The following is a 92,897-nucleotide window of genomic DNA, read 5'->3' as shown; positions in this document are numbered from 1 at the left end:
TCCGCTCGACTTGCATGTGTTAAGCACGCCGCCAGCGTTCGTCCTGAGCCAGGATCAAACTCTCCAACAAAAATCTTTGTCGAACAGCATCCTGGCAACAAAAGTGTTGCCAAAGGAATCCCAACCAGCAACCATTCCAAAGAACAGCCACCAGTCCGGGGTATAAAACAATTGGCACTGGCTTTACAAGCACCCTGTTGAGTTCTCAAAGAACAACCACACACCAACCAGAAACCCCGCACCGCGGAGCCCCCGCTTGGGGCATTTCGTTCAACCACCCGCCGCTCTCGCGCCGGGCACTTTTACTACGTTACCTCACCGTCTCTGCCGTGTCAAACCGTGTGTCCCGGTCTGTCACGCTTCGTACGGGTCGGCACCGCTGAACCCACGCAGCAGTCACCCGCTGCGTCTGATCATCGGATTTGGCAGGCCGGCCGCTGCGGTCTCCCGCTAGCTCGCCCGGTTCCCTGCCGGTCGACAACCTTACCCGGTCGGTTTCGCTCCGCCAAATCCGCCCTCCGGCATCTTGGCGAGCATCGCCCGGACCAGGTCTTGCGGAGGTGAGAACCTCGTTCGGACCCGGCGCCAATCCCGGTTCGGCGCTTCAGGACTTTCGTCCCGTTTGCCCCGTTCCGCGCTGGCAGAGAGAAAGTTACGCGGCCACAGGTTTGATCGTCAAATCGGTGGGTAGCGGCGCGCGTCACACCCGTCCGACGCGGGCAGGGCGGCGGGAGGCACGGTAGGCGCGGATGCCCAGGACACCGACAGTCGTGCCGATCGCCAGAGAGGCGCCGATCAGCAGGGCGTGCACCCAGAGGAAGCCCGTCGGACTGCCCTCGCCGACGACGCCGGCAGGCCAGGCGCGCTCGTCGTTCCAGATGGCGACCGCGAACCTCGGCCAGATCGCCCAGGTCCACACGCCGACGGCGACCAGGAACAGTGACCAACCACGTGACAGGACCATGGTCGGCCAGTATGCCAGCGGGCCGTACCTGCAGGTCAGGGCGTCGGGGACGGCGACGCGTGTTTCCGGCGTGGCCGCCGGGGCACTGTTCCCGGCGTCGAGCCGATGCGCGGGAGGTGCCACCTATGCAGCCGTTCAACCCCTGGGCCTGGCGGGACCCGTCCGCCCTGGCGGGTGGGTACGACCAGACCCGGCCCGGAGACGTACCGCGGCAGCGCGCCGCGGACACCGACGACCAGCTCGACGCCCCCGGTCCCGGTACGCCGCTCGACCTCACCGGCTACCGGGTGGAGGCGACTGACGGCCGGATCGGGTCGATCGACGAGGCGAACGAGGACGCCGACGCGCGCTACCTGGTGGTGGACACCGGGCCGTGGATCTTCGGGAAGAAGGTGCTGCTGCCGGCCGGCACCGTGGCCCGGGTCGACCACCTGGACCGCGTGGTGCACGTGGACCGCACCCGCGACCAGGTGAAGGAGTCGCCCGCGTTCGACAGCGACCACTTCGCGCACCCGGAGTACCGGGAGCGGGTCGGCAGCTACTACTCCGAGAGCTATCGACAGCAGTAAGCGCGGCAGGAGGCAGCGGCGCGGGCCGGTGAGCGGTTACCGTGTCAGGCATGGTCCGGCCGCGCAGCTGCCTCCCGGAGACCCGTAGCGGTCTTCCGGGCCACGCTGTCGACGGCCGGGAGCAGATCCTCGACGTACTCCGTGCCGGCGGACTCCGATTCCGCGCCGGCGGGCGATGGCGGCGCTCGTTCTGACGAGCCCGCTCCACCGACCCGGGTGACACCCGGGTCGCTTCTCCCCGCCAGCGACCGGCACGAAAGGCGTACGACCATGTCCTCTGCACGCATGCTCACCGGAGACCGCCCGACCGGGCGGCTGCACCTCGGCCACTACGTGGGCAGCATCGCCAACCGGGTGCGGCTGCACCAGCGCTACGAGAGCTTCTTCATCATCGCCGACCTGCACATGCTCACCACCCGCAACAGCCGCGCGGACATCGAGCAGGTGGCGCACAACGCCCGCGAGATGGTCACCGACATCCTCGCCGCCGGGGTGGAGCCGGAACGGGCGACGTTCTACCTCCAGTCGGCGATCCCCGAGGTCGGCGACCTGAACACGCTGTTCCAGAACCTGATCACGGTGCCCCGGCTGGAACGGGTGCCGTCGCTGAAGGAGATGACCCGGGACGCCGGCAAGGACGAGATGCCGTACGGCCTGCTCGGCTACCCCGTCCTCCAGGCCGCCGACATCCTCTGCGTGAAGGGGCAGGTCGTGCCGGTCGGGAAGGACAACGCCGCGCACGTCGAGGTGACGCGGGAGATCGCCCGGCGGTTCAACCATCTCTACGGCGAGGTCTTCCCGGTGCCCGACATGTTGATGTCGGAGACGCCCACGCTGGTCGGCACGGACGGCGCCGGGAAGATGAGCAAGAGCAAGGGGAACGCGATCGCGCTCTCCGACGACGCGGCGACGGTGCGCCGCAAGGTGATGGGGATGTACACCGACCCGAACCGGGTCCGCGCCGACGTGCCCGGCACTGTCGAGGGGAACCCGGTCTTCGAGTACCACGACATCTTCAACCCGGACCGGGCGCAGGTGGCGGAGTTCAAGGACCGCTACCGTGCCGGGCGGGTCGGTGACGTCGAGGTCAAGGAGGCGCTGGCGACGGCGCTCAACCGGTTCCTCGACCCGATCCGGGAGCGCCGGGCCCGGTTCGAGGCGCAGCCCGGCCTGGTCGACGAGCTGATCGTCACCGGCACCGAGCGGACCCGCGTCGAGGTGCGCCGCACGCTCGTCGAGGTCCGCCGGGCGATGGGCCTGAGCAGCGCGTACGCCCAGGTGCGGCGCCGGGCCGAGCGCTACCGCAAGGCCGTCGCCACCTCGGCCTGACGACAGACCGGCCCGGGGTACGCGCTTGCGCACGCCCCGGGCCGGCCGGTTACGCTGCCGACATGGCCAGTTCGCACGCGTACCCGATGACGTCCTCCGACGTCCGGCTCGGCGCGCTGCGACGCCGGCGGTCCCGCGACCGCCTGCGCTGAGCCTTCCCTCCTGCGACCGGCGGATCGAGCCGCCGGTCGTCATCGACCGTTCTCGCTCCGCCGTCGCGTTCCCGTCAGGTGATCCGCGCGGCGGATCCACAGCGAGATCGGCGTACCCATGGATCTTGAAAGGTTGCTCACCGACCGGCTGGCGCCGGCGTTCGCGGCGGTGGCCGGCGTGCCGGTTGACCCGGCCGTGCGGCGCTCCCAGCACGCGGACTTCCAGTCCGACGCGGCGCTGGGCCTGGCCCGGCGGCTCAGCCGGCCGCCGCGGGAGATCGCCGCGGAGGTACGGGGGCGCGCGGCGCTGGCCGACGTCTGCGCGTCGGTCGAGGTGTCCGGTCCGGGTTTCCTGAACCTGACGGTGGCCGACCACGCGCTCGGCGGGCTGGTGTCCGCGCTGGCCGCCGACCCGCGGCTCGGCGTGCCGCCGGTGGCCGAGCCGGAGACTGTGGTGGTCGACTACTCGGCGCCGAACGTGGCGAAGGAGATGCACGTCGGGCACCTGCGGTCGACGGTGATCGGGGACGCGGCGGCCCGGACGCTGGAGTGGCTCGGGCACCGGGTGCTGCGCGCCAACCACCTCGGCGACTGGGGCACGCCGTTCGGCATGCTCATCGAGCACCTGCTCGACCTGGGCGAGGCCGGGGCGGCGCAGGAGCTGTCGATGGGTGACCTGGACGGGTTCTACAAGGCGGCGCGGGCGAAGTTCGACGACGACGAGGCGTTCCGGGAACGGTCGCGGCGGCGGGTGGTGGCGTTGCAGGGCGGTGACCCGGCGACGCTGCGGCTGTGGCGGCTGCTGGTGACGCAGTCGGAGAGCTACTTCCTGACCGTGTACGACCTGCTCGACGTGACGCTGACCGGCGACGACTTCCGGGGCGAGAGCAGCTACCACGACCAGCTCGCGCCGACTGTCGAGGAACTGGACCGGCTCGGCCTGCTGCGGCGCAGCGAGGGCGCGGACTGCGTGTTCCCGCCCGGATCGGTGGGCCGTGACGGCGAGCCGTTGCCGCTGATCGTGCGCAAGTCCGACGGCGGGTACGGCTACCCGGCCACCGATCTGGCCGCGCTGCGGCACCGGACCGGCACGCTCGGCGCGACCCGGCTGCTCTACGTGGTCGGGCTGCCGCAACGGCGGCACTTCGAGATGGTGTTCGCGGTCGGCGCGCAGGCCGGCTGGCTGACCGCGCCGGTGCGGGCCGAGCACGTCGGGTTCGGCTCGATCCTCGGCCCGGACGGGCGGATGCTGCGCAGCCGGGCCGGCGGGTCGGTGAAGCTGGTCGGGCTGCTCACCGAGGCTGTGGAGCGGGCCACCGCGCTGGCCCGGGAACGCAACCCGGAGCTGGGCGAGGCGGAGGCCGCCGAGGTGGGGCGCGCGGTGGGCATCGGCGCGATCAAGTACGCCGACCTGTCCGGGGACCGGCACAAGGACTACGTGCTGGACTGGGAGCGGATGCTGTCGCTGGACGGGAACACCGCGCCGTACCTCCAGTACGCGTACTCCCGGGTCCGGTCGATCTTCCGGCGGGCCGGCGCGGCGGCGCGGCCGGACGCGGACGTCTCGCTCGCCGAGCCGGCCGAGCGGGCGCTCGCGATGGAACTGGTCGGTTTCGCCGCTGTGGTCGAGGAGGTGGCGGGCAGCCTGGAGTTCCACCGGCTGACCGCGTATCTGCACCGGCTGGCTGTCGCGTTCAGCGCGTTCTACGAGCGCTGCCCGGTGCTGCGGGCAGACGGGCCGGTACGCGAGAGCCGGCTCGTGTTGTGCGAGCTGACCGGGCGGGTGCTGCGGCAGGGCCTGGACCTGCTCGGCATCCGCACCCCGGAACGGTTGTGAGGCAGCGGGGCCACCGGAAGCCCGTGCGGCGCTAGCGTGACGCATCGATCGAACGAGAGGCAGGCGGCCATGGCGGATCGACGCGCGGTACTCGCTCCGGGACGGGGCTACGACACCCGGGGGCCGCTGTTCGTCTACATCGGGGAGGCGTTGCGCCGGCGCGGTTTCGAGGTGCACGAGGTGACCTGGCGGTCGATCGGCGATCTGCGCCACGACGCCGCGCCGGAGTGGGTCGCCGAGCAGTTGGATCCGGTCCTCGACGCCGGGGTGGATCTGCTCGTGGGCAAGTCGCTCGGCAGTTTCGCCGCCCCGCTCGCCGCCGACCGGGGCATCCCGGCGGTCTGGCTGACGCCGTTGCTGACCGACCCCGCGGTACGGGAGCCGCTGGCCCGGGCCACCGCGCCGTTCCTGCTGGCCGGCGGCACCGCCGACCCGGTCTGGGACGGTGCGGTGGCGCGGCGGCTCACCCCGTACGTGGTGGAGGTCGCCGACGCCGACCACTCGATGATGGTGCCCGGACCGCTGGCGGCCTCGGCCGAGGCGCTGGGGCGGGTCTGCACGGCGGTGGAGGAGTTCGTCGCCGGCCGCTGACGGGTCAGCGGCGGCGTCGCCGCGTCCACACCACCCCCGCCACCGCAGCGATGAGCGGCAGCAGGCAGCAGAGCGTCAGGATGAACAGGTGCCACGGCTTGATCGCTCCCATGCCGCGAACGATAGGCGTCGCTGTCCACGCCCCGCTACGCGGCGGCTCGGGCGGCCTTGCCGTCCAGCCACAGCGTGTCGCTGTCGTCGCGGTGCGAGCCGGTGGAGCCGACGTGCTTGGCGCTGATCTTCGGCCCGTTCCTGATCACGTGGACCAGGGCCATCGCGTGTCCCCGGCCGAGGCCGTACTCGTCCTTGAGCCAGCCGACGATCACGCCGGCCTTCACGTCGGCGGCGTCGTAGCCACGCTCCCGGGCCTGGTCGACCAGGGCGCGCGGGGTCTTGCCGGTCTTGTCCTCGATCGCGTCGAGGTATGCCTGGAAGGACATCTGCTCAACCCTTCGTCCGGGAGGTGGTGACAACTCCACCCTCCCGGGCGGCGCGGGTCCGATCAACGACGGACCGGGCCACCGTCGTTGCCTCCAGGACAACGATCGGGCGAGACGCCGGAGAGCCCGGCCCGCGTGGTCGCGGGCCGGGCTCTCCACACCTCGGGGTACGCGCTCAGCGCTGAAGCGTGAGCAGTCCGGGGCGGTAGGGCAGGAGGCCGTAGTCGCCGCCGGAGTTGGGGGAGCGGCCCTGGTAGAGCAGTTGGAGGTTGCAGGGGTCGACGGTGAAGGTCTGGTCCGCGGTGGTGCGGATCAGCTCACCGTGGCTGATGTCGTTGGTCCACGTCGCGCCGCTGTTGACCTTGCCGGCGAACGGGTTGGACTCGGTGGCCGCCTGCGGGGTCCAGGAGCCGTTCAGGCTGGTGGCGGTGAACGAGCGGAAGTAGCGGCCCTGCGAGCCGATGGCCTCGACGATCATCAGGTAGCGGGTCTGGCCCTGCAGCTTGTAGACCTGCACGGCCTCGAACAGGTTGTTCGTGCTGTCGGACATGATCGTGGTGTAGTTCGAGCCGAAGCTGCCGGGGAAGTTCCCGATCGGCATGCTGGAGCGGTAGATCTTGCCGTTGTCACCGGCGAAGAACAGGTACATGTTCTGGTCGTCGGCGATCAGCGTCTGGTCGATCGGGCCGGTGCCGGAGCCGGAGATGCTGCCGGTGAACAGCGGCTGCGCCGACGACCACCCGTTGGGGTTGGTGGGGTCGTTGGAGGTGCGGTAGGAGAACGCGGTCGGTCCCCACTGGTACGCCAGGACCCAGATGTTGCGCGGCGCGAAGTAGAACAACGTCGGCGCCACGGTCCCCGACGACATCGCGTTCTGGCTGGCCGACGCCATCTGCGACCAGTTCGAGAACAGACCGAAGTTCATCGACCCCCACGACGACCCGGTGTCGTGCGTCGTCGCGTAGACCAGGTGCTGCCCGTTGTACGGCACCACCGTGAAGTCCTTCAACGACACCCAACCCGACCGCGGCTGCGCCAACGCGCCCGTCGACGACCACCGGTACGACGACGGCAGGTTGCACGTGCCACCCGGCGGCGGCGTGGTGGGAGGCGGCGTGGTGGGGTTGCCGCCACCACCGTCGACGCGGACGAGCTGCCACTGCTGGTTGGCGCCGTTCCAGTCGTCGTACTGGACGATGTTTCCGCCGTCGGCGGTCGAGGCGCCCTGCACCTCCACCACCTTGTTGCTGTTGCGGTTGATCAGCCGGATGTAGCCGCTGTCGGAGTCGGCCAGCCGGAACTGCTGGTTGGTGCCGTTCAGGTCGGACCACTGCACGATGCTGCCGCCGTTGGCGGTCGACCAGTTGTAGACGTCGAGCACCTTGCCGGACAGCCGGGACTTCAGCCGGTAGTAGCCGCCGCCGGAGTCGACGAACTGCCACTGCTGCTGGTTGCCGTTGTTGCGCGTCCACTGGGTGATCCGCGCGCCGTCGTTGGTGGCCAGGTTGTAGACGTCGAGCGCCTTGCCGCTGTTGCGGTTGACCAGGACGTACCAGGCGTTCGTGTCGACGCTCGCGGCGGCGGCGGGCGCGGACACGGCCGCCACGGCGGCGGCGCCGACGAGGACCGCGGCAGCGCCGGTCGCGACTACTCGCGGCAGCCATCCGCGCCGTCGCGGGGGCGACACCGTCGATGGGGATCTACCAAAAGCAAACATGTTCCTCCCTCAGATCACACTTGTGAGCGCTAACAATTAGCACTGGCGCACTGACCCCACACCCGGCCTGCCACGCGGCCGTCCGCGCCCGCTCGGCGACCCATCGCTCCCGCCGCCCCGTGCCATCGACTGTGAGCGATAACACGCCGTTCGTCAAGTCGTAACAGTCGATGGAAGGCGGGCGCGTGACGTTACCGGCCCATGTCAGCTTCTCGACCCAGCACTACCGCTGCCCGCACCACGGCTCGACAGTGCACACGGCTGGAGGGGGTGGGGGAATTGGGGCAGCCGGCGAACGAATCCGTCATGATCCGGGACTGGTTCAGCGTGCCGCGGGTGTCCGCCGAGGACCGGGCCGCGATCTTCGGCGTACGCACCCAGGACCCGCGGGTGGAGTTCGTCGCGCTGACCGTCAAGTACTGGCTGGACGCGCACGCCACCCGGTCGATGACCCGCGAGCGGGTCCTGACCGCGATGAGCGGGCGCATCACCGCCGACAACGTCTGGGACCTGGTCGCGATGCTGGCGAGACTGCGGCTGGCCGAGGCGTTCTTCGACCTGGCCGCCTCGGACGTCGACACCGACGGCGCGTTCCGCCGTCTCCTGCTCGGCCTCGACCCCGCGCTGCTCGACGCGATGCGGCACTACGCGGCCTGGAACGGGATCAACCCGAAGCTGTTCCTCGACGGGTTCGCCGTCGGCGTCGGGGAATCCGTCGCGACGGTGGTGGTCGACCTCGGCAAGCTCGTGCAGTTGATCGGCCGCCTTCAGCAGGAACAGTTCACCACGCTCATCGTGCTGACGGTCGACCCCCGCGCCGGTGTGCAACGCATCGCCGACCAGGCCACCGTCGTACGCCAGGCGCTGGCCGGGATCGTGGCCGCGCTGGACCCGACCACCGTCCCGGATCGGCTGCTGGCGCTGTGGCGCGGCTGGGCGGCCGAGTTCGCCCGCCACCTGGAGAACCTCGACCCGTTCGCCGCCGGCCGGCTGCTCGGCCGCGTCGCCGGCGACCTGTACCAGGTGCTCACCGGCCTGGTGCACCTCGCCCGGCTGCTCGGCGGCGTCGCGGTGCGCGCCGCCGTCCGGTACGTGCCGCTGCTGCTCGCGGGCGCCCGCGAGGCGCGCCTGCTGACCGCACAGATGGCCGCGCTGCTGGTGGCGATCGGCCGGGCCGCGATCGCCGCCACGCCCCGGGTGGGGCTGGCCGTCCTGCGCACGCTCTTCCCGCCGAAGGTGCTCGACGCGCTGTTCCGGCAGGGCCGGGTGCTGCTCGCCGACGCCGAGCTGACGTTGAGCGTGTTCAACCAGGCGGCGCACGCCGAGGCGTTCGCGGGCGCCGGCGCGGGCACCCGGCTCGGCGCGCTGGTCAGCCTCGACGGTCGGCCGGTGCTGATGGCGAGCATGTCGGAGGCGGTGTCGTCGGCCGGCCGGGCGGCGACCCGGGCCGAGCTGAGCGAGGCGCTGGACGAGATCATCAAGCGGGTCGAGGACCTGCGCGAGCTGAAGCCGCCGAAGACACCCCGGGACGTCCAGGCCGCCGTCGTGCGCGCGGCCATCGCCCGGCAACTGGAGCAGCGGCTGACCACCGCGTTCAACAGGGCGCTCCAGACCGCCGCGTACGAGGAGTTCCGCGCGCTGCGCAAGGCCGGGCAGGCGCAACCGTGGCGGCTCGGCCAGCAGGTGCACCGGCGGATGGCCGCCGAGGTCGCCCAGCTCGTCGGCCGGTCACCGGGCCTGGAGGCGTTCGCGGAGAAGTCACTGGCGACAGTGGTCGAGGCGGTCCGCACGGCCCACCCGGAGCTGGCACCCGCGCTGCGCGGCTCCGACGCGGTGCTGCGCCAGACCGTCGCCCAGATGCTGCTCGGCCACCCGGACCGGGATCTGCTGCTGCGCCTCGTCGGCTTCACCGGCAACCCGGCCGCGACCGGGGCGGAGAAGGCCCTCGCCGGCCACCTCGCCGAGCGGTTCCGGTGGAAGGCGTCCACCACCGTCGGGGACCTCCGCTCCGACCTGCTGCTCGTCGACCCCGAGGCGGCCCGCGTCACGAACGTCGACTGGACCTCCTCGACCAAACTGGAGCGCTTCGAGAAGACCTGGGGCACCGTCGCCGACGACCTCGGGGAGACGTTCGACGGTCGCTGGGAGGCGATCGCGGAGGCGTACCAGCGGGCCGCCAAGGGCGGGGTGCCGGCGGAGGTCGTCGCCGGTCTCGAAGAGCTGACCGCGCACGCCGTACGCGAGACGGTCGTCCGCCAGGCCGCCCTCAGCCAGTTGTTCCCCGGATTCTTCGTCACCTCGCACGAGATGACGTACCAGGGGCTGCACTCCCTGTTCACACTGCCGCTGTAGAGGAGCACCGATGGGCAGAGTCGTCGTCGCCGACGCCGATCCGGCGACGCTTGGTTTCAGCACCGCGCATTCCGACAGGTACGTCTACTCCAACTACTTCGTACCGGTCCGGCTCACGTTCGGCGGTGGCGAGACGCCCATCCTGCCGTTCTACGTCAAGCAGGCGCTGATCGAGGCGATCCGCTACGGCGGGCTCGACGGCGACCGGCTGCCGCACCTGCTCAAACAACTCGGCCTCTACGACCTGTGGAAGGCCAACGAGATGGACGCCGCCACCGAGGCGCTGCCCGGCGCCGACTCGGGCATGTCGCACCGGGAGCCGCCGGCGCGACGCCAGACGCTCCTCGGCGACCAGCAGGCGGAGTTCCTCGCCGGCCTGCTCCAGTCCGACGTCGGCATCGCGTTCCTCGACCGCACCCGGATCCGGCCGGTGGGCTTCGCGCTCGGCGAGCACGTCTACGCGCTGGCGCTCGCCCCCGGTGAGGAGGCCGTGCTGGAGCAGCGCACCTACACCAAGCGCGAGCTGACCCTGGAGGAGCAGAACGAGTCGGAACAGCAGACCGACGTCGAGCTGACCAGCGCGCTCACCACCGAACTCCAGGAGGGCTTCGAGCGGCAGAAGTCGCTCACCGACACCTGGGGGCTCAACGCGAGCCACACCGGCCAGTACACCAGCCCGACCGGCATCTGGGGCACCTTCAACGCCAGCCACACCATCGGCTTCGCCACCAGCGTCACCGCGGCGAGCCAGGAGACGAGCCGCCGCGCGGTCAAGGACAGCCGGACCGCCACCTCGAAGGTCGCGGCGCGCTACCGCACCCAGCACAAGACCGATTTCAAGCTCGTCACCGAGACGGGCACGGAGTCGTCCTCGAAGCGCACCGTCCGCAACCCGAACCGGGCCACGCCGATCACGCTGCACTACTTCAAGGTGCTGCAACGGCTGGAGCTGGCCCACGAGCGGTACGGCGCACGGGTCTGCTGGGCCCCCACGATCAAGGACCCGGCGCTCGCCTTCGCCCAGAAGATCACCGGCGGGCGGCAGCGGATCCGCGACAACGCGGTCGCCGCGCTGCCCCCGATGCCGGTGAAGCCGGAGCGCCCGCCGCGTGGCGCGCCCGCCGCGGTGGAGACGCGCGTCGTGTACTCCGCCGTGGTCACGCTCGACAAGTGGGGATTCACCGGCGACATGAGCGCCGACTACGACATCGACGTCACCCTCGACGCCGGCTGGGAGTGGGACGGCAACGTCGACACGATCCGGCAGAACCTCAACCTGATCACCCGCCGCCCGCCGACCGCCATCGCGGCCCAGGTCGTCGGTGTGCCGGTGGTGACGGAGGCGGACGGCCGACCGGTCCTGCGCGTCCGCATCCATGTGGGCGCGGCCAGCTGGCTGGGCGGTCCCGGCGCGCAGGCCCAGATCGCGGCCGGGTTCCGGCGTACCCCGACGGTGGTGGACCAGACCGCCGACGACGCGGCGTACAACGCGCTGGTCGCGGGCTACCTGACCGATCTTCAGGAGTGGCAGGACCGGCGCGACGCGGCGCTGGCGGCGGCGGAGACGGCGGGGGACGAGTTCGAGGCGCGGCTGCGGGCCGGCTTCTCCCCGGTCAACGAGATGGTCTCGCAGATCGTGGAGGCGCACTTCCCGGCCAGCGTGCGGGACGAGGCGTGGGAGATCGACTTCTGGCACCGGGTCTTCGACTGGGAGCGCGCGTCCTTCGTGGCGTACCCCGGGTGGTGGTCCGGCGGCGACGCCCGCGCCCCGGAGCGCGACCCCGGCGACTTCGTCAACGCCAGCTGGGCGAAGCTCTACCTGCCGGTGCGGGCCGGCATGGAGCTGACCGCGCTGCGGTGGATCTTCGGGAAGGTGGTGGCGACGCGCCTGGCGCCGGAGGTGGAGCGGGAGCTGGAGGCGTTCGTGGACGAGCTGACGGCGTACCGGGCCGGCCATCTCGGCACCGGCGACGAGATGCCCGAGCTGACCACCGAGTGCCAGGACGTGCCGGAGCGGGTGTACTGCCTGGCGAAGTGGACCGAGTTGATGCCCACCGACGGCACCCACCTGGAGGTGGTGCAGGGCGCCACGACCGCGGCCGACGCGGTGACCGCCAAGGAGATCAGCGACGCGGAGGCGCTGCGGGCGGCGCTGCTCGACGGCGAGGTGCAGACCAACCGGCTGCGGACCAGGGCGTACGACCAGATGACCGAGCCGGCCGACGTCGACATCCACCTCGGCACGCCGTCCGGGAGCAGCCCCACCGCCTGAGCCGCTCGTCCACCCCGATCCCTCGCCTGACCAGGGGATCGGGGTGGACGAATTCTGGCAAAGTCTGAACTTTCGATTCGTGGCCTAGATGGGCAAAAAGGCGCATAATTGATTCCTTACGGTCGCTCCCTCGGGGCGACGACGACGCCAGCCGGCGAACCGTCCAAAAAGAACCGTCTCCCCACCGGTGGGTCGATGGTGCTGGATCCCCAGAGGCACTAGGTTGGCCGTCGCCGCTGTGCTCGGCCGGCATTCACAAACCTAAGGAACACTCATGACGACCGCACCCTTGCGCCAGGATGAGCCCCCGGTCTCGCTGGTCAGGGTCCGCGCGGAGCCGCTCGACCGGCTCTCCGCCGCGGACATCTCCCCCATCGTGCGCCGGGTGATGGCGGCTCACCTCGATCAGACCCGGATCCCGGCGGCGAAGTTCTCGTCGTTCATCTGATCCGCGATGGCCCCGGGGCCCGCCCGCGCGGCGCTCACCGAGTTCGTCCTCAAGGTGCACGCCAGGTGTGACCTGGCGTGCGACCACTGCTACGTCTACGAACACGCCGACCAGAGCTGGCGCCGCCGCCCGGTACGGATGACGCCGGACGTGCTCCGGGCCGCGGCCGGAAGGATCGCCGAGCACGCGGCGGCCCACGGGCTGCCGGACGTCACAGTCGTCCTGCACGGCGGGGAGCCGCTGCTGCTCGGCCCCGACGGGCTGGGCCGGGTGCTCGCCGAACTGCGGCGCGTCATCGGGCCGGTCACCCGGCTCCGGATCGGCATGCAGACAAACGGCGTGCTGCTCTCCGAGCGGTTCTGCGACGTACTCGCCGAACACGACGTGGCGGTCGGCGTATCGCTCGACGGCGACCGGGCCGCCAACGACAGGCACCGGATCTACCGGTCCGGCGCCAGCAGCTACGACCAGGTGCTGCGCGCGCTCGCCCTGCTGCGCCGCCCGGCGTACCGGCGGCTCTGGTCCGGCCTGCTCTGCACGGTGGACGTGCGCAACGACCCGATAGCGGTGTACGAGGCCCTGCTCGCCCAGGAGCCCTCGCGGATCGACTTCCTGCTCCCGCACGCCACCTGGGACGCCCCGCCGTGGCGGCCGGCCGCCGGGGACACCGCGTACGCCCGCTGGCTGCGCGCCGTCCACGACCGCTGGCGCGCGGACGGCCGACCGGTCCCGGTGCGCCTGTTCGACTCGCTCCTGTCCACCGCACGCGGCGGGCCCAGCGGCACCGAATGGCTGGGCCTCGACCCGGTCGACCTGGCGGTGATCGAGACGGACGGCGAGTGGGAGCAGGCGGACTCGCTCAAGACCGCGTACGACGGCGCGCCGGCCACCGGCATGACCGTCTTCTCGCACGCGGCCGACGACGTGGCGGCCAGCCCGCTCCTGGCCCGCCGCCGCTCCGGCCGGGCCGGTCTCAGCGACGAGTGCCGGCGGTGCCCGGTGGTCGACCAGTGCGGCGGCGGACTCTTCGCCCACCGGTACGGCGCCGGGCACTTCGACCATCCGAGTGTCTACTGCGCCGATCTGAAAGAGCTGATCGTGCACGTGAACGAGAACCCACCGGAACCCGTCCGGCTCGACGCCGGCCTGCCCGACGACTTCATCGACCGTCTCGCGGCGCCGACCGGCGACCGGGTCGCCATCGGCCGGCTCGTCGAGGCACAGATCGCCATCGTCCGCGCGCTGCTCGCCGAGGTGGCCGACCGCCTGCCGGCCGGCGCGGCCGGAGCCGACGGCTGGGAGGCGCTGACCGCGCTCGACCGCAGCGCGCCGGAATCAGTGGCCCGGATCGCGGCCCATCCGTACGTGCGCGCGTGGGCTGTCGACTGCCTCGCCGGCACCGGCACCGGCGCCCGCCAGGGGCCGGGCTACCTGAGCGCGCTCGCCGCCGCCGCCGCGCTCGACGCAGGCGTTCCGGTACGCCTCGACGTGCCGGTGCGATCCGGCCGCCTGCACCTGCCGACGATGGGCACGGTTCTGCTGCCCGAGGTGGGTGACGGCACCGCCCGGGTGGAGATCGGCCCGGGCTCGCTGCGGGTGCGGGCCGGGGACGTGACGGTGGCCGTGAGTCCGGGCGCGGCGGGCGGGCCCCGCTGGTGGCCGACCCGCCGTCTCGTCGCACCAGACGTGTCGGTGCTGCTGGAGGACGGCGACCCGCACCGCGACTGCCACCGGCTGCCCGCCGATGACCGGCTCGACGACGCGGGCGCCGTGCGCTGGGCGGAGACGTTCGCGGCGGCGTGGCAGGTGATCCGGGACGAGGTGCCTGGCCACGCCGAGGAACTGCGTACCGGGCTGCGGGCGGTGGTGCCGTTGCGGCGCAGCGGCGACGGGGTCAGCGAGGCGTCGACCGCCCGGCAGGCGTTCGGCGGTGTCGCGGCCACGGAGACCGACGCCGGGTCGCTGGCGGTGCTGCTCGTGCACGAGTTCCAGCACAGCAAGATGAACGCGCTGCTGGACGTCTGCGACCTGGTCGACGGCACCGGGCCGATCGACATCACTGTGGGCTGGCGGCCCGACCCGCGGCCGGCGGAGGCCGTCCTGCACGGCATCTACGCGCACGCGGCGGTGGCCGACATCTGGCGCGTCCGGGCGGACCGCCAGGTCGACGGCGCGCAGGCGGTCTACCGGCAGTACCGGGACTGGACGGCCGAGGCGATCGGCGCGCTGCAACGGGCGGACGCGCTCACCCCGGCCGGCTCACGGCTGGTCCGGCAGGTGGCCCGCTCGATGTCCGGATGGCCGTCGTGACCACCGCCGTCCCGCCCGCGCACCGGGTCGACACGCTCGCCGCCGACCTGCGGGCGCTCGGGCTCGGCAGCGGTGACGTGGTACTCGTGCACTGCTCCCTGCGTGCCCTCGGACCGGTGGCCGGCGGGCCGGCCACGCTGGCCGACGCGCTGCGGGCCGTCGTCGGGCCGTCCGGCACCGTCGTCGTCCCGGCGCAGACCCCCGACAACTCGGTGAGCAGCCCCGCATACCACGCCGCGACCGCCGGACTCACCGATGAGGAACGCCGGGCGTACGAGGACCGGATGCCCGGCTTCGACCCGGCCGTCACGCCGTCGTTCGGCGTGGGCGCGTTCGCCGAGCACGTACGCCGGTTGCCCGGCGCGGTACGCAGCCCGCACCCGCAGACGTCATTCAGCGCCTGGGGCCCCCGGGCGGAGGAACTGATGCGCGTCCACGACCTGGACTCGCATCTCGGCGAGCGCTCGCCGCTGGCCGCGCTGGAGGCCGCCGGGGCCTGGACCCTGCTGCTCGGTGTCGGCTATTCGACATGTACCGCGTTGCACCTCGCCGAGTACCGGTTGCGCCGCCCGCTGCAGCGGCGTTCGTACCGCTGCTATGTGCTGCGCGACGGTCGCCGGGAACGGCTGGACTTCGAGGCGCCGCACCTCGACGCGAGCCCGTTCGCCGAGGTCGGAGTGGAACTCGACAGGGAGCCGTTCACCCGGCGCGGCACGGTCGGGAGCGCCCCGGCACGGCTGCTGCCGATAGCCGCGGCGGTACGCGCCACGGTCGCGTGGATGGACGCCCACATCGGACGGTGAGGGCCTGGTAACCCGAGCGCAACCTCTCTACCCTGATCGATAGACGCCGTATCGTGTCGACCGGGGAGCAGCGCGTGATCATTGACGGTTGGGGGTCAGGCGCACTACCCGTGGAACGGTCGTGTCGCCGTGACCTCTGAGCGGCCCGCGCTGCCGGGCCCGCCCTATTTCTTCCTCAGCTACGTCCCCCCGCCGACGCACAACGACCGCACCCCGGGCGACCACTGGGTCCGCCGCTTCTACCACGATCTCAACCTGGCCATCGACGGCCGGCCCGGCGACCGGTTACGCCGGCAGGGTTTCGCCGACTTCATCGTGCGGCCGCCGGAGGACCGGACGGAACGAAAACGCACCGCGCTCGCCGAGGCCGAGGTGTTCGTGCCGCTGTACTCGCCGGACTATCTCAACCGGGACGACTCGCGCCGGGAACGGGAGTGGTTCCGGCAACGGCTGATCCGGGCCGGCCGCCCGCCCGACGGCGACAACATCCTGCCGGTCCTGTGGATCCCGTCGCCCGCCGCCGTGCACGCGCCGGACCAGGCCCGCGCGGTGGCGATGGCCGCCGACGTGGACGCGTACGCCGCCAACGGGATGAGCGCGCTCTGCCGGCTGCAGAAGTTCCAGCACGCCTACAAGGAGGTGCTGGGCCGGCTCGCGCAGCACATCGTCGACACCGCCGAGCAGACCCCGCTGCAGGCGGCCGAGCCGCCGACCGGCCCGACCGACCTGCCGTCGTCGCCGACCAGCGAGGTGCCGTTCCGGGCGGTGGTGATCGCGCCCGAGCAACCGCACGAGCCGGGCCGGCTCAACGGACGGTCCGACACGCACGCCGGCCGGTGGCGCCCGTTCCACGGCCGGCCTCCCGTGGTCGACGACGTGACCGACGCGGTGCAGCGGCTGCGGATGCCGATCGACGTCCGCGACTTCGTACCCGATGCCGGGCTGTTCCGGGGCTGCCCGGGCGTACTCATGATCGATCCTCGGGTGGTCGAGACGCCGGACGGTGCGGAGGCCGTCCGCGCGGCCGCCGCCTCGCTGCACCGCTGGGTGGGCGTCGTGGTCATCATCGAGGACCCGGCACCCGGCCGTCGCTCCCAGGCGACGGTGCTGCTCGACCGGGCCATCGCGATCTTCCCGGCCGCGGCACGCCCCCTGGCGATCACCACGTACGACGACTGGCGGGCCGGGATCCACGGCCTGGTCGACCGGATGCGCCGCCGCTACCTGGAGGCGAGACCGGCCTACCCGCCGCCAGGACGGCCGATCAGCAAACCCCGGCTCTGGGAGAACCCGCCGCCCGACGAGGGAGTGGACACATGACCCGACGCGAGGGACAGGTCGTCACCTTCTACTCCTACAAGGGCGGCACCGGCCGGACGATGGCGCTGGCCAACGTCGCCTGGATCCTCGCCGCCAACGGCAAGCGGGTGCTCGCCGTCGACTGGGACCTGGAGTCCCCCGGCCTGTCGCGCTTCTTCGCGCCGTTCATCGACCGGGACGCGCTGGAGAGCACCGGCGGGGTGATCGACCTGATCCGCGAGTACGAGTGGGCGACCACCACCAAGCAGGACAAGGGCGACGACCGCTGGCACGAGCAGTACGCCCGCGTGCACAAGTATTCGTTCTCGCTGAACTGGTCCAACTTCCCCGGGGACGGGACGCTGGACTTCCTCGGCGCCGGCCAGCAGAACAACGACTACGCGGGCGCGCTCGCCGGGATGAACTGGGACGAGTTCTACGAGCGGCAGGGCGGCGGCTACTTCTTCGACGCGCTGCGCGCCGACATGAAACGCAACTACGACTACGTGCTCATCGACAGCCGTACCGGGTTCTCCGACGTCGCCGACATCTGCACCATCCAACTGCCGGACGTGCTGGTCACCTGCTTCACCCTCAGCGAGCAGGGCATCACCGGCGCGGCGAAGGTGGCGCGGCTGGTCGAGCACCGCTACGGGTCGCGGCGGATCCGGGTGCTGCCCGTGCCGATGCGGATCGACCCGGCGGAGAAGGTCAAGGCGGACACCGGGCGTGCGGTGGCGCGGCAGCGCTTCAGCGGGCTGCCGAGCGGGATGAGCGAGGCCGACCGGGACCGGTACTGGGCCCGGATGCAGGTGCCCTACCAGGCGTTCTATGCGTACGAGGAGCTGCTCGCCACGTTCGCCGACCAGCCCGGAGTCAACGGGTCGCTGCTGTCCGCGTACGAGGTGCTGGCCCGCGAGATCACCCGGGGCGAGGTGGAGTCGCTGCCGCCGATGAGCAGCGCGGTACGCGAGCGGGTGAACGCCCGGTTCACCCGTACCTCCACGTCGGTGGAGAGCGAGATCGTGCTCCGGCACGCCCCGTACGACCGGGTGTGGGCGGAGTGGATCGGCCACCTGCTGGTCTCGGCCGACGTCCGGGTGACCGACCCGTGGTTCACCGACGACGAGGTGCCCCGGACCGCCCGGGAGCTGATCATCGTCTCCGAGTCCAACGCCAACGAGGAGGCGGTGCTCGCCGCGCCGGACCGCTCGCCCGACCAGGTGCCGCTCGTCGTCTACGTGGCGGACGTACGGCGCCTGGCGAACGTGCCCGCGGCGCACACCGTCTCGGTGGCCGGCCTGGAGGCGCGGACCGCCGCCGCGCGGATCCTGCGCCTGGTCGGCCGCGAGGGGGTGCCGGCCGACCTGGAGCTGCCCACCGGTCCCCGGTTCCCCGGCCGGGACAACACCGTGTTCGAGGTGCCGGGCCGCAACAAGCGCTTCACCGGCCGCGAGGCGGACCTGCGCGAGCTGCGGACGCTGCTGCGCAGCAGCCCGAAGGTGGTGCTCTCCGGCACCGGGCCGGTGGCGTTGCAGGGCATGGGCGGCATCGGCAAGAGCCAGCTCGCGCTGGAGTACGCCCACCGTTACCGCGCCGCGTACGACATGGTGTGGTGGATCGACGCCGACCAGGTGCCGTTCATCGAGTCGGCCATCGGTGACCTCGCGCCCTACCTGGGCGTGCCGTCGTCGGAATCGAACCGGGAGAACGCCCGGCTGGTGCTCCAGGCGCTGCGCCGCACCGACCTGCGCTGGTTGCTGATCATGGACAACGCGGACGAGATCGAGGGCGTGCTGCCGTACGTGCCGGACGGCACGGGCCACGTCCTGATCACGTCCCGGAACCTCCAGTGGGTCGAGCGGGCCACCACCGTCCAGGTCGACGTGTTCAAGCGCGCGGAGAGCATCCAGCACCTCACCGAGCGGGTGCCGAACATGCGCGTCGACCAGGCCGACCGGATCGCCGCCCTGCTCGGCGACCTGCCGATCGCTGTCACCGCCGCCGCGGCCTGGCTCGCCGACACCGGCCACTCCGTCGACAGCTACCTCACCGAGATCGCCAAGTTCGGTCCGGGCGCGGTGATGGAGCCGAACAGCAACGTCTCGGTGGAGGCCACCTGGGAGCTGTCGCTCAACCACCTGCGCACCCGCAACCCGGCGGCCTACCGGGTGCTGCAACTCTGCTCGGTGTTCGCCCCGGAGATCTCCGCCGACCTGGTCTACAGCGACGAGTTCGCCGAAGCGCTGGTGCCGTTCCACCCGCAGGCCAAGGAACGGCTGGTCCGCCAGCAACTGGTGCAGCAGGCCAACCGGCTCGCCCTGGTGCGCGTCGACCTGCGCGCCGAGAACCCGGCGGGCGGCGAGCGGGGCCGGGGCGGCCTGGTGCTCATGCACCGCCTGCTCCAGCACGCCGTCCGGTCCCGGATGACGGAGGCGGAACTCGACGAGGCCCGCCGGCAGGTCCACCTCGTGCTCGCCGCCGCCCGGCCCGAGGGCGAGGTCGACGACCCCGACGGGTGGCCGCGGTTCCGGGTCATCTGGCCGCACCTGGAGGCGTCCAAGGCGCCGCTGAGCAGCAAGGTTGAGGTGCGGGCGCTGATGATCGACCGGGTCCGCTACCTGCAGTTGCGCGGCGACCTGGAGACCGGCCGGCGGCTCGGGCAGGAGGTCGCGCAGACCTGGGAGCAGATGCTCGCCGAGGAGACCGACCCGCGGGCTCGCGACGACCTGCGCCGGCAGTTGCTGCACCTCCAGTTCAACCTCGCCAACATCCTCGCCTTCCTCGGCCAGTTCACCGAGTCCCGGGCGCTGGACGAGGAGGTGCTGGCAGCCCAACGGGAACTGCTCGGCGAGGACCACCCGCACACGCTGATGACCGCAGGCGGGCTCGCCCGCGACCTGCGCGGCATGGGCATGTACAACGAGGCGCTGCGCCTCGACGAGATCACGTTCAACGCGTGGAAGCGGAACTTCACCGAGGAGCACCCGCGTACGCTCGCCGCGCTCAACAACCTCGCCAGCACCCAGCGCCTGATGGGCGACTTCCGGGAGGCCCGCAAGAACGACGAGATGGTGCTGGCCGGGCGCCGCGCGATCCTCGGGGAGAACCACCCGGACACGCTCGCCTCCTCCGCGTACGTCGGCATCGACATGCGCGACGCCGGCGACTTCGAGCAGTCGGTCACCCGCCTGCGCAGCGTCCACCGGGAACTGCTGAACACGGCCGGAGCCGAACACCTGATCACCCTGCGGACGCAGACGAACCTGGCGGTGTCGCTGCGCGCGGCCGGGCACGCGGTCGAGGCGGGCAAGCTCCTCGAAGCCGCCTACGAGCTGCTGAACGAGCGGTTCGGGCCGGACAACCCGGAGACGCTCACCTGCCGGCTGAGCCTGTCGATCAACCTGCTCACCGTCGACCTGTTCCAGCGCGCCAGCCGGGAACTGACCGAGGTGCACCGCATCTACCAGCGCAACCTCGGCCCGGCGCACCCGCTGACGCTGGTCTGCATGGTCAACCTCGCCATGGTGGCCCGCCGCGCCGGGGACTTCGCCGAGGCCCGGCAGCTCGCCGGCCGGTCCGCCGACGCGCTCGCCGGCGTGCTGGGCAGCGGGCACCCGTACCCGCTCTCCGGCTGGATGAACCAGGGCATCTGCATCGCCGAACAGCCCGACCCGCCGGAAGGTCGGGAGGCCGCCGACGTGGAGGCGCTGAGCCTGCTGCGGCGCGCGTACGACGGGTTGGTCCGGATCCTCGGCCGCGACCACACGAACACGCTGCGCTGCCAGGCGAACCTGGTGGTGATGCAGGAGCGGGTGGAGAGCGGCCGGCGCGCGGAGCTGGAGGCGGTCACCCGTGAGCTGACCTACCGGCTGGGCGAGAACCACCCGGCCGTCGAGGCCGTCCGGGAGAGCCGGTTGCAGCGGCGCATCATCGACCCGCATCCGATCTGACGGTGGCCCGCTCCACCGGGTCGGCCAGCCAGGCGAGGATCTCCGGCAGCACCTCGACCGCGCCGAAGTGCGCGCTGCGCGGCTGCACGTGCAGTTGCGCGCCGGGGATCTGCTCGGCCAGCCACCGGGTGTGGCTGGCCGGGGCGAAGTTGTCGTCGGCGCCGTGCCAGAGCCGGACCGGCATCCGGATCTCGGCCAGCGTGACGCCCCAGTCGGCGCGCAGCGCCAGCACGTCGTCGATCCAGCCGTCCGGCCCCTGGCGCAGCGCCTCGGCGTAGGCGTCGGTGAGCTGTCGGCGGATCGGCACCCCGGCCACCACCCGGCGGTCGGCCTCGGTCATCTGCTCGACCAGCAGCGCGAGCAGCGAGCCCGGATCGTCCATCGTGCGCTCGGCCCGCAGCCGCAACTGCTCGGCGAGCACCGGCACGGCGCGCTCGGCGGCACCGTAGTCACGGACGTTGGCGTCGGTCATGCCGCCGAACCAGTCCAGCCCGGCCGCCCCCGCCGGGGCGAGACCGACCAGGACGGCGGTACGCCGTACCCGCTCCGGCAGCAGCGCGGCGCAGGCCAGGGCGTGCGGGCCGCCGCCGGACCGGCCGACCACCGAGAACCCGTCCAGGCCCAGGTCGTCGGCGATGGCCGCGACGTCGGCGGCGGCGTCCGCGACCCGGCGGCCGGGCAGCCGGCTGGAACCGCCATAACCCGGCCGGTCGTAGGAGATCAGGCGTACGCCGAGGCGGTGGAGCACGATCGAGCGTGGTCGTGGACCGTTCCGGCTGCCGGGTGTGCCGTGCATCAGGAACACGGGCCAGCCGCGTTCCGCCCCGGCGATGTCGACCGCCAGATCCCTCCTTCCTGTTCGGACGATGTGCTCTCGATGCCGGGGCGAGTGTGCCAATCGGGGCCTCCGAACGGGTGGTGGCGGTACGGGTGGCGTGGTCAGACCGCCTCGGCGGCCGGGACCTGGTCGGGCTGGTTGGGCTGGTCGGTGGGGTCGGTCGCTGCGAGGACGCGCAGCGTGTCGAGGGCGGACACCAGCGAGACCTCGGCCGGCGCCCGGTCGTGCGCCCGCAGGTAGTCCACGAGCAGCCGGCACAGGCTCGCCTCGTCGAGGAACTCGTCCGGCAGCCGGTGCGCCAGCAGCTCGGCCATCGTCCGGGGCGGTATCTTCCGCCAGGCCAGGTCGCCGTACTCGGTCAACGCCATGAGCAGCCACAGCGCGGTGCGGTTGTCGACCCGCGCGGCCGCGAACTGCTCGGCCATCTCGGCCGAGACCACGCCGTCCTCCAGCGGCAGCTCCGCGAGCCGCCCCTCGATGTCGGTGAGTACCTCCCGCACCCGGGCCACGTACCGCTGCGGCAGTCGGTCGAGCCCGTGCCGCAGGATGAGCGCGTGCAGGACCGCGTGGTCGTCGGTCGTGCCGAGCGAGTCGACCAGCTCGGGGAACTCGTCGATCAGGTACGGACACGAGATGATCAGCTCCGGCGGCGCTGTCGGTGAGCTGGGCAAGCGGCTCAGCGCCACCCGGGTCAGCCCGCACACCACCTCGCGTGGCAACTGCGCGCCGTCCTCGGCGAGGCATTCCAGCAGGACCGTGGCGCTCGTGCTGGACACCGCCTCCGGGAACTCGACGGCACGCGCCCACAGTCGCCGGTAGCTGCGCTCGTCGTACAGGATCAGCTGGTGCAGTGACGGCACCGGCCAGCGGCGGGTGGCCAGCTCCACCAGGTCGGCGTGGAACCGGCCCGCCTCGAAGCTGGTCGGCGCCTGGCCGCGCCACGTCCGCGCGCCGGCCTGCAACTGGCCGTAGGTGGTAACGTCGCCGAGCAGCCGGGCCTCCTCGGCCGCCACGTTCACCTTCTCCCCCCGCCGTTCCCGCCGCAGCCCGGCGACGATCCGGCCGTCGGCGTCCCGGCGCAGCCAACTGATCATCGCGAGCTGGCCCTTCTCGTCCAGGCCCGCCCGCCACAGCCGCACCGTGGACACCCAGGTCTCGTCGTCCATCAGGTCGCTGTGGCGCACCCCGTCCGGTGACACGAGCGCGGCCAGCGCGACCAGGTTCGCGGTGTACGCGGCGAGCAACCGCACCGGGTCGTACGGCGCGGGCCGGTAGCCGTCCACACCGGCCAGGTTGGTCCGCTGCCGGGCCTCGGCCAGCAGTCCGGCGACCGTCTCCACGATCGCGTCCCGGTCCCGTGGGTGCCGGAAGGCGAGTTCCCGCGCGAAGCCCACCACCGCCTCCCGCTTGACCAGGGGCTGGTGCGAGAGAAGCGCCCGGAACTGACCGGTGTCCAGCTGATAGCCGAACCCGGCCGGGCTGAGGGTGCGCCGCCGCAGCTCGGCCAGACTCCGCAGCGCCCCGATGACGTACTCGGCGATCAGGAAGTCGCCGATGGTGGTGTGCAGGAACTCGTACGTGCGCCGGGCGTCCTCGCCCTGCACGTCGTCCGGGCCGTACACGACGAAGAAGGCGGCGGTGACCAGTTGCTCCGGGCCGAGCACGTCGCCGAGTTCGAATCGGGAGCCGTCGCCGGCCCCGGGCCCGAAACAGTCGAGGTCGGCGCGGAGCGCGGCCCGGTTCACCAGTTCCCGGTTGCGGTTGAACATGGCGAACGCGGTGATCGCGAGATCGCGCCGCAGTTGGTGTTCGCGGGCCTCCCGCTCGTGCGTCGGGAGGGCGGTCGGCGCCTTCTCGCTCACCTGCCGTCTGATGAACGCGGTGAGCAGGCCGGTGAACAGGTCGGACGATGACATGGCACCGGGACGGCGGTCGGCCCAGTGCTCGTTGTAGTAGATGGCGAGCAGTGTGAGCAGCAAGGGCTGGCGGGCCAGCTCGCCGTGCCACAGCAGCTCGCGGGCGGAGAGCCGGCGGTAGCCGGGCCGGTCCTCGTTTGCCGCGTTGACGGCGGCCAACCAGGCCGTCACCTGGGCGTCGGTCAGGTCTTCCAGCCGCACCAGCGCGGTGCCCTGCGGCACGCTGGCGCGGTCCATCACCAGCATCCGGGACGTGATGATCGGGATGACGGAGTAGCCCAGGTCCCACTGGGTCTCCTGGAACTCGGCCACCCGGTCGATGTACTGGGAGTGGGCGGTGCCGGTGACCTGGACGAGTTCGTCGAACCCGTCGAAGATCACCACAACCGTGGTGTGCTCGGTGGCCCGGCGCAGGTCCGCCCAGCGGATGCGCTCGTCCATCACCTGCTCGATCGCTGCTTCGATCTGCTCGGTCGGCGACGAGTCCCCGGACATCCGGCGCAGCGGCACCACTATCGCGGTGAACCGGCTCGCCGGCAGCCGGGCCGCGATGACCCGGGTCAGCAACGTCTTGCCGGCGCCCGGCTGACCGAGGAGCAGCAGCGGACGGTGCAGGCTCGCCGGATCGGTCAGGTATTCGGAGAGGAAACCGACCAGGTCGCCCCGGCGCGGCTGGTCGTCCCACCAGGCATCCCGCTCCGGGGACGTGTGCTTGCCGTACTCGGCGGCCCGGAAGTCCGGGCTGATGAACCCCTCCTCCACCGTGGGCAGACGCAGGTGGAAGTCGACGTCCTTGATCCGCAGCAGCGGCTGCCGGAACACCGCGGCCAGCGAGCCGGTGAGCCGGTCGAGTGACTCCCGGAGCAGGTCGGGGCGGTCGGCCGGGGCCGGGCCGGACAGCTCGGCGAGATTGCGGTACAGCTGCGCCAGCGCGTCCAGCCGGGCCGAGACCTCGGTGGTCAGGTTCCGGTTGTCGATCAGGTTGTGCTCGATCGCCTGCCGGAGCATCCGGAACCCGAACTCGGGGAGGTCCGCGGCGAGCCGGTCGAAACGGTCCTCGTAGTGCCACATGGCGCGGCCCACCACCCGGGACCGCAGCGACGTGAGGTCGAGCCCGCGCCGCACCGACGGCCATGCGGCGAGGCCCTCGCAGAACGCGATGGTGGCGTCGTACAGCTTGACGTAGGCGGCCTCGACGTCGCGCCGGGTGTCGTCCATGCCGTGGACCGAGGACGGCAGCGGGAAGTATCCGCCGTCGATCTCCTTCGGCAGCGTGTGCTGGCGACGGTCGGCCGCCACCATGCCCACCTTTTCCTCGTCGGTCAGCTCCAGCCGGTCGAAACCCGGCCCGACCTCGTCCCGGAAACCGTCGAAGAACGCGGAGAGCGCCAGCACGGTATGGCTGGCCTCCAGCAGCTTGTAATACGATTTTCCGCCGGTCGTGCGGATGCGGCCGGCCTGGTTTCCGGTGGCGTCCCGGACGAGTTGCATGAGCGCGTTCTTCGGGCCGAGCAGTGCGAGCGCCGCGCCCTGGGTGAGCGCCCCGGCGCCGAGGATCCCCGCGCTGACGACCTTGTCGGTCTCGGTGATGCGCGTGCTGCCCGGGGCCAGCAGCTTCAACGCATCTCGATAGCTGAGGCTCGAACGGCGCGGCATGCCGCCCCTTCCGCTGCTGGCGATCGGGATTCTTCAAGGATAGAAACTTCAGTGACGGAAAGCTATCGATTCCGCACCGGGCGGCTGCTTTGCGACGACTTTTCCATTCATTCATCTCATTCATCTGCTAAATGCGGCCAAGGCGTCGGCCCCCTATGGTCGAGCGGTGGACGACACACGGGTACGGCAGGCGTACGGGGCGGTCGCGGAGCTCTACATCGAACTGTTCGGCAGCACCGCCGCGGTGCACCCGGACGACCTCGCCCTCATCGGGCGGCACCTGGCCGGCCGGACCGGCCCGGTGCTCGACCTCGGGTGCGGACCGGGGCACCTCACCGACCACCTCCGGTCGCTGGGCGTCGACGCCACCGGGATCGACATGGTTCCCGAGTTCGTCGCGCACGCGCGGGCCACCCATCCGGGCAGCGCGTACCGGCTCGGGTCGCTGCACGACCTCGCCGTCCCGGACCACTCCGTCGACGGCATCCTCGCCTGGTACTCGCTGATCCACCTCCCGCCACCGGATCTCGACGGCGTGCTGGCCGGGTTCCGGCGCGCGATCGTGCCCGGTGGACCGCTCGTGGTCGGCATCTTCGTCGGTGACGAGGTGAGCGCCTTCGACCACAAGGTCGCCACCGCGTACCGCTGGCCGGTGGACGAGTTCTCCGCGCGGCTGCGGCAGGCCGGGTTCACCGAGGTCGAACGCCTGACGCGCCTGTACGACGAGACCCACCGCACGCACGCCGCCATCGCGGCCGTGGCGTCCGGCGCCTGAGCGCGCGCCGTCGTCGGCGCCGGGAAATGGGCGCGAACGTCTGCCGTCCGCTGTGTCAGGATCGGCGTTCGGAGTTCGACGGCCGGAAGGACACCATGCCCGCGTACGCGATCGCCCACCTCCAGGACGCCGCCCCGCACCCGGACATCGCCGAGTACATCGAGCGCCTCCCGGCCACCCTCGCCCCGTACGGCGGCCGGTTCCTCGTGCACGCCACGCCGCACGAGGTGAAGGAGGGCGCCTGGCCCGGCGCGGTCGTGATGCTCGGCTTCCCGGGCATCGCCGAGGCGCGCGCGTGGTGGGACTCGCCCGCGTACCAGGAGATCGCGCCCCTGCGCTCCCGGCACATCGAGGGCGACATCATCCTGGTCGAGGGCGTCCCCGACGACTACTCACCGACCGGCATCGTGCAGGCGATCCGGGCGGCGCTGCCCTGAGCCGGACCGGCCGGCGCGCCCGTGACCTCGGCGTCGTCGTCGGAACGCTGCCCACCGGACGCCACAACGCGATCACCGACGTCCCCGGCGTCCTGGTGGGGCACACCACCGTGGACGACGGCGGCGACCTGCACACCGGCGTCACAGCGATCGTGCCGAGCGGGCTCGGCCCCGGACGGTGGACTCTGCCGGCGGCGGTGTTCTCCGGCAACGGGCACGGGAAACTCGTCGGCTCGACCCAGGTGGACGAACTCGGCGTACTGGAATCCCCGGTCGTGCTGACCGCGACGCTGTCGGTGTTCCGGGCGGCGGACGCGCTGCTCGGCTGGTTGATGGAGCGCCGGCCGGACGGGGTGTCGTTCAACCCCCTGGTCGGCGAGACGAACGACGGGCACCTGTCCGACATCCGCCGCCGCCCGATCACCGAGGACCACGTCCTGGCCGCCATCGCTCAGGCGACCGACGGGCCGCCCGCCGAGGGCTGCGTCGGTGCCGGCGCCGGCACCACCGCGCTGGGCTTCAAGGGCGGCATCGGCACCTCGTCCCGGACCGTGCGGGCCGCCGGCCGTACGGGGACTGTCGGCGCGCTGGTCCAGTCCAACTTCGGCGGCGTCCTCAGAGTGCTCGGCGTGCCGATGCCGGCCGAAGAACTGGTCCCCGCCGCCGACCGGGCCGAGCCGCCCGGCAACTCGTGCATGATCGTGGTGGCCACCGACGTACCGCTGGACGCGCGACAGCTCGGGCGGGTCGCCCGCCGGGCGGTGTTCGCCATGGCCCGGGTCGGCGCGTCCTTCAGCGGCACCAGCGGCGACTACGCGATCGGGTTCACCACGTCGGATCAGCAGCCGATCCCGGACGGGGAGATCGACCCGGTGTTCGCGGCCGTGCTGGACGCGGTCGAGGAGGCGCTGCTGAACTCGCTGTTCACCGCGGTCACCACCACGGGCGTGGGTGGCCGTACCAGTCACGCGGTTCCGCACCGGGCCGTGCTCGAGCGGCTGACGGCGGCTGGCCGGCTGATTCCGGAATCACCGGCGGAAACGCGCTGATTGCTCGCAACCCGGCCCGCCCCGCCCAGCCGCGGTGGCTACGGTTGACGCTGCCGGAGGGTCCGGCCGAGGAGGCGTCGAACTGGCCGTGGACGGCTATGGCGTGCAGGTCACGCTCGTGTTCGTGTTGGTGTTGGTGAACGCGGTGTTCGCGGGCAGCGAGATGGCGTTGGTGTCGCTGCGGGAGAGCCAACTACAGCGCCTGGAGCGGACCTCCCGGGGCGGCCGGGTGCTGGCGAAGCTGTCGCGGGATCCGAACCGCTTCCTGGCCACCATCCAGATCGGCATCACGCTGGCCGGTTTCCTCGCCTCGGCCGCCGCCGCGGTGTCCCTCGCGGCGCCGCTGGTGATCCCGCTGGGATTCCTCGGGTCGGCCGCCGAGCCGGTCTCGGTCGTCGTCGTCACCATCATCCTGACCTTCGTCACGCTGGTGCTCGGCGAGCTGGCGCCGAAGCGGATCGCGATGCAGCGTGCCGAGGGCTGGGCGCTGCTGGTGGCCCGCCCGATCGACGCGCTGTCGACGTTCTCCCGCCCGGCGGTGTGGCTCCTGAGCAGGTCGAGCGACGCCGTCGTACGCCTGGCCGGCGGCGACCCCCGGGCGCGCCGGGAGGAGGTCACCACCGAGGAGTTGCGGGACATGGTCGCCGCGCAGCGCAACCTCACCCCGGAGCACCGCACGATCATCTCGGGCGCGTTCGAGGTGGCCGAGCGGATCCTGCGGGAGATCCTCGTCCCGCGCCGCGACGTCGTCACGTTGTCGGCGGATCTGTCCGCGCCGCAGGCGCTGCGCGAGCTGGGCAGGTCGGGGCAGACACGCGCCCCGGTCGTGGGTCGCGGCGGACTGGACGACACCGTCGGCGTGGTGCACATGCGGGACCTGCTCGACCAGGAAGGGCCGGTCGCCGACTACGCCAGCCCGGCGGTGTACCTGCCGGAGACGCTGAAGGTGACCGAGGCGATCCGGGAGCTGCGCGCCCAACGGCAGCAGTTCGCGCTCGTGGTCGACGAGCGCGGGTCCATCGACGGCATCGTCACGATGGAGGACCTGGTCGAGGAGATCGTCGGGGAGATCTACGACGAGACCGACCGGGACGTGCAGGCCGTCGTACGGGAGGCGGACGGCGCGCTGCTGATGCCCGGCGGGTTCCCGCTGCACGACCTGGTCGACGTGGGCATCGACCTCGACGAGGCCACCCTCGAAGCCGGGGACTACACGACGGTGGCCGGCCTGGTCCTGGCGCATCTCGGCCACATCCCGAAGGCCCCCGGCGAGACGGTCGAGCTGCCCGGCCTGAGCGCCGAGGTGGCGGAGGTGACGGGCCGGGCCATCACCCGGGTACGCCTGCGGACGACGCCGACGCGCGACGAGCCGGACTCCTGATTCCGGCCGTACTCGTCAGCCTGGCTCGGCGTCGAAGCTCCGGCGGGCCTGCTCGATCTGGGGCAGGTACGCGTCGGCCCAGTCGAGCAGGACGTCGATCGGCGCACGCAGGGTCTTGCCCAGCCGCGTGATCCGGTACTCGACCGCGACCGGCCGGGTCGCCACCACGTGGCGTTCGACGATGCCGTTGCGTTCGAGCCGTCGCAGCGTCGCCGTGAGCGACTTCTGTGTCACCGCCGGGATCGCGCGGCGCAGCTCGTTGAAGCGACAAGGGCGTTCGCACAGCTCGTTGAGGACGCTCAGCGACCACTTGTCCAGCACCTGATCGAGCAGCTCGCGGTGCGGGGCGTCGATGCGCAGCTCGTCGGCGCGAGCGCCTGCGGTATCGCCCATGAAACCAGGTCTCCTTGAAGTGTCCTTCGTCAACTAGGTATCAATGGTAAACCACCTAGGTCCCCATGGAGGAGACACGATGTCCGTCACCCGCTTCAGCCCTGCCGGTCTTCAGCCGCACACGCCGTACCACCACGTGGCGGTGGGCACCGGCGCCCGTCACATCCACGTCAGTGGCCAGGTCGCGCGACTGGGCGACGGCACCCCTGTCGCACCGGGCGACCTCGGTGGGCAGGTCGCGCAGGTGCTGCGCAACACCGGGCGCGCCCTCGCCGGCGCCGACGCCTCGTTCCAGGACGTGGTCCGGCTGACCTTCTACGTCACCGGCTGGACGCCGGACAAGATCGGGCCGTTCATGGCCGGCATCGAGTCGGTCGCCGAGGAACTCGGGCTGCCCCAGCCGCTTCCGCCGGCGTCGCTGATCGGCGTCGAGTCCCTCTTCGAGCCCGACGTACTCGTGGAGCTGGAGGCGACCGCCGTCGCGGAGTGAGATGGAGCAGGCAGCATCACCGGACAGCGACCCGGGGCCGCGGTCGGCGGATTTCCGCCGGCCGCGGGTTGCTGCGTGGTCGAGGGAGCGGTGAAATCTGATGGACACCCGCAACGTTGCGATCAGGCCGCGCGTGTAGTCGCCGATGAGGGACTTCGACGACTTTTACGCGGCGAGCTACGCGGACCTGACGGTGCAGGTGTACGCCTACTTCGGCGACCTGCACGAGGCCCAGGACGTCGTTCAGGAGGCGTTCTGCCGGGCGCTCGCCCGATGGCGGCAGGTCTCCGGCTACGACGACCCCGCCGCCTGGGTCCGGCGGGTCGCCTGGAACCTCGCGACCAGCCGCTGGCGGAGACTGCGCGTGATGCGGGCGTTTCACCGACGCCAGCGCGGCGAGCCGGTCGTCGCGGGACCGGAACCGGACCACGTCGCGCTGGTCGAGGCCCTGGCCTCGCTGCCCGCCGCGCAGCGGCGGGCAATGGTGCTTCGCTATCTCGCCGACCTGCCGGTCGCGGAGATCGCCGACCGCGAGGGGGTGCCCGAAGGCACCGTCAGGTCATGGCTGCATCGCGGTCGGGCCACGCTCGCCGCCCGGCTCGGCCCCGAACACATGGAGAAGTCGCATGCCTGAGGACATCACCGAGGAGCAGACCCGGAACGCTTTCGCCCTCATGCGCGCGGAGACTCTGACACACATCCGCCCACCGGGAACCGCGGCGGCGCAGCGGACCGTACGAAACCGGCGCCGCACCGGAATCGCCGCCCTCGCCGCCGGCGTCGGGATCGTGGTGGCGGGTGGCTTCGCCGTGACCCACCTGGCCACCAGCGAGCGATCCGCCACCCCGCCTGCGGCACCGAGCCCGTCGCCGTCCCCGTCGGAACTGCCCGCCGAACAACTCGACCGCATGGCCGCCACAGCAGCCGCCGCGCTCGGGATCACCTCCGTGGACAACAAGCAGCGCAGACGTGAGGGCAAAGGACCGATCCTCATGATCGGCTCCGAGCCCGCCCGGCGCGGCGGCATCAGTGGCACCGGGTACAACGAGAACAAGACCGGCGTCTACGTGCTCGACGTCCTGTGCGTCGGGGAAGGGACGCTCCGGACGCGGTTCTGGGCCGCGACCTCGGGGGCGGACGAGGCCGGGAATCCGGCCCCCATCCCTCCCGACGCCGCCGAGGCGCAGGTGCCCTGCAGTGACAAGCCGGAGCGCGTAAGCCTCAGCGTGCGCGCGCCCTGGCCCAAGAAGGTCTACGTCTCGATCGAGCCGGACCAGGCGGCCGAAGGGCGCGCCGCCCACGCGTCACTCGTCCGCGTACCGTAGCGCCGCCCGGGCCGCTCCCGAGTCTCGTCGGCGGCCGCGTCGCCCGGTTCCGCTCGTCCAGCGTCGCCGTCGCCGGCTCGGGTACGAGCGGCTACGAGCGCGCTTGGGTGAGGCCTGCGACTTCCGCGTCCATCGTCATCCGCGCATCCATGGAACGAGCCCCTCCCTCGGATAGATCCACCACCACAGGAGGTACGCGGGTGGCCAGTAGGTCACGGCGGCGACGGCGAGATACCAGGGACGCCATCCGTCGAGCAATCCGCGGTAGTCGTGGGCATCAGCCCAGCCGTACACGGCCCAACTCCACAGCGCATAGCCGGCAAGGAGGGCGAGAGACCAGCCGACCCGACCTGTTCTCCCGGGCCTCCGCCCGCGTCGGCGGAGCAGCGCCTCTCGCGCACGCCAGGCCACGCGTACATCATGATCCTGCCTTGCCAAGGTCACGACCTGTTGGGGAGTTGAGACCGTGATCCGGCGGAACGACCCGCTCGCTCTGATGACGATCGTCATGTGCACGGCGGCCGGCGCTTTCGGCCTCGTAACGCCCTCCCGCATCGTCGACACCCAGCAGTTGCTGCTGATGGTTCTCACGCCACTCGGCACGTGCGTACTGCTCATGTACCTCGCGGGGCCGGCTGCCTTCGTGGCGGTGACCCGCACGCATGTCGTCGTGGGCAACCCACTCGTCAGATACAGCGTTCCACGGTCACTGGTCGACGGAGTCCGGCTCGACGGGTTCGACATCGAGCTGCGAGTCTCCGGGCACCCGCCTGTTCCGATTGCCGCCCTGACCCCCAGCGTGGGTGGCCATCACCGGGTGCGTCCGGGCGGGTACCAGACGCGCTTGAACAGGATCGCGGCGCTCCTGGACCACACGCCGGCGACGCCCGTAGCCGGCACGATGGTGCGCCGCTACCGGTATGCGCACCTCGGTCTCTTGACGGTGGACGTGCTGGCTCTGGTCGGAATGGTGCTTCACATCAGAACCGAAACGCTCGCGTAGAAGCGAACCGTGCCCCTACGGTCCAGGGTCAGCTGGACCGTAGGGGCACCTGGTCGACCACGCTCACCCGAGCCGTTTCCGGTGACCTGGGTGGGCCACCGGGATCAGCCCGCGGTGCAGGAACGGATCTGCGGTCTGGCGCCGCTGTTGCCGTTCATCATCGTGGTGAAGCCGAAGGTGTTGCCGCTGCCGTTGGACCGCATCGTCATCACGTAACCGGTGCTGTCCCAACTGGGGGAGCCGTTCCAGGTAGTGGAGACCCGCTGCGGCGGGGTCAGAGCCACGACCACGGTCCAGTTGCTGGCCCCCTGAACCGTCACCGAGGTGTTGTACCGGTCACCCCAGACGTTGGGGGTCGTCGCCGTCGCTGTGCACCCGCCGCTGGGAGGCGGAGTGGTCGGCGGCGGAGTGGTCGGCGTGCCGGTCGGCGGCGGAGTGGTCGGCGGCGGAGTTCCGTCCGGGGCCACCGCTCGGCCGGTGCTCGGTGAGATCATGCCCGGGCAGAGGTTGCGGCTGGTCAGGTTGGCCATGATCTGCGGAATCGCGTCGCGGGTGTTCTGAATGCCGTCGTGCATCAGGATCACCTGGCCGTCCTGAAGACGGCTGGCGTTGGAGACGATCTGGCTGACGCTGGCGCCGTTCCAGTCCTGGGAGTCGACGTCCCAGATCACCTGGCGCAGGCCGAGCGACGAGGCGACCGACTGGAGGGTCGAGTTCGTCTCCCCGTAGGGCGGGCGGAACAACTGCGGCCGGACGCCGGTCGCCGCCTGGATCGCCGAGTTGGTCTGGGAGAGGTCCGACTGCATCTGGCTCTGGTTCATCGAGGTCATGTGCGCGTGGTTCCAACTGTGGTTGGCCACCCACATGCCCGCGTCGACCTGGGCCCGCGCGGCGGACTGGTTGTTCTGCACGTTCTGGCCGACGTTGAACATGGTCGCCCGTACGCCGTTCGCGCGCAGCACGGACAGCAGCGCGCTGGTGCTGCCGGTCGGCCCGTCGTCGAAGGTGAGGCCGACGTACCCGTTGCAGGTGGCGGCGCTGGACGGAGTGGCAGCGACAGCGAGACCGGCGGCGCCCAGCGCCACAGTGGAGGCGAGCACAGCCAACCGGAAGGTGAGACGCGATTTTCGGGGAGTGGACGGGCGGCGGGAGCCGCGGATGCTGGCGTACATGCGCAGGTCCTCCTTGGGACGAGTGACACCCGACGACGCATGGCTTCAATCGACACATGCTGATGTCGCAGTGTTCGGAGTATTGCAGCGGCGTTTCGAACAGGTCAATGATTTTCCGGAAGTTTTCCGGAAGGATCGGCTCCCAGTCAGTTGCTGCGCATCCGGACCCATCAGTTGCCATCGCTCGGTGGCTGGGCGACGCGAGGCGGCATGACCGCCGGTGGAGCGCACGAAAAAGGGCCGCCCCGGTTTCCCGAAGCGGCCCCTCAACTGCTGTGCGCCCGAAGGGACTCGAACCCCTAACCTTCTGATCCGTAGTCAGATGCTCTATCCGTTGAGCTACGGGCGCTTGTGCTCGGCCAGTCTACACAACCGGCTTTCGCGCGGAGACTCCGGGATTCGAACCCGGGAGGGGCTTTAAGACCCCAACCGCATTAGCAGTGCGGCGCCATAGACCAGACTAGGCGAAGTCTCCCTGGTGACCCTGAGGTCACCGCGCCCGAGGATACAGGCCCGCACCCGCCCGGGGCAAAGCGGATGCCGGGACCGGCCCTCACGACCGCGTTTCCGTCGTGTGCCAGATCACGTCCACGGCTACGCTCCATCGATATGCAGGAGCAGCCGCCGAGCGATCCGCCCCGTCGCGAGCCTGCCGCGAAGGCCCGGCGGACCCGCTCCCCCCGACCGACTTTCAGCCCGCCACCCACGCCGGAGCCTCCCGCCGGGAGCGCGACGAGCGACACACCGCCACCCCGGCGTCCGCGCCGGGCCGCGCCGACTGTCGTCTTCCAGCCGCCGACGGCGGCCGACGCCACAGCGCCGGCACCGCGACCACGCCCGGCCGCCGAGCCTTCGACAAACGATCCGGGTACGCCTGCCGCCGCGCAGCCCGACCCCGTGCCCGCGGAGGCCGAAGCGAGTACGCCTTCCCCCGAGCCGGCCGCGCGATCACGCCGTCCGGCCGAGGAGTCGGTGCCGACCGAGCCGCCGAGCGAGGACGAGACGCCGAAGCGGACCCGCCGTGCGCCCGTCGCGAAGAAGGCCGCCTCGAAGAAGGCCGCTCCCCCGGTCAAGAAGGCCGCTCCCGCCGTCAAGAAGGCAACCCGGACCGCCAAGAGCGCCAAGACCCCCACGACCACGGAGGCCTCGACGGCGGCCACGGACGCCACCGCCGTCACGGCGACCACTCCGGCACCGGAGACACCCGCGTCAGCGGTCGACGCCGCCGAGCCCGCAGCCGCAGCCGGCGATCAAGACTTGGCCGTCGATCAACCCGCAGTCGACGAGAGTCGCAAGACCGAACCGCCCGCCCTGGACTCGTCGATAGAAACGCAGCCGCACGACAAGACCGAGAACCTGCCGGCCACCGTCGACGGCCGGCACGCTGCGCGTACCCAGGAAAAGGGCTGGCGGGCGGTGGGGCCGCAGCTGCGCGACCACCCCGGGTTCGCGCCGGAGCTGCTGGCGCTGGCGGCGGTGGACGCGCTCGGGCCGCGCGCCCGGGACTGGGTGGCGCAGGTCCGGCGGGCCTACCCGGAGGCGGACGCCGACGGGGTGGCCCGGCTGGCGACGCGGCGGTTCGTCCGGATGGCCGGTACGGGTGGGGCGCTGGCGGCCGGCGCCGGGATGTTCGCGCCGGTCGCGGAGCTGGCAGCGGTGCTGTGGACGCAGGCGAACCTGGTGCTGCACCTGGCCGCCGCGTACGGGCGGGATCCGGCGCATCCGGATCGGGCGGCCGAGCTGCTGGTGCTGACGTTGGTGCACCCGGACGAGGGCACCGCCCGGGCGGCGCTGGCGGCGGCTCGCGCGGCCGACGAGCCGGCGGACGGGCCGTGGGGGCGGGTGGCGGAGGCGGCGTGGCGGCTGGCGACGCCGGTGGCGGCGCAGGCGGGCGGGTGGCTCGGGCTGCGGCTGGCCGCCCGGCGCCTGCCGGGTGCGGCGGCGTTGGCGGCGGCGATCGGCGGTACGGCGACGGCCGAGCGGGTGGCCGCGCGGGCGGTCGCCCGGTACCGGCCCGGCCGTATCTGATCGACGCGTGTTCGGCGAGGTGGCGGGGTCCGTCGGGCCGCGACACCGCCACCTCGCCGACCCGGCGACCATGCCGAGCCCGGCGAAGCCATCAGGCCGGCAGCCGGGATCAGAGCCAGTCGAACCAGGACTTGGGCAGCATCGCGTACCCGACGAACGCGAAGATGTCGAGCAGCGTGTGCGCGACGATCAGCGGGGCGACCCGGCGGGTGCGCAGGTAGAACAGCCCGAAGATCACGCCCATGACGGCGTTGCCGACGAACGCGCCGAAGCCCTGGTAGAGGTGGTAGGAGCCGCGCAGCAGGGCGCTCGTGGCGAGCACCGCGCCGATGCGCCAGTTGAGCTGCCGCAGCCGGGTGATGAGGTAGCCGACCACGATCACCTCCTCCAGCACGGCGTTCTGCACGGCGGCGAGGATCAGCACCGGCACCGTCCACCAGAGGTCGGGCAGCGCGGCCGGGACCAGGGTGGCGTTGAGGCCGAGCTGCGCCGCCGCCCAGAACAGCGCCAGCCCGGGCAGGCCGATGAGCGCGGTCAGGCCCGCGCCCCGGGCCAGGTCCGAGCCGGGCCGCCGGAAGTCGACGCCGAGCGTCCGTGCCGGGTCGCCGGGGTCGCGCGCCAGCAGGTGTACGGCGAGCAGCACCGGCAGCAGCGCGAAGACGATCCCGAGCAGCTGGTACGTCAGGTCGAGGTAGGGCCGGGCCGACGCTGAGGTGTTCAGCGCGGCGGTCTGCTTGGACAGCCCACCGGTAGCGGTGAGCTTCGCGATCAGCGACACCAGCGCGTACACGGCCGACTGGCCGAGGGACAGACCGAGCACGAGCAGCGTCTCGGTGCCCAGCATCCGGCGGGAGACCGGGCGGGCCAGCTCGTCAACCGTCACCGGACCATGAAATCACTTCGGCGTCCCGACCCGGCGATCGCACAGTCTGTGCGACCGACGTACACGCTCCGTGGAGATTCTATGGCTGCCGATCCGCCCGTACGGAGAAGGAGCGTGCCCCTGTGGAGAACTTCGCGCGGCTGCTGAAGGAGAGCTGGGCCCTGGTCGAGGAGGACCGGGAGCGGCTCAGCGGTCACTTCTACGCCCGGCTGTTCCTCCTCGACCCGGAGCTGCGCAAGCTCTTCCCGGTGCAGATGAACGGGCAGGGCGACCGGATCCTGGAGGCGATCGTCACCGCCACCCAGACCGTGGGCGACCCGGAGAGCTTCGACGAGTACCTGCGGGCGCTGGGCCGGGACCACCGGAAGTACCACGTGACGGCCGAGCACTACGCGACCATGGGTGTCGCGCTGCTGGACGCGCTGCGCAGCACCGCCGGGGACGGCTGGAACCTGGAGTACGACCAGGCGTGGCGGGAGGCGTACGCGAGCATCAGCGCGCGGATGCTGGCCGGCGCGGAGGCCGACGGCAACCCGCCGTACTGGCACGCCGAAGTGCTCACCCACGAGCGGCACGGCCCGGACACGGCGGTGCTGACCGTACGCGCGCTCCAGCACCCGCTGCCCTGGCAGGCGGGGCAGTACGTCAGCGTGGAGGTGCCCCGCTACCACCCGCGGGTGTGGCGGACGTACTCGGTGGCGAACGCGCCGAACGAGGAGAACGTGCTGGAGTTCCACGTGCGGACGCCGCCCGGCGCGGCCGGCTGGGTGTCCGGGGCGCTGGTGCGCCGCACCAAGCCGGGTGACCTGCTGCGGGTGGCCGCGCCGATGGGCTCGATGACGCTTGATCCGGAGTCCACCCGGGACGTCCTCTGCGTGGCCGGCGGGGTCGGGCTGGCGCCGATCAAGGCGCTGGTGGAGGAGCTGACCCGGGTCAACCGCACCCGCTGGGTGCACGTCTTCTACGGCGCGCGCCGCCCGGACGAGCTGTACGGGCTGGCCGGCCTGGAGGACCTGGTCGCGACCCACCCGTGGTTGTCGGTGACGCCGTCGTGCAGCGAGGACCCGGACTTCGGCGGCGAACTCGGTGACGTGTCCGAGGTGGTCACCCGGTACGGGCCGTGGACCACGCACGACTGTTACGTCTCCGGCTCGGCCGCGATGGTCCGGGCCACCCTGCGGGCGCTCGCCGCCGACGACGTCCCGCCGGACCACATCCGGTACGACACGTTCGGCAACCTCTGAACCTTGCTCCCCCCGAGCCGGGTCGCGTGCCCCCGCCCCCTGGGGCACGCGACCCGGCCCCCCGTTTCAGTAGCGCCAGGGGGTGCCGGTCTCGCGGTACTCCTCCACCGGCACGAGCGGCACGCCGGGCGCCATCCGGTCGACGTAGAGCCGCCCGTCCAGGTGGTCGATCTCGTGCGCGACCAGCCGCGCCATCGCGTACTCGAACGAGGTGATCACCCGGCTGCCGTCCCAGAGCGCGTGTTCCACGTCGATCCGCAGCGGCCGGGGCACCAGGCCGCGGTGGTCGAAGAAGGAGAGGCACCCCTCGTACTGCTCGTCGGTCTCGGCGGCGGTGTCCACGACGCGCGGGTTGAGCAGCACCACCGGTTCGGCCGCGCGGTCGGCGGGCCGGACCAGCGCGGCGGACCAGCCGATGCCGAGCTGGGGCGCGGCGAGGCCGACGCCCTTGCTGAACGGGTGCAGCTCGTCCAGCCGGGCCAGCATCGCGGCGAGCCGGTCGATGACCTGCCGGGCGTGCCGTTCCTCGGCCGGCAGGTCGAACTGGCGGGCCGGCTGCCGCAGCAGGTCGTCGCCGCGCTGCACGATGCCCACGGCACGCATCCGGTCGCTGGCCCGAACCCGGGCGCCGCCGGTGGGCGCGCTGTCCGGCTCGGCGTCCGCCTGCGGGCTGCGGAATCGCCACTGCATCCGGTAGCGGGCGTTGAGCGGCGGGTCGTCGGTCCCCCAGTCGAAGATCACCCGGTCGCCGTCGGAGGCACGCTGGATCGGCGTACGCAGCGGTCCTTCCTCGGCCGACAGCGAGGTCTCCGCACCCCACACCTTGGGGTCGAGGTCCGCGGGCAGGTCGAGCCGCACCGCCAGGTGCCGGGTGGGCAGGCGTACGGCCCGCTGGAACCAGGGGCCCCACTTGTCCTGGCCGACGCGGTACGCGTACTCGATGGTGACCCGGTCGCCCGGGTAGAGCGGGAAGCGTCCCTCGTCGTTCTCGAAGAGCAGCCAGATCTCCTTGAACGCGTCCCGGTCGTGCTTGGCCCGCCAGTGCATCGGCTCGCGTCCGTTGCCGTCGTCCCGGTACGCGGTGAGTTGCAGCTCGGCGAAGGTGAGCGGGTGTTCCCGGTGGTGCCGGTTGGAGCGGCCCGGGTCGTTCGGGTAGCGGTCGACGGCGACCCGGACCAGGTAGCGGGTGACCGGTTCGGTGCCCGCGTTGTACAGCTCCCGCCGGATCGCGCAGTGGTAGCCGTCGCCGATGTGGGTGAGCGTGGCCACCTCGCGCTCGACCACGAGGCCGGTGCCGGGCGGCAGCCACTGCCCGGGGACCGGCGGGTCGCGGTGCGCTCCGCCGGCGCGGCCGTGCCGCAGCTCGTCGTACTCCCGGAAGCGCTGCCAGATCGCGCCGCTGGCCTCCAGGACGGCCTCGGCGCGGCGGGCGAAGTCCTCGGTGGGCCGGTGCCGGCGCCCTTCGACGTGGCTGACGTAGGACGGGTCGAAGCCCATCAGCGTCGCCAACTGCTTCTTGGACAGCCCTCGGCCGGTCCGGTGCCGGGCAAGTTCCGCCGCGAACGAGTCCGCGGCACGCTCGATCGGTGAGGTCGTCATCAGCTTCCTCGTGGCGGGAAGCCCATTTTCACGTTGGGTGGCCGAACGTGTACGGAAACTGCCTCATATTCGACATACACCTTGACATCTGAACGGAGCGCATCGATCCTTACACCGTGCGTCGCCGTTTCCGGCGGCGTTTTTCGTCTTCCGGGCCGGGTAGTACGCGACCGGCGCCGGAGTGACCGGGACCTCCCCGCGACACCGCGACGTCACTTCCCCTCCCGCCAAGGGAGTGGTTAGGCTAGCCTTAGCTTCGGTCGACGGCACGCGCCGGCCGACAGGGCGACCAGACAGGGGACGGCCAGGTGACTGCGGTGATGCCGGGGCGCGACGCCGCCACCCCGTTCGCCCCGGTGACCGCGACCCTGCGCGCCATGTTCGGCACCGACGACCTGCCCGGGCTCGCGCCCGGCCTGCTGGTCCGCGACGAGCTGGACCGCTGGTCCCCGGCCGCCCGGCTGATCGACGGCACGCTGCTTCCCGAGTTCCTGACCCGCGCCGGCCGCCGCTGGGGCGGCACCCCGCACGCCTGTGCCGCGCTCGCGTGGAAGTCCTACAGCTACTGGACGGCGCTCCCAGCGGTGCTCGGCTGGGCGTCGGCCCGGCGGGTGCCGCTGCTCGACGCGGCCGACGTCCTCGTGCACTTCGAGGACCACCACCAGCAGCTCACGCTGGGGCTGCGCGCGTCCACCCCGGTGGCGGTGCTGCCCGGTGACCCGCTGGCGCTGGCCGGCGCGCCGGGTGTGGTCGTGGTGCCGGACGAGGCCGCGCTGCTCGGCGCGCTGCGCGCGTCCCTGCTCGACGCGCACTTCGCCCCGCTGATCGCCGCCATCCAGGGCGAGGTGCGGATCGGCACCCGTACGCTGCTCGGCTCGGTGGCCTCCGGCATCGCGCACGGCATCCTGCGCGCGGCGGACGCGCTGCCCGGCTCGTCCGTGGCGACCGTCGGCGCGCTGCTCGGCGCGCTCGACCTGAACGACCTGGTCGAACTGGTGCCCGGCCCGGCCGGCGAGCCGACAGTGCAGCGGCGCACCTGCTGCCTGGCGTTCACGCTGCCCCGGCCCAAGGTGTGCCAGGGCTGCTGCGTCCGCCAGGGCTGACCGCTCAGTCGGCCAGCGGCCGGACGTCCCACAACCACACCCCGCCGGTACGGGTGGGCGTGATCCCGCTCAGCTCCGTCATCGCCCGGCGCAGCGCGTCGGCCTGCGGCAGCCGGGGGTCGAGGATCACCGCGCCGGCCCGCCAGTAGCGCAGGTCGTCGACGGCGGCCACCCGGTCCTGCGGCGTGATCGGCGGAACCGCGTCGGTGCGCCGTACCGTCTCGAAGAACGTGCTGGTGGGACGCGGCGGCGCGGTGAACAGCGCGATCCGGTCCCCGCCGGGGCGGGTGTCCGGATAGAGGAAGTAGCCGCGGGCCAGCGGCATGTCCAGCCGGGTCTCGGCGGACCAGCGCAGCGGAACCGCGTACGTGGTGTCGGGCAGCGGCAGCGTGACGATGCTGCGTCCGTCGGCGACGTAGGGGCGCCAGGCGCCGGAGGTGACGAACGCCGGGGTCGGTTCGAGGCGCTTGGCCGGCAGCGGGGTGGGCAGGATCGGCAGCAGCGCCATCGCGAGCACGGTGACGGTGGCGAACCGGATCTGCCCGCGTGCGTCCGGATGCCGGGCGGCCAGCCGGCGGACCCGCTCGGCGCCGAGCGCGAGCAGCACGCCGATGATCGGAGTGAGCGCGAGCGACCAGCGGGTGGGCACCACCGAGTGCAGGACCGGCAGGTTCTCCAGCGCGGCCCACGGGCCGGGGATGCCGGTGTCGCGTCCGTCGTAGCGGATCTCCCGGCCGAGCGAGAAGAGCGCGAACACGAGGCCGACCGCGGCCAGGCCGAGCACCACCGCGTTGCGGCGCATCCACCAGACCAGCGCGGCCACCAGGATCACCAGCGGCCAGCCGAAGAACGCGTTCTCCTCGGTGGCGTTCTTGACCAGCGGCTCACTGCCCCGGGCGTCACCGGCCACCGACTCCCGGGACCAGGCGACGTACGCGGCGAGGTCGGTGGAGTAGCCCCGGATCAGCGTGGAGAGCCCGCTGTACGCGCCGGGACCGAAGAACTGGACCCAGAGCGGGTACGCGAGCAGCGCCCCGGCGACCACCGCGGCCACGGCGAGTCCGGCGGCGAACGGGCGGGCCGCCGAGCGCAGCGCGGGACGGCCGAGTACGAGCGCCAGCACCACCACGCCGAGGCCGATGGCGGTCATCAGCAGGATCTCCAGGTTGAGGAACGCCTGCCAGACGATCACCAGGGCGAGCAGTACGCCGTTGCGCAGCCACCGGCCGGGCTCGGCCAGGCGCAGCGTCCGCCAGATGATCAGCGGCACCACGAACTGGCTGACGATGTTGGGGTGCGAGTTGGCGTGCGAGATCATCGCCGGCGCGAACGCGCAGAAGGCGGCACCCAGCCAGGCCGGACCGCGAGACCGCACGACAACTCGGGAGAGAAGGAAATACCAGGACACGCCGGTGGCGGCGAGCCCGAGGGTGAGGAAAATCAGGAATGACCAGCGCGGACCCGCCCAGAGCGTGACCGGGGTCAGCGGTAATGAAACAGATAATACGGACGTATTGGCCATGAGATTGACGACATCCGGCACATTCATCCGGTCCGAGGTGAACGGATAGGCGAAATCGGTGACGACGCGCGCACCATGCGCCATCATCCATTCGAATTGCGCCTGATCTGTCCGATTGTCCCGGACCCCGTTGCGGGGGTCCACCCACAACCGGGCGGTGACCCAGAGCGCGAGCAGCACGAAGCTGAGCACGGCGAGCACATCGATCCGCCTGCCGTGCCCCGTTTTCGCCGGGTCCGCCGCTGATTCCGGAGTAGTCATGACATTTCAGAGCGTAGTCAGGGTATGACCGGCAGGTGCAATGTTCCGCAGACTCACGTACTATGTGCCGAGTTCGCCGACCGCCGATCAGGCACCCCTCCGCATCACAATTCGGCCCCCCTCCGTCCCCCGATTTCCCCCTCAGCCATCCAGATGGTTGACTCTGACGGTCCAGGCGCGGGTCAGTCATATCGTGAGGAATCGACGCATGGCAGAAATCACTGGGGACCAGCGCGTCCAGTCCGAGGTGCTCGAAGGCCTCGCGACCGCTGTCAACCACCGGCAGTGGTTCGTCGAGCTGGCGGTGCCCTACCTCGGTGACAACCCGATCGAAATCGGCAGCGGCCTGGGCGACTACGCCTCCGCGTGGGCCGAGCAGGTGCCCCGGATCACCGCCACCGAGGCGGACCCGGACCGGCTGGTCCAGCTCAAGGAGCGGCTGGCCGACCACCCGGGCGTCGAGGTCCGGCAGATGCTGCTCCCGCACCACGAGCGTGGCGACTACAGCGCGGCCGTCTCGTACAACGTGCTGGAGCACATCGACGACCACGTGGGCGCGCTGCGCAGCATGCGCGACCTGGTCCGCCCCGGCGGCGCGGTGGTCATCATCGTGCCGGCGTTCCAGTTCGCCATGAGCCCCGCCGACATCGCCACCGGCCACGTCCGCCGCTACACCAAGAAGACGCTCGCCGCGGCCATGACCGAGGCCGGCCTCACCGTGGAGCGGATCCACTACGCCAACGCGCTCGGCCTGATCGGCTACTTCATGGCCACCAAGGTCTTCCGGCTGATGCCGAAGGAGGGGCCGATGGTGAAGGTGTACGACACGCTCGTGCTCCCCGTCACCAAGGCCGCCGAGCAGCGCGTCCGCCCGCCGTTCGGCCAGTCCGTCTTCGCGGTCGCCCGCGTGTAAGGAAGGGCCCCTTGTTAACAGACGTCTGTTAACAAGGGGCCCTTCCTTACACCTCACTCCTTGATCTGGTACGTCGGGCGGATGACCGCCCGGGCCAGGGTGTGGAACGCCAGGTTGAAGCCGACGAAGGCCGGGCTCGCCCCGGCGGGAATGTCGAGGCGGTCCACGTCCACGGCGTGCACCGCGAACACGTACCGGTGCGGGCGGTCCCCGGCGGGCGGCGCGGCGCCGCCGTAGCCGGTGTCGCCGTAGTCGTTGCGGACGCTGAACGCGCCGCCCAGGTCGCCCTCGTCAACGCCGCTGGGCAGCTCGGTGACGGACGCGGGCACGTTCACCAGCACCCAGTGCCAGAAGCCGCTGCCGGTCGGGGCGTCCGGGTCGAAGCACGTGACCACGAAGCTCTTGGTCTCGGCCGGGAAGCCCGACCAGGACAGCTGCGGGGAGACGTTCTCGCCGCCGGTGCTGCCGTGCGCGTACCGCGCGTCCATCGGCTCGCCGTTGTGCACGTCCTCGCTCGTCAGGTCGAACGACGGCACCGTCGGCAACAGCTCGTACGGGTCCGGGGCGATCGGTCGTTCCAGGGTCATCGAAACGGTCCTTCCGGGTACGCGAATGTCCTGCGCCCCTTCATACCCCGTTGTCCGGGCCGCCGTGCTGTCGGCGCACCATCTCGTTGATCCAGACCGGCGCGTACGGCGACGTGCAGCCCGGCGGCGTGGGGTAGTCCTTGAGCACCCCGAGCCGCTCGCCGATGCCGATCGCGCGTTCCCGGTACGCCGGATGTTCGATCCCGATCTGCGCGAGGCAGTGGTTCATCGCCCACTGGAGGCGCTCCGGCGCGCCGGCCATCTCCGCCTCGATCACGTCGAGCAGACCGGCCAGGTCCAGCCCGTCCGGGTTCCGCGCCACCCGCTCGGTGGTCAGCGCCCAGCCGGCGCTCGCCACCACCGGATCGGGATCGGCCGACCAGGCCAGGCGCAGCGGCTCCGCGTGCGGGCTCTTCCTCACCACGTAGTTGACGAGCCAGTCGTGCACCTTCGGCGTACGCGCCTCGCGCAGCATCGCGTCCAGCTCGTCCCGCCCGTACGCCTTCGGTCGGCAGATCAGCAGCGCCAGCAGCCGCGCGGCGCTGTCGCCGGTCGCCCACAGCTCCCGCGCGAGGTCCTGCTGCGTCTTCAGCCGCTTCGCGACCGCCCGCAGCTTGCCCAGATTGACCCCGTGGTCGTCGCCGTGCCGCTCGTTGACCGCGCGGATCTTCGGATCGTCGAGCGCGGCCAGCTCGGCCGTCACCTCGGCCACCGTCGTCGTCTCCGCCACCAGGCCCTCCCGCCTATCCGTGTCCCGCAGCCTACGGCCGCGCCCGGCGCTCCCGCTGTTCCGCCGCCCCGCCGGTCAGCGTCGTCCCGTCTCATCGCGTTCCCCCGATTCCGGCAACTCGCGCGGTATCAGGCACATCCGGTGCGGCCGAGACTCGCCGTGGGGGTCGCCGAAGAAGAGAGCAGTCATAAGCCGCAGAGGCGATGGTTACTTCCGGGGCGACACGCCCATGTGTCCGCACGCGCGGCAGCCCGAGGCGAGGCGGGGTGGGAGTTGGCGGAGGGTGTGGGATTCGAACCCACGAAGACATCGCTGCCTTACCGGTTTTCAAGACCAGCGCCATCGGCCACTAGGCGAACCCTCCCGGCACGCCCCCGAGGGGTGCGCGACCGGGACCCAGTCTGCCACGAACCCCGTACCGGGCAAGCCGCCGTCCCACCTCCGTTGCGAGAATGTGTGCGTGTGGGAGAGTCCGGCAGTGGTGCTGATCAGCGGAATCATGGCCGCAGGCAAGTCCACAGTGGCCGAAGGGCTGGCCCGGCGGCTGCCCCGCTCGGTGCACCTGCGCGGCGACGTGTTCCGCCGCGTGATCGTCAACGGGCGCGCCGACATGACCGCCGAGCCGAGCGACGAGGCGCTGCGGCAGCTCCGGCTGCGCTACGACCTGGCCGCCTCGACCGCCGACCGGTACGCCGCGGCGGGCTTCACCGTCGTACTCCAGGATGTGGTCCTCGGCGCGGACCTGCCGGCCATGGTCGGCCGGATCCGGCACCGGCCGCTCGCCGTGGTGGTGCTCGCGCCCCGCGCCGAGGTGGTCGCGGCCCGCGAGCGGGACCGGCCCAAGACGGGGTACGGGGACTGGCCGGTGGCGGACCTGGACGCCGGGTTCCGGGCCGACACGCCCCGGATCGGGCTCTGGCTGGACACGTCCGACCAGACGCCGGACGAGACGGTGGCCGAGATCCTCGCCCGCGCGTGGACCGACGGGCAGATCGGGTAAGACTGAGTCATGCGCGCGATCACGATCACGGAACCCGGCGGACCCGAGGCGCTCGTCTGGACCCACGTGCCGGACCCGGAGCCCGGCCCCGGCGAGGTGGTCGTGGAGGTGCGGGCCAGCGCGGTGAACCGGGCCGACCTGTTGCAGCGGCAGGGGCACTACCCGCCGCCGCCGGGCGCGTCCGCGTACCCCGGTCTGGAATGTTCGGGGACGGTGCGGGCGCTCGGTCCCGGCGTGACCGGCTGGTCGGTGGGTCAGGAGGTCTGCGCGCTGCTCGCCGGCGGCGGCTACGCCGAGCAGGTCGCGGTGCCGGCCGGGCAGTTGCTGCCGGTGCCGGCCGGGGTGGAGCTGGTCGACGCGGCGGCGCTGCCGGAGGTGGCCTGCACGGTCTGGTCGAACGTGGTGGACCTGGCCCGGCTGGCCGAGGGTGACACGCTGCTGGTGCACGGCGGCGGCAGCGGGATCGGCACGTTCGCGATCCAGCTCGGCGTGGCGCTCGGCGCGACAGTGGTGGTGACCGCCCGCTCGGCGAAGCACGACCGGCTGCGGGAGCTGGGCGCCGCGCACACGATCGACTACCGGGAGCAGGACTTCGTGGACGAGGTACGCCGGGTGACCGACGGCCGGGGCGCGGACGTGATCCTGGACATCATGGGCGCGTCCTACCTGCCCCGGAACGTGGCGGCGCTGGCCACCGGCGGGCGGCTCGTGGTGATCGGCATGCAGGGCGGCCGCAAGGGCGAACTCGACCTGGGGATGCTGCTGGCGAAGCGGGCGGCGGTGCACGCGACAGCGCTGCGGTCCCGTCCGGACGAGCAGAAGGCGGCGATCGTCCGGGGCGTACGCGATCAGGTGTGGCCGCTGGTGGAGGCGGGCCGGGTCCGGCCGGTGGTGCACGCCCGGGTGGACATGGCCGACGCCGCCGCCGCGCACCGCCTGGTCGAGACCAACGACCACCTGGGCAAGGTGCTGCTGGTCCGGTGACGGTCAGCCCTGGCCGGGGCGCGGGAGCATGAGACGCGGGCCGGGGCCCTCGTCGGCGAGCGAGTCGCCGGGGTTGTAGAGCGTGCAGCGCTGCAACGACAGGCAGCCGCAGCCGATGCAGCCGTCCAGGTCGTCGCGGAGCTTGCCGAGCAGCCGGATCCGCTCGTCCAGCCGGTCCCGCCAGGCGCGGGACAGCGCGGCCCAGTCGTCGGGCGTGGGGGTACGCCCCGACGGCAGCGAGTCGAGCGCCGCGCGGATCTCCTCCAGCGAGACACCTACCTGCTGGGAGATCCGGATGAACGCGACCCGGCGCAGCTCGGTGCGGGCGTAGCGGCGCTGGTTCCCGCCGGTGCGGGCGGCGTGGATCAGGCCGAGCCGCTCGTAGTAGCGCAGCGCCGAGGGGGCGACGCCACTGCGGTCGGCGAGCTGTCCGATGGTCAGTGTTGCTTCGTGCATCACACGGCCTTGAGTTGAAGTTCGCTTCAAGTCCGAGGCTATCGGTATGACGACGACCACCGCCACCGAGCTGGGCGCGCTGCTGGACCGGGTGCGCGCCGGCCGCGAGTTCGGCGCCAACGTGTACTCGACGCTGGACGTGCTCCAGGTGCTCTACGACCGGGTGCTCCGGATCACCCCGGCCACCGTGGACGACCCGGACCGGGACCGCTTCCTGCTCTCCAAGGGGCACGCGGTCGCCGGCTACTACGCGCTGCTCGCCGCCCGCGGCTTCGTACCGCCCGATTGGCTGGACGACCAGGGCGGCCCGGCCAGCCGCCTCGGCGACCACCCGGACCGCACGCTCGTGCCGGGCGTCGAGATCGGTTCCGGTTCGCTCGGCCACGGCCTCGGGCTGGGCGTGGGCACCGCGCTCGGGCTGCGGGCCCAGGGCCGCACCGACCCTCGGGTGTACGTGCTGCTCGGCGACGCCGAACTGGACGAGGGCTCCAACCACGAGGCGATCGCGTACGCGGGCGCGACCGGGCTGGGCAACCTGACCGCGATCGTGCTGGACAACCGCTCGGCCACGTACGGCTGGCCGGGTGGCGCGGCGAGCCGGTTCACGGTGAACGGGTGGAGCGCCGCCACCGTCGACGGGCGCGACCACGACGCCCTGCACGCCGCCCTCACCGGACACGACGATCACCGGCCGCACGTCGTCGTCGCGGTCGTCACGGACGGAGAGTGAGCATGAGCAGCACCATGCGGGACGCGTTCGTCACCAGCACCGAGGAGGTGCTCGCCGATCCGCGTACGACAGTCGTGCTCGCCGACATCTCCGCCGCCGCGTTCGAGCCGGCCGCCGCCCGGTACCCCGACCGGGTGATCAACGTCGGAATCCGGGAGCAGTTGATGGTCGGGGTCGCGGGTGGGCTGGCGCTGACCGGGCAGCGGCCGATCGTGCACAGCTACGCCCCGTTCCTGGTCGAGCGGGCGTACGAGCAGATCAAGCTGGACCTCGACCACCAGGGCGTCGGCGCGGTGCTCGTCGGCATCGGCGGCTCGTACGACCGGGCGGAGGCGGGACGCACCCACCTCGGTCCGGCCGACGTGGCGCTGATCGACACGCTCCACGGCTGGACCGTGCACGTGCCGGGGCACCCGGACGAGGTCCGGCCGCTGCTGCGCGACGTCGTGTGCGGGCAGGACTCGGCGTACCTGCGGTTGTCGATCCGGGCCAACGCGCGGGCGTACCCGGAGGCGGGTGACCTGCGGGTGGTGCGCGACGCCGGGCCGGGCGCGGCGCTGCTGGTGGCGGTCGGGCCGGTGCTGGACGCGGCGCTGGCCGCGACCGCCGACCGGGCGGTGACCGTGGCCTACACCCACCGGCCGCGCCCGTTCGACACGGCCGGGCTGCGGGCGCTGGCCGGAACCGAGGTGATGGTGGTCGAGCCGTACCTGGCGGGCACCTCGGCGCGGGTGGTGTCGGAGGCGCTGGCCGACCGGCCGCACCGGCTGCTGTCGCTGGGGGTGGGCCGCGAGGACCTGCGCCGCTACGGCAGCGCCGAGGACCACGAACGCTGGCACGGCCTGGACGCCGCCGGGCTGCGCCGCTCGGTGGACACGTTCCTCGGCTGAGCGCCCCGGACACGACGCAACCCCGCGACCTCGGCTCGTGCCGGGATCGCGGGGTTGCGGCGGTGCGGGCTCAGTGCGCGGCGGCGGGAGTGGCCGGGCGGCGGCGGGCGCGCTCGCGGGCCAGGATCCAAATCGCCTCGACGCCGTCCTTCCAGGTGATCTTCTTGCCCTCCTCGCGGCCCCGCGCGCGGTAGCTGATCGGCACCTCGTAGGGGCGAATGCGCTGGCGGAGCAGCTTGCCGGTGACCTCCGCCTCCATGCCGAAGCCCCGGGAGCGGACCTGCAGCGAGCGGTACAGCTCCAGCGGCATCAGCTTGAAGCAGGTCTCCAGGTCGCCGATGTAGGAGTTGTAGAGCACGTTCGCGGCGAGCGTGACGCCCTTGTTGCCCATCACGTACCAGAAGCTGTACGAGCTGTGGCTGCCGAAGGTCCGATTGCCGTAGACGACTGTCGCCCGACCGTCGAGCACCGGCTCCAGCAGACGCGGGATGTCCTGCGGGTCGTACTCGAGGTCGGCGTCGAGGATGACCATGTACTCGCCCTCGGCGCTGTCGACGGCGGTCTTGATGGCCGCGCCCTTGCCGGCGTTGCGCTGGTGGGTGATCACCCGGAGGCGCGCGTCGTCGACCCGGCCCAGAATCTCGCCGGTGCCGTCCCGGCTGCCGTCGTCCACGACGACAAGCTCGATCTCGCACGGGTAGTCGACCGCCAATGCCTGCTTGAGGGCATCCGCGATACGTTCTTCCTCGTTGTAGACCGGCATGAGGATCGAGAGCTTCACGGATTCTCCACGGAGGCGATGTCGGGTCGGGGCATAGCGTAGCCTGGCACATTGCTTCCGTCACGACAGCCCAGGCACCTATTCCTGGCGAATCGGAACCACCACGAGCCGGGCCACGTTCCCGCCGCCGTCCTTCGCTCCGGCCACCGCGACAGTCGTGCCGATCTTGATGTCGTTCGATCGGATCGCGGTCCGGCGCTCGACCACCCGCAGTTTGTCGCCGAACGTCCAGGTCGCTGTGAAACCGTCGGTGGATTTCACGGTCATCGACCGTTCGTCGATCGCGGTCACCTCGCCGCGCTGGACCGCCACCGTCCTGGTGCCGCCGTCCCTGGTCCGCACCACCGCCTCGCCGTGCAGCGTGTTGCGCCGCAGCAGCACCCGGGCCCGGTGGCGCTTGTTCCCCTCCGCCCGCTCGCCCTTGCCGTCCGGCCCGGCCTGCGGCGTACCGGTGGACGCCGGTGCGGCTACCGGTTCGACGTCCAGGTCACCGGCGTCGAGGCCGAGCGCGGCGAGCGCCTGGCCCTCCACGCCCAGGGCGGCGCTCACCTCGACCGCCCGGTCGGGTTCCGCGCCGGGCCGGCTCGCGCCGCACCCGGCGAGTCCGAGCGCGGCGGCGGCGAGCAGCGCGGTGGCGCCGGTGACGATTCGCTGACGTGCCATCTGTGGTCCTTTCCTCGCGGTGACGACCCCGAGCGTTCCGCACCGACACGAGGGAACGGTCAAGCCGATGTTCGAGCCCGGTAAGGATCCGGGGGCACCACGACGGTGAAGGCGGCCCCGCCCTCCGGGGCGTGCCCGGCGGTGATGTCGCCGCCGAGCCGGCGGACCAGCCCGGCGGCCAGCGCCAGGCCCAGACCGCTGCCCACCTTGCGCACCCCCCGGTACCGCTGGTGCAGCGCGCCCCGCTCGAACGCCACGTCCAGGTCGTCGTCGGTGAGGCCGGGTCCGCCGTCCCGGACCTCCAGCGTCCCACCGCCCGCCGGACCGGCGGCCCGGACCGCGAGCACCACCGGCGCCCCCGGCGGTACGACCCGCAGCGCGTTCTCCAGCAGCCCGTCCACCACCTGCCGGATCCGGCCCGGATCGGTGTACGCCGGCACCGGCGCGTCCGGCGTCTCCAGCCGGAACGGCACCCCGAGCGCCGCGCACCGGCCGGACCAGGCGCGCTCCGCGTCGGCGGCGAGCCGGGTCAGGTCGACCGGCACCGGTTCCAGCGGGAAGTCGACCGCCTCCAACCGGGCCAGCGCCAGCAGGTCGCGGACCAGCCGGTCCAGGTGTTCGGCCTCGGCGAGCACGGTCCGGCCGGTCTCCGGCACCCCGTCGGCCTCGATCACCCCGTCGGCCAGCGCCTCGGCGTAGCCACGGATCGCGGTCAGCGGGGTCCGCAACTCGTGCGAGACGGAGAGCAGGAACTCGCGCTGCCGACCCTCGCTCGTGGCCAGCGCGGCGGCGAGGCCGTTGAGCGCGTACGCCAGGTCGGCCACCTCGTCGGGCGGCTCGACCGGCACCCGGACCGTCCGGTCCCCGGCCCGGAGCCGCGCGGCGGCGGTGGCGGCGGTACGGATCGGCCGGGCCAGCCGGCGGGCGAGCAGCAGTCCGGCGGCCGCCCCGGCGGCGAGTCCGGCGAGCAGCGGCAGCCAGAGGCCGCGCAGCACCTGCCGCCAGGGCGCGGCGCTGCGGGCGCGGGTCAGCACCACCCCGTCCCCGCCGGGCAGCGCCCGCGCCTCGACCAGCCGGCGTTCCCCGTCGACGAGCCGCCGGCCGGAGACGTTGTCGCCGCCGGCCACCCGTGTCACGAGCGGTCGGGGCAGGCCCGGCCGGTCGGCCTGCCCGTCCCGGATCAGGTACACCTCGATCCGCTGCTGACCCAGTTGGCGGATGAGCCGGTCCCCGGCGCCGTCGCGCTGGCGTACCGCCCGCACCCGGAGCACGTCGGCGGCGAGCCGGGCCTGGGCGGCCAGCGCCTCCTGGTCCCGGCGCTCCGCGCCGCGTACCGCCAGGGGCACCGCCACCAGCGCGGTGACGAGCACCGACACGAGCGCCACCGCGCAGGTGGCCACTACCGCGCGGGCGGTGAGCGTCCGCCCGGGGCGGCGCGGCATCGGTCCGGGCGGCTGCTCAGGCATCGGCGGCGTACCCGACGCCCCGGTGGGTGCGGATCACGCTGTCCGGGCCGAGTTTGGCCCGGACCTGCGCCACGTGCACGTCGACGGTCCGGGTGCCGGCGTGCGCCGCGTACCCCCACACGCCGGCCAGCAGTTCCTCCCTGGTGAACACCCGGCCCGGACGGGCCATCAGGTGCGCGAGCAGGTCGAACTCGGTGGAGGTGAGCTGCACCGGCGTACCGGCGGCGGTCACCGTGCGGCGGGCCGGGTCGAGCGTGACGGCGCCGAGCGTGCGGGGCTGCTCGGCGGACACGCCGGACGTGCGGCGCAGCACCGCCCGCAGCCGGGCGAGCAGCTCGCGCGGGCTGAACGGCTTGGTGACGTAGTCGTCGGCGCCCAGTTCCAGCCCGACGACGCGGTCCACCTCGTCGTCGCGGGCGGTGAGGAAGATGACCGGCGTCCAGTCGCCGGCCGCGCGCAGCCGACGGCAGATCTCGGTGCCGGCCAGGCCGGGCAGCGCGATGTCGAGCACGCAGGCCACCGGGCGCAGCCGCCGCGCGGCGGCCAGCCCGGCCTCGCCGTCACGTTCCAGGTGTACGCCGAACCCGTCCCGGGTCAGGTAGAGCCGGACCAGGTCGGCGATGGCGGGCTCGTCCTCCACCACGAGGACGAGCCCGGGCGGGGCGGCGGTGGTCACCGGCCCATGATGACCGACGGTCGACCGCCCGGCCGGTCAGGAAATGTTCGGATCCGGTAAGGAAGGCGTCAGCGGGCCGGCGCCGGCCGGAGCACTGTGGGCCGGGCGCTCGCCGGCGGCTCGCCGATCGTGGCGACGACCCGCTCGGCCGGAGCCCGCAGCCGGGTACGGAAGGCGTGGTTGAGCAGCGTGTCGAGCTGCCACACCTGCTTCGGGTGGTGGGTACGGATGACGAAACGCTCCCGCGCCCCGTCGATGGCGGTCGCTGCCAGCTCCACACTGTGCGCACGGGGGTCGGGGCTCCACGTCACGTTGCTCAGCTCGCGCAGCTCCGTGTTGAGGTGCAGGCGCAGCCGGTGCAGCACCCGGGTCTGCCGGGTGACCACCAGGCGGCGGTGGGTGAGCAGCATCAGGTAGTCGCCGCCGACCGGGTCGTCCGGGCGGCTGCACCGGGTGACCAGGATGGTGGCGTCGCCGGAGCCGACGCACCGGCGGAACACCGGCATGTGCCGGGTGACGGTCTGGGTCGCCAGGCCGGTCTCGGCGGCGGCCGGAAGGAACGTTCGCGAGAACACGTCCATGCCCGGTCCAACGACGCGATGACCAGGGGTGATATGGGTCACGCCCGATTTCTGGAACTTCCACACGTGCAAGTCGCACCTGAGGTGCGACACCGGCGGCCGGTCGGCTCAGAGCAACTCGACGATGGTGGCGTTGGCCATGCCGCCGCCTTCGCACATGGTCTGCAGGCCGTAGCGGATGCCGTTGTCCCGCATGTGCTGGAGCATCGTGGTCATGATCCGCGCGCCGGACCCGCCGAGCGGGTGACCGAGCGCGATCGCCCCGCCCCGGGGGTTGAGCCGCTCCGGGTCCGCCTCGGTCTCGGCCAGCCAGGCCAGCGGCACCGGGGCGAACGCCTCGTTCACCTCGTACACGCCGATCTCCTCGATGCCCAGCCCCGCGCGGCGCAGCGCCTTCGCGGTGGCCGGGATGGGCGCGGTGAGCATGGTGACCGGGTCGTCGGCGGCGACCACTGCGGTGTGCACCCGGGCCAGCGGGCGCAGGCCGTGCCGGCTGGCCCACTCGGCGGTGGTGACCGCGAGCGCGGCGGCGCCGTCGGAGATCTGCGACGCGGACCCGGCGGTGACCACGCCGTCGGCGCGGAACGGGGTGGCCAGCTCGCCCAGCTTGGCCAGCGAGGTGTCACGGCGGATGCCCTCGTCGGCGGAGAACTTGCCGCCGTCGGCGAGCGCCACCGGCGCCAGCTCGGCCTCGAACGCGCCCGCGTCCTGCGCGGCTGCCGCCTTCTCGTGGCTGGCCAGCGCGAACTCGTCCAGCTGGGTACGCGAGAAGCGCCACCGCTGGGCGATCAGCTCGGCCCCGACGCCCTGGTTGAACGGCAGCGGAGAATCCGCCGCGACGCCGTCGACACCCCGGTAGCGCTCCAGGATCGCCGCGCTGAACGGCATCCCGCCGGCGACGCTGGACCCCATCGGCACCCGGGTCATCGACTCGACGCCACCGGCCACCACCAGGTCGGCCTGGCCGGAGAGAACAGTGGCGGCGGCGAAGTGCAGCGCCTGCTGGCTCGACCCGCACTGACGGTCGAGCGTGGTGCCCGGGACCGACTCCGGCCAGCCGGCGGCCAGCACCGCGTTGCGGGCCACGTTCCAGGACTGCTCGCCGACCTGCGACACACAGCCCCAGATCACGTCGTCGACCAGACCGGGGTCGATGCCGGTGCGCTCGGCGAGCGCACGCAGCACGTGCGCCGAGAGGTCGACCGGGTGCACTCCGGCGAGGCTGCCCTTGCGCCGCCCGACCGGGGTCCGTACCGCGCCGACGATGACCGCGTCACTCATGTCTACTCCCGGGTAACCTCGCTTGCCCCGATAGTACGTGCTGACCGGACCGGCCGTCCTCCCCCGGCGTGCGGACGGCACGGCTGGCATGCTGGTCGGATGGATCCACAGTCGCCACCGGTCCGGCAGTGGCGGGTGCCCCGGGAGGCGCCGGTGCTCAAGGCGCTCGGCGCGCTCGCGCTGCTGGCCCTGGGGCTGCTCTTCGCCGGCGGTGACCCGGTCCGCCCGGGGCTGGCCGGGCTGGCGGCGGCCGGCCTGCTCCTCTGGGCGCTGCGCGACCTGGTCGCGCCGGTCCGCCTCGCCGTCGACAGGGATGGGCTGACGGTGCTGCGGGGGTTCGCCGGACGACGCCGGCTGCCGTGGGACGCGGTGGAGGCGATCCGCCTGGAGCGGCGCGCCCGGCGCGGAATCACCGCCGAGACGCTGGAGATCGACGCCGGGGAGTCGCTGCACCTGTTCGGCCGCCGCGACCTGGACGCGCCGCTGGACGAGGTGGCGGCGGCGCTGGACGAGGCCCGCCCCGCCGCGGGCTGAGGCTCAGCCGAGCAGGGCGGCGGTACGGACCAGGGTCAGGCCGATCATCGCGACCAGCACGATCGCGCAGCCCGCCACCTGGAATGCGGTCCGGCGTGACCGGGGGGCGTACGCCAGGATCAGCGACACCACCGCGCCGGCTGCCAGACCGCCGAGGTGCCCGGCCACCGAGATGCTCGGCACGGTGAACGTGAAGATCAGGTTGATCACCAGGATCGGGACGATCGCCGAGGTGTCCCGGCCGAGCCGCCGCATGATCACGAAGATCGCGGCGAAGAGGCCGAAGACGGCGGTCGAGGCACCGGCCGTGAAGCGGTTCGGCTCGGTGAACACGTACGCCGCGACGTTGCCGCCCAGCCCGGCGAGCAGGTAGAGCGCCAGGAAGCGCAGAGGCCCGAGCACCGCCTCCAGCGTCCGGCCGAGCACCCAGAGCGCCCACATGTTCAGCAGCAGGTGCAGCACGCCGTAGTGCAGGAACATGGCGGTGACCAGCCGGTACCACTCGCCGTCGGCCACCCCGCCGATGTGCCCGTCGGGGAAGCGCGCCAGCCCGAGCACCGAACCCCATTCGGTGAGCGGGGTCCCGCTGCCCATCAGGCCGCCCAGGCCACCGCCGGCCACCGCGTTGCCGCTGCGGGCCGAGGCGATGGAGACCAGCATCATCAGCACGTTCAGCGCGATCAGCGCCTTCGTGACATTGCCCTGGCGGCCGGCGGCACCGCCACCGAAGGCGGTACGCGCCGGCCGCACGCTGCGGCGTCCCTCGGCGACACACTCCGGGCACTGGTGGCCGACGGAGGCGTCCCGCATGCACTCGGTGCAGATCGGCCGGTCGCATCGAGAGCAGCGGATGTACGTCTCCCGGCCGGGGTGCCGGTAGCAGACCGGAGTGGTCGGCACCGGGTCCCCGGTGGTGTCGCCGGGCTGGCCGGAGCGCTCAGTCATGCGAGCAAAGGTACCCGCGTGTCGCTCAGGCCTGCTTGTGCTCGATCTCGACCCGCTCGATCACCACGTCCTGCAGCGGCCGGTCGCTCGGGCCGGTCGGGGTGTTGGCGATCGAGTCGACGACCTTGGCGGACTGCTCGTCGGCGACCTGGCCGAAGATGGTGTGCCGGTTGTTCAGGTGTGGCGTGGGCGACACCGTGATGAAGAACTGCGAGCCGTTGGTGCCCGGCCCGGCGTTCGCCATGGCCAGCAGGTACGGCCGGTCGAAGCGCAGCTCGGGGTGGAACTCGTCGCCGAACTTGTAGCCCGGGCCACCGCGTCCGGTGCCGGTCGGGTCGCCCATCTGAATCATGAAACCGCTGATCACGCGGTGCGAGACGGTGCCGTCGTAGTACGGCCCGCTGCCCGGCTGACCGGTACGCGGGTCGATGTACTCCCGGGTGCCCTCGGCCAGCTCCACGAAGTTGCGGACGGTCTTCGGCGCGTGGTTCGGGAAGAGCTCCAGCCGGATCGGGCCGGCGTTGGTGTGCAAGGTGGCGTAGACAGCCTCGGCCACGGGTACTCCTCACTCGTTGGTCAGTTCCTTGCGGATCCTCCCATGTGCCCGATCTGGCCATGCGGAGGCATCCGAAGGTGGAGGATGACGAAGGAACAACTCCCAGGAGGTGGGACCGTGTTTGGAATCGGGCGGCGAAAGACCCAGGGCCAGCTCGCCAAGGTGGAGCTGAACCAGGGCATCGGTCACCTGAGGCAAGCCGCCACGCACGCGGCGAAGGGTGCCGGCGCCACTGTCGGCCCGCGGGTCCAGGCAGCCCGGGGCGCCGTCGCGCCGACCGCGGTCATGGTCCGGGACCGCGCGTCCAGCGGGTTCGCGTCGACCGCCGCGGCGCTCGCGCCGGTGCTGCTGGCCGTGCGCAACGCCCGGGTCGAGGCCGCCGGTAAGGCGCAGGGTGGCCGTAAGGCGATGGCCGCGAAGCAGTCCGCGATGACGAAGAAGGCGAAGAGCATGAAGGCCGGAAAGAAGAAGCAGCGCAGGTCGCGTGGCATGACCGCGGGCCTGCTGGTGGCCGGCACCGTCGCCGGCCTGGCCGGGGCGATGGCCATGCGCCGCCGCCGCGAGCAGCAGGAGTGGGCCGAGTACGACCCGACCGGCACGCTCGGCACGACGGGCACGCTCGGCGCGACCGGCCGGGACAAGCTGGAGCCGATGCGGGAGGACGTGGACACGATCGTGGTGGAGACCCCGGACGCGAGCGCGAAGGTGACGCAGGCCGGCCCGACCGGCGCCGGCTCCTCGGCCGTGGCCAAGGGCAGCAGCGCGTCGACCGCCACCTCCGGCAGCCAGCCGGTGATCCACCCGAACGACCAGGTCCCCGCCGTCGCCGAGGGCGCCCGGGACGTCTCCGGCCGTCCGGCCGACGACATCACCAAGGCCGTGCAGGCCGGTAAGAACGCCGCGAAGGCCGGCGGTCGCCGCTGACCTCGTACCGTCGGATCAGCGCCGGCACGCGGGGCGACCCGCGTGGCCGGCGCTTCCGCGTTTACGGGGCGGCTACAGCCAGCCGTTGCGGCGGAACAGGCGGTACAGCGTGAAGGACGCCGCGAGCATCAGCGCCCACACGCCCGGATAGCCGTACGTCCATTTCAGCTCGGGCATGTTGTCGAAGTTCATGCCGTAGATGCCGGCGATCGCCGTCCACACCGCACCGATCGCGGCCCAGGCGGCGATCTTGCGCATGTCGTTGTTCTGGTCGACGGTGACCTGGGCCAGCCGGGCCTGGAGGATCGAGTTCAGCAGGTCGTCGTAGGAGTTCACCTGCTCGACCGTGCGGCTGAGGTGGTCCTGCACGTCCCGGAAGTAGCGCCGGACCTCCTGCGGCACCGCGCGGTTGACCTGCGAGGTGAGCGTCATCAGCGGGCGCTGCAGCGGCGCCACCGCCCGCTTGAACTCGACCAGCTCCCGCTTCATCTGGTAGATCCGCTGGATCCGGCCGCTGCTCTGCCGGTCGAAGACGTCCGCCTCCAGCACGTCGAGGTCGTCCTCCAGCCGGTCGGCGACCTCCAGGTAGAGGTCGACCACGCGGTCGGTGATCGCGTACGCGACCGCCCACGGGCCGTGCCGCAGCAGGTCCCGCTTCGCCTCCAGGTCGGCGCGGACCGGCGCCAGCCGGCAGGCGTCGCCGTGACGCACGCTGATCACGAAGTGCGGCCCGATGAAGAGCATCACCTGGCCGGTCTCCACCACCTCGGAGTTCTCGGTCAGCTCCGCGTGCTCGCAGTAGCGGGCGGTCCGCAGCACCAGGAAGACGATCTCGCCGAAGTGCTCCAGCTTCGGGCGCTGCTGGGCCTTCACCGCGTCCTCCACCGCCAGCTCGTGCAGGCCGAAGGTGGCGGCGATCTCGGTCATCTCGGTCAGGTCGGGCTCGTGCAGGCCGAGCCAGACGAAGCCGTCCCGCTCCTGCCGGGCGGCGGCCAGGGCCTCGGCGTACTGGGGGCGGCCGGGGCGGCGCTCGCCGTCGACGTACAGCCCGCAGTCGACGATGCCGCTGCGCTCCGGGCCGGCCGGCTGGGCGGCACGGGGGGAGCCGTCGGCGTTGAGGATGCGGGACATCGCGCGTACCGGGGCCGCCCAGGCGCGGGGGCGCAGTGCCCGGCTGCCGCCGTCGGCGCCGGCGGTTCGGTCGCGTGCCACCCGGTCCGTCATCTCTCGCCCCCTCTCCCTAGAGCTGCGGCTTGCAGGTTACGCCGACCGGCGGCAGGCGCAGCGCGGGAGCGGGACGGGCGGTGCGACGGGCGTCACGCCCCGGCGCCGGGCGGGCCGGGCCGCGTCAGGGGGGTGAGGGGCGACACGGCCCACCCGGCACCCCTTGGGGGCGGGAGTGATGCTGGGCGTGCCGTCGGCCCTGGCCGGAGCGGCCCGGCCACCGGAAAGGTGAACGACACTCGCAGCATTGTGGGCTGCTGGCCGGTCCAGCGGGAGTGCCGAACCGGCCAGCGGGGCCTTTTTGTCAGAAACCCGACAGAAAATCAGCCGCGTACGGCGGCCATCGCCTCCGCGAGACGCCGGACGCCCTCGTCGATCCGGTCCGCGGTCACCGCCGAGTACGCCAGCCGCAGCGCGTGCCGGCCGCCGTCGACCATGAAGTCGCTGCCCTTCACCACCGCCACGCCACGCTCGGCGGCGGCCGGCGCGAGCCGGTCGACCTCGACGTCCTCCGGCAGCTCGACCCAGAGGAAGTAGCCGCCGTCCGGCTCCACGAACCGGGCCTCCGGGATGTGCCGGCGCAGCGACTCGGCCAGTACCGCCGACCGCTCGCCGAGCGCCGTACGGACCGTCCGGATCGACTCCTCGATCGCGCCGGAGACGCAGAACTGGTGCACGATCGCCTGGGCCACCATGCCCGGCGAGATGTAGAGGTTGGTGGCGCGCTTCGCGATCGTCGCGATCAGCTCGGCCGGGCCGACCAGGTAGCCGACCCGCACCCCCGGGCAGACCGTCTTGGTGAAGCTGGACGCGTGCACCACCACGCCACGGGTGTCCATCGACAGCATCGACGGCAGCGGCTCGCCCCGGAACCGGATGTCCGCGTACGGGTCGTCCTCGAAGATCGTGAACCCGTACTCGGCGGCCAGGTCGAGCAGCTCACGGCGCTTCTCCAGGGAGAGGGTCACGCCGGCCGGGTTCTGGTAGTTGGGGATCACGTGCGCCAGTCGCGGCCGTACCCCGGACTCCAGCAGCTTGCGCAGCTCGGCGGTGTCCAGGCCGTCCGGCTGGATCGTCACGCCGTGCACCTCGCCGCCCATCTGCTGGAGGTTGAGCAGCGTGCGGTCGTACGTCGGGCGCTCGACCACCACCGCGTCGCCCCGGCGGACCAGGTGGTCGAAGAGGAACGCGTCGGCCTGCAGCGAGCCGTTGGTGATCAGCACCTGATCGGCCTCGACGCCGTGCTTCTCGGCGATCCACTTCCGCAGGGGCGGGTAGCCGACGGAGGTGCCGTACGCGGTGACCCCGGCGGGGTCGGCGTCGAAGGCGCGGACAGCGGCGGCCTTGAGCCCTTCGACATCGACGATGTCCAGCGAAGGCGCGCCACGGGCGAACGAGATCAGCTGCTCGGCGGTCATGCGCAGAGCCTAGGGCCTGGCCCGGCGGGTCCGACCGCCATACACGCGAAGTTCAACATGCGGGCGGCCGGGCGGGGCACCGGGTGCGTCCGGGGGATCCGAGGGCACCTCGCGACTGTCTACGATCCGACGGACGCTGGCGCCGGTCCGACCGGACGCCGAAGGATGACGGGTCGCGGCAGACCCGGGAGAACAAGGGATGAGGCTCGTGACCGAGGACGAGGCGGGACGGCTCGACGACCAGCGGTTCGCGCAGTGGCTGGCGACCGAGGCCGGCAAGGCGCTCACCGCGCTGCGGGACCGGCAGGGCTTCGCCGACCCGAAGGCGCTCAAGGACGCCGGCGACCGCGCGTCGCACGAGCTGATGACGGCGGCCCTGGCCCGCCTGCGGCCGGCCGACGCGGTGCTCTCCGAAGAGGAGGCCGACGCCCGCCGCGCATGGGCGGACGGCGAGCGCGCGCCCCGGCACGAGGCGGACCGGGTCTGGATCATCGACCCGCTGGACGGCACCCGTGAGTTCTCCGAGGAGGGGCGGGACGACTGGGCGGTGCACGTGGCGCTCTGGCAGCGCTCCGCCGCGCCCGACGGCGCCCTGGTCGCCGGTGCCGTCGGCATGCCGGCGCGGACCACGGTGGACGGTACGCCGCTCGTGCTCGGCACCACCTGCCCGCCGCCGAAGCCGACCGACGGGCCGATCCGGATCGCGGTGAGCCGCAGCCGCCCGCCCGCGTTCGTGGGCGAGCTGGTCGAGATGCTCGGTGCGACCGCCGTACCGATGGGCTCGGCCGGTGTGAAGGTCTGCGCCGTGGTGACCGGCGAGGTCGACGCGTACGTCCACGCGGGCGGCCAGTACGAGTGGGACAGTGCCGCCCCGGTCGCGGTGGCGCTCGGCGCGGGCATGCACGCGTCCCGGATCGACGGTTCGCCGCTGCGCTACAACCGCGCCGACCCGCGCCTGCCCGACCTGCTGGTCTGCCGGCCGGAGCTGGCCGACCAGTTGCTCGACGCGATCGCGCGGACCGGGGTCGAGATGCCCGCTTCGACCGTCACCGACACCCCCGGTCAGGCGTTCGGCTGAGTGTCACGGTACATACGGCCAGGTGAATGAGGGTTATCGTCGGGCAGGTATGCGTGGCGATCTGAGCCCGGACACGGGCCGCCGACAGCCAGGGAGGGTCATGCCGGCCGATCGAGAGCCGCACAACGCCTTCGGGCAGCCGACCGGCCTGTGGCCGGGTCAGGACATTCCACGCCAGGCAGGCGGCCCGTCGCTGCCCTGGCCGGAGGCCGAGGTCACCTCGTCTCCGCCGCCACCGGCCCGGACCGGCGGCGGTGACCTGCCGTGGCCGGAACGGCCGGACGCCGGCCACCGGGACGCCGCCTGGCCGCAGGACGAGCCGACGGTCCACGGTGACCCCGGCTGGGCGCCGCACGACGACGCCGGCTGGGCCGGGCCGGGTCCGGCGGGCGACGCGGTACGGGGTGCGGGCGCGGCGGCGACCGCCACCCTGACCGGGCCGCCTCCGGTGGACGCCCCGCACGATCCGGCCACCGGCGGGCCGGGCCGCCCGCCCGCTCCGCCGCTCGCACCGGGGACAACTCCGCCGCCCGGCGGCGCCCGGCGACGCTGGCGCGTGGCGGTCGCGGCGGCGCTGGCGCTGGCAGTGGCCGGCGGCGGGGTCGCGGTGGCCGCGCTGCGGCCCGACTCCGCGAACCCGCAAGCAGGCGAGGCGCCCGGATCGGTCGGCCCGGCGACCTCGATGGGCCCGGGCGCGCCGGCTACGCCGGGTGCGTCCCCGAGCGCCGACCAGGGCCTAGGTGGCAAACCCTCGGCCCGCCCGTCGGCCTCCGAGAACGCGGGCCCGGCCTTCGGCGGTACGCGGCTGACGCTGCCCGGCGCCTCGATCGGCGTGCAGAACGGGGAGACCTTCGGTCAGGCGCTGGCCCGCTCCGACCGGACGTTCGGCAAGCTGCGGATGGCCCGGATCTTCTTCCCCGGCCTGCCGCCGGCCTGGTCCGGCAGCCGGGCCGACGTGGTGGACCGGACCGTTGTGGTGTCCTTCAAGGCGGCGCCGCAGGAGATCAACACCGGCAAGTTCGACTCCCGCCTGACCTCCTGGTTCGCCTCGATCCCGCGCGAGCACAACGTCTACTGGTCGTACTTCCACGAGCCGGAGGACGACGTCGAGCGCGGCGCCTTCACCACCGAGGCGTACCGGACCGCGTGGAAGCGGGTGGCCGGGCTGGCCGCCCGGGCGAACAACCCCAAGCTGATCAACACGCTGATCCTGATGTGCTGGACGCTCGACCCGAAGTCCGGGCGCAGCTTCGACGCGTTCTACCCCGGCTCCGACGTGATCGAGACACTCGGCTGGGACTGCTACAACTGGGGCAAGAAGTGGAAGCGGTACGCCCCGCCGCAGGAGATCTACGGCCCGATGATCAGCAAGTCGAAGGCGCTGGGCAAGCCGTGGGGCGTCGCGGAGACCGGCAGCGACCTGGTGCCGGGTGACCCGGGCACCGGCCGGGCGGCCTGGATCCGGTCGATGACGAACTTCCTCAACGGCCAGCGGCCGGAATTCGTCGCGTACTACAACCAGACCGTCAGCCAGGGCGACTTCCGGCTGCTCGACCAGCCGAGCATCCAGGCGTGGAAGTCCTTCTGCACGGCCTGACCTGATGACCGGACGAGAACGGGCGGGCGACCGAGGTCGTCCGCCCGTTCCGCGTACGCGTCAGATGCCCCGGCCGCGCTTGTGCAGCGTGCGCAGCACCCGGTCGGCCTGCACCGCCCGGCTCGCCACCGCCAGCGCCAGGTAGGCGCGCGGCTCCTTCGGGTTGCGGGCCAGCGTGCGCCGCGCCCAGCGGACCGCGTCCCGCCGGTTACCCATGGCGGCCTGCGCGAACGCGATCTGACCGGCCACCCGAGCCTCGCCGTGCGGCACGGTGGCGAACTCCGGGTAGCGGCGCAGCAGCCACTGCAACGCGGTCGAGATGGTCTCCCAGCGCTGTGCGAAGTAGGACCGCTTGTGCCAGCGGACCAGCACGTACGGGCTCTCCACGTTCACCAGCGGCGCGTACCGGGCGGCGCGGAGCAGGAACTCGTAGTCCTCCGCGTAGCTGCCCGGGATCTGCTCGTCGACCAGGCCGATCGCGTCGAGCAGCGCGGCCCGGCGGATCAGGAACGTGGACGGGTGCAGCTCGGTGAGCCGGTCGCGCAGCAGCGCCTCCAGCGAGATCCGGGCGCGGTCCAGCGATCGGTCCACCGTACGGTCGTCGTAGCTGACCCGGATGCCGCAGCTCACCAGCGCGCCGTCCGGGTGCGCGTCGAGCGCCCCGAACTGGGCGGCGAGCTTGCCGGGCAGCCACTCGTCGTCGTCGTCGCAGAACGCCACCCAGTCGCCGGTGGCCGCCTCGATGCCGGTGTTGCGCGCCCCGGCCAGCCCGGCGGTACGGGTGTTGGTGATCACCCGGATCCGCCGGTCACCCCGGTCGGTCTCCAGCGACCGGTCCGGCTCGGACTGGTCGTAGACCACGATCGCCTCGATCAGGCCCGGGTGCGCCTGGCTGAGGATCGCGTCGAGCGCCGCGCGCAGCAGCTCCGGACGGTCCCGCGTCGGTACGACCACCGAGATGCTCGGCCCACTCATGCTCTCTCCACGGACTCGTCGGATCCCCGCTGGCCCAGATAGCCGTAACGGACCCGCAGGGGAAGCGTGGCCAGGCTGACCACGGCACGGCTGCGTCGCGGCAGGCGGTCGCGCCATGCCTCGTCGCGGCGCACTGTCAACGGCCCGCCGCTGAACCGCAACGGGTTGCCGGCGACGCTGTGCGCGCGGAACGGCGCGGCCGGCTCGCTCGCCGCGTCGGCCGCGTCCGCCGAGAGGATCCGCAGCGCGGCCGGGTCGTCCGGCAGGCCGGCGAAGTCCCGCACCCGGCTTACGGTGCCGGCCGGGTCGGCGGTGAAGTCCTCGTACCGCAGCCGCAGCACCTTGGCCCGGGAGGCGAGCAGGTGGAACGCCGCGTTCTGCGCGGTCCACAGCTTGCTCACCTCGAACGGCGAGAAGGTCGGCATGAAGTCCTCGCCGTCGACCACCTCGGGGCGGCGCACCTGCTTGCCCCACGAGTACGCCACCGCCCGGCTGTCCCGGACCAGGTGCAGGACCCGCAGGTCGAGCCCTTCGGCCCAGCGCAGCGCGAACGCGAGCGAGGCGTGCTTGCTGGAGTCCACCACGACCCGGGCGCCGGTCACCGCGAGCGCGGCCCGGTAGATCCGGGTGTACAGGTCGGCGTAGCGGCGCACGTCGGCGAGCTGCTCCGGCGGGAGCGCCTCCTTGGCGAGCCGGGGGATGTGCCGGGTCCGGTCGACCCGGTCCTTGAGCGCCAGCACGTCGTCCCGGTCGACCGCGTCCCAGCCGCCGAACGCCTGGTCGCCGACCTGCCGCCAGAACGGGCAGCCGGTGAACCGCTCGCCGCAGCCGCACCGCTCGTCGGCCCCGAGCGCCCGCTCCCACAGGTGCACGACCTCACCGACGGCGCACACGTCGGCGCTCTGCGCGAGCAGCAGCTCCAGCAGCGTGGAGCCGCTGCGGCCGAGGCCGCCGACGAAGAGGACCCGCGGCGCAGCCGGGTCCGGGCCGCTCATCCGCGCCGCCCGGCGGTCCGCTGGCGTACCCGGCCGGCGACCAGGCCGTCGATCACCGCGCCGACCCGGGCGACCGCCTCGGCGCGCGGGTCCGGACGGCCCGGGTCGGCGGCCAGGACGAACCGGCTCGGGTCGGCCAGGCCCTCGTCCAGCGCGGCGACCAGCTCGGCCTCGGACTCGCACAGCCGCACCATGCCGGCCGCGCCCAGGCGGCGGGAGAACAGCTGCTGGTGGTTGTCGACGTGCTCGTCGTGGGCCGGGTCGCGGGGCACCACGATCGGCAGGTGGCCGGTGCGCCGGGCCTCGGTGATGGTGGCCGGGCCGCCGTGGCTCACCACGAGCGTGGACTCCGCCATCGCCTGCTGGAGTTCCTCGTGGCCGAGGAACGGGGTGGCCTCGGGCAGGGCCGGGGTGCGGCTGTGGCCGTACTGGAGGACCAGCCGGACCTCGGGCCGGGCCGCGTGCCAGCGTTCCAGCCAGCCGACCAGCCGGTCGAAGCGGTGCACGTCGGTGCCGACCACGACCAGCACGAACGGCCTGGACCGCCGGTCCCGCTGCTGGGGAATGTGCGCCATCAGAGGAGGTTCCCCACGACGGTCGCCTCCGGGTACATCCGGCGCTGCTCCTCCCACTGCACGAGCATCGCGGAGAGGAAGGGACGGCAGAGCCGGGCGGTGAGCGTCGCGCTGTCGATCCGGTCGTACACCTCGATGTAGACCGTGGGGATCTTGCTCATGCGGGCCGCCACCACGAACGGCAGGGCGACCCCGGCGCCGGTGGTGACGACCGCGTCGACCTGGCGCCGGCGGATGACCTTCAGCGCGAGGAACGCGTTGCGTACCAGGTTCTTGACGTTGCGTGTGGTGGGGTGGTGCGCCCAGACCACGTCCTCGCCGGCGAGCAGCGAGCGCGCGTCCGGGGTGTCGAAGGTTACCCATGCGCGGCGCCGATCCCGGTACCACGGTTCCAGGGCCAGGAGCTGGGCCAGGTGCCCGCCACTGGAACCCACCAGCAGGACCTGTCCCGAGTCCTCGGTTGACCCGCTCACCACAAACGTCCTCCCGTACGCGGATGACGCGTCCGGATTTTTGTGAATGCCCCTCGGACGCGTCCTGACAACCTACTGGCGGGCCCGTGGGCAACTGAAGGGGCCATTGGACGGATCCTGGCTCGCCGGTCGGCTCACCTCGCGATTCCCGTCAACGGGATGCGCGTCGACCGGCCGTCGGGCAGGTCAGCCCGGCCGCGCCCGGACCACGGGCCGGGACACCCGGACGAAGTGAGATGTGTCAGGATTCCGTCACCGCTCCGCGCGAGAGCCGGCGACGACGCCGGCTTACCGGGGGCAAGTCGGGCCCGGCACCGGGAAACCCGCCGAATGGTCAGCGCCGATCGGCCATTTCTACGCGGGCTGCCCACACCCGGGCAGGCTTACCGGAACGTGAGCAGACTTTCCCTCGTCGTTCGGATCGGGGACACTCAAGGCCACGGTCAGGTCCAGCTGTGCCGTGGACTGCCCGGCTCGGTCGAAAGGGAGCGACAGACTCTGATGCCCTCACCCCATTTGGCCGAGAGCGACGCCGACGGTCTTGCCCTGATGGCCTACCTGGGCTGGCTGCGCCGCCGTTGGTGGATCCTGCTGCTCGCCGCGGTCCTCGGCCTGGGCGGAGGGCTGGCGCTGAGCCAGGTCCAGGAGGCGCGCTACACCTCGACCACGTCACTGCTGGTGCGCCCGCTCGGCTCGGGCGCGGAGAACAACCCCAACGCCAAGGTCAACCTCGACACCGAGGCGCAGGTGGTCCGCTCGCTCGTGGTGGCGGAGCGGGCCAAGGCGCTGATGAAGGTCGACACCGGGGCCGACCAGCTCGTCAAGTCGGTGACCGTCAAGGTCCCGCCGAACAGCCAGATCCTCCAGGTGGCGTACGAGGCGAACAGCCCCGAGGGCGCCCAGTCGGGCTCGCACGCGTTCGCCCAGGCCTACCTCGACCTGCGCAAGGCCACCGCGCAGAAGTCGCTGGAGAACGAGACGAACACGCTCAAGCAGCAGATCGCCGATCTGCAGAAGCAGTTGAGCGCGATCGCCGGACGGATCTCGGCGGCGCCGTCCAACTCGCCCGAGCGGGAGCGGGCCGAATCCGACCGCCAGCTCGTCACCAACCAGATCAGCAACCTGTACAACCGGCTCAACCCGCTGAGCGCGGCCGGCTCCGATCCCGGCGAGATCATCTCCGACGCCCGGCTGCCGGAGCGGCCCAGCTCGCCGAACCGCACGCTCAACCTCGCCAGCGGCATGGGCGCGGGTCTGCTGCTCGGCATCGTGCTGGCGCTGGTGCTGGACCGGCTGGACACCCGGATCCGCCGCGGACGCGACATCTCCGACCGGGTCGGCCTGCCGCTGCTGGTGGAACTGCCGTCGCGCGCGCCGTCGCTCGCAGTCCTGCCGGCCACCCACCGGGCCTCCCGCGAGCTGGGCCGGCTGCGCAACGTGCTGCTCTCCGCGGTGCCCGAAGCGGCGCAGGGCGGGCGCGGGCGCCAACTGCTGCTCTGTGACGCCTCGGCCGGCACCGCCGCCGGGTTCGTCGCCGCCAACCTCGCCGCCTCGTACGCCCGCACCGGCCAGCAGGTCGCGCTGATCACCACCAAGCCCGACTCGGCGGTGGGCGCGATCACCGGCGTCGCCGAGGGGCGGCACAGCCTCGCCTCGGTGCTGCGCCGCGACGTGCCCCCGCTCAAGGCGCTCGCGCCGGTGCCGGGGCTCGGCCAGCTCCGGGTGCTGGTGCCGGGCGACCTGGACGCCGAGGTCGAACTGCCGGTCGCCGGTCTGCTGGAGATCCTGCACGAGCTGTCCGCGCGCTTCGACCACGTGATCATCGAGACCCCGCAGCCCACGTTCGCCGTGGAGGCCCAGGCCCTGGGCCGGTACGTCGACGCGGTGATCATGGTGGCCGAGGCGGGCAAGACCCGCAGCGGTGAGATCACCGCCGCGCTCCAGCAGTTCGAGCAGGTGAACGCGCCGGTGATCGGCGCCGTGCTGGCTCCGCGCCTGCCCGAACCGCCCGCCGGCGCCACCCGCCCGGCGACGTCCGGCGGGTCGAACGCGTCGAGCGCCCCGGCTGCCCCGGCCAACCGGCCCAAGCCCCGCCCCAGCCCCGGCCCGTCCGCCGAGTCGACCATGGTGCTGCCGCGCATGCAGTCGTCCCGGCCCGCCCCGGCGAAGCCGGCCGCTCCGGCGCCGCAGATGCCCGGCAAGGCCACCCCGCCCGCCGCCCCGGGCAAGCCGGTGCCGCTCAACGGCACCGGCGGCACGTACCGCTCCCGGGGTGACGGCGACGGCCGCAGCTACGCCCTCGACTCCGGCGAGGACCTGGGGTGAACCGTCGGCAGATGCTCCGCGCCGCCATCGCCCCCGCCGTCGTCCTCGGCGTCGGGACCGGGTGCAGCGAGCCCGAGCCCAAGCCGGGCAAGGTCCAGGTGGTGGACCCGGGCGACGTCACCGCCTCGCCGTCCGCGGCCAGCGCTTCGCCGACCCTGCCCAAGGGCCCGCTGACCGGGGCTCCGGTCAGCACCCCGGCCGCGGCGACCCGCCAGGCGGTCGCGGTGCCGCTGCGGGTGAGCCCCGCGACCACACCGGCCGGCCTGGACGCCGCCGACCTGGTCTACGCCGAGTTCGCCGAGGCGGACACGCTGCACCTGACCGCGGTGTTTCACTCCAAGGACGCCGCCAAGATCGGCCCGGTCACCGAGATCCGGCCGGTCGACATCCGGTCGCTCACTGTGCTGCGCCCGTTCGTCGGCTACAACGGCGGCCCCACCGGCTTCCTCACCCAGTTCGAGAACTCCGACCTCGACGGCGTCACGCCCGACGACGACAGCAAGGTCTTCTCCGGCGGCTACACGTCGACCGCCGCGCTGCTCAAGGCCGCCCCGAAGGGGGGCCAGCCGCCCCCTGCGCCGATCGACCACACCACCGACGGCGAGGCGCTCGCCACCCGCGACCTGGCACCCGCCACCGAACTCACCGTCACCGTCTCCGGCGGTCCACCGATGGTCTGGCGGTACGACCAGGCGAAGTCCGTCTGGGCCGGCAGGATCGGCAAGGTCACCGTGACCGCCGCATCCGTCATCGTGCTGACGATGGAGTACCGCACGCTCGACGTACGCAACCCGTCCCCGCGCTCGCTGCCCTCGGCGAACGTCTTCGGTGAGGGCGCGGTGCTCGCCGTGTCCGGGCCGAACAGCGCCAAGGGCCGGTGGCGCAAGCCCGGCCTGCCTCTGGTCTGCACGCTCGCCGACACCGGCGGCGACCTCCTGCGCCCCCAGCCCGGCAACGCGTGGGTCATCTACGCGCCGACCACCGCCAAGGTCTCCGTGAAATGAGCACCGCCACCCCGCCTCGTACCGCGCGCGGGTCGGTTCCGCTCGCCGCGGTGTCACCCGGCGGGAACCGCCTCCGCCCGGTGCGGGTACGGCCGGAGGGCTGGTCGTGGCGGCTGCCGACGGCATGGCCGCTGATCGCGGTCTTCCTGCTGTACCCGCTGTGGTGGGTGCTCGGCGTGTCGAGCTTCGTGTTCGTCATCTTCGCGGTGCCGATGGTGGCGCAGATGCGCAAACGCGGCCCGGTCCGGGTGCCGCCCGGCTTCGGGATCTGGATGGTCCTGCTGCTCTGGGTGTTCCTGTCCGTGCTCACCCTCGACCTCACCGCGCCGAACACGCTGCCGCCCGGCGGCAGCGGCAAGTACATCGGCTGGGGCATCCGGCTCGCCAACTACGTCGCGATGACAGTGACCATGCTCTACGTCTACAACCTGCGCGAACGGGAGCTGTCCCAGCGCCGGATGGTGCGACTGTTCGGGTTCATGGGCGTGGTCGTGGTGCTCGGCGGCTGGATCGGCTCGCTCTTCCCGAACCTCAGGTTCGTCGCGCCGCTGCGGTTCGTGCTGCCGCAGTCGATCGCCGGCCACCCGTACGTCACCTCGCTCATGGAGATCAAGTTCGCCCAGGTGCAGCAGGTGATCGAGGGGGAGGCCAGCTCGCCCCGCCCGTCCGCGCCGTTCACCTACACGAACTCGTGGGGCCAGAACACCGCGATCCTGCTGGTCTGGCTGATCGTCGGCTGGGTGGTGCTGGGCAAGCCGCTGCGCCGTACCGCCGGCGTGGCCATCGCGCTGGCGGCGATCTTCCCGATCGTCTACTCCCTCAACCGCGGACTCTGGATCGGCCTCGGCATCGCCGCCGCGTACGTGGCGCTGCGGCTCGCGCTGCGCGGCCGGATGGTGGTGCTCGGCGGGCTCGCCCTGGCGGTCGGACTGATCGGCGTGCTGATCGTCGCGACCCCGCTCGGCCGCACCTTCGACGAACGCCTGCAGAACGGGCACAGCGACGACATCCGCACCACCCTGTCGCAGGGCGCGGTCCGGGCGGCCAACCAGTCGCCGATCCTCGGCTACGGCGGCAACCGGGCGCTGATCGGCAGCAACCGGTCGATCGCCATCGGCAAGTCCGAGGACTGCAAGCAGTGCGGCAACCGGGAGCTGGGCAGCAACGGCCAGGTCTGGGCGCTGCTCGTCGGGCAGGGCTGGGTCGGCGCGATCTGCTACAACGCGTTCTTCATCTACTGCATCTGGCGCTACCGGCGCGACCACAGCGCCATCGGGATCGCCGGCACGCTCGTGCTCATCCTCATGCTCTTCTTCCAGTTCACCTACGGTGCGATGGAAGCAACCCTCGCCTACGCCCTGATCACTGTCGCCCTGCTGGCCCGCAACGACCGGATCCGCCGGTCGCTCGCGCCCGCGCCACCGCAGGGCACGATCGCCGGGCTACGGGCCCGGCTGGAAGCGACCGGTGACCGCTGATGGTGTTCCGCGTACCCCCGGACGGCGACGGCCGTGCCGCGTACCTCGGTGAACTGGCCGGGCTGATCTGGCCCGCGCCGGCCGAGCCCAGCCTGCGCCGCGGCGGCGCCGGCTGGGTGGTGGTGCCCTCGGCGGCCCGCCCCCGGCTGCTCGTGCCCACCGGCTCCGGCCGGGCGGCGGCGAGCGCGGTCCGGCACTCCACCGAGGCCGTCGGCCGCAAGGCCAAGCTGGTCCGGCAGGGCCTCGCCACCGCGTTCCGGCTCGGTCTCGGGCCGCTCGTCTTCCGCGACCGGCTGGTCGTCGACGGCGGCGGGCTGGACGCGCACCTGGCCGAGGTGCTGGGTGAGCCGGCGCTGGTCAGCCTGCACATCGGGCCGGCCCGCGCGAACCGCAAGCCGGTGCTGCAACTGCTCGCCCCGGACGGCCGGGCCCTCGGGTACGCGAAACTCGGCGTCGACCCGCTGACCCGCGCGCTCGTGCACGCGGAGGCGGACGCGCTGCGCCGCCTCGCCGAGATGCCGCTCGGCCCGGTGGTCCTGGCCGGGGTACGCCACCACGGCGACTGGCACGGGCACGCGCTGCTCGTGCAGGAGGCGCTGCCGGTGCGGCTGCCCCGGGCCGCCCCGGCCGCCGCGCAGGCGGCCGAACGCGCGGCCATGGTGGCGGTCGCCGGCTGTCTCGGCGTACGCCGGGAGTCGTGGGCGGCCAGCGGGCACGCGGCCCGGCTCACCGCCGCGGTGGACGCGCTCGGGCCCCGGCCGGAGGCCGGGCGGCTGCGCGCGGTGCTGAAGTCCGTCGCGGACGCCGACCCGGTGGTCGCCTTCGGCGCGTGGCACGGCGACTGGAACGGCGGCAACAGCGCGGTGCTCGCCGACGGCCGGGTGCTGGTCTGGGACTGGGAGCGGTTCGAGGCGGACGTGCCGGCCGGGTACGACGCGCTGCACCTGGCGGTGCAGGGCGCGATGAGCCACGACGGGGTGGAACCGGTCGAGGCCGCGCGTGCGCTGATCGCCGGCGCCGGGGCAACCCTGGCACCGTTCGACCAGACCGGTGGGGGCGCCGATCTGGTCGCCGTGCTCTACCTGGTGGAGCTGGCTGCGCGCTACCTGCGCGACCGGCAGGCGGAGGCGGGTGCGCGACTGGGGCACGTCGACACCTGGCTGCTGCCCGCCGTGGAGGAACACCTGGCCCGCCGGGCCCGGTGAGAGTGAGGAGTGGGGACGTGACGGTGGCCAGGGAGCAGGCGCTCCGCGCGGTGAAGTCGGTGAGCCGGACTGTCGGTCGGTTGACCGCCGGCTCACGGATGGTGCCGGGATTCCTGATCGTGGGGGCGCAGCGCTGCGGCACCACCTCGCTCTTCAAGACGCTCTCGCAGCACCCCGGCGTGCTGCCGCCCGCGTACCACAAGGGCGTGCACTACTTCGACATGGACTACCACCGGGGGATGAACTGGTACCTCGGGCACTTCCCCACCACGGCCAAGGCCGAGGCGGTCAAGGCCCAGATCGGGGTACGCGGGATCACCGGCGAGTCCAGCCCGTACTACATGTTCCACCCGCTGGCCGGGCAGCGCATCGCCAAGGACCTGCCCTCGGTGAAGCTGCTGGTGCTGCTGCGTGACCCGGTGGAGCGGGCGTACTCGGCGCACTCGCACGAGCTGGCGCGGGGCTACGAGACCGAGTCTGACTTCGAGCGGGCGCTGGCGCTGGAGGAGCAGCGGACCGCGGGCGAGCGGGAGCGGATGATCCGCTCGGCCGCGTACGCGAGCGAGCACCTGCAGCACAACGCGTACCTGGCCCGGGGCCGCTACATCGAGCAGCTGGAGCGGCTGGAGGCGCTCGTCGGGCGGGAGCGGATGCACGTCATCGACAGCGACGACTTCTTCGCCGACCCGCGCCCGTCCTTCGACGCGGTCTGCGACTTCCTCGGGCTGCCCCGCTGGGCGGACATCGCGTTCGGCAAGCACAACTCGCGGTCCCGTTCGCCCATGTCGGCGGAGCTGCGGGCCCGGCTGGAGGACCACTTCGCCCCGTACGACGAGCGGCTGGCGGCGTGGTGGGGACGCGTGCCGTCGTGGCGGCGGTGACCCGGCCGGACGCCGGCGGCACCCCGACGCTCACCGCACCGCCGCCCGGGCCGGGCGCGGGGCTCGGCGGCGCGGCCCGGCAGGGCTTCGCGAACCTGGTCGGTGTCGGCCTGGCCGCGGTGGCCGGGTTCGGGCTCAACATCGTCATCGCCCGGGGCTGGCCCGTCCGCGAGGCCGGCATGTTCTTCGCGGCCACCAGCGCGTTTATGATCGCCGCGTCGGCGGCCCGGCTCGGCACCGACGTCGGCACCGTCTACTTCGTCAGCCGTCAGCGCACGCTGGACCGCCGCGACCAGATCCGGGGCACGATCCTGGTCGGGTTGCTGCCGGTGCTCGCGGTCGGCGCGCTGCTCGGCCTCGCCGGCTGGCTGGCCGCGCCGGCGCTGGCCCGGGCCACCATGCCGGAGGCCGGGCCGGAGGCGGTGACCGCGCTGCGCATCCTGCTGGCGTTCGTGCCGCTGGCCGCGCTCAACGACTACGCGCTCGCCGCCTGCCGGGGCTTCGGCCAGATGCGCCCGCTGCTGACAGTGGAGCGGCTCGGCCGCACGCTGGTGCAGTTCCTGGCCGTGGCGGTGGCCGCCTGGCTCGGCCTGTCCGCCACCGTGGCGCTGCCGTTGGCCTGGGTGGTCCCGTACCTGCTCGCCGCGGTGGTCGCGCTGTTCTGGCTGAGCCGGCTCGTCGGCCGGGCCGGCCGGCAGGTGACCCGGCCGGTGCCGGCGCGTGAGCTGGCCGGGCCGTTCTGGCGCTTCACCGGGCCACGTGCGGTCAGCAGCCTGGCCGCGATCGTGGTGCAGCGGCTGGACATCGTGCTGCTCAGCGCGCTGCGCGGGCCGGCCGAGGCGGCCATCTACACGGCGGCGACCCGGTTCCTGGCGCTGGGCCAGCTCTCCAGCGTCGCGCTGTCCAGCTCGGTGCAGCACCGGCTGGCCGCCGCGTTCGCCCGCAACGACCGGGCCGAGGCGGGCCAGCTCTACCAGGTCGCCACCGGCTGGCTGGTGATCCTCTCCTGGCCCGCGTACCTGATCTTCGCGGCCTTCGCCACGCCGATGCTGGCGCTCTTCGGCGCCGGTTACGCCGACGGCCGCCGGGTCGTGGTGCTGCTGGCGCTGACCATGCTGCTGGCCACCGGCTGCGGCATGGTCGACATGGTGCTCAACATGGCCGGGCGCACCGCGTGGACGTTCTACAACGCGATGACCGGCACCGTGCTCAACGTGGTCGGCAACCTGCTGCTCATCCCGCGGTTCGGCATCCTCGGCGCGGCCCTGGCCTGGACCATCTCGATCCTGGTCACCAACCTGGTGCCGCTGACCCAGCTCTGGTGGTCGATGCGGCTGCACCCGTTCGGCGCCGGCACCCGTACCGCGATGGCGCTCGCCGTCGTGGCGCTGGGCCTGCCGCTGGGCGCGGCGAGCCTGCTCGACGCCACGCCGCCGGTGCTCGCGCTGGTGAGCGCCGTCGGCCTGGCCGCGTACGCGGCGGGTGTCTGGCGCTGGCGGCGCACGCTGAACCTCGACGCGCTGCGGTCCCTTCGCCGCGGCCGCAACCGCGCCGGGTCGGACCCGGCCGCCCAGTCCTGACCGATCCTGCGCACCGATGGGACCTTCGATGACCAGCGACTCCCCCCTCGCCCCGCACTCCGGGCTGTCCACCGTGAAGGCCGCGAAGCTCGCCGCAGTCGGCCTGCTGGCGGACCGCAAGGAACGCCGCGAGCTGGAACGGCCGGTGGAGGCGGGCAACCGCCGCCTCACGCTGAAGGTGGAGCGCCCGATCTTCATCCTGGGGGCCCCGCGTTCCGGCACCACGTTCCTGGGCAGTTGCGTCGGCGCGCTGCCGGACGTGTCGTACCACTTCGAGCCGCGCCTGACCAAGGCGGTCGCCCGCTGTGTCTACGAGGGAAGCTGGACGCCGCAGCGGGCGGCCCGCTACTTCCGGGGCTACTACGGCGCGCTGCTCGCCGCGTCCGGCCACGGTGGACTGCGCTTCGCCGAGAAGGACCCGGAGAACTGCTTCATCGTGCCGTTCCTGACCGAGGTCTTCCCGGACGCGGTCTTCCTGCACGTCTACCGGGACGGCCGGGACGTGGCGGTGTCGCACGCCGAGCAGCCCTGGCTGAACGCCGCGTCCACCGGCACCGGTCGCAGCGGCCGGGGCGGTACGCCCTGGGGCGCCGCGCCGCGGTTCTGGGTGGAGCCGGAGCGGCGCGACGAGTTCACGCAGGTCTCCGACCTGGGCCGGTCGGCCTGGATGTGGCGGCGCTTCACCAGCAGCGCGCTCACCCAGCTCGCCGAGCTGCCCGCGGACCGAGTGCGGCACCTGCGCTACGAGGACGTCGTCACCCGGCCGGCGGAGGCCGCCGAGGTGGTCGCCGACTTCCTGGAGGTACGCGACTCGGCCGGCCGGGCGGCGTTGCACGCCCGCTTCGCCAAGGCCCGGCCGGGCTCGGTGGGGCGCTGGCGGCAGCGACTGACCGAAAAGGATCTGGCCGATGTGCTGGCGCAGGCCGGACCGCTGCTGACCGAGCTCGGCTACCCCGCCTGAGCGCTCCTCCCCGGGTAGAGTGCCAGGGGTCGCCCGCCCGGCCCGGCGTGCCTCTCCGCTCACGCGGATCCGTCAGGGCCCCACCGTGGCCGGCGACCGTCCTGGGGAGAGGTTGCGGTGGTACGACGGTTACGACTGACGATGGCTGCCGTGCTGGGCCTGGCCTTGCTGGCACCGGCCGTGACGGCCTGTGAGATCGGCTCCGAACGGTCCGACGAGGGGACCACGGCGGCGCCGCCTCCACCGACCGTGACGCCGCGGACCGCGCCGGTCCGCACCACCGGCCGCGGGCCGGAGCCGCCGGAGCAGGGCGCCTGGCTCGGCACCTGGGTCAAGCCGCAGTACCACACCGCCACCGGGCGGGCCGCCGCGTTCGACGAGTTCAACCGGGCCGCCGGCGGCACGCTCGCCATCGCGCACATGTTCCACGAGTGGAACGAGCCGTTCCCGGGCGCCAGCGAGCGGGCGTTCCAGGCCCGGGGCAGGCTCCAGATGATCTCCTGGCAGGGCACCGACACCCGCTCCACGGTCAGCGGCATCTACGACACGCTGATCCGGGAACGCGCGCGCGACGTCAAGGAGTTCGGCGTTCCGGTGCTGCTGCGCTACCGGTGGGAGATGGACCGGCCGAACCTGGCCGCGAGCATGCACTCGCCGGAGGACTACGTCGCCGCGTGGAAGCATGTCCGCGGCATCTTCACGGAGATGGGCGTCACCAACGCGGCCTGGGTGTGGTGCCCGCACGCGGACGGCTTCGCCGAGCCGCAGCGCCGGGCCGCCGCCTACTACCCCGGCGACGACCAGGTCGACTGGCTCTGCGCCGACGTCTATCCCAGCCCGGAGTGGAACAGCTTCTCCAACCGCATGGACCACTTCATGGCGTTCGCCAAGAAGCACCCGCGGCCTGTCGTCATCGGCGAGTTCGGCCTGACCCAGGACGGGCGTCCGGGCCAGCGCGCCGACTGGATGCGCGAGGTCGGGCCGTACCTGAAGAAGCACCCGCAGATCAAGGCGGCGGTCTACTTCGCGGCGAAGCAGACGCAGAAGCCGATTTACGACAGCACGTTCGGCGACGACCCGGAAAGCGAGAAGGTCTTCCGGGAGATGGCGACGGATCCGTACTTCCAGCCGCCGATGCCCGACCTGAGCGTCCCCTCAGGGACACCCTCCGTGTCCGGCGAGTGATAGTCGCTCGTCTTTTCGTGCGACCCGGGCCGTTTCCTCGGCCAAAAAGGCCGATCCCGGGTGGACGCGCGACCGGCGAATGCGAGAAGGTATTGCTCTCACGTCTGCGGTCGGTCGAGTGACGCCCCGCCTCAAGTCGGCACCGGCCACGATCGCAGCGCCTCCGACGTATTCCCCCCGGAGTAGCCTGTGGCTTCCTCGATCCTGAGACACCGCTCGGTGTCCGCCTTCGGCGCTGCCGTACTCGGCATCGCCACCCTGTTCACACCGGTGCCGGCGCTCGCCGCGCCGACCACCGCGCCCGCGCCCGACCACAGCACGATGGTCGGCGAGGTGCCGTCGGACAAGACGCCGAACATCAACGACGGCAACGTGGTGGCCATCCACGACGCCGGCAGCAAGGTGATCGTCGGCGGCTCGTTCACCAACGCGCAGAACCGGGGTTCCTCACCCACTCCGGTCGACCGGCGCGGGCTGCTCGCCTTCGACAAGGCCACCGGCAAGATCGACAATGCGTTCGCGCCGGTGCTGGACAACGACGTCACCGCCATCATCGCCGGCCCGACCCCGGGCACCGTCTACGTGGCCGGCAAGTTCAACAAGGTCGGCGACAAGAACTTCCGCAAGCTGGCGCTGCTGAACGTCGCCGACGGCACCCCCGTCGAAGGGTTCAAGGGCCCGGCGTTCAACGGCACCGTCAGCGACATCGCGCTCGTCGACGGCCACCTGCTCGTCGGCGGCATCTTCACCACCGTCACCGCGACGACCAACCGCAACGGGCTGGCCTCGCTGAACCCGACCACCGGCGCGGTGGACGACTACCTCACCGTGGCGCTGACCGAGAACCACAACTGGACCCCGACCAACAACGGGGCCTCGGCCGGTGTCGGCGTGGAGAAGTTCACCGTCTCGCCGGACGGCAAGCACCTCGTGGTCATCGGCAACTTCAAGAAGGCCGACGGCGTCGTGCACGACCAGATCGTGCGGATCAACCTCGGTGAGAACTCCGCGACCATCGCCGACTGGAACACCGACAGCTACGCCGCGGCCTGCAAGTACACCGCGTTCGACTCGTGGGTGCGCGACGTCCAGTTCTCCCCGGACAGCAAGTACTTCGTGGTCGTCACCACCGGCGCGTCCTACCCCGGCACGCTCTGTGACTCCGCGGCCCGCTGGGAGACCGACGCCACCGGCGCCGGCCAGAAGCCGACCTGGACGAACTTCAGCGGCGGCGACACCTTCCTCTCCGTCGGCATCAGCGAGAAGGCCATCTACGTCGGCGGCCACTTCCGCTGGTCGAACAACCCCCTCGCCCGGGACAAGGCCGGACCGGGCGCGGTGCCGCGTGCCAGCATCGCCGCCCTCGACCCGGTCAGCGGCCTGCCGCTGTCCTGGAACCCGGGCCGCCACCCGCGCGGCTACGGCGTCACCGAGATGCTGGTGACCCCGGAGGGGCTCTGGCTGGGCAGCGACCAGGAGTACATCGGCGACTTCGACTACCAGCGCAAGCGGCTCGCGTTCTTCCCGCTCGCCGGTGGCAACGCCCCGCACTCGACCAGCACCAAGGGCCTGCCGGGCAACGTCTACCAGGCCGGTCGCGCGGCGCAGACCGAGGTGCTCTACCGGGTCAACGCCGGCGGTCCGGCCATCCCGGCCACCGACGGCGGGCCGGACTGGGCCGCCGACAGCGAGGCCTCGCCGAGCCCGTACCACAACACCGGCAACAGCGTGACCACGTACCCGACGAACGCCACGTTCGACGCCACCGTGCCGGCGAGCACGCCGGCCACGCTGTTCAACTCGGAGCGGTGGGACGAGTCGACCGCGCCGGACATGCAGTGGGACATCCCGGTCGCGGCCGGCACCCGGATCGACGTCCGGATCTACATGGCCAACCGCTGGTCCGGCACGAGCAAGCCGGGTAACCGCAAGTTCGACGTCAGCGTCGACGGCGTGCTCAAGCTGAACGACTTCGACCCGGTCGTGGCCGCCGGTGGCACCGACCGCGGCACGATGCAGTCGATCTCCCTGGTCAGCGACGGCGTGGTCGACATCGACTTCGGCCGGGTGGTCCAGAACCCGCTGGTCCACGGCATCGAGATCGTCAAGACCGCGCCCACCCCGGACGCCTCGGACGTGCTCTACCGGGTCAACGCCGGTGGCGACCAGATGGCCGCGCCGAGCGGGCCGGCCTGGGCCGCGGACACCGCCGCCGCGCCGAGCACCTACCACAACACCGGCAGCCAGGTGACCAGCTACACCACCAACGCCGCGCTCGACGCCACCGTGCCGGCCGGCACGCCGGTGGAGCTGTTCAACTCGGAGCGGTGGGACGAGTCGACCGCGCCGGACATGCAGTGGGACTTCCCGGTTCCGGCCGGCACGCCGGTGCAGGTGCGCCTCTACCTGGCGAACCGCTACGCCGGTACCGCCACCGCCGGCAAGCGCAAGTTCAACGTCAGCATCGACGGCGTCGTCAAGCTGAGCAACTTCGACCCGATCACGGCGATCGGCGCAACCAACCGGGGCACCATGCGGGCGTTCCCGGTCACCAGTGACGGCAACATCGACATCGACTTCGGTCGCGTCCTGGAGAACCCGCTGGTGCAGGCCATCGAGATCGTCAAGCTGCCGCCGGTGCCGCCGTCCACCACGGTGGACAGCATCACCAAGCGGACGTACGACGGCGCGTCCTCGGTCGGCAACGCAATGTCGGTGCCGAACGGCGACAACACCGGCTGGTCGAACATCAAGGGCGCGTTCTGGGTCGGCGGTGACCTGTTCTACGGCGTCGGCGGCGACCTCTACAAGCGCTCGTTCGACGGCACCGAGTTCGGCACCGCGAAGAAGCTGGACCCGTACCACGACGCGAAGTGGGACCTGGTCGTCACCGGCTCCGCGCCGGAGGGCTCCACCTACGCCGGCATGACCGGCAACTTCTCCGCCGAACTGCCGAACGTGACCGCGATGTTCTACTCCAAGGGCCGGGTCTACTACTCGCTGGCCGGTCAGAGCACGCTGTTCTGGCGCGGGTTCGCGCCGGACACCGGCACCGTCGGCGCCGAGCGCAACACGGTCACCGGCACCACCGGCTTCGCCGACGCGGGCGGCCTGTTCCTGGACGGCGACACGCTCTACGTCGTCTCCCGGAGCACCGGCAACCTCGCCTCGATGGCGTGGTCGGGCGGCGTGCCGACCGGTACCGCCACGGTGCGCAGCGGTCCGAGCGTCGACGACGTGGACTGGCGCGGCACCTCGGTCTTCGTCGGCCCCTGACGGGCGGCACGACCGAAACAGAACACACACGACGATGGCCCGGCCGGTATCGGCCGGGCCATCGCCCTTCTCCGGCGCCCGTCGCGCCGGCCCGGTTCAGCTCCGGGTCGGTGCGTGCTGCCCCGCCCAGACCCGCATCAGATCCCGTACCGAGATCACTCCAGCCACCTCACGCCCGTCGAGCACGACCAGGTGCCGGAAACCGCCCCGGGCCATCGCCGCGGCGGCCTCCTCGACCGTCCAGTCCGGGCCGGCGTAGACGACGTCCCAGGTCAGGTGCGCGCCGGTGCGCTCGACATCCGGGTCGAGCCCGGCACCGATCGCCTTCAGCACGTCGCGTTCGGTCATGATCCCGACCCCTTCGGAGTCCGGGTCGATCACGACCGCCGACCCGACACCGCGGGCCGACATCATCCGGGCCGCCTGCCGGAGCGTGTGCTCCGGCCCGACCACGAGTACCTCGCTGGACATCGCTTCGCGTACCTGCATCACACATCACCCCTGTGGGACGGCGACTGAGTACGGACATGGTGGGCCCTCTATGCGTACCGGGACAAGGACGGGCATCGCCGGAGGCGGCGCGGATGGCTACTGTCGGAGGGTGCCCACCGAGCCCCTGCGCTGCGCCGGCGCGCTGATCGTCGACGACGACGGCCGCATCTTCATCCAACGCCGATCCCCCGACCGACGCCTCTTCCCGAACTGCTGGGACATCGTCGGCGGCCACCTCGAACCGGGCGAGGAGATCGACGACGCGCTGCGCCGGGAGGTCACCGAGGAGACCGGCTGGTCCGTGTCGCACGTGCTCGGCCTGGTCGGCGAATACCGTTACACCGCCGACGACGGGCTGACCCGGGTGGAGACCGACTTCCTGGTCCGGGTGGACGGCGACCTGAGCCGCCCTCGGCTGGAGGCCGGCAAGCACACCGAGTTCCGCTGGCTGGCGGAGTCGGACGTCGACCTGCTCGACGAGCACCGGGACGTCAACGACGGGCTGATCCGGCGGATCGCCGAGGACGGCTTCGCCGCGCTGCGTTCGATCGGGCTGACGGGCTGAACCACTGCCGGTCGGCGCCCGGCGATATCCTCGCCGGGTGGAATCGGGTCGAGAAGAGGAGCGTGTCGGCATGATCGGGATGGTGCTCGCCGCGGGAGCGGGGCGCCGGCTGCGGCCGTACACCGACACCCTGCCCAAGGCCCTGGTGCCGGTCGACGGGGAGACCACCATCCTCGACATCGCGCTGCGCAACCTCGCCGAGGTGGGGCTGAACGAGGTCGTGATCGTGGTCGGCTACGCGGCCGACGCGGTGCGGCAGCGGCAGGCCGCCCTGGAGGAGAAGTACGGCGTCACGCTCACCCTGGTCCACAACGACAAGGCCGAGGAGTGGAACAACGCGTACTCGCTCTGGCTGGCGCGCGAGTACTTCTCCCGGGGCGTGTTGCTCGTCAACGGCGACACCGTGCACCCGGTGAGCGTGGAGAAGACGCTGCTGGCCGAGCGCGGGCCGGGCATCCTGCTCGCCGTGGACACGCTCAAGCCGCTGGCCGAGGAGGAGATGAAGACCACCTTCGACGCCGCCGGCCAGCTCACCCGCATCACCAAGCTGATGGACCCGGGCGAGGCGTACGGCGAGTACATCGGCGCGACGCTGATCGAGCCGCAGGTGGCCGAGCCGCTCGCGGACGCGCTGGAGGCGACCTGGCGGCGCGACCCGAACCTCTACTACGAGGACGGCTACCAGGAGTTCGCCGAGCGCGGCGGCGAGGTGCGGGCGGCCCCGATCGGTGACGTCTCCTGGGTCGAGGTCGACAACCACGCCGATCTGGCCCGGGCGCGGGAGATCGCGTGCCGCTACTAGCCCGCAGCGTCCTCACCCCGCTGCACATCGACGTGCGGCGGGGCGCGGTGGCCGACCTGGCGGCGATCCTCTCCGACGGGCGGATCTCCGCCGGCGGCGACGTCGCCGTGGTGGTCGGGCCGGGGCAGGGCGAACGGATCGCCGAGCTGATCCGGCCGTCGTTGCGCTCGGCCGACGTGTTCACCGTGGCCGGGGGGACGCTGGACGCCGCCGACGACCTGGGGACGAAGCTGCGCGCCCGGTCGTACGACGCGGTGGTCGGCATCGGCGGCGGCAAGACGATCGACGTGGCCAAGTACGCGGCGACCCGGCGCGGGCTGCCGATGGTGTCGGTGGCGACGAGCCTCGCCAACGACGGCATCGCCTCCCCGGTGGCGAGCCTGATCACCGAGGGCCTGAAGGGCTCCTACGGCGTGCACATCCCGATCGCGGTGATCGTGGACCTGGACTTCGTGGAGGCCGGGCCGGAGCGGCACAACCGGGCCGGCATCGGCGACGTGGTCAGCAACATCAGCGCGCTGGCGGACTGGGAACTGGCCCGGCGGGTCCGCGGTGAGCGGGTCGACGGGCTGGCCGCCTCGCTGTCGCGCGCGGGCGCCGAGGCGGTGCTCAACCACCCGGGTGACATGAACGACGACGGCTTCGTCACGGTGCTCGCCGACGCGCTGATCTCCAGTGGCCTGGCGATGGCGATCGAGGGCACCAGCCGGCCGTGCAGCGGCGGCTGCCACGAGATCATGCACGCGATCGACGCGCTGTTCCCCGGTACCGCCTCGCACGGCGAGCTGGCCGGGCTCGGCGCGCTGTTCTGCACGTACCTGCGCGGCGACGAGCGCCGGTTCGCCGAGATGACGGCCTGCCTGGCCCGGCACGGGCTGCCCCGGCTGCCGGCCGAGGTGGGGCTGACCGACGACCAGTTCGTGGAGGCGGTGCAGTTCGCGCCGGCCACCCGGCCGGACCGCTACACCATCCTCGAACACCTCGCGATGTCGGCTACCGAGACGCGGGAGCGGCTGGCAGACTACGCCGGTGCCCTCCGCGACCACCTTGGCTGAGCCCCGTCCCACAGTCGCCGACTTCCACCGGGTCAACCGGGGAGGTGGCCTCTTCAGCGAGTCGATCAGCCAGTGGATCGGGGCGGCCTTCGCGCTCGTCGCCCAGCGCCTCGGGTTGCGCCCGACCGCGCTGACGCTGGCCAACCTGGTGCTGGGGCTGGCCGCCTCGGTCACCGTGGTGGCGCTCGCCGACGACGTGGCCGCCGGCACCGTACCGGCCTGGGCGGTCGGGCTGTTCGCGCTGGTCGCGTGGCAGATCGCGTACGCGCTGGACTGCGCCGACGGGCAGCTCGCCCGGGTGACCGGGCAGGGCAGCGCGGCCGGCGCCCGGATCGACGTGCTCTGCGACGTGGCCGCCCAGATCGCGCTGGTCGCGGCCATCGGCGCGACGGCGGTGGCGCAGCGCCCGTCCACGCCGGTCTGGCTGGTGGCGGTGTTCGCGGGCACCTGGATGGTCAACCTGGTGACGTCGGTGATGCAGTCCGGGCCGAACGCGGCGAGCATGGTCACCTCGACCTCGCTCCCGGTACGCCTGGTGAAGCTGGTCCGCGACTACGGCGCGGTGATCTTCGTGGCCGGTCTGGTGCTGGCCTTCGCGCCCGCGCTGGCGTTCTGGGTGATGGTCGCGTTCACGATCGTCAACGGCGGCTTCCTGCTGGCGAGCATCGCCTTCTCCGCCCGCGCCTCCCTGCGGTAAGGAAGGGCCCCTTCTTAACGCCTCGTGCATAAAAAGGGGCCCTTCCTAACACCCGGGCTCAGCACACCCGGGCTCAGCACACCTGGGCTCAGCGCGCGGGGCGGCCTCCGGGGGCGGCCAGGCCGGCGTAGATGTCGGTCAGGCGCTTGGTGATCACGTCGGGGTGGAACGTGCGCTCGTACCGGCTCCGGGCCGCCGGAGCCAGCGCTGTCGCCTCGGCGGCGGCCAGCGGCAGCGCGGCGGCCAGCGCGTCGACCTCCGGCGCCACCACCCAACCCGCCTCGCCGCGCTGCACCCCGACCGGCAACGCGACATGCCCGTCGCCGGGCGCGGCGGTGGCCACCTCGGCCGGGCCGGTGCCGGCGGGCTCGCGCGGGCCGTCCGCACCCACCAGGTACGGGATGCCGCCCAGCGCGGTGCCGAGCACCGGCCGCCCGGACGCCAGCGCCTCGATGATCACGGTGGGCAGCACGTCGTGCCAGGTGGAGGTGGCCAGCACCACGGAGCTGTCGGCCAGCGCCGCGCGTACCCCGGAGCGGTCGAGCTGGCCCAGGTAGAGAACGTCGGGCCGCTCCGCGGCGGCCGCCTCGGCGAGCGGGCGCAGCTCGCCGTCACCGGCGATGCGCAGCGGGCCGAGCGCACCCACCGGATGCCGCCGCCACGCGGCGAGCAGCAGGTCCAGCCCCTTCTCCGGGCTGAGCCGCCCCATGAAGAGGAAGCCGTTCCCGACCGGCGCCGGTGTGCCCGGGTCGGGTACCGCGTTCGGCTTGACCACGATCCGCTCGTCCGGGATGCCGTAGTCGCGCAGATGATCAGCCACAGCCGTGGTGAGCGCGATGTACCGGTCCACCGACTTCCAGGTCGGGCGGTGCACGGCGAGCGTGGTCGCCATCAGCGCGCTCTGCGCCCGCGAGTTGCGGTAGCAACGGTGCACGATCGCCGGCACGCCCAGCGCCCGGCCCCGGCAGTCCTGGCAGATCACGCCGTCACGGAAGTACAGCCCGGAGGAGCAGACCTGCCGGTAGTTGTGCACCGTCTGCACCACCGGCACCCCGCGCTTGTGCGCGGTCCGCACCACCCACGGCGAGAGCAGAGGGTACGGGTTGTGCAGGTGCAGCACATCCGGCCGGTGCTCGGTCAGCAGGCGGTCGAGGTCGTGCTGGGCCTTCGGGGCCCAGATCGGCGAGATCGGCAGCAGCGCCTTGGCCGGCTTGGACATCGACGGGATCTCGTCCGAGCTGCGCAGGAACGGCAGCACCTCCACGCCGGCGGCGGTCAGCTGGGCGACCTCCGCGTCGACGATGGTGTTCTCGCCGGAGGGCTGGGCTTCCCGGTACCGGTTGTGCGCCACCACGATTCTCACGGGAAAGAAGGCTACCGTTGGACGATGCCCGAACTTCCGGAGGTGGAAGCGCTCGCCGGTTACCTGCGCGAGCGTGCGGTGGGCCGCCGCGTGGAGCGGTTCGAGGTCGCCGCGATCAGCGCGCTCAAGACGTACGACCCGCCGCCGAGCACTGTCGCCGGCCGTACGGTCACCGGCGCCGGCCGGTACGGCAAGTTCCTCGATGTCCGGTTCGACGAGGGACTGCACCTGGTGGTCCACCTGGCCCGGGCAGGCTGGCTGCACTACCGGGAGGCGTTCCCGGCGGCGACCCCGCTGCGGCCCGGCAAGGGCCCGATAGCGGTGCGGGTACGCCTCGACGACGGCTCCGGCTTCGACCTGACCGAGGCGGGCACCCAGAAGAAGCTGGCCGCCTATCTGGTCACCGACCCGGCGCTGGTGCCGGGTGTGGCGAAGCTCGGGCCGGACGCGCTGGAGGCGGATCTGCCGACCTTCGCCGAGCGGCTGCGCAGTCGCCGGGGCCAGGTGAAGGGCGTGCTGACCGACCAGTCGGTGCTCGCCGGGGTGGGTAACGCGTACTCCGACGAGATCCTGCACACGGCGCGGCTCTCGCCGTTCGCGATCACAGACCGGCTCACCGACGACCAGCTCGCCGGCCTGCACGCGGCGACGCGCACGGTCCTCGGCGACGCGGTACGCCGGTCGATGGGCCAGCGGGCGGCGGAGCTGAAGGGCGAGAAGCGCTCCGGGCTCAAGGTGCACGCCCGCAAGGGCCTGCCGTGTCCGGTCTGCGGCGACACGGTGCGTGAGGTCTCGTTCGCCGATTCGAGCCTCCAGTACTGCCCCACATGTCAGACCGGCGGGAAGCCGCTGGCTGACCGAAGGTTGTCCCGTCTCGTACGGTGAGTAACCGCACCCGGCGATTACTGAGTGGAATCGACCCGGGATCACCGAAGGTCCGGGTCCGCCCCTCTACCCGAGTGGTCATCCATCGGTATAGTGGCTCGGTCCCCGGCTTCACAACTGATTCGGAGCCGGCCAGATCTCACCGAGCACCAGCGGCACGGCTTCTTCGCGGGGGCCGGTCCGGGCCGGGCCCGCGTGGGAGACTGGGACGGTGAGCGACCCGGATCCTCACGGCGAGTGAGGGTGCGGGTCATGCGGGAGGACATGGGTTGAGGTGACGACAAGCCTCCAGCGCCCGGTAACCGACAGAGGCCGGAGCAAGAGCGTGCGGCACGTCGACAGCTTTGAGATCCAGCCGCCGACTCCGCCGTCGCACAACGGCGTACCCCGGTCGGCGTGGGCCCGCGCCCGGCGCCGGGTCTCCCGGTGGCACCGGCCCTACATCCTGTTCCTGCTGCTGCTCGACTTCGGCGCGGCGGCTCTGGCCAGCTTCCTGGCCGTGCAGATCTTCGAGCAGGCGGCCTCCGGTTTCCGGGACGCGCCCGAGGCGTGGTTCTACACCGTGGCGTTCCTGCTGCTGCCGCTCGGCTGGGTGCTCATCCTCTGGGGCAACCGGGCGTACGACCGGCGCTACCTCGGCCTCGGTCCGGACGAGTTCAAGCGGGTGATCCGCTCGGGCCTGGCGGTCGCAGCGACCGTGTCGTTCCTCGCCTTCGCGACGAAGACCACACTGTCCCGGTGGACGGTCGGCTTCGCGCTGCTCGGCGCGCTGCTGCTGATCCTGCTCGGCCGCCTGATCGCCCGGGCCGCCCTGCACGGGCTGCGCCGCCGGTTCGGGCACGCCGGGCACCGGATGGTGCTCGTCGGCACGCTGCCCGAGTGCCTGGAGGTCTACACCACGGTCACCCGGCACCCGTCGGTCGGCCTGATCCCGGTGGCCATCCACCTCACCGACGGGTACGCCGCCGCCCGCGGCCTGGAGACCCCGGTGCCGGTGTACGCGGGCCGCGACGTGCTCGCCCTGGTACGTGAGGTCGGTGGCGACACCATCGCGGTCTGCGGCTCGGCCAGCGCCGAGCCGGGCGAGCTGCGCCGCCTGGCCTGGCAGCTGGAGGGCTCCGGCGTCGACCTGGTGGTCGCGCCCCAGCTCACCGACATCGCCGGTCCCCGGGTGCACATCCGCCCGATCGAGGGCCTGCCGCTGCTGCACGTCGAGGAGCCGACCCTGTCCGGGCCGGCGCTGCTGGTCAAGAACCTGATGGACCGGGTGGCCGCCGGGCTGGGCCTGCTGATGCTGGTCCCGCTCTTCGCCGCCATCGCCCTGGCCATCCGGATCTCCGACCCCGGGCCGGTCTTCTTCCGCCAGCCCCGCGTCGGGCACGAGGGGCGGACGTTCCGGGTCTGGAAGTTCCGGACCATGTACGTCGACGCCGAGGAGCGGCTCGCCGGTCTGGTCGACCGGAACGAGACCGACGGCATGCTGTTCAAGATGAAGCAGGACCCCCGGGTCTTCCCGGTGGGCCGCTTCCTGCGGGCCACGTCGCTGGACGAGCTGCCCCAGCTGATCAACGTGCTGTGGGGCGAGATGTCGCTCGTCGGCCCGCGCCCGCTGCCCGCCGACGACGGCGACTTCCTGGGCGACGTACGCCGCCGGCTGCTGGTCCGGCCGGGCATGACCGGGCTGTGGCAGGTGTCCGGCCGCTCCGACCTGTCCTGGGACGAGGCGGTCCGGCTCGACCTCTACTACGTCGACAACTGGTCGCTGGCGTACGACCTGAGCATCCTGTGGCGGACCGTGGGCGTGGTGCTGGCCCGCAAGGGCGCGTACTAGCGCTACCGGGCCGGCACCCGGCAGGATCGCTGCGTGGGTGGCAACCTCTCCGCCGTCTTCGCCGTCGTCTCGCTCGTGACCGCGTTGGCGGCGGCGCTCTGGGCGGTGCTGCGGCTGCGTGGCCGACGGGGCATCGCCACGGCGACGCAGCGCGCCACGTACGAGGTGCTGCACACCGCCGGGCTCGCCGCCGAGCCGCTGCGCGCCGGGCTGACCGCCGCGGACGCGGCGAAGGCCGTACGCCATCTGCGGGCCCTGGTGGGCGCGGCCGGGCTGGCGCTGACGGACCGGGACACGCTGCTCGCCGTCGACGGGCAGGGCGCGCACCACGGCGATCAACTGGTCGCGGCGGCCCGGCGCGCGGTCGGCAGCGGGCGTTCCACAGTGCTGGGCGAGTCGGAGCTGCGCTGCGACCTGGTCGACTGCCCGGTCCGCGGCGCGGTGGTGGCGCCGCTGCGCGCGGACGGCCGGGTGGTCGGCGCGCTGGTGGCGGTGGCCGGCGAGCGGCCGGCCCCGGGTCTGGTGCAGGCCACGCTGGAGACCGCGCACTGGGCGGGCGACCAGCTCGCCCTGGCCGAGCTGGAGTCGTCGCGGGAGCGGCTCGCCCGGGCCGAGGTGCGCGCGTTGCGCGCCCAGATCAGCCCGCACTTCATCTACAACGCGCTGACCGCGATCGGTTCGTTCGTGCGTACCGACCCGGAGCGGGCCCGGGAGCTGATCCTGGAGTTCGCCGAGTTCACCCGCTACTCGTTCCGGGCGCACGGCGAGTTCACCACGCTCGCCGAGGAGCTGCGCTCGATCGACCGCTACCTGACCATCGAGCGGGCGCGGTTCGGCGAGCGGCTCCAGGTGCGCCTGCAGATCGCCCCCGAGGTGCTGCCGGTGACGCTGCCGTTCCTCTGCCTGCAGCCGCTCGTGGAGAACGCGGTCCGCCACGGGTTGTCCCGCAAGCCGGGCACCGGCATGGTGAGCATCGAGGCCCGGGACGCGGGCGCGGAGTGTCACATCACGGTGGAGGACGACGGGGTGGGGATGGATCCGACGACGCTGACCGCCGGGATCGCCGAGCTGTCCGGGGCGGGCAGCGACCCGGCCGACGACCCGGGGCAGCACGTCGGCCTCTCGAACGTCGACGAACGGCTCCGGTCGGTCTTCGGGGACGGGTTCGGCCTGGTCGTCGAGACCGGCCTCGGCTCGGGTACGAAGGTGAGCATGCGGGTGCCGAAGTTCCACCCCGGCGTACGGGTTTCCTCGTGACGGGGTTCCTTCGGGTGCTGGCGGTGGACGACGAGCCGCCCGCGCTGGACGAGCTGGCGTACCACCTGCGCGCCGATCCCCGGGTGGCCCGGCTGCACACGGCGGGGGACGCGACAGAGGCGCTGCGGGTGCTCCGCGACGACGACGTGGACGTGGTGTTCCTCGACATCCGGATGCCGGGGCTGGACGGCATGGAACTGGCCCGGGTGCTGCGCCGGTTCGCCCGTCCGCCGGCGATCGTGTTCGTCACCGCGTACGACGACGGCGCGGTGGACGCGTTCGACCTGGGCGCCACCGACTACGTCCGCAAGCCGGTACGCGCCGAGCGGCTGGCCGAGTCGCTGCGCCGGGTGATCGGCTCCCGGGTGGTGCCGTCGCACCCGGCCGCGCTGGCCCGGGCGGAGGAGGATCCGACCATCCCGATCGAGCTGGCGGGCACCACCCGGATGCTGCCCCGTTCGGCGGTGCGGTGGGTGGAGGCGCAGGGCGACTACGCGCGCCTGCACACGGCGGACGGGTCGCACCTGGTCCGGGTCTCGCTGGCGACGCTGGCCGAGCGCTGGGCCGATGCCGGGTTCGTCCGGATCCACCGTTCGTACCTGGTGCAGTTGCGGCTCATCGCCGAGTTGCGGCTGGTCAACTCCGGCTATGTGGTGGTGATCGACGGATCCGAGCTGCCGGTCAGCCGCCGGCACACCCGGGAGCTGAAGGACAAGCTGGTACGCGCCGCGAAGCAGGACTGGAGTCGCTGAGGGACGGGTCACCGCAAACCCTGGCGTACAATGTACGGCAGACCGTACGACAGGGTGGGGGACCGCATGTCCGACGACCGCTTCGACGCCGCCGCAGAATTCGACAGCCAGCTCGACCGCCTCGTTCAACTCGGCTATCCGGCGCTGGCCGGGCAGACCGAGGAGACGTTTCGCGCCCTGCTCAGCCCGCTGCGCGACGCGGCGGTCACCGGTTCCGCCGGGCTGCGCGGCCCCACCGAGGGGCGGGTGCCGTTCCTGCTGGTGACCACGCGGGAACTGGTGCCGGTGCCGGAGCGGATCGCGCTCACCACGCTCGCCGGCAAGCGCAAGACCGGCATCCTCGACCGGAACTTCCCCGCCGACGACCTGCCCACCTTCCACCCGATCAAGGAGCTGGAGGTGCCGGCCGGGCCCGCGTACCTGCTCTTCGACGTGGACCGGGGCGAGGAGTACCGCAACGTGGCGCCGTCGGCCGCGCTGGAGGACATGACCGCGAAGGACCGGCTCCCCATCACCATCGACGAGGGTCTGGCGTTCGTCACGCTGTACCCGGAGGCGCTGGCGAGCAACAGGTGCTTCTCGCTGGTGGGCTCGCGCTGCGGCGACCGGCGGGTGCCCGCGCTCTGGATCAGTCAGGGCGCGCCGAAGCTCGGGTGGTGCTGGTTCGGCAACCCGCACACCTGGCTGGGCTCGGCGACCGCGAACCCGGTACGGGTGGGACTCGGCTGACGCCCAGGCGGGATCAGGGCGCTCAGAAGATCTCGGCGACCGGCAGGACGAGCGGGAACGGCTGGTCGGCGCGGTACACGTCGGCGGTGGAGAGCACCGCCGCCTCGCGGTAGCGGCCGTCGACGTTCTCCAGCACGGTCAGGGTCTCCTTGCGCGGCTCGACGAGCCAGTAACGCGCGATGCCGGCCACGCCGTACTCGTGGCGCTTGAGGACCAGGTCACGACCGGCGTTGCCGGGCGAGACGACCTCGACCACGAGCAGCACGTCGGCCGGGGCGAGGGCCGGGCCACCCCGCTCCAGTGCCTCCTCGCGGGCGACGAAGACGTCCGGCACGAAGTAGGAGGAGCGCTTCGCGCTGACGCCGACGTCCTGCCCGACGAGCAGACCGGCCGGAGCCTGCCGGTCGAGGAGCCGGCGGAGACGGTTGGCGATCGCGCCGTGCCGGACGTCGGCGTGTGGGGACACGAGCAGGCTCCCGTCGAAGATCTCGTAGTCCTGGCCGTCCTCGGGGAGGTCCTGGAGGTCGTCCACCGTCCAGACGTCGCCGGTGCCGGGTCGTGCCGGGCTGGTCACTGTCACACCTCCTCTCTACCGGCTCACCCTGACACCCCGCCCGGTCGTCCACAACGACTCCGCGCCGTCCACCGGGTTATCCACAGGGGTGAAGCGTTATCCACAGGTTGTGCACAGGGCGCAACGGCGCGGTCTTGACAATTCGGCTCAGCGGGCGAGACTGCCGGGGGTGACCGGAGCCGAGGAACAGCATCCACCGGGGCGGCCCGTCGAGACCGCCCCGGTGCCCGGCCCGCGCGCGTCGCCGGCGCCCGCCCCCCGGCAGCCGGAGAGCCCGCAGCCGGCCGCCACCCCGCAGCGGACCCGGATCGTGCTGGCCGAGGTCTCCCGGGCCGGCAGCCCGGCCGACCGCACCCGCTCCGAACTGGCCCAGCAGACCCCTGTGGGCGAGACGCTGGTGCAGGGACTGATGCGGGCCCAGCTCTCGCTCGCGTTGCGGCTCAGCCTGCTGGTGATGATCGGGCTCGGCGGCCTGCCGTGGCTGTTCGCCATCGCGCCCTCGGTCGGCCGGGTCACGGTGCTCGGGGTCAACCTGCCGTGGCTGCTGCTCGGCGTCGTGTCCTTCCCGTTCCTGATCGTGGTCGGGTGGGCGTACGTGCGGCTGGCCGAACGCAACGAGCAGGACTTCGTCGACCTGATCCGACGGCCGGAACGCTGATGTCCAACGGGTACGTGGTCCCGGCGATCGTCGCCGTCACGCTGGTCACCGTCGGCATCGGTTTCTACGGGCTGCGGCTGGCCCGCACCACGTCGGACTTCCTGGTCGCCTCCCGGGCGGTCAGCCCGACCTGGAACGCCGCCGCGATCGGCGGGGAGTACCTGTCGGCCGCGAGCTTCCTCGGCGTCGCCGGGCTGATCCTCAAGTACGGCGTGGACGTGCTCTGGTACCCGGTCGGCTTCGCCGCCGGATACCTCGCGCTGCTGCTGTTCGTGGCCGCGCCGCTGCGCCGCTCCGGCGCGTTCACGCTGCCCGACTTCTGCGAGGTACGGCTCGGCTCCCGGCGGCTGCGGACGCTCGCCACCGTCTTCGTGATCTTCATCGGCTGGCTCTACCTGGTGCCGCAGTTGCAGGGCGCCGGGCTGACCCTGGCCACGCTCACCGGCTCGCCGTACCCGCTCGGCGCGCTGCTGGTCGCCGTGGTGGTGACGGCGAACGTGGCGCTGGGCGGCATGCGGGCGATCACCTTCGTGCAGGCGTTCCAGTACTGGCTGAAGCTCACCGCGCTCGCCGTGCCCGCGATCTTCCTGGCGTTGCAGTGGCAGGCCGACGCCCGCCCGGCGGTGACCCCGCCCGACGGGCCGACGTTCCGGACCGCGACCACCGTCGTGGTCGAGCACCGCGCGACGCTCACGCTGCCCGACGGCGACATCCGGGAGGTACGCCCCGGCGACCGCCTCGAATTCGCCGCCGGTGACCCGGTGCCGGAGGTGTCCGGCGCGGCGACCGGCCCCGCCGAGTGGCTGCTGCCGGACACGGCGGGGGAGAACGACAGAGGGCTGTTCGCCACGTACTCGCTGATCCTGGCCACGTTCCTCGGCACCATGGGCCTGCCGCACGTGCTGGTCCGCTTCTACACCAACCCCGACGGCGCCGCCGCCCGCCGCACCACGCTCGTGGTGCTGGCGCTCGTCGGCGTCTTCTACCTGCTGCCCACCGTCTACGGCGTGCTGGGCCGCATCTACACGCCGCAACTGCTTGTCAGCGGCCAGACCGACGCGGTGGTGGTGCTGCTGCCCGGGGCGGCGCTCGGCGACGGCACCACCGGCCGGCTGCTCGCCGCGCTGGTCGCGGCCGGCGCGTTCGCGGCGTTCCTGTCCACCTCGTCCGGCCTGCTCACCAGCGTCGCCGGGGTGATCTCCACGGATGTGCTGGGCCGCGGCTCGGTACGCGGCTTCCGGCTCGCCACGGTGATCGCCGGCGGGGTGCCGGCGTTGCTCTCGCTGAACGTCTCCGGGCTGGACGTCTCGCAGGTGGTGGGGCTGGCGTTCGCGGTGGCCGCGTCGAGTTTCTGTCCGCTGCTGGTGCTCGGCATCTGGTGGCGCGGCCTGACCGACCTGGGCGCCGCCGCCGGGGTGCTGGTCGGCGGCGGCGCGGCGGTCGGCGCGGTCCTGCTCACCGTGCTGGGGCCGCCGTTGACCGGATGGCCGGCGACGCTCACCACGCAGCCGGCCGCGTGGACGGTGCCGCTGGCGTTCGCGGTGATGGTGCTCGTCTCCATGGCCAGCCGGCGGCGTCTCCCGCGTGACGTCGGCGCCACCATGCTCCGCCTGCACACCCCGGAGTCGCTGCGCCTGTGAGGCGGGGCCGCGCTCGCTCGGCCCCGCCTCACCTCCGCGCACCCGTCAGCAGGTGTCCGTGCCGGCACACAGCCGGTTCGCCACCGACCGGGCGGTACGACGGGCCTCGGTGGGCGTGGTCTGGGAGTCGAGGCGGAGCTGCGCCACCAGATCGCCCTGCCGGACGACGAGCCAGCGACCGGGCCGCCCTCCGACGTCGCTTCCCACGAGAACGCCGTCGTCACCGCCGAGCGACTCCGCCATGATCGACAGCGAGTCGCCCGGCTGCTCCATCTCGCAGCCCGTGACCAGCTTGCGGAGATTCTTCATCACCGTGGTGGCGGACGTGCCCGAGTGCCGGGTCACCCGCTGGACGATCCAGTCGGTGGGCGAGTTGAACGCCACCGACCGGGTGGCCACCTCCCCGTCGGACAGCGTCGGCGACTCGTTCACGCAGAAGGAGGACATGAACTCCAGGGACCAGTCACCGCCCACCTTTCCCGTCTGCATCGTGAAGCCCGTCGGCAGGTCGGCGAGCTGGAGCGTCGCCGCCGCCGGAATCGTCCGGCTCGGCGTACGG

At 72.4% G+C, this 92,897-nt stretch carries 82 protein-coding genes, 3 tRNA genes and 1 rRNA gene (2 of these 86 cut by a window edge); 51 read left to right on the top strand and 35 right to left on the bottom strand.

Annotated elements, in window-relative coordinates; genetic code table 11:
* Together O7542_RS27005 and O7542_RS27000 are read right to left on the bottom strand one after the other, a co-directional pair.
* Nucleotides 1–70: ribosomal RNA gene (locus O7542_RS27005) — 16S ribosomal RNA — on the bottom strand (it extends 1,445 nt beyond the left edge of the window).
* A gap of 630 nt (nt 71–700) precedes the next feature.
* Complete coding sequence (locus tag O7542_RS27000; protein ID WP_166456740.1) at nt 701–964, bottom strand: hypothetical protein; 264 nt, start codon at nt 962–964, stop codon at nt 701–703.
* A 125-nt stretch (nt 965–1,089) separates the two neighbouring features.
* Here O7542_RS27000 and O7542_RS26995 point away from each other — a divergent pair, with 125 nt between their 5' ends.
* From O7542_RS26995 to O7542_RS26980, 4 genes are all read left to right on the top strand, one after another.
* Nucleotides 1,090–1,533 (top strand): PRC-barrel domain-containing protein, encoded by a 444-nt coding sequence (locus tag O7542_RS26995; RefSeq protein WP_064448820.1) that lies wholly within the window; start codon nt 1,090–1,092, stop codon nt 1,531–1,533.
* A 270-nt stretch (nt 1,534–1,803) separates the two neighbouring features.
* The gene (trpS, locus tag O7542_RS26990) at nt 1,804–2,862 is read left to right on the top strand and encodes a tryptophan--tRNA ligase (protein ID WP_064448821.1); all 1,059 of its coding nucleotides are present in this window, start codon (nt 1,804–1,806) and stop codon (nt 2,860–2,862) included.
* Between the two features lie 270 nt (nt 2,863–3,132).
* Nucleotides 3,133–4,851, top strand: a complete 1,719-nt coding sequence (gene argS / locus O7542_RS26985) for an arginine--tRNA ligase (RefSeq protein ID WP_166456741.1) — start codon at nt 3,133–3,135, stop codon at nt 4,849–4,851.
* Nucleotides 4,852–4,920: 69 nt separating this feature from the next.
* Complete coding sequence (locus O7542_RS26980) at nt 4,921–5,442, top strand: alpha/beta hydrolase (RefSeq protein WP_069089879.1); 522 nt, start codon at nt 4,921–4,923, stop codon at nt 5,440–5,442.
* A gap of 146 nt (nt 5,443–5,588) precedes the next feature.
* Here the strand turns inward: O7542_RS26980 and O7542_RS26975 are convergent, their stop codons facing one another.
* Both O7542_RS26975 and O7542_RS26970 read right to left on the bottom strand, forming a co-directional pair.
* Complete coding sequence (locus O7542_RS26975; protein ID WP_069089878.1) at nt 5,589–5,882, bottom strand: DUF4287 domain-containing protein; 294 nt, start codon at nt 5,880–5,882, stop codon at nt 5,589–5,591.
* Between the two features lie 175 nt (nt 5,883–6,057).
* Complete coding sequence (locus O7542_RS26970; protein ID WP_166456742.1) at nt 6,058–7,599, bottom strand: non-reducing end alpha-L-arabinofuranosidase family hydrolase; 1,542 nt, start codon at nt 7,597–7,599, stop codon at nt 6,058–6,060.
* A 306-nt stretch (nt 7,600–7,905) separates the two neighbouring features.
* Here O7542_RS26970 and O7542_RS26965 point away from each other — a divergent pair, with 306 nt between their 5' ends.
* From O7542_RS26965 to fxsT, 7 genes are all read left to right on the top strand, one after another.
* Entirely contained in the window at nt 7,906–9,951 is a 2,046-nt protein-coding gene (locus O7542_RS26965; RefSeq protein WP_205797524.1) for a hypothetical protein, read from the top strand.
* Nucleotides 9,952–9,961: 10 nt separating this feature from the next.
* Complete coding sequence (locus O7542_RS26960; RefSeq protein WP_166456744.1) at nt 9,962–12,223, top strand: hypothetical protein; 2,262 nt, start codon at nt 9,962–9,964, stop codon at nt 12,221–12,223.
* A 274-nt stretch (nt 12,224–12,497) separates the two neighbouring features.
* Nucleotides 12,498–12,671, top strand: coding sequence for a hypothetical protein (locus O7542_RS26955; protein ID WP_166456745.1), 174 nt, complete (start codon nt 12,498–12,500; stop codon nt 12,669–12,671).
* 6 nt (nt 12,672–12,677) lie between these two features.
* Nucleotides 12,678–14,981, top strand: a complete 2,304-nt coding sequence (locus tag O7542_RS26950) for an FxsB family cyclophane-forming radical SAM/SPASM peptide maturase (RefSeq protein ID WP_166456746.1) — start codon at nt 12,678–12,680, stop codon at nt 14,979–14,981.
* On the top strand, nt 14,969–15,784 hold the full coding sequence (locus O7542_RS26945; protein ID WP_274477011.1) for an AAC(3) family N-acetyltransferase: 816 nt from the start codon (nt 14,969–14,971) through the stop codon (nt 15,782–15,784). Before O7542_RS26950 ends, O7542_RS26945 begins: the two co-directional genes overlap by 13 nt.
* Before the next feature lie 129 nt (nt 15,785–15,913).
* Nucleotides 15,914–17,104: a TIR-like protein FxsC gene (locus tag O7542_RS26940; protein ID WP_064448829.1), complete on the top strand. Its 1,191-nt coding sequence runs from the start codon at nt 15,914–15,916 to the stop codon at nt 17,102–17,104.
* The gene (gene fxsT, locus O7542_RS26935) at nt 17,101–21,036 is read left to right on the top strand and encodes an FxSxx-COOH system tetratricopeptide repeat protein (protein WP_281605380.1); all 3,936 of its coding nucleotides are present in this window, start codon (nt 17,101–17,103) and stop codon (nt 21,034–21,036) included. The genes O7542_RS26940 and fxsT overlap by 4 nt, the downstream gene beginning before the upstream one ends.
* On the opposite strand, the gene O7542_RS26930 is transcribed toward fxsT, so the two are convergent.
* Both O7542_RS26930 and O7542_RS26925 read right to left on the bottom strand, forming a co-directional pair.
* Nucleotides 21,014–21,934 carry an alpha/beta hydrolase gene (locus O7542_RS26930; RefSeq protein ID WP_064448831.1) on the bottom strand — a complete coding sequence of 307 codons (921 nt, stop codon included), beginning with the start codon at nt 21,932–21,934 and terminating at the stop codon, nt 21,014–21,016. The genes fxsT and O7542_RS26930 overlap by 23 nt on opposite strands.
* A gap of 41 nt (nt 21,935–21,975) precedes the next feature.
* The gene (locus O7542_RS26925; protein ID WP_281605379.1) at nt 21,976–25,446 is read right to left on the bottom strand and encodes an AAA family ATPase; all 3,471 of its coding nucleotides are present in this window, start codon (nt 25,444–25,446) and stop codon (nt 21,976–21,978) included.
* Nucleotides 25,447–25,612: 166 nt separating this feature from the next.
* Between O7542_RS26925 and O7542_RS26920 the strand changes: the two genes are divergently transcribed.
* The 4 genes from O7542_RS26920 to O7542_RS26905 all read left to right on the top strand — a co-directional run bounded on the left by O7542_RS26920 (nt 25,613) and on the right by O7542_RS26905 (nt 29,088).
* The gene (locus O7542_RS26920; RefSeq protein ID WP_281605378.1) at nt 25,613–26,221 is read left to right on the top strand and encodes a class I SAM-dependent methyltransferase; all 609 of its coding nucleotides are present in this window, start codon (nt 25,613–25,615) and stop codon (nt 26,219–26,221) included.
* Between the two features lie 95 nt (nt 26,222–26,316).
* Entirely contained in the window at nt 26,317–26,658 is a 342-nt protein-coding gene (locus tag O7542_RS26915) for a DUF1330 domain-containing protein (RefSeq protein WP_030499352.1), read from the top strand.
* Entirely contained in the window at nt 26,655–27,707 is a 1,053-nt protein-coding gene (locus O7542_RS26910) for a P1 family peptidase (RefSeq protein ID WP_223201452.1), read from the top strand. Before O7542_RS26915 ends, O7542_RS26910 begins: the two co-directional genes overlap by 4 nt.
* Nucleotides 27,708–27,795: 88 nt before the next feature.
* Nucleotides 27,796–29,088, top strand: a complete 1,293-nt coding sequence (locus O7542_RS26905; RefSeq protein ID WP_281605377.1) for a hemolysin family protein — start codon at nt 27,796–27,798, stop codon at nt 29,086–29,088.
* A gap of 15 nt (nt 29,089–29,103) precedes the next feature.
* On the opposite strand, the gene O7542_RS26900 is transcribed toward O7542_RS26905, so the two are convergent.
* On the bottom strand, nt 29,104–29,481 hold the full coding sequence (locus O7542_RS26900; protein WP_187692638.1) for a helix-turn-helix domain-containing protein: 378 nt from the start codon (nt 29,479–29,481) through the stop codon (nt 29,104–29,106).
* A 79-nt stretch (nt 29,482–29,560) separates the two neighbouring features.
* On the opposite strand from O7542_RS26900, the gene O7542_RS26895 reads away from it, so the two are divergent.
* From O7542_RS26895 to O7542_RS26880, 4 genes are all read left to right on the top strand, one after another.
* The gene (locus O7542_RS26895) at nt 29,561–29,971 is read left to right on the top strand and encodes a RidA family protein (RefSeq protein ID WP_064448836.1); all 411 of its coding nucleotides are present in this window, start codon (nt 29,561–29,563) and stop codon (nt 29,969–29,971) included.
* Nucleotides 29,972–30,116: 145 nt separating this feature from the next.
* Nucleotides 30,117–30,605 (top strand): SigE family RNA polymerase sigma factor, encoded by a 489-nt coding sequence (locus O7542_RS26890; RefSeq protein ID WP_064448837.1) that lies wholly within the window; start codon nt 30,117–30,119, stop codon nt 30,603–30,605.
* Nucleotides 30,598–31,296 (top strand): hypothetical protein, encoded by a 699-nt coding sequence (locus tag O7542_RS26885; RefSeq protein WP_187692637.1) that lies wholly within the window; start codon nt 30,598–30,600, stop codon nt 31,294–31,296. Before O7542_RS26890 ends, O7542_RS26885 begins: the two co-directional genes overlap by 8 nt.
* 496 nt (nt 31,297–31,792) lie before the next feature.
* Nucleotides 31,793–32,299, top strand: a complete 507-nt coding sequence (locus O7542_RS26880; RefSeq protein WP_281605376.1) for a hypothetical protein — start codon at nt 31,793–31,795, stop codon at nt 32,297–32,299.
* Nucleotides 32,300–32,403: 104 nt separating this feature from the next.
* On the opposite strand, the gene O7542_RS26875 is transcribed toward O7542_RS26880, so the two are convergent.
* The 3 genes from O7542_RS26875 to O7542_RS26865 all read right to left on the bottom strand — a co-directional run bounded on the left by O7542_RS26875 (nt 32,404) and on the right by O7542_RS26865 (nt 33,946).
* Nucleotides 32,404–33,471, bottom strand: a complete 1,068-nt coding sequence (locus O7542_RS26875) for a polysaccharide deacetylase family protein (protein ID WP_043327788.1) — start codon at nt 33,469–33,471, stop codon at nt 32,404–32,406.
* 276 nt (nt 33,472–33,747) lie between these two features.
* Nucleotides 33,748–33,820: transfer RNA gene (locus tag O7542_RS26870), tRNA-Arg, on the bottom strand.
* A gap of 35 nt (nt 33,821–33,855) precedes the next feature.
* Nucleotides 33,856–33,946 (bottom strand) — tRNA-Ser (locus O7542_RS26865).
* A 497-nt stretch (nt 33,947–34,443) separates the two neighbouring features.
* On the opposite strand from O7542_RS26865, the gene O7542_RS26860 reads away from it, so the two are divergent.
* Nucleotides 34,444–35,499, top strand: coding sequence for a hypothetical protein (locus tag O7542_RS26860; protein ID WP_281605375.1), 1,056 nt, complete (start codon nt 34,444–34,446; stop codon nt 35,497–35,499).
* Nucleotides 35,500–35,608: 109 nt separating this feature from the next.
* On the opposite strand, the gene O7542_RS26855 is transcribed toward O7542_RS26860, so the two are convergent.
* A complete protein-coding gene (locus O7542_RS26855; RefSeq protein ID WP_030499361.1) occupies nt 35,609–36,382 on the bottom strand; it encodes a CPBP family intramembrane glutamic endopeptidase in 774 nt (257 codons plus the stop codon).
* A gap of 122 nt (nt 36,383–36,504) precedes the next feature.
* Here O7542_RS26855 and O7542_RS26850 point away from each other — a divergent pair, with 122 nt between their 5' ends.
* Nucleotides 36,505–37,626 carry a globin domain-containing protein gene (locus tag O7542_RS26850; RefSeq protein WP_043327787.1) on the top strand — a complete coding sequence of 374 codons (1,122 nt, stop codon included), beginning with the start codon at nt 36,505–36,507 and terminating at the stop codon, nt 37,624–37,626.
* 66 nt (nt 37,627–37,692) lie between these two features.
* On the opposite strand, the gene O7542_RS26845 is transcribed toward O7542_RS26850, so the two are convergent.
* Nucleotides 37,693–39,225 (bottom strand): peptide deformylase, encoded by a 1,533-nt coding sequence (locus O7542_RS26845; RefSeq protein WP_064448840.1) that lies wholly within the window; start codon nt 39,223–39,225, stop codon nt 37,693–37,695.
* Nucleotides 39,226–39,545: 320 nt separating this feature from the next.
* Between O7542_RS26845 and O7542_RS26840 the strand changes: the two genes are divergently transcribed.
* Nucleotides 39,546–40,328, top strand: a complete 783-nt coding sequence (locus O7542_RS26840; RefSeq protein ID WP_281606509.1) for a hypothetical protein — start codon at nt 39,546–39,548, stop codon at nt 40,326–40,328.
* Nucleotides 40,329–40,332: 4 nt separating this feature from the next.
* On the opposite strand, the gene O7542_RS26835 is transcribed toward O7542_RS26840, so the two are convergent.
* Nucleotides 40,333–42,111, bottom strand: a complete 1,779-nt coding sequence (locus O7542_RS26835) for a hypothetical protein (RefSeq protein WP_281605374.1) — start codon at nt 42,109–42,111, stop codon at nt 40,333–40,335.
* A 208-nt stretch (nt 42,112–42,319) separates the two neighbouring features.
* Between O7542_RS26835 and O7542_RS26830 the strand changes: the two genes are divergently transcribed.
* Nucleotides 42,320–43,024 carry a class I SAM-dependent methyltransferase gene (locus tag O7542_RS26830; RefSeq protein ID WP_043327784.1) on the top strand — a complete coding sequence of 235 codons (705 nt, stop codon included), beginning with the start codon at nt 42,320–42,322 and terminating at the stop codon, nt 43,022–43,024.
* 53 nt (nt 43,025–43,077) lie between these two features.
* On the opposite strand, the gene O7542_RS26825 is transcribed toward O7542_RS26830, so the two are convergent.
* The 3 genes from O7542_RS26825 to O7542_RS26815 all read right to left on the bottom strand — a co-directional run bounded on the left by O7542_RS26825 (nt 43,078) and on the right by O7542_RS26815 (nt 44,705).
* Nucleotides 43,078–43,611: a YbhB/YbcL family Raf kinase inhibitor-like protein gene (locus O7542_RS26825; protein WP_064448841.1), complete on the bottom strand. Its 534-nt coding sequence runs from the start codon at nt 43,609–43,611 to the stop codon at nt 43,078–43,080.
* Nucleotides 43,612–43,651: 40 nt separating this feature from the next.
* Entirely contained in the window at nt 43,652–44,341 is a 690-nt protein-coding gene (locus O7542_RS26820; RefSeq protein ID WP_043327782.1) for a DNA alkylation repair protein, read from the bottom strand.
* Between the two features lie 274 nt (nt 44,342–44,615).
* Nucleotides 44,616–44,705: transfer RNA gene (locus O7542_RS26815), tRNA-Ser, on the bottom strand.
* A 96-nt stretch (nt 44,706–44,801) separates the two neighbouring features.
* Between O7542_RS26815 and O7542_RS26810 the strand changes: the two genes are divergently transcribed.
* Complete coding sequence (locus O7542_RS26810) at nt 44,802–45,341, top strand: AAA family ATPase (RefSeq protein WP_043327781.1); 540 nt, start codon at nt 44,802–44,804, stop codon at nt 45,339–45,341.
* Nucleotides 45,342–45,350: 9 nt separating this feature from the next.
* Nucleotides 45,351–46,325, top strand: a complete 975-nt coding sequence (locus O7542_RS26805) for an NAD(P)H-quinone oxidoreductase (protein ID WP_043327780.1) — start codon at nt 45,351–45,353, stop codon at nt 46,323–46,325.
* Nucleotides 46,326–46,328: 3 nt separating this feature from the next.
* Here O7542_RS26805 and soxR read toward each other — a convergent pair whose 3' ends face one another.
* Nucleotides 46,329–46,781: a redox-sensitive transcriptional activator SoxR gene (gene soxR, locus O7542_RS26800; RefSeq protein ID WP_030499370.1), complete on the bottom strand. Its 453-nt coding sequence runs from the start codon at nt 46,779–46,781 to the stop codon at nt 46,329–46,331.
* 46 nt (nt 46,782–46,827) lie between these two features.
* Here soxR and O7542_RS26795 point away from each other — a divergent pair, with 46 nt between their 5' ends.
* Both O7542_RS26795 and O7542_RS26790 read left to right on the top strand, forming a co-directional pair.
* Nucleotides 46,828–47,511: a transketolase gene (locus tag O7542_RS26795; protein ID WP_043327779.1), complete on the top strand. Its 684-nt coding sequence runs from the start codon at nt 46,828–46,830 to the stop codon at nt 47,509–47,511.
* Between the two features lie 14 nt (nt 47,512–47,525).
* The gene (locus O7542_RS26790; protein WP_043330831.1) at nt 47,526–48,401 is read left to right on the top strand and encodes a transketolase; all 876 of its coding nucleotides are present in this window, start codon (nt 47,526–47,528) and stop codon (nt 48,399–48,401) included.
* Nucleotides 48,402–48,471: 70 nt separating this feature from the next.
* On the opposite strand, the gene O7542_RS26785 is transcribed toward O7542_RS26790, so the two are convergent.
* The 6 genes from O7542_RS26785 to O7542_RS26760 form a co-directional block, all read right to left on the bottom strand.
* The gene (locus O7542_RS26785) at nt 48,472–49,182 is read right to left on the bottom strand and encodes a glycosyltransferase family 2 protein (RefSeq protein WP_043327778.1); all 711 of its coding nucleotides are present in this window, start codon (nt 49,180–49,182) and stop codon (nt 48,472–48,474) included.
* A gap of 78 nt (nt 49,183–49,260) precedes the next feature.
* On the bottom strand, nt 49,261–49,845 hold the full coding sequence (locus O7542_RS26780; RefSeq protein WP_209963714.1) for a hypothetical protein: 585 nt from the start codon (nt 49,843–49,845) through the stop codon (nt 49,261–49,263).
* A gap of 59 nt (nt 49,846–49,904) precedes the next feature.
* Nucleotides 49,905–51,311 carry a HAMP domain-containing sensor histidine kinase gene (locus O7542_RS26775; RefSeq protein ID WP_064448116.1) on the bottom strand — a complete coding sequence of 469 codons (1,407 nt, stop codon included), beginning with the start codon at nt 51,309–51,311 and terminating at the stop codon, nt 49,905–49,907.
* Nucleotides 51,304–51,987 (bottom strand): response regulator transcription factor, encoded by a 684-nt coding sequence (locus O7542_RS26770; protein WP_064448115.1) that lies wholly within the window; start codon nt 51,985–51,987, stop codon nt 51,304–51,306. Before O7542_RS26770 ends, O7542_RS26775 begins: the two co-directional genes overlap by 8 nt.
* 68 nt (nt 51,988–52,055) lie before the next feature.
* Nucleotides 52,056–52,568 (bottom strand): hypothetical protein, encoded by a 513-nt coding sequence (locus tag O7542_RS26765; RefSeq protein ID WP_064448114.1) that lies wholly within the window; start codon nt 52,566–52,568, stop codon nt 52,056–52,058.
* A gap of 108 nt (nt 52,569–52,676) precedes the next feature.
* Nucleotides 52,677–53,849, bottom strand: coding sequence for an acetyl-CoA C-acyltransferase (locus O7542_RS26760; protein WP_113974523.1), 1,173 nt, complete (start codon nt 53,847–53,849; stop codon nt 52,677–52,679).
* A gap of 99 nt (nt 53,850–53,948) precedes the next feature.
* On the opposite strand from O7542_RS26760, the gene O7542_RS26755 reads away from it, so the two are divergent.
* The gene (locus tag O7542_RS26755) at nt 53,949–54,383 is read left to right on the top strand and encodes a PH domain-containing protein (RefSeq protein ID WP_210869376.1); all 435 of its coding nucleotides are present in this window, start codon (nt 53,949–53,951) and stop codon (nt 54,381–54,383) included.
* A 3-nt stretch (nt 54,384–54,386) separates the two neighbouring features.
* Here the strand turns inward: O7542_RS26755 and O7542_RS26750 are convergent, their stop codons facing one another.
* Both O7542_RS26750 and O7542_RS26745 read right to left on the bottom strand, forming a co-directional pair.
* Nucleotides 54,387–55,328: a rhomboid family intramembrane serine protease gene (locus O7542_RS26750; RefSeq protein ID WP_064448112.1), complete on the bottom strand. Its 942-nt coding sequence runs from the start codon at nt 55,326–55,328 to the stop codon at nt 54,387–54,389.
* A 25-nt stretch (nt 55,329–55,353) separates the two neighbouring features.
* On the bottom strand, nt 55,354–55,884 hold the full coding sequence (locus O7542_RS26745; protein ID WP_030499381.1) for a peptidylprolyl isomerase: 531 nt from the start codon (nt 55,882–55,884) through the stop codon (nt 55,354–55,356).
* A gap of 84 nt (nt 55,885–55,968) precedes the next feature.
* On the opposite strand from O7542_RS26745, the gene O7542_RS26740 reads away from it, so the two are divergent.
* The gene (locus O7542_RS26740; protein WP_174535724.1) at nt 55,969–56,808 is read left to right on the top strand and encodes a hypothetical protein; all 840 of its coding nucleotides are present in this window, start codon (nt 55,969–55,971) and stop codon (nt 56,806–56,808) included.
* A gap of 72 nt (nt 56,809–56,880) precedes the next feature.
* Here the strand turns inward: O7542_RS26740 and corA are convergent, their stop codons facing one another.
* Complete coding sequence (gene corA / locus O7542_RS26735; RefSeq protein WP_043327771.1) at nt 56,881–58,032, bottom strand: magnesium/cobalt transporter CorA; 1,152 nt, start codon at nt 58,030–58,032, stop codon at nt 56,881–56,883.
* A 323-nt stretch (nt 58,033–58,355) separates the two neighbouring features.
* Entirely contained in the window at nt 58,356–59,450 is a 1,095-nt protein-coding gene (locus O7542_RS26730; RefSeq protein ID WP_030499384.1) for a PLP-dependent aminotransferase family protein, read from the bottom strand.
* A gap of 199 nt (nt 59,451–59,649) precedes the next feature.
* Here O7542_RS26730 and O7542_RS26725 point away from each other — a divergent pair, with 199 nt between their 5' ends.
* Both O7542_RS26725 and O7542_RS26720 read left to right on the top strand, forming a co-directional pair.
* Nucleotides 59,650–60,528, top strand: coding sequence for a 3'(2'),5'-bisphosphate nucleotidase CysQ (locus tag O7542_RS26725; RefSeq protein ID WP_043327770.1), 879 nt, complete (start codon nt 59,650–59,652; stop codon nt 60,526–60,528).
* 100 nt (nt 60,529–60,628) lie between these two features.
* Entirely contained in the window at nt 60,629–62,125 is a 1,497-nt protein-coding gene (locus O7542_RS26720) for a hypothetical protein (RefSeq protein ID WP_064448111.1), read from the top strand.
* Between the two features lie 60 nt (nt 62,126–62,185).
* Here the strand turns inward: O7542_RS26720 and O7542_RS26715 are convergent, their stop codons facing one another.
* The 4 genes from O7542_RS26715 to O7542_RS26700 are packed head-to-tail and all read right to left on the bottom strand — an operon-like array spanning nt 62,186 to nt 65,146.
* A complete protein-coding gene (locus O7542_RS26715) occupies nt 62,186–63,100 on the bottom strand; it encodes a glycosyltransferase family 2 protein (protein WP_013289266.1) in 915 nt (304 codons plus the stop codon).
* Nucleotides 63,097–64,095, bottom strand: a complete 999-nt coding sequence (locus tag O7542_RS26710) for a sulfotransferase (RefSeq protein WP_043327767.1) — start codon at nt 64,093–64,095, stop codon at nt 63,097–63,099. Before O7542_RS26710 ends, O7542_RS26715 begins: the two co-directional genes overlap by 4 nt.
* Entirely contained in the window at nt 64,092–64,670 is a 579-nt protein-coding gene (locus tag O7542_RS26705) for a glycosyltransferase (RefSeq protein WP_043327766.1), read from the bottom strand. Before O7542_RS26705 ends, O7542_RS26710 begins: the two co-directional genes overlap by 4 nt.
* Nucleotides 64,670–65,146 carry a UDP-N-acetylglucosamine--LPS N-acetylglucosamine transferase gene (locus O7542_RS26700; RefSeq protein ID WP_187694348.1) on the bottom strand — a complete coding sequence of 159 codons (477 nt, stop codon included), beginning with the start codon at nt 65,144–65,146 and terminating at the stop codon, nt 64,670–64,672. The genes O7542_RS26705 and O7542_RS26700 overlap by 1 nt, the downstream gene beginning before the upstream one ends.
* Before the next feature lie 498 nt (nt 65,147–65,644).
* Between O7542_RS26700 and O7542_RS26695 the strand changes: the two genes are divergently transcribed.
* From O7542_RS26695 to O7542_RS26655, 9 genes are all read left to right on the top strand, one after another.
* Nucleotides 65,645–67,468, top strand: a complete 1,824-nt coding sequence (locus tag O7542_RS26695) for a Wzz/FepE/Etk N-terminal domain-containing protein (protein ID WP_281605373.1) — start codon at nt 65,645–65,647, stop codon at nt 67,466–67,468.
* A complete protein-coding gene (locus O7542_RS26690) occupies nt 67,465–68,472 on the top strand; it encodes a DUF3048 domain-containing protein (protein ID WP_281605372.1) in 1,008 nt (335 codons plus the stop codon). The genes O7542_RS26695 and O7542_RS26690 overlap by 4 nt, the downstream gene beginning before the upstream one ends.
* A complete protein-coding gene (locus O7542_RS26685) occupies nt 68,469–69,950 on the top strand; it encodes an O-antigen ligase family protein (RefSeq protein ID WP_069089222.1) in 1,482 nt (493 codons plus the stop codon). The genes O7542_RS26690 and O7542_RS26685 overlap by 4 nt, the downstream gene beginning before the upstream one ends.
* A complete protein-coding gene (locus tag O7542_RS26680; RefSeq protein WP_281605371.1) occupies nt 69,950–71,155 on the top strand; it encodes a hypothetical protein in 1,206 nt (401 codons plus the stop codon). The genes O7542_RS26685 and O7542_RS26680 overlap by 1 nt, the downstream gene beginning before the upstream one ends.
* 17 nt (nt 71,156–71,172) lie before the next feature.
* The gene (locus O7542_RS26675) at nt 71,173–72,036 is read left to right on the top strand and encodes a sulfotransferase (RefSeq protein WP_043327762.1); all 864 of its coding nucleotides are present in this window, start codon (nt 71,173–71,175) and stop codon (nt 72,034–72,036) included.
* Entirely contained in the window at nt 72,003–73,616 is a 1,614-nt protein-coding gene (locus tag O7542_RS26670; RefSeq protein WP_281605370.1) for an oligosaccharide flippase family protein, read from the top strand. The genes O7542_RS26675 and O7542_RS26670 overlap by 34 nt, the downstream gene beginning before the upstream one ends.
* A gap of 28 nt (nt 73,617–73,644) precedes the next feature.
* Nucleotides 73,645–74,577, top strand: coding sequence for a sulfotransferase (locus tag O7542_RS26665; protein WP_281605369.1), 933 nt, complete (start codon nt 73,645–73,647; stop codon nt 74,575–74,577).
* 141 nt (nt 74,578–74,718) lie between these two features.
* On the top strand, nt 74,719–75,762 hold the full coding sequence (locus O7542_RS26660) for a glycosyl hydrolase (protein WP_043327759.1): 1,044 nt from the start codon (nt 74,719–74,721) through the stop codon (nt 75,760–75,762).
* Nucleotides 75,763–75,951: 189 nt separating this feature from the next.
* Nucleotides 75,952–79,038, top strand: a complete 3,087-nt coding sequence (locus O7542_RS26655; protein WP_113974516.1) for a malectin domain-containing carbohydrate-binding protein — start codon at nt 75,952–75,954, stop codon at nt 79,036–79,038.
* A gap of 96 nt (nt 79,039–79,134) precedes the next feature.
* Here O7542_RS26655 and O7542_RS26650 read toward each other — a convergent pair whose 3' ends face one another.
* A complete protein-coding gene (locus O7542_RS26650; RefSeq protein ID WP_030499400.1) occupies nt 79,135–79,527 on the bottom strand; it encodes a CBS domain-containing protein in 393 nt (130 codons plus the stop codon).
* 112 nt (nt 79,528–79,639) lie between these two features.
* Between O7542_RS26650 and O7542_RS26645 the strand changes: the two genes are divergently transcribed.
* The 4 genes from O7542_RS26645 (at nt 79,640) to O7542_RS26630 (ending at nt 82,649) form a co-directional block, all read left to right on the top strand.
* Nucleotides 79,640–80,095, top strand: a complete 456-nt coding sequence (locus tag O7542_RS26645) for an NUDIX domain-containing protein (protein ID WP_231915615.1) — start codon at nt 79,640–79,642, stop codon at nt 80,093–80,095.
* A 70-nt stretch (nt 80,096–80,165) separates the two neighbouring features.
* Nucleotides 80,166–80,897, top strand: coding sequence for a phosphocholine cytidylyltransferase family protein (locus O7542_RS26640; protein ID WP_043327756.1), 732 nt, complete (start codon nt 80,166–80,168; stop codon nt 80,895–80,897).
* Nucleotides 80,885–81,952, top strand: a complete 1,068-nt coding sequence (locus tag O7542_RS26635) for an iron-containing alcohol dehydrogenase family protein (RefSeq protein WP_281605368.1) — start codon at nt 80,885–80,887, stop codon at nt 81,950–81,952. Before O7542_RS26640 ends, O7542_RS26635 begins: the two co-directional genes overlap by 13 nt.
* Nucleotides 81,927–82,649 (top strand): CDP-alcohol phosphatidyltransferase family protein, encoded by a 723-nt coding sequence (locus O7542_RS26630; RefSeq protein WP_281605367.1) that lies wholly within the window; start codon nt 81,927–81,929, stop codon nt 82,647–82,649. Before O7542_RS26635 ends, O7542_RS26630 begins: the two co-directional genes overlap by 26 nt.
* Before the next feature lie 88 nt (nt 82,650–82,737).
* On the opposite strand, the gene O7542_RS26625 is transcribed toward O7542_RS26630, so the two are convergent.
* Nucleotides 82,738–84,012 carry a glycosyltransferase family 4 protein gene (locus O7542_RS26625; protein ID WP_281605366.1) on the bottom strand — a complete coding sequence of 425 codons (1,275 nt, stop codon included), beginning with the start codon at nt 84,010–84,012 and terminating at the stop codon, nt 82,738–82,740.
* A gap of 24 nt (nt 84,013–84,036) precedes the next feature.
* Here O7542_RS26625 and O7542_RS26620 point away from each other — a divergent pair, with 24 nt between their 5' ends.
* The 5 genes from O7542_RS26620 (at nt 84,037) to O7542_RS26600 (ending at nt 89,466) form a co-directional block, all read left to right on the top strand.
* Nucleotides 84,037–84,897, top strand: a complete 861-nt coding sequence (locus O7542_RS26620; protein ID WP_069089257.1) for a DNA-formamidopyrimidine glycosylase family protein — start codon at nt 84,037–84,039, stop codon at nt 84,895–84,897.
* Nucleotides 84,898–85,222: 325 nt separating this feature from the next.
* Entirely contained in the window at nt 85,223–86,728 is a 1,506-nt protein-coding gene (locus tag O7542_RS26615; RefSeq protein WP_069089258.1) for a sugar transferase, read from the top strand.
* A gap of 33 nt (nt 86,729–86,761) precedes the next feature.
* Entirely contained in the window at nt 86,762–87,985 is a 1,224-nt protein-coding gene (locus tag O7542_RS26610; protein ID WP_064448098.1) for a histidine kinase, read from the top strand.
* Nucleotides 87,982–88,737 carry a LytTR family DNA-binding domain-containing protein gene (locus O7542_RS26605; protein ID WP_043327751.1) on the top strand — a complete coding sequence of 252 codons (756 nt, stop codon included), beginning with the start codon at nt 87,982–87,984 and terminating at the stop codon, nt 88,735–88,737. Before O7542_RS26610 ends, O7542_RS26605 begins: the two co-directional genes overlap by 4 nt.
* A gap of 66 nt (nt 88,738–88,803) precedes the next feature.
* Nucleotides 88,804–89,466: a DUF5701 family protein gene (locus O7542_RS26600; RefSeq protein ID WP_231915614.1), complete on the top strand. Its 663-nt coding sequence runs from the start codon at nt 88,804–88,806 to the stop codon at nt 89,464–89,466.
* Nucleotides 89,467–89,488: 22 nt separating this feature from the next.
* Here the strand turns inward: O7542_RS26600 and O7542_RS26595 are convergent, their stop codons facing one another.
* Nucleotides 89,489–90,040 carry a Uma2 family endonuclease gene (locus tag O7542_RS26595; protein WP_167435631.1) on the bottom strand — a complete coding sequence of 184 codons (552 nt, stop codon included), beginning with the start codon at nt 90,038–90,040 and terminating at the stop codon, nt 89,489–89,491.
* Nucleotides 90,041–90,347: 307 nt separating this feature from the next.
* On the opposite strand from O7542_RS26595, the gene O7542_RS26590 reads away from it, so the two are divergent.
* Entirely contained in the window at nt 90,348–90,698 is a 351-nt protein-coding gene (locus tag O7542_RS26590) for a hypothetical protein (protein WP_051611565.1), read from the top strand.
* Nucleotides 90,698–92,338: a cation acetate symporter gene (locus O7542_RS26585; protein WP_113974508.1), complete on the top strand. Its 1,641-nt coding sequence runs from the start codon at nt 90,698–90,700 to the stop codon at nt 92,336–92,338. Before O7542_RS26590 ends, O7542_RS26585 begins: the two co-directional genes overlap by 1 nt.
* Before the next feature lie 45 nt (nt 92,339–92,383).
* Here O7542_RS26585 and O7542_RS26580 read toward each other — a convergent pair whose 3' ends face one another.
* A protein-coding gene (locus O7542_RS26580; RefSeq protein WP_064448094.1) for a hypothetical protein crosses the window boundary here: on the bottom strand, nt 92,384–92,897 show its 3' portion. 344 nt of this gene lie beyond the right edge of the window; the window shows 514 of its 858 coding nt (coding positions 345–858); its start codon lies off the right edge, out of view; the stop codon is at nt 92,384–92,386.

The sequence above is a fragment of the Micromonospora sp. WMMC264 genome (genome assembly GCF_027497275.1).
In the GTDB taxonomy this organism is placed as follows: domain Bacteria; phylum Actinomycetota; class Actinomycetes; order Mycobacteriales; family Micromonosporaceae; genus Micromonospora; species Micromonospora chalcea.
Note: the sequence above shows the minus strand (reverse complement) of the source record. Positions and strands in the feature narration are given on the sequence as shown.

Coding starts and splice junctions, on each gene's coding strand:
- corA (WP_043327771.1), bottom strand. CDS start 58,032: ATGACGGACCGGGTGGCACGCGACCGAACCGCCGGCGCCGACGGCGGC.
- trpS (WP_064448821.1), top strand. CDS start 1,804: ATGTCCTCTGCACGCATGCTCACCGGAGACCGCCCGACCGGGCGGCTG.
- O7542_RS26845 (WP_064448840.1), bottom strand. CDS start 39,225: ATGACGACCTCACCGATCGAGCGTGCCGCGGACTCGTTCGCGGCGGAA.
- O7542_RS26830 (WP_043327784.1), top strand. CDS start 42,320: ATGGCAGAAATCACTGGGGACCAGCGCGTCCAGTCCGAGGTGCTCGAA.
- O7542_RS26720 (WP_064448111.1), top strand. CDS start 60,629: ATGCCGGCCGATCGAGAGCCGCACAACGCCTTCGGGCAGCCGACCGGC.
- O7542_RS26895 (WP_064448836.1), top strand. CDS start 29,561: ATGTCCGTCACCCGCTTCAGCCCTGCCGGTCTTCAGCCGCACACGCCG.
- O7542_RS26980 (WP_069089879.1), top strand. CDS start 4,921: ATGGCGGATCGACGCGCGGTACTCGCTCCGGGACGGGGCTACGACACC.
- O7542_RS26950 (WP_166456746.1), top strand. CDS start 12,678: ATGGCCCCGGGGCCCGCCCGCGCGGCGCTCACCGAGTTCGTCCTCAAG.
- O7542_RS26750 (WP_064448112.1), bottom strand. CDS start 55,328: ATGACTGAGCGCTCCGGCCAGCCCGGCGACACCACCGGGGACCCGGTG.
- O7542_RS26880 (WP_281605376.1), top strand. CDS start 31,793: ATGACGATCGTCATGTGCACGGCGGCCGGCGCTTTCGGCCTCGTAACG.
- O7542_RS26885 (WP_187692637.1), top strand. CDS start 30,598: ATGCCTGAGGACATCACCGAGGAGCAGACCCGGAACGCTTTCGCCCTC.
- O7542_RS26805 (WP_043327780.1), top strand. CDS start 45,351: ATGCGCGCGATCACGATCACGGAACCCGGCGGACCCGAGGCGCTCGTC.
- O7542_RS26740 (WP_174535724.1), top strand. CDS start 55,969: ATGACGAAGGAACAACTCCCAGGAGGTGGGACCGTGTTTGGAATCGGG.
- O7542_RS26640 (WP_043327756.1), top strand. CDS start 80,166: ATGATCGGGATGGTGCTCGCCGCGGGAGCGGGGCGCCGGCTGCGGCCG.
- O7542_RS26965 (WP_205797524.1), top strand. CDS start 7,906: ATGATCCGGGACTGGTTCAGCGTGCCGCGGGTGTCCGCCGAGGACCGG.
- O7542_RS26975 (WP_069089878.1), bottom strand. CDS start 5,882: ATGTCCTTCCAGGCATACCTCGACGCGATCGAGGACAAGACCGGCAAG.
- O7542_RS26725 (WP_043327770.1), top strand. CDS start 59,650: ATGAGGCTCGTGACCGAGGACGAGGCGGGACGGCTCGACGACCAGCGG.
- O7542_RS26710 (WP_043327767.1), bottom strand. CDS start 64,095: ATGAGCGGCCCGGACCCGGCTGCGCCGCGGGTCCTCTTCGTCGGCGGC.
- O7542_RS26890 (WP_064448837.1), top strand. CDS start 30,117: ATGAGGGACTTCGACGACTTTTACGCGGCGAGCTACGCGGACCTGACG.
- O7542_RS26620 (WP_069089257.1), top strand. CDS start 84,037: ATGCCCGAACTTCCGGAGGTGGAAGCGCTCGCCGGTTACCTGCGCGAG.
- O7542_RS26730 (WP_030499384.1), bottom strand. CDS start 59,450: ATGACCGCCGAGCAGCTGATCTCGTTCGCCCGTGGCGCGCCTTCGCTG.
- O7542_RS26660 (WP_043327759.1), top strand. CDS start 74,719: ATGGCTGCCGTGCTGGGCCTGGCCTTGCTGGCACCGGCCGTGACGGCC.
- O7542_RS26915 (WP_030499352.1), top strand. CDS start 26,317: ATGCCCGCGTACGCGATCGCCCACCTCCAGGACGCCGCCCCGCACCCG.
- O7542_RS26585 (WP_113974508.1), top strand. CDS start 90,698: ATGTCCAACGGGTACGTGGTCCCGGCGATCGTCGCCGTCACGCTGGTC.
- O7542_RS26755 (WP_210869376.1), top strand. CDS start 53,949: ATGGATCCACAGTCGCCACCGGTCCGGCAGTGGCGGGTGCCCCGGGAG.
- O7542_RS26995 (WP_064448820.1), top strand. CDS start 1,090: ATGCAGCCGTTCAACCCCTGGGCCTGGCGGGACCCGTCCGCCCTGGCG.
- O7542_RS26795 (WP_043327779.1), top strand. CDS start 46,828: ATGACGACGACCACCGCCACCGAGCTGGGCGCGCTGCTGGACCGGGTG.
- O7542_RS26825 (WP_064448841.1), bottom strand. CDS start 43,611: ATGACCCTGGAACGACCGATCGCCCCGGACCCGTACGAGCTGTTGCCG.
- O7542_RS26685 (WP_069089222.1), top strand. CDS start 68,469: ATGAGCACCGCCACCCCGCCTCGTACCGCGCGCGGGTCGGTTCCGCTC.
- O7542_RS26970 (WP_166456742.1), bottom strand. CDS start 7,599: ATGTTTGCTTTTGGTAGATCCCCATCGACGGTGTCGCCCCCGCGACGG.
- O7542_RS26775 (WP_064448116.1), bottom strand. CDS start 51,311: ATGCCTGAGCAGCCGCCCGGACCGATGCCGCGCCGCCCCGGGCGGACG.
- soxR (WP_030499370.1), bottom strand. CDS start 46,781: ATGCACGAAGCAACACTGACCATCGGACAGCTCGCCGACCGCAGTGGC.
- O7542_RS26925 (WP_281605379.1), bottom strand. CDS start 25,446: ATGCCGCGCCGTTCGAGCCTCAGCTATCGAGATGCGTTGAAGCTGCTG.
- O7542_RS26765 (WP_064448114.1), bottom strand. CDS start 52,568: ATGGACGTGTTCTCGCGAACGTTCCTTCCGGCCGCCGCCGAGACCGGC.
- O7542_RS26840 (WP_281606509.1), top strand. CDS start 39,546: ATGCCGGGGCGCGACGCCGCCACCCCGTTCGCCCCGGTGACCGCGACC.
- O7542_RS26780 (WP_209963714.1), bottom strand. CDS start 49,845: ATGGCACGTCAGCGAATCGTCACCGGCGCCACCGCGCTGCTCGCCGCC.
- O7542_RS26650 (WP_030499400.1), bottom strand. CDS start 79,527: ATGCAGGTACGCGAAGCGATGTCCAGCGAGGTACTCGTGGTCGGGCCG.
- O7542_RS26790 (WP_043330831.1), top strand. CDS start 47,526: ATGCGGGACGCGTTCGTCACCAGCACCGAGGAGGTGCTCGCCGATCCG.
- O7542_RS26875 (WP_043327788.1), bottom strand. CDS start 33,471: ATGTACGCCAGCATCCGCGGCTCCCGCCGCCCGTCCACTCCCCGAAAA.
- O7542_RS26900 (WP_187692638.1), bottom strand. CDS start 29,481: ATGGGCGATACCGCAGGCGCTCGCGCCGACGAGCTGCGCATCGACGCC.
- O7542_RS27000 (WP_166456740.1), bottom strand. CDS start 964: ATGGTCCTGTCACGTGGTTGGTCACTGTTCCTGGTCGCCGTCGGCGTG.
- O7542_RS26760 (WP_113974523.1), bottom strand. CDS start 53,849: ATGAGTGACGCGGTCATCGTCGGCGCGGTACGGACCCCGGTCGGGCGG.
- O7542_RS26835 (WP_281605374.1), bottom strand. CDS start 42,111: ATGACTACTCCGGAATCAGCGGCGGACCCGGCGAAAACGGGGCACGGC.
- argS (WP_166456741.1), top strand. CDS start 3,133: ATGGATCTTGAAAGGTTGCTCACCGACCGGCTGGCGCCGGCGTTCGCG.
- O7542_RS26705 (WP_043327766.1), bottom strand. CDS start 64,670: ATGGCGCACATTCCCCAGCAGCGGGACCGGCGGTCCAGGCCGTTCGTG.
- O7542_RS26695 (WP_281605373.1), top strand. CDS start 65,645: ATGCCCTCACCCCATTTGGCCGAGAGCGACGCCGACGGTCTTGCCCTG.
- O7542_RS26715 (WP_013289266.1), bottom strand. CDS start 63,100: ATGAGTGGGCCGAGCATCTCGGTGGTCGTACCGACGCGGGACCGTCCG.
- O7542_RS26945 (WP_274477011.1), top strand. CDS start 14,969: ATGGCCGTCGTGACCACCGCCGTCCCGCCCGCGCACCGGGTCGACACG.
- O7542_RS26600 (WP_231915614.1), top strand. CDS start 88,804: ATGTCCGACGACCGCTTCGACGCCGCCGCAGAATTCGACAGCCAGCTC.
- O7542_RS26960 (WP_166456744.1), top strand. CDS start 9,962: ATGGGCAGAGTCGTCGTCGCCGACGCCGATCCGGCGACGCTTGGTTTC.
- O7542_RS26680 (WP_281605371.1), top strand. CDS start 69,950: ATGGTGTTCCGCGTACCCCCGGACGGCGACGGCCGTGCCGCGTACCTC.
- fxsT (WP_281605380.1), top strand. CDS start 17,101: ATGACCCGACGCGAGGGACAGGTCGTCACCTTCTACTCCTACAAGGGC.
- O7542_RS26955 (WP_166456745.1), top strand. CDS start 12,498: ATGACGACCGCACCCTTGCGCCAGGATGAGCCCCCGGTCTCGCTGGTC.
- O7542_RS26665 (WP_281605369.1), top strand. CDS start 73,645: ATGACCAGCGACTCCCCCCTCGCCCCGCACTCCGGGCTGTCCACCGTG.